This is a genomic window from Cronobacter sp. HA18006, assembly GCF_011605445.1.
Classification (GTDB): Bacteria; Pseudomonadota; Gammaproteobacteria; order Enterobacterales; family Enterobacteriaceae; genus Cronobacter; species Cronobacter sakazakii.
In genome coordinates, this window is record NZ_JAANQB010000011.1 from 286799 (window position 1) to 402141 (window position 115343).

The 115343-nt window shown below is 57.1% G+C and carries 105 protein-coding genes, 1 other RNA gene, 1 pseudogene and 1 other annotated feature (2 of these 108 running past the window's edge); of the genes and pseudogenes, 67 read left to right on the plus strand and 40 right to left on the minus strand.

Features of this window, described 5'->3' with window-relative positions; all coding sequences use genetic code 11:
• Positions 1-182, minus strand: the beginning of a protein-coding gene (locus tag G9X48_RS03115; RefSeq protein ID WP_004385766.1) for an epoxyqueuosine reductase QueH. The gene continues 472 nt to the left of window position 1, outside the view; the window shows 182 of its 654 coding nt (coding positions 1-182); it begins with the start codon at positions 180-182; its stop codon lies off the left edge, out of view.
• A gap of 532 nt (positions 183-714) precedes the next feature.
• Between G9X48_RS03115 and G9X48_RS03120 the strand changes: the two genes are divergently transcribed.
• Positions 715-927 (plus strand): cold-shock protein, encoded by a 213-nt coding sequence (locus G9X48_RS03120; protein ID WP_004385765.1) that lies wholly within the window; start codon positions 715-717, stop codon positions 925-927.
• On the plus strand, positions 911-1135 hold the full coding sequence (locus tag G9X48_RS03125) for a hypothetical protein (RefSeq protein ID WP_004385764.1): 225 nt from the start codon (positions 911-913) through the stop codon (positions 1133-1135). The genes G9X48_RS03120 and G9X48_RS03125 overlap by 17 nt, the downstream gene beginning before the upstream one ends.
• Before the next feature lie 116 nt (positions 1136-1251).
• On the opposite strand, the gene G9X48_RS03130 is transcribed toward G9X48_RS03125, so the two are convergent.
• Positions 1252-1488: a hypothetical protein gene (locus tag G9X48_RS03130; protein ID WP_004385763.1), complete on the minus strand. Its 237-nt coding sequence runs from the start codon at positions 1486-1488 to the stop codon at positions 1252-1254.
• Between the two features lie 147 nt (positions 1489-1635).
• Here G9X48_RS03130 and G9X48_RS03135 point away from each other — a divergent pair, with 147 nt between their 5' ends.
• From G9X48_RS03135 to G9X48_RS03145, 3 genes are all read left to right on the plus strand, one after another.
• Positions 1636-1806, plus strand: coding sequence for a hypothetical protein (locus tag G9X48_RS03135; protein ID WP_007696562.1), 171 nt, complete (start codon positions 1636-1638; stop codon positions 1804-1806).
• A gap of 226 nt (positions 1807-2032) precedes the next feature.
• The gene (locus G9X48_RS03140) at positions 2033-3001 is read left to right on the plus strand and encodes a chemotaxis protein (RefSeq protein WP_004385761.1); all 969 of its coding nucleotides are present in this window, start codon (positions 2033-2035) and stop codon (positions 2999-3001) included.
• 124 nt (positions 3002-3125) lie between these two features.
• Complete coding sequence (locus G9X48_RS03145) at positions 3126-3299, plus strand: hypothetical protein (RefSeq protein WP_007670864.1); 174 nt, start codon at positions 3126-3128, stop codon at positions 3297-3299.
• Positions 3300-3432: 133 nt separating this feature from the next.
• On the opposite strand, the gene G9X48_RS03150 is transcribed toward G9X48_RS03145, so the two are convergent.
• Positions 3433-4374 (minus strand): VirK/YbjX family protein, encoded by a 942-nt coding sequence (locus G9X48_RS03150; RefSeq protein WP_097640894.1) that lies wholly within the window; start codon positions 4372-4374, stop codon positions 3433-3435.
• A 436-nt stretch (positions 4375-4810) separates the two neighbouring features.
• Between G9X48_RS03150 and G9X48_RS03155 the strand changes: the two genes are divergently transcribed.
• Positions 4811-5116: a hypothetical protein gene (locus G9X48_RS03155; RefSeq protein WP_004386637.1), complete on the plus strand. Its 306-nt coding sequence runs from the start codon at positions 4811-4813 to the stop codon at positions 5114-5116.
• Here the strand turns inward: G9X48_RS03155 and G9X48_RS03160 are convergent.
• Positions 5113-5469, minus strand: a complete 357-nt coding sequence (locus G9X48_RS03160) for a DUF488 domain-containing protein (RefSeq protein ID WP_097640896.1) — start codon at positions 5467-5469, stop codon at positions 5113-5115. The genes G9X48_RS03155 and G9X48_RS03160 overlap by 4 nt on opposite strands.
• Before the next feature lie 203 nt (positions 5470-5672).
• Between G9X48_RS03160 and G9X48_RS03165 the strand changes: the two genes are divergently transcribed.
• Positions 5673-6380, plus strand: coding sequence for a CTP synthase (locus tag G9X48_RS03165; protein WP_004386635.1), 708 nt, complete (start codon positions 5673-5675; stop codon positions 6378-6380).
• A 1-nt stretch (position 6381) separates the two neighbouring features.
• On the opposite strand, the gene G9X48_RS03170 is transcribed toward G9X48_RS03165, so the two are convergent.
• The 3 genes from G9X48_RS03170 to G9X48_RS03180 all read right to left on the minus strand — a co-directional run bounded on the left by G9X48_RS03170 (position 6382) and on the right by G9X48_RS03180 (position 8797).
• Positions 6382-7566, minus strand: coding sequence for a CynX/NimT family MFS transporter (locus G9X48_RS03170; RefSeq protein WP_097640897.1), 1185 nt, complete (start codon positions 7564-7566; stop codon positions 6382-6384).
• Positions 7567-7638: 72 nt separating this feature from the next.
• The gene (locus G9X48_RS03175; protein WP_004386633.1) at positions 7639-8085 is read right to left on the minus strand and encodes a DUF441 domain-containing protein; all 447 of its coding nucleotides are present in this window, start codon (positions 8083-8085) and stop codon (positions 7639-7641) included.
• Between the two features lie 187 nt (positions 8086-8272).
• On the minus strand, positions 8273-8797 hold the full coding sequence (locus G9X48_RS03180) for a YbaK/prolyl-tRNA synthetase associated domain-containing protein (RefSeq protein WP_007849374.1): 525 nt from the start codon (positions 8795-8797) through the stop codon (positions 8273-8275).
• A gap of 436 nt (positions 8798-9233) precedes the next feature.
• On the opposite strand from G9X48_RS03180, the gene G9X48_RS03185 reads away from it, so the two are divergent.
• A complete protein-coding gene (locus tag G9X48_RS03185; protein WP_004386632.1) occupies positions 9234-9407 on the plus strand; it encodes a general stress protein in 174 nt (57 codons plus the stop codon).
• 50 nt (positions 9408-9457) lie between these two features.
• Here the strand turns inward: G9X48_RS03185 and G9X48_RS03190 are convergent, their stop codons facing one another.
• From G9X48_RS03190 to yeaG, 3 genes are all read right to left on the minus strand, one after another.
• Positions 9458-10978, minus strand: coding sequence for an EAL domain-containing protein (locus tag G9X48_RS03190; RefSeq protein ID WP_165770557.1), 1521 nt, complete (start codon positions 10976-10978; stop codon positions 9458-9460).
• A 285-nt stretch (positions 10979-11263) separates the two neighbouring features.
• The gene (locus G9X48_RS03195) at positions 11264-12547 is read right to left on the minus strand and encodes a YeaH/YhbH family protein (RefSeq protein ID WP_004386629.1); all 1284 of its coding nucleotides are present in this window, start codon (positions 12545-12547) and stop codon (positions 11264-11266) included.
• Positions 12548-12669: 122 nt separating this feature from the next.
• Positions 12670-14604: a protein kinase YeaG gene (gene yeaG / locus G9X48_RS03200; protein ID WP_004386628.1), complete on the minus strand. Its 1935-nt coding sequence runs from the start codon at positions 14602-14604 to the stop codon at positions 12670-12672.
• A 435-nt stretch (positions 14605-15039) separates the two neighbouring features.
• On the opposite strand from yeaG, the gene G9X48_RS03205 reads away from it, so the two are divergent.
• Complete coding sequence (locus G9X48_RS03205; RefSeq protein ID WP_004386627.1) at positions 15040-15786, plus strand: MipA/OmpV family protein; 747 nt, start codon at positions 15040-15042, stop codon at positions 15784-15786.
• Between the two features lie 113 nt (positions 15787-15899).
• On the opposite strand, the gene G9X48_RS03210 is transcribed toward G9X48_RS03205, so the two are convergent.
• Positions 15900-16787, minus strand: coding sequence for a D-hexose-6-phosphate mutarotase (locus tag G9X48_RS03210; RefSeq protein WP_007893940.1), 888 nt, complete (start codon positions 16785-16787; stop codon positions 15900-15902).
• 76 nt (positions 16788-16863) lie between these two features.
• Positions 16864-17859 (minus strand): glyceraldehyde-3-phosphate dehydrogenase, encoded by a 996-nt coding sequence (gene gapA, locus G9X48_RS03215; RefSeq protein ID WP_004386625.1) that lies wholly within the window; start codon positions 17857-17859, stop codon positions 16864-16866.
• Between the two features lie 345 nt (positions 17860-18204).
• On the opposite strand from gapA, the gene msrB reads away from it, so the two are divergent.
• Positions 18205-18618, plus strand: a complete 414-nt coding sequence (gene msrB, locus G9X48_RS03220) for a peptide-methionine (R)-S-oxide reductase MsrB (protein WP_004386624.1) — start codon at positions 18205-18207, stop codon at positions 18616-18618.
• Positions 18619-18658: 40 nt separating this feature from the next.
• On the plus strand, positions 18659-18937 hold the full coding sequence (locus G9X48_RS03225) for a YeaC family protein (protein ID WP_041460526.1): 279 nt from the start codon (positions 18659-18661) through the stop codon (positions 18935-18937).
• Positions 18938-19016: 79 nt separating this feature from the next.
• On the opposite strand, the gene pncA is transcribed toward G9X48_RS03225, so the two are convergent.
• The 3 genes from pncA to sppA all read right to left on the minus strand — a co-directional run bounded on the left by pncA (position 19017) and on the right by sppA (position 22639).
• Positions 19017-19658, minus strand: a complete 642-nt coding sequence (gene pncA, locus G9X48_RS03230) for a bifunctional nicotinamidase/pyrazinamidase (protein ID WP_004386622.1) — start codon at positions 19656-19658, stop codon at positions 19017-19019.
• Between the two features lie 12 nt (positions 19659-19670).
• A complete protein-coding gene (gene ansA / locus G9X48_RS03235) occupies positions 19671-20687 on the minus strand; it encodes an asparaginase (protein ID WP_004386621.1) in 1017 nt (338 codons plus the stop codon).
• 101 nt (positions 20688-20788) lie between these two features.
• The gene (gene sppA / locus G9X48_RS03240; RefSeq protein ID WP_097641977.1) at positions 20789-22639 is read right to left on the minus strand and encodes a signal peptide peptidase SppA; all 1851 of its coding nucleotides are present in this window, start codon (positions 22637-22639) and stop codon (positions 20789-20791) included.
• A gap of 174 nt (positions 22640-22813) precedes the next feature.
• Between sppA and G9X48_RS03245 the strand changes: the two genes are divergently transcribed.
• From G9X48_RS03245 to G9X48_RS03260, 4 genes are all read left to right on the plus strand, one after another.
• Positions 22814-23365: an NAD(P)H nitroreductase gene (locus G9X48_RS03245; protein WP_004386619.1), complete on the plus strand. Its 552-nt coding sequence runs from the start codon at positions 22814-22816 to the stop codon at positions 23363-23365.
• A 147-nt stretch (positions 23366-23512) separates the two neighbouring features.
• Positions 23513-24556, plus strand: a complete 1044-nt coding sequence (gene selD, locus G9X48_RS03250; protein ID WP_097641978.1) for a selenide, water dikinase SelD — start codon at positions 23513-23515, stop codon at positions 24554-24556.
• 3 nt (positions 24557-24559) lie between these two features.
• Positions 24560-26506, plus strand: coding sequence for a DNA topoisomerase III (locus tag G9X48_RS03255; protein WP_097641979.1), 1947 nt, complete (start codon positions 24560-24562; stop codon positions 26504-26506).
• 101 nt (positions 26507-26607) lie between these two features.
• Complete coding sequence (locus G9X48_RS03260; protein WP_004386957.1) at positions 26608-26889, plus strand: DUF1496 domain-containing protein; 282 nt, start codon at positions 26608-26610, stop codon at positions 26887-26889.
• Here G9X48_RS03260 and G9X48_RS03265 read toward each other — a convergent pair.
• Entirely contained in the window at positions 26849-27262 is a 414-nt protein-coding gene (locus tag G9X48_RS03265; protein WP_097647881.1) for a pyrimidine (deoxy)nucleoside triphosphate diphosphatase, read from the minus strand. The two genes, G9X48_RS03260 and G9X48_RS03265, sit on opposite strands and share 41 nt — an antisense overlap.
• Before the next feature lie 48 nt (positions 27263-27310).
• Positions 27311-28117, minus strand: a complete 807-nt coding sequence (gene xthA, locus G9X48_RS03270; RefSeq protein ID WP_097641622.1) for an exodeoxyribonuclease III — start codon at positions 28115-28117, stop codon at positions 27311-27313.
• Between the two features lie 441 nt (positions 28118-28558).
• On the opposite strand from xthA, the gene G9X48_RS03275 reads away from it, so the two are divergent.
• The 7 genes from G9X48_RS03275 (at position 28559) to ves (ending at position 36184) form a co-directional block, all read left to right on the plus strand.
• Positions 28559-29779, plus strand: a complete 1221-nt coding sequence (locus tag G9X48_RS03275) for an aspartate aminotransferase family protein (protein WP_007893964.1) — start codon at positions 28559-28561, stop codon at positions 29777-29779.
• The gene (astA, locus tag G9X48_RS03280) at positions 29776-30813 is read left to right on the plus strand and encodes an arginine N-succinyltransferase (RefSeq protein WP_032989880.1); all 1038 of its coding nucleotides are present in this window, start codon (positions 29776-29778) and stop codon (positions 30811-30813) included. Before G9X48_RS03275 ends, astA begins: the two co-directional genes overlap by 4 nt.
• Entirely contained in the window at positions 30810-32288 is a 1479-nt protein-coding gene (gene astD / locus G9X48_RS03285; RefSeq protein WP_063264740.1) for a succinylglutamate-semialdehyde dehydrogenase, read from the plus strand. Before astA ends, astD begins: the two co-directional genes overlap by 4 nt.
• Entirely contained in the window at positions 32285-33610 is a 1326-nt protein-coding gene (astB, locus tag G9X48_RS03290; RefSeq protein ID WP_097565101.1) for an N-succinylarginine dihydrolase, read from the plus strand. The genes astD and astB overlap by 4 nt, the downstream gene beginning before the upstream one ends.
• Before the next feature lie 9 nt (positions 33611-33619).
• A complete protein-coding gene (astE, locus tag G9X48_RS03295) occupies positions 33620-34585 on the plus strand; it encodes a succinylglutamate desuccinylase (protein ID WP_097641621.1) in 966 nt (321 codons plus the stop codon).
• 294 nt (positions 34586-34879) lie between these two features.
• Positions 34880-35362 carry an ATP-independent periplasmic protein-refolding chaperone Spy gene (spy, locus tag G9X48_RS03300; RefSeq protein ID WP_007893980.1) on the plus strand — a complete coding sequence of 161 codons (483 nt, stop codon included), beginning with the start codon at positions 34880-34882 and terminating at the stop codon, positions 35360-35362.
• Between the two features lie 276 nt (positions 35363-35638).
• Positions 35639-36184, plus strand: coding sequence for an environmental stress-induced protein Ves (gene ves, locus G9X48_RS03305; RefSeq protein WP_015386779.1), 546 nt, complete (start codon positions 35639-35641; stop codon positions 36182-36184).
• Here ves and cho read toward each other — a convergent pair.
• From cho to nadE, 3 genes are all read right to left on the minus strand, one after another.
• Positions 36175-37056 (minus strand): excinuclease Cho, encoded by an 882-nt coding sequence (gene cho, locus G9X48_RS03310; RefSeq protein WP_004388214.1) that lies wholly within the window; start codon positions 37054-37056, stop codon positions 36175-36177. The genes ves and cho overlap by 10 nt on opposite strands.
• Before the next feature lie 67 nt (positions 37057-37123).
• On the minus strand, positions 37124-38014 hold the full coding sequence (yddG, locus tag G9X48_RS03315) for an aromatic amino acid DMT transporter YddG (protein ID WP_097641620.1): 891 nt from the start codon (positions 38012-38014) through the stop codon (positions 37124-37126).
• An 86-nt stretch (positions 38015-38100) separates the two neighbouring features.
• A complete protein-coding gene (gene nadE / locus G9X48_RS03320) occupies positions 38101-38928 on the minus strand; it encodes an ammonia-dependent NAD(+) synthetase (RefSeq protein WP_004387342.1) in 828 nt (275 codons plus the stop codon).
• A gap of 242 nt (positions 38929-39170) precedes the next feature.
• Here nadE and osmE point away from each other — a divergent pair, with 242 nt between their 5' ends.
• Positions 39171-39512, plus strand: coding sequence for an osmotically-inducible lipoprotein OsmE (osmE, locus tag G9X48_RS03325; RefSeq protein WP_004387341.1), 342 nt, complete (start codon positions 39171-39173; stop codon positions 39510-39512).
• Between the two features lie 112 nt (positions 39513-39624).
• Here the strand turns inward: osmE and katE are convergent, their stop codons facing one another.
• Positions 39625-41880, minus strand: coding sequence for a catalase HPII (katE, locus tag G9X48_RS03330; RefSeq protein WP_076727529.1), 2256 nt, complete (start codon positions 41878-41880; stop codon positions 39625-39627).
• A gap of 196 nt (positions 41881-42076) precedes the next feature.
• Here katE and cedA point away from each other — a divergent pair, with 196 nt between their 5' ends.
• The 3 genes from cedA to G9X48_RS03345 all read left to right on the plus strand — a co-directional run bounded on the left by cedA (position 42077) and on the right by G9X48_RS03345 (position 43157).
• Positions 42077-42322, plus strand: a complete 246-nt coding sequence (cedA, locus tag G9X48_RS03335; RefSeq protein WP_255212326.1) for a cell division activator CedA — start codon at positions 42077-42079, stop codon at positions 42320-42322.
• A gap of 164 nt (positions 42323-42486) precedes the next feature.
• The gene (locus G9X48_RS03340) at positions 42487-42783 is read left to right on the plus strand and encodes a type II toxin-antitoxin system RelE/ParE family toxin (protein ID WP_097641619.1); all 297 of its coding nucleotides are present in this window, start codon (positions 42487-42489) and stop codon (positions 42781-42783) included.
• A gap of 32 nt (positions 42784-42815) precedes the next feature.
• Complete coding sequence (locus G9X48_RS03345) at positions 42816-43157, plus strand: HigA family addiction module antitoxin (RefSeq protein WP_097641618.1); 342 nt, start codon at positions 42816-42818, stop codon at positions 43155-43157.
• A 109-nt stretch (positions 43158-43266) separates the two neighbouring features.
• Here the strand turns inward: G9X48_RS03345 and G9X48_RS03350 are convergent, their stop codons facing one another.
• From G9X48_RS03350 to hxpB, 4 genes are all read right to left on the minus strand, one after another.
• Positions 43267-44658, minus strand: coding sequence for an L-cystine transporter (locus G9X48_RS03350; RefSeq protein WP_097641617.1), 1392 nt, complete (start codon positions 44656-44658; stop codon positions 43267-43269).
• Between the two features lie 135 nt (positions 44659-44793).
• Positions 44794-45384, minus strand: a complete 591-nt coding sequence (locus G9X48_RS03355) for a metal-dependent hydrolase (protein ID WP_097641616.1) — start codon at positions 45382-45384, stop codon at positions 44794-44796.
• 113 nt (positions 45385-45497) lie between these two features.
• On the minus strand, positions 45498-46253 hold the full coding sequence (gene kduD, locus G9X48_RS03360; protein WP_032989866.1) for a 2-dehydro-3-deoxy-D-gluconate 5-dehydrogenase KduD: 756 nt from the start codon (positions 46251-46253) through the stop codon (positions 45498-45500).
• 187 nt (positions 46254-46440) lie between these two features.
• Positions 46441-47109, minus strand: a complete 669-nt coding sequence (gene hxpB, locus G9X48_RS03365) for a hexitol phosphatase HxpB (protein WP_004386564.1) — start codon at positions 47107-47109, stop codon at positions 46441-46443.
• A 158-nt stretch (positions 47110-47267) separates the two neighbouring features.
• On the opposite strand from hxpB, the gene G9X48_RS03370 reads away from it, so the two are divergent.
• A complete protein-coding gene (locus tag G9X48_RS03370; protein WP_004386563.1) occupies positions 47268-47804 on the plus strand; it encodes a YniB family protein in 537 nt (178 codons plus the stop codon).
• Positions 47805-47827: 23 nt separating this feature from the next.
• Here G9X48_RS03370 and G9X48_RS03375 read toward each other — a convergent pair whose 3' ends face one another.
• From G9X48_RS03375 to pfkB, 3 genes are all read right to left on the minus strand, one after another.
• A complete protein-coding gene (locus G9X48_RS03375) occupies positions 47828-48688 on the minus strand; it encodes a fructosamine kinase family protein (RefSeq protein ID WP_097641615.1) in 861 nt (286 codons plus the stop codon).
• 97 nt (positions 48689-48785) lie between these two features.
• A complete protein-coding gene (ghoS, locus tag G9X48_RS03380; protein ID WP_097565112.1) occupies positions 48786-49076 on the minus strand; it encodes a type V toxin-antitoxin system endoribonuclease antitoxin GhoS in 291 nt (96 codons plus the stop codon).
• Positions 49077-49130: 54 nt separating this feature from the next.
• Positions 49131-50060, minus strand: a complete 930-nt coding sequence (pfkB, locus tag G9X48_RS03385; RefSeq protein ID WP_097647888.1) for a 6-phosphofructokinase II — start codon at positions 50058-50060, stop codon at positions 49131-49133.
• Positions 50061-50353: 293 nt separating this feature from the next.
• Between pfkB and G9X48_RS03390 the strand changes: the two genes are divergently transcribed.
• From G9X48_RS03390 to G9X48_RS03415, 6 genes and pseudogenes are all read left to right on the plus strand, one after another.
• Positions 50354-51112 (plus strand): YdiY family protein, encoded by a 759-nt coding sequence (locus G9X48_RS03390; RefSeq protein ID WP_004386559.1) that lies wholly within the window; start codon positions 50354-50356, stop codon positions 51110-51112.
• Positions 51113-51380: 268 nt separating this feature from the next.
• Positions 51381-51608: a hypothetical protein gene (locus G9X48_RS03395; protein WP_032989862.1), complete on the plus strand. Its 228-nt coding sequence runs from the start codon at positions 51381-51383 to the stop codon at positions 51606-51608.
• 524 nt (positions 51609-52132) lie between these two features.
• Positions 52133-53638, plus strand: coding sequence for a glycine betaine/L-proline transporter ProP (gene proP, locus G9X48_RS03400; protein WP_007894028.1), 1506 nt, complete (start codon positions 52133-52135; stop codon positions 53636-53638).
• Positions 53639-53796: 158 nt separating this feature from the next.
• Positions 53797-54246: a hypothetical protein gene (locus G9X48_RS03405; RefSeq protein WP_004386556.1), complete on the plus strand. Its 450-nt coding sequence runs from the start codon at positions 53797-53799 to the stop codon at positions 54244-54246.
• Between the two features lie 206 nt (positions 54247-54452).
• Positions 54453-54963, plus strand: a pseudogene (gene eco, locus G9X48_RS03410) (serine protease inhibitor ecotin).
• A gap of 170 nt (positions 54964-55133) precedes the next feature.
• The gene (locus G9X48_RS03415) at positions 55134-55580 is read left to right on the plus strand and encodes a GNAT family N-acetyltransferase (RefSeq protein ID WP_085660926.1); all 447 of its coding nucleotides are present in this window, start codon (positions 55134-55136) and stop codon (positions 55578-55580) included.
• 10 nt (positions 55581-55590) lie between these two features.
• On the opposite strand, the gene G9X48_RS03420 is transcribed toward G9X48_RS03415, so the two are convergent.
• Both G9X48_RS03420 and G9X48_RS03425 read right to left on the minus strand, forming a co-directional pair.
• Positions 55591-56511 carry an alpha/beta hydrolase gene (locus tag G9X48_RS03420; RefSeq protein ID WP_097641613.1) on the minus strand — a complete coding sequence of 307 codons (921 nt, stop codon included), beginning with the start codon at positions 56509-56511 and terminating at the stop codon, positions 55591-55593.
• Between the two features lie 222 nt (positions 56512-56733).
• Positions 56734-57654 (minus strand): LysR family transcriptional regulator, encoded by a 921-nt coding sequence (locus G9X48_RS03425; protein WP_097641612.1) that lies wholly within the window; start codon positions 57652-57654, stop codon positions 56734-56736.
• Positions 57655-57745: 91 nt separating this feature from the next.
• On the opposite strand from G9X48_RS03425, the gene G9X48_RS03430 reads away from it, so the two are divergent.
• The 18 genes from G9X48_RS03430 (at position 57746) to selO (ending at position 75024) form a co-directional block, all read left to right on the plus strand.
• Positions 57746-58222 carry a GNAT family N-acetyltransferase gene (locus G9X48_RS03430; protein WP_032989857.1) on the plus strand — a complete coding sequence of 159 codons (477 nt, stop codon included), beginning with the start codon at positions 57746-57748 and terminating at the stop codon, positions 58220-58222.
• A 327-nt stretch (positions 58223-58549) separates the two neighbouring features.
• Entirely contained in the window at positions 58550-60478 is a 1929-nt protein-coding gene (gene thrS, locus G9X48_RS03435) for a threonine--tRNA ligase (protein WP_004387090.1), read from the plus strand.
• Between the two features lie 3 nt (positions 60479-60481).
• Positions 60482-61024 carry a translation initiation factor IF-3 gene (gene infC / locus G9X48_RS03440; RefSeq protein ID WP_012905609.1) on the plus strand — a complete coding sequence of 181 codons (543 nt, stop codon included), beginning with the start codon at positions 60482-60484 and terminating at the stop codon, positions 61022-61024.
• A gap of 97 nt (positions 61025-61121) precedes the next feature.
• Positions 61122-61319, plus strand: a complete 198-nt coding sequence (gene rpmI, locus G9X48_RS03445; RefSeq protein WP_001124225.1) for a 50S ribosomal protein L35 — start codon at positions 61122-61124, stop codon at positions 61317-61319.
• Between the two features lie 47 nt (positions 61320-61366).
• Positions 61367-61723 carry a 50S ribosomal protein L20 gene (gene rplT / locus G9X48_RS03450; RefSeq protein WP_000124849.1) on the plus strand — a complete coding sequence of 119 codons (357 nt, stop codon included), beginning with the start codon at positions 61367-61369 and terminating at the stop codon, positions 61721-61723.
• Positions 61724-61839: 116 nt separating this feature from the next.
• Positions 61840-61964: a sequence feature (Phe leader region), on the plus strand.
• On the plus strand, positions 61845-61889 hold the full coding sequence (pheM, locus tag G9X48_RS21265; RefSeq protein WP_106120997.1) for a pheST operon leader peptide PheM: 45 nt from the start codon (positions 61845-61847) through the stop codon (positions 61887-61889). (Overlaps the previous feature by 45 nt.)
• Positions 61965-62108: 144 nt before the next feature.
• Complete coding sequence (pheS, locus tag G9X48_RS03460; protein WP_007867262.1) at positions 62109-63092, plus strand: phenylalanine--tRNA ligase subunit alpha; 984 nt, start codon at positions 62109-62111, stop codon at positions 63090-63092.
• Between the two features lie 15 nt (positions 63093-63107).
• On the plus strand, positions 63108-65495 hold the full coding sequence (gene pheT, locus G9X48_RS03465; RefSeq protein WP_097641611.1) for a phenylalanine--tRNA ligase subunit beta: 2388 nt from the start codon (positions 63108-63110) through the stop codon (positions 65493-65495).
• 4 nt (positions 65496-65499) lie between these two features.
• A complete protein-coding gene (gene ihfA, locus G9X48_RS03470) occupies positions 65500-65799 on the plus strand; it encodes an integration host factor subunit alpha (RefSeq protein ID WP_004387086.1) in 300 nt (99 codons plus the stop codon).
• Positions 65800-65876: 77 nt separating this feature from the next.
• Entirely contained in the window at positions 65877-66878 is a 1002-nt protein-coding gene (btuC, locus tag G9X48_RS03475; RefSeq protein ID WP_029038968.1) for a vitamin B12 ABC transporter permease BtuC, read from the plus strand.
• A gap of 29 nt (positions 66879-66907) precedes the next feature.
• A complete protein-coding gene (locus G9X48_RS03480) occupies positions 66908-67459 on the plus strand; it encodes a glutathione peroxidase (protein WP_004387815.1) in 552 nt (183 codons plus the stop codon).
• Between the two features lie 2 nt (positions 67460-67461).
• Positions 67462-68205, plus strand: a complete 744-nt coding sequence (btuD, locus tag G9X48_RS03485; protein WP_165770551.1) for a vitamin B12 ABC transporter ATP-binding protein BtuD — start codon at positions 67462-67464, stop codon at positions 68203-68205.
• Positions 68206-68282: 77 nt separating this feature from the next.
• On the plus strand, positions 68283-68747 hold the full coding sequence (locus tag G9X48_RS03490; RefSeq protein ID WP_004387814.1) for an NlpC/P60 family protein: 465 nt from the start codon (positions 68283-68285) through the stop codon (positions 68745-68747).
• Positions 68748-68939: 192 nt separating this feature from the next.
• Positions 68940-70277 carry a PTS transporter subunit EIIC gene (locus G9X48_RS03495; RefSeq protein WP_097641610.1) on the plus strand — a complete coding sequence of 446 codons (1338 nt, stop codon included), beginning with the start codon at positions 68940-68942 and terminating at the stop codon, positions 70275-70277.
• Complete coding sequence (locus tag G9X48_RS03500) at positions 70274-71590, plus strand: 6-phospho-beta-glucosidase (protein ID WP_097641609.1); 1317 nt, start codon at positions 70274-70276, stop codon at positions 71588-71590. Before G9X48_RS03495 ends, G9X48_RS03500 begins: the two co-directional genes overlap by 4 nt.
• Positions 71591-71650: 60 nt before the next feature.
• Positions 71651-72643 carry a LacI family DNA-binding transcriptional regulator gene (locus G9X48_RS03505; protein WP_255212327.1) on the plus strand — a complete coding sequence of 331 codons (993 nt, stop codon included), beginning with the start codon at positions 71651-71653 and terminating at the stop codon, positions 72641-72643.
• A 151-nt stretch (positions 72644-72794) separates the two neighbouring features.
• Positions 72795-73514 (plus strand): EAL domain-containing protein, encoded by a 720-nt coding sequence (locus G9X48_RS03510; protein WP_007849483.1) that lies wholly within the window; start codon positions 72795-72797, stop codon positions 73512-73514.
• A gap of 61 nt (positions 73515-73575) precedes the next feature.
• On the plus strand, positions 73576-75024 hold the full coding sequence (gene selO, locus G9X48_RS03515; RefSeq protein WP_097641608.1) for a protein adenylyltransferase SelO: 1449 nt from the start codon (positions 73576-73578) through the stop codon (positions 75022-75024).
• Between the two features lie 72 nt (positions 75025-75096).
• Here the strand turns inward: selO and G9X48_RS03520 are convergent, their stop codons facing one another.
• Positions 75097-76143, minus strand: a complete 1047-nt coding sequence (locus G9X48_RS03520; RefSeq protein ID WP_097641607.1) for a 3-deoxy-7-phosphoheptulonate synthase — start codon at positions 76141-76143, stop codon at positions 75097-75099.
• 154 nt (positions 76144-76297) lie between these two features.
• A complete protein-coding gene (locus G9X48_RS03525) occupies positions 76298-77131 on the minus strand; it encodes a pyruvate, water dikinase regulatory protein (protein ID WP_004387810.1) in 834 nt (277 codons plus the stop codon).
• Between the two features lie 332 nt (positions 77132-77463).
• On the opposite strand from G9X48_RS03525, the gene ppsA reads away from it, so the two are divergent.
• The 3 genes from ppsA (at position 77464) to G9X48_RS03540 (ending at position 83822) form a co-directional block, all read left to right on the plus strand.
• Positions 77464-79842, plus strand: coding sequence for a phosphoenolpyruvate synthase (gene ppsA, locus G9X48_RS03530; protein ID WP_014729065.1), 2379 nt, complete (start codon positions 77464-77466; stop codon positions 79840-79842).
• Between the two features lie 218 nt (positions 79843-80060).
• Positions 80061-81449, plus strand: coding sequence for an MFS transporter (locus G9X48_RS03535; RefSeq protein ID WP_004387808.1), 1389 nt, complete (start codon positions 80061-80063; stop codon positions 81447-81449).
• Between the two features lie 3 nt (positions 81450-81452).
• Entirely contained in the window at positions 81453-83822 is a 2370-nt protein-coding gene (locus tag G9X48_RS03540; protein WP_097641606.1) for a glycoside hydrolase family 3 N-terminal domain-containing protein, read from the plus strand.
• A gap of 15 nt (positions 83823-83837) precedes the next feature.
• Here the strand turns inward: G9X48_RS03540 and rprA are convergent.
• Both rprA and ydiK read right to left on the minus strand, forming a co-directional pair.
• Positions 83838-83945, minus strand: an RNA gene (gene rprA / locus G9X48_RS03545) — antisense sRNA RprA.
• Positions 83946-84128: 183 nt separating this feature from the next.
• A complete protein-coding gene (ydiK, locus tag G9X48_RS03550) occupies positions 84129-85247 on the minus strand; it encodes an AI-2E family transporter YdiK (RefSeq protein ID WP_004386929.1) in 1119 nt (372 codons plus the stop codon).
• Positions 85248-85461: 214 nt separating this feature from the next.
• Here ydiK and G9X48_RS03555 point away from each other — a divergent pair, with 214 nt between their 5' ends.
• The 10 genes from G9X48_RS03555 to G9X48_RS03600 all read left to right on the plus strand — a co-directional run bounded on the left by G9X48_RS03555 (position 85462) and on the right by G9X48_RS03600 (position 97837).
• Positions 85462-88518: an FAD-binding and (Fe-S)-binding domain-containing protein gene (locus G9X48_RS03555; protein ID WP_063264721.1), complete on the plus strand. Its 3057-nt coding sequence runs from the start codon at positions 85462-85464 to the stop codon at positions 88516-88518.
• Entirely contained in the window at positions 88515-88925 is a 411-nt protein-coding gene (menI, locus tag G9X48_RS03560) for a 1,4-dihydroxy-2-naphthoyl-CoA hydrolase (RefSeq protein WP_032993949.1), read from the plus strand. The genes G9X48_RS03555 and menI overlap by 4 nt, the downstream gene beginning before the upstream one ends.
• Positions 88926-89364: 439 nt before the next feature.
• Complete coding sequence (locus tag G9X48_RS03565; protein WP_097565238.1) at positions 89365-90681, plus strand: AppA family phytase/histidine-type acid phosphatase; 1317 nt, start codon at positions 89365-89367, stop codon at positions 90679-90681.
• 496 nt (positions 90682-91177) lie between these two features.
• Positions 91178-91555 carry a Fe-S cluster assembly scaffold SufA gene (gene sufA, locus G9X48_RS03570; protein WP_097565240.1) on the plus strand — a complete coding sequence of 126 codons (378 nt, stop codon included), beginning with the start codon at positions 91178-91180 and terminating at the stop codon, positions 91553-91555.
• Positions 91556-91557: 2 nt separating this feature from the next.
• Positions 91558-93048: a Fe-S cluster assembly protein SufB gene (sufB, locus tag G9X48_RS03575; RefSeq protein ID WP_004386233.1), complete on the plus strand. Its 1491-nt coding sequence runs from the start codon at positions 91558-91560 to the stop codon at positions 93046-93048.
• 20 nt (positions 93049-93068) lie between these two features.
• Positions 93069-93815: a Fe-S cluster assembly ATPase SufC gene (gene sufC, locus G9X48_RS03580; RefSeq protein ID WP_004386232.1), complete on the plus strand. Its 747-nt coding sequence runs from the start codon at positions 93069-93071 to the stop codon at positions 93813-93815.
• The gene (gene sufD, locus G9X48_RS03585) at positions 93790-95064 is read left to right on the plus strand and encodes a Fe-S cluster assembly protein SufD (protein WP_097565241.1); all 1275 of its coding nucleotides are present in this window, start codon (positions 93790-93792) and stop codon (positions 95062-95064) included. The genes sufC and sufD overlap by 26 nt, the downstream gene beginning before the upstream one ends.
• Entirely contained in the window at positions 95061-96281 is a 1221-nt protein-coding gene (sufS, locus tag G9X48_RS03590; protein ID WP_105629505.1) for a cysteine desulfurase SufS, read from the plus strand. Before sufD ends, sufS begins: the two co-directional genes overlap by 4 nt.
• Positions 96282-96292: 11 nt before the next feature.
• Positions 96293-96709, plus strand: coding sequence for a cysteine desulfuration protein SufE (gene sufE / locus G9X48_RS03595; RefSeq protein WP_007783745.1), 417 nt, complete (start codon positions 96293-96295; stop codon positions 96707-96709).
• 93 nt (positions 96710-96802) lie between these two features.
• The gene (locus G9X48_RS03600) at positions 96803-97837 is read left to right on the plus strand and encodes a L,D-transpeptidase family protein (RefSeq protein ID WP_080320894.1); all 1035 of its coding nucleotides are present in this window, start codon (positions 96803-96805) and stop codon (positions 97835-97837) included.
• A 149-nt stretch (positions 97838-97986) separates the two neighbouring features.
• On the opposite strand, the gene lpp is transcribed toward G9X48_RS03600, so the two are convergent.
• Together lpp and pykF are read right to left on the minus strand one after the other, a co-directional pair.
• Complete coding sequence (gene lpp, locus G9X48_RS03605; RefSeq protein WP_002443218.1) at positions 97987-98223, minus strand: murein lipoprotein Lpp; 237 nt, start codon at positions 98221-98223, stop codon at positions 97987-97989.
• Positions 98224-98536: 313 nt separating this feature from the next.
• A complete protein-coding gene (pykF, locus tag G9X48_RS03610; RefSeq protein WP_007696856.1) occupies positions 98537-99949 on the minus strand; it encodes a pyruvate kinase PykF in 1413 nt (470 codons plus the stop codon).
• A 1006-nt stretch (positions 99950-100955) separates the two neighbouring features.
• Between pykF and G9X48_RS03615 the strand changes: the two genes are divergently transcribed.
• Both G9X48_RS03615 and G9X48_RS03620 read left to right on the plus strand, forming a co-directional pair.
• On the plus strand, positions 100956-102218 hold the full coding sequence (locus G9X48_RS03615) for an autotransporter strand-loop-strand O-heptosyltransferase (RefSeq protein ID WP_004386890.1): 1263 nt from the start codon (positions 100956-100958) through the stop codon (positions 102216-102218).
• A 31-nt stretch (positions 102219-102249) separates the two neighbouring features.
• Positions 102250-109320 (plus strand): AIDA repeat-containing protein, encoded by a 7071-nt coding sequence (locus G9X48_RS03620; RefSeq protein WP_097570663.1) that lies wholly within the window; start codon positions 102250-102252, stop codon positions 109318-109320.
• A 583-nt stretch (positions 109321-109903) separates the two neighbouring features.
• On the opposite strand, the gene G9X48_RS03625 is transcribed toward G9X48_RS03620, so the two are convergent.
• The 4 genes from G9X48_RS03625 to puuD form a co-directional block, all read right to left on the minus strand.
• A complete protein-coding gene (locus G9X48_RS03625; protein WP_097641604.1) occupies positions 109904-111184 on the minus strand; it encodes an FAD-binding oxidoreductase in 1281 nt (426 codons plus the stop codon).
• Complete coding sequence (gene puuC, locus G9X48_RS03630; RefSeq protein ID WP_105629504.1) at positions 111177-112676, minus strand: aldehyde dehydrogenase PuuC; 1500 nt, start codon at positions 112674-112676, stop codon at positions 111177-111179. Before puuC ends, G9X48_RS03625 begins: the two co-directional genes overlap by 8 nt.
• 167 nt (positions 112677-112843) lie before the next feature.
• Entirely contained in the window at positions 112844-113401 is a 558-nt protein-coding gene (puuR, locus tag G9X48_RS03635; protein WP_004386885.1) for an HTH-type transcriptional regulator PuuR, read from the minus strand.
• A gap of 24 nt (positions 113402-113425) precedes the next feature.
• Positions 113426-114193, minus strand: a complete 768-nt coding sequence (puuD, locus tag G9X48_RS03640; RefSeq protein ID WP_097641602.1) for a gamma-glutamyl-gamma-aminobutyrate hydrolase — start codon at positions 114191-114193, stop codon at positions 113426-113428.
• A gap of 211 nt (positions 114194-114404) precedes the next feature.
• On the opposite strand from puuD, the gene G9X48_RS03645 reads away from it, so the two are divergent.
• Positions 114405-115343, plus strand: partial view of a glutamine synthetase family protein gene (locus tag G9X48_RS03645; RefSeq protein WP_012124971.1) — the 5' portion only. Its footprint extends 480 nt past the window's final position; the window shows 939 of its 1419 coding nt (coding positions 1-939); the start codon lies at positions 114405-114407; the stop codon falls past the right edge of the window.

Consider the following 115343-nt stretch of genomic DNA (forward strand, 5'->3'; position numbering starts at 1 on the left):
TTACGCAGCAGGTATTCCTTCTGGGGATGAATATTGGGGTTATAGAAAAAGATGGTGTAGTCGATACCGGAAGCCTGCAGCGCCTCCATGACCTCGCCCGAGCATGGCGCACAGCAGGAGTGCAGTAGCAGTTTCTCTTCCTGATTCGGCAGCGTCAGCGTGGGCCTGACAAACGTGTTCATCATTACCTCGTCCAGTGTTGTCATCAGACAAACCTTAACAATAATTCACGCATGACGCACGTCGACGTGGGGTTTTAAGGCAATCGAGAGTCACGGAAGAGTCGAATGGGGCTTGAAATAATGGCGTGGCGCTGTCAGAGAAATAGCGTCACGCTTTATCAAAGGTTACAAAATATATTGTCTAAAATAACCGTGGCCGCTTTTTTAACGAACCGGAGAATTTATTTTTCGTCTGAGTGGCAATAAATGAGAAAATCGACTAGCGGCACAATGCCGTGCGGGTGTAAATATATAGTTTTGTAAAAGGCACATTACTGCTTGCTTAAAAGAGTGGGGCATGCGTTAATGAACTCCTCGGTTTGATACGCAGAACCCGTTGTGCAGTGGTTGGTACGAGTCCTCCACTTCAGTAGTACTCATCTCCAGACGTTATCCTTCGATATCTCTTCTTTTGAGTTCCCTCTTAAGCACTGAATATTTCTGTCATTCAAACCATTTTCGCCGCAAGGCTCAAGTATAAAGGTATTAAAATATGGCTAACAGAATGAATGGTTCAGTGAAATGGTTTAACGCGGATAAAGGCTTTGGTTTTATCGCACCGGCAGACGGCAGCAAAGACGTATTCGTCCATTTCTCCGCTATCCAGAGCGATAATTTTCGCACACTGACCGAAGGTCAGCAGGTTGAATTCTCGGTTGAAAACGGCGCGAAAGGCCCGTCAGCCGTGAATGTGGTGGCGCTCTAAAGACAACATGATTGCAGCAGGTTTGCATTTCAGATGCCCTGCGTGTCATGGCTCGCAGTATCGTACTTCCCGTTTCGACGTGACCGATAAAAATCCGCACGGCGCAAAATGTATATTCTGCAAATCCGCCATGCTGGTGGGTTTTGCAGCGGCTGAACGTTACGACAGCTACGCGATGATGCATTCCGAAACGAATACGCATCGCTAAAAATACGCCTCATTCAGTAAAAAAAGCCCGCTTGCGGGCTTTTTCTTTTTTATTTCCATTCAGGGTCGGAAATAAATACGTCGCACTTTCGCGCTGCGATAATGCTTCTTAATGAATTAATGTTTGCGGGCCAGCAGTTGCTCCACTACAGCGCGTGCGGCCGTAATTTTCTGCGCCCGTTCCGGATCGCTGTTAACGCCAGCCTCAAGGCCTGCAAAGTGGTGGCGCGCATTATCGACCACGCGTTCTTTCAGCACAGCAGGCACTTCTTCCAGCAATGACTGGAACAGAATTTCATACGCCAGGATGCGCGTCTGGAGTTTTTCAATAATTTCGTCAATCGATCCCGTCATTTTTACCTCTTCTGGTGAGTGCGTCGGCGCTACGTTTCACTTTAGCCGCTTGACCGGGCGTTGGCGAGCGGGATGTGAGAAAAGCGTCGGCACCCGCAAGCCAGGCTACACTTTTCCTTTGTCCCGAGGATATGAGGAAAAAGCGCCATGCCTGACAATCGCCATCCCGACAGACCGCTTGCAGATGATAATGAGCATCACGGCTTACCCGAAGATGCGCCGAATACGATAAATCCGTGGGAAGAGGACGACCTGCCGGAAAAAGAGGAGCCGCACGGGCGTGAATCGCTGCGCGACGCGTGGCGTAAGGCGCCCTGAATCCTCGCGCCTGTCAGCCGCCTGCGGGCGGCTTCGTTTTTTGCGCTCGCTCGCCTTTTTGTTACTCACCGAAATTTGTTCTTATCTTCCCCCTCTACTTTTTGCAAAACCTGCCGATAACGATTTAAACCAAATTCAGGCGCAAGGAGTGCCTGAAACCAGGCACCAGCGCGTTATCCCTTTCGCCGCATGAGCCACCACCCACAAGCGTACCTTTGAGGTCAATATGGATAACTTCCAGAAAGATATCGATGAGAGGGCGAATCTCGCTTTATCGAACAAATTCGAACTGCTTCTCTTCCGGCTGGGATCTGCGAATGAAGAGGAGAAACCTGAGCTGTACGGTATTAACGTTTTCAAACTGCGCGAAATCGTGCCGATGCCGACGATTACCAAAGCCGCAGGCATGCAGGCGCCACTGCTTGGTATGGCAAACATCCGCGGCCAGATAATCCCGGTTGTTGATCTGCCGGCGGTGACAGGCTGCAAACCGACCACGGGCCTGAACCTGCTGCTGGTGACCGAATATGCACGAAGCACCCAGGCGTTCGCCGTGGAATCGGTTGAAAACATTATCCGCCTCGACTGGAGCCAGGTGCATACGGCGGAATCGGGCGTCAGCTCACGCAACATCACCAGCATCGCGCGCCTCGACAGCGATAATCAAAGTAATGAACTGGCGCTGGTGCTGGATGTTGAACAGATCCTGTATGACATCATTCCGTCGGTGCGTGACGGTCAGCCGAACACTGTGATGCAGGAGCGCAGCTTCAAACTGAAACCGGGCGCGGTGGCTATCGTGGCGGAAGATTCCAAAGTGGCACGCTCGATGCTGGAACACGGCCTTAAGAGCATGGGCATTCCGGCGCTGATGCATACCACTGGCCTCGAAGCCTGGGAAAAAATCAAGCTGATGGCGAAAGAGGCGCAGGCGGAAGGGCAGTCGATCACCGATAAAATCGCAATGGTGCTGACCGACCTTGAAATGCCGGAGATGGACGGTTTTACGCTGACGCGTAACATCAAAATGGACGCGACCCTGAAGAAGATTCCGGTGGTGATCCACTCGTCGCTCTCCGGCAGCGCTAACGAAGACCATGTGCGAAAAGTGGGTGCGGATGGCTACGTGGCGAAGTTCGAAATCAACGAGCTTTCCGCGGCGATTCAGCGCGTACTCGATAAAGTGGCGAGCTGACGGCCAGGCTCCGGCCGGCCCGGAGCCCGCGCTTTTCAGACAGACGGTAAGCGTACCGCGCCTGCGAAGGCTTTCTGGTCAGCTACACTTAATGTGTTAACTCTGATGGATACAGGAGGTCATCATGTTTTTTGGTTTCGGATACTTCGGTGAATCGCAAAAAGAGCAGGCTTTTCGCTTACAGGCAGAAGAGCAGGGTGGCGGCACGCCGGGCCCGGAAGGGGAAGTGACGCGCAAGCGTGACGACAGCGATGACGACGAGAAAGGGCCGTATCGCTCAGAAGACGACGCAAAATAAAAAAACCGCCAGCAGGCGGTTTTTTTATGGCCGCGGATCAGCGCAACGTGTGAGGCCAGCCCGGCACGGGCGGGTAAGCTGCACAAACCTGGGTGGAGCGCCATAAAAAGGCGGCCAGAAGGCCGCCTGAGCATTACTGCGCGTTCAGCTCGCGCCACTGCGCTGCCAGCGAATCCAGCAGCTCGTAGCGTTTACGGTACTCAGAACGTTTCTTGCTGGCGACATCTTCCAGCGGTTTGCGCGCGGCCGTAAGCGGCAGCGTGAAATAGCGCGCGCCACGACGCTCGCCGCCTACGGACTCCCAGAATTCGTCGTAGCTTGCAAAAAAGTGACGCCCTTTACTGAAGCGATAACGCAGGCCGCGGAATACATGGCCGTTGTTGCTCACCGCCTCGAAATGGGTCATGTCATGCAGCTGAATCATCAACCACAGGACTTCCATCAGCAGACGTTTCGGGAAAACGCCGTAACAGGCTTTTGTCGCATCGCGAATAGCTTCATGTGGCACGTTTCTGCGTGGCCCCTGAAGACCGCCGATGGCGATGCCGTAGCCGGTGGCGTCGCGCACCACGCTGAACGTCAGGCTGGCGAGCAGCACGTCATCACAGTGCAGCCACAGCGTGCTTTCGCCTTCGCGCTCGGCTTTATGGGCCGATGACGCGCTAATGACGACCGTTTTCTCTTTCGCCGCAAGCGTAAACAGCGGCTGCGGGCTGGTGGCGCAGAGCGCGTCGGCAAGGCGTGCTGCCGCACGTTCGCGGATAAAATCGTAGTGATGAATGATGGCGCTCGCCCGCTCGCCCGCGCTTAACCCCAGACGCAGATAGTGACGATGAATTTTGCCCGGCAGCGTTTTCTGCACGCTCAGCAGCTGTTCAAATCGTGGATTTTTCGCCATGGCATCCATAAAGCGCAGCGTGGCGGGCAGATAAAGACAGCTTCGCAGCGCGAATTTCAGACGATAGCTTTTTTTCTGCCATAAGCCGCCAGGCATCAGTATGCCTGTCGTGAGGGCTTTAATAAGATCCAGGCCGCTTCTGGGGGTAGGCTCAGCGTGAGAAATGATGACTGACATGAGAAAAACCTGAAAGAACGCGAATCGCCACAGTATATCGATCCGGGATCACGGCTTTTTAAACGACAGCTCAATGTCTTTTAATCAGGCAAATTTGATGTGATGTGTATATAAAAAAACACCCCGCAGGTGAGAAGGAGAGCATGAAGGGCTGTCGTTATGCGCCTTACAGGCAGGGCAATTGCCTGTATCGCGTTTTCATTGAGCCGCAAGCCGCTCCTGCAACGGGGTAAGGTGAGGCAAAAGATTGCCGTGTGGTCAGTCATCACAGCGATAACGGCAAGCTTAGCGAAAACGCGGGGCGAGAGGATGAAGAAAAAATGGAGATTTCGCGCGGAAACGCACGGTTTTTTGATTCAGAAATCTTTACATCACAACATAAGAATGTTCTGATCTACGCGTTTCATTTATTGCTTATTGCGAACGCGGAAAGACCATGCAACAACTCAAGCCAGGCGCTCTCGCCATTATCATCGGCGCCCGTACCGCTGCCGGTCGGGAAAATATCGGTAAATCTGTAGAACTCTTCAGCCTCTGCCAGCCGGGTGAGCGCTTTATCAATCCGGTGACCGGTTTTATGACGGAACTGCCCAAAAGTTGCGCCCGCCCGCTGTGGTTGGTGACGGGCGATGTCGTGGCCGCCGACGGCCAGGCTGGCTTTGCCTTTGTCCGTGCCGAACACCTGATGCCGCTTGACGGCCAGCTGTTGCCGCTTGAAGAAACGGCGCTGCTTCTCGATTAAGCGTGTTCTGCAAGCTCCCTGAGCCACGCCGCCAGGATCTGCGCGTGGTTCTGGCTTCTGTCTTTCGCGCCAAACAGCAGGGTGAGCGTTCCTTTGCATGAGATCGCCGCCAGACGCTCGCCTTCTTGCTGCTGTGCGGCCAGCTCTTCACGGTAGCGCTCGCTAAAGTGGGCAAAATCGATAACCTCACTATGCAGCGCCTTACGCAGCGCCGTTGAAGGGGCCAGCGTTTTATTCCATTCGTCTAACGGCAAATCCGCTTTTTTAATGCCGCGTGGCCAGAGCCTGTCCACCAGCACCCGGTAGCCGTCCTGCGCGTCCGGCTCGTCATAAACGCGTTTAAGCGTAATCATCTCTGCCTCCTGGCTTGTCGTTCTCTGTGTTCGAATTATCTGCCGCGTAAAGGCGCGAGGCAAACCACAGCGCGCGATTGCCCGAGACGCCTCGCAAATTGGCGTTATCACTGCTGATTTTGGGTGTTGTTAGCCAGCGCGCAGATCGGTATGCTGATGTTCCTTATGTTGTATGTGATTCATTCAGGCATAAGGAAAACCCTATGGAAACCTCACCGCTCACTTCCACCCTGCGTATTGCGCTGGTCGGCGACTACAACAGCGCGACAGTCGCGCATCAGGCGATCCCGCTCGCGATTGACGACGCCGCCGCCGTGCTGGAACTCACCGCTGATTACGACTGGCTCCCGACCAAAGATATTAAAAGCCCGGAAGATCTGGTGGGCTATGACGCTATCTGGGTTGTGCCTGGCAGCCCGTATGAAAACGAAGACGGCGCATTTATCGCCATTCGGTATGCGCGTGAAAATGCGATTCCGTTTCTTGGCACCTGCGGCGGTTTTCAGCATGCGGTCATTGAGTATGCCCGTAACGTTCTGGGCTGGAGTGACGCGAACCACGGCGAAACCGCGCAGGGCGGCAGACTGGTCATTGCACCGCTGAGTTGTTCGCTGGTGGAGCAGACCGGGGAGGTTGAACTGCGCCCGCATACGCTTATCGCACGCGCCTACGGGCGTGAGGAAATTGCAGAGGCCTATCACTGCAATTTTGGTGTGGCGCCGGAGTTTGTCGAGGCGATCAGTAAGGAAGCGCTGAAAATCACCGGCTGGGATAATGAAGGCGACGTGCGCGCCGTCGAGCTGACGACGCATCCGTTTTTTGTGGCGACGCTGTTCCAGCACGAGCGCGGCGCGCTTGCCGGGCGTCCGGTGCCGCTGGTGCGCGAATTTTTACGCGCCGCCCGGCGCTGAGTTACGTCGCGCCGATTTCCCGTGCGCGCCCCGCAAAACCGCCCGCAATGGCCATCACGACGGCAAGTGCGGCGCAGACCATTAACGGCAGGCTCCAGCTATGCAGCAGATCGTGGAGTCTGCCGATAGCTGGCGGCCCGCATGCCGCCAGCAGATACCCCACCGACTGTGCCATCCCGGAGAGCGCCGCCGCCTGATGCGCTGAGCTTGCGCGCAGGCCGATAAACGTCAGGCCGAGGATCATGGTCGCACCTGATCCAAAACCGAAAATCACCACCCACCAGGCGGCAAGATGCGGGAAGAACCACAGCCCGACGGGGCTTACGGCGCAAAGCAGGGCGGTCAGAATGGCGATACCGCGCTGATCGCGAAGCCGTGCGAGCAGCAGCGGCACCGCAATGCCCGGTATGGCGGTGGCAAGTTGCATGAGCCCGTGCAGTGAACCGGCCTGCGCTTCGCTAAACCCTGTGCTTATCAGAATCGACGGCAGCCAGCCGATAACGATGTAATAGATAAGCGAGTTAACGCCCAGAAAGAGCGTCACCTGCCAGGCGAGCGCCGAGCGCCAGATACTACGGCTGTGCATCGCCGCGTTGCTGCCAACGGCATCGTGGCGGCGCGCGCGCAACTGCGGCAGCCAGAGGAGCAGGGCGAGCAGCGGAAAGACAATCAGCGCCAGCAGTGCGCCGCGCCAGCCGCCGCTAAGGGCTGCGACCGGCACCACCAGCGCTGAGCCAGCGGCGGCCGCAAGGCCCATCGTCAGCGAGTACGCGCCGGTCAGTTTCGCCACCTTGCCAGGAAAATCCCGCTTGATCATGCCGGGCAGCAGTACGTTGCCGATGGCTATCCCACAGCCGATAAGCGCGGTGCCGGTAAAGAGCGCCGCCGCACTGCCGGAGGAGCGCAGAAGAATGCCCGCACTAATAAGCAGCAGCGCGCCGCAAAGACTGCGCTCCATCCCGAAGCGCCGCGCGCTGCCTGCGGCCAGCGGTGACACCAGCGCGAAAGCCAACAGCGGCAACGTGGTCAGAAGGCCGGTAGCGGCGGTGGAGAGCGAGAAATCGACGCGAATAGCGTCCAGCAGCGGCGCTGCCCCGGTAAACGTTACACGAAGGGTGGTCGCGATGGTAAGCAGCCCCGCCAGCAAAAGCCAGCCGGCGCGACGCCCGGAAGTCAGGTTTGTCATTCGTTCCTCATCTACACGCAGACGCCATGGCGATGCGTGAGTACAGCAGGTAAAAGAGTGGTGGATGCAATTCTACTGGCGGCCAATCAGCAAGGAAACCAGCCCTGCGGCGATAAGCGGCCCAACCGGCACGCCGCGAAAAAGCGCCACGCCAAGAACGGTGCCGACCAGCAGCCCGGCGACAATCGACGGCTGGCTGCCCATCAGCGCCACGCCTTTACCGCCAAGCCACGAGACGAAAACGCCCACGGCGATAGCTACCAGCGATTTCCAGTTTAAAAAAGCGTGGAACAGGGTGGAGGTGGGCAGCGTGCCGCTGGCGATGGGCGCCATCACGCTGATAGTCAGAATAATAATCCCGACGGTGACACCCTGTTTTTCCACCCATGGAAACCAGGCGCTGAGCGGCGTCATGCGGATAACAATCAGCACCAGCACGGAGACCGTTACGGCCATGTTGTGGCTGACAAATCCAAGACCGGCAAGCGCCAGCAGGATAAGCAGCGTGATATCAAACATTCTTAGCTCCTTGCCAGAAACGAAAACGCGCCGCCCGTCGTCATTGTTTTGTCATCAAAAGGGGCTATCACTGAGAGCAGCATCCCCCGATGTTAACGCGAGATTCCCGGAGAAACGATGAACGATCTACTCTCGCCCGACGCGCTCTGGATAACCACGTTTTTTTTCGCGACTGCCGCCACGCTGATTATTGCGGTGCGCTATCTGGAGCGGCGCTGGTAGACGGCGCGCGATGAAAGGCCACCAGTGCGGGTTTGGCGAGCCGCAGATAATCGGCGGTGTCCATGATAATCGATTTCTCAAGCAGGCCGGCATTAAAGGCGATTTCGTCGTGGCGCTCAAAGAGCAGCGGATCGGCCACCAGTTTAAGCTCCGGGTGAAAACTGAATGGGGGGATCGCGCCAAAAACGCAGCGGGTGAGTGCATCCACTTCCGCCGGGCTTGCCAGCGACGCCTTCGTACCGCCCAGGTGCTGCGCGAGCAGGGCAAGATCCGCCTGGAGATCGGCACCGAGTACGGCGAGCACAACCTGTTTTATCCCGTTGCCTTTAATTTTGCATACCAGCGCTTTCGCGCCCTGACTTAAATGCGTACCGCGAATTTCCGATACCGCTTCGCATTTGCCCATCGCCTCATGTTCCATCACCCGAAACCGCGCCTGGCCGTGCGTCAGTAAATCCACGAGTTGTTGGTGAATATCCATCCCTTTCATTTTGTCGCCTCGTTAACCGGATAAGGTTTTCCACCTTACTGGCGGTTCGCTTATTTTGCAACGCCTGCACAATTTCAAAAAATAAAAGCAAATAAAATAAACAAGCTACGATGATTCTGCCCCGAAAATAAAGGTTGTCGTTTGGCTTACTTTACGAAGCTGTATTACAGTCATAAGAGTGTCTTATGAAAACGACGGCAGTCATTATTCAGACAATATTATCTGCGTAGTGATGCGTCGTAATAAGCGCAGCGCCGAAACAGGGCGAGACGATTCGCAATCGGGGCTTTGTCGGAAATATCGGCACGAAGCGACGTTTGCGAAAAAATGCACGGAAGCGCGCTCTTGCTGGCAAGTGTAAGGATACTTTCGGCAGATGATCTCTTTTTCAGTATTGACGTTTTCTGGTAACACTAAACCAATCCCGGAGGTTGTTATGGCAGAACATCGTGGTGGTTCCGGCAATTTTGCCGAAAATCGTGAAAAAGCATCAGAAGCAGGTAAAAAAGGCGGGCAGCAGAGCGGCGGGAATTTTAAAAATGACCCGGAACGCGCGTCTGAAGCAGGCAAAAAAGGCGGCCAGAACAGCCACAGCGGTGGTCGTAAATAATCTGGCTTGTTGATTTTATCTGTTATCGCAGCAGCCTCAGGGCTGCTGTTTTATTTTGCCTGCATCGTCAGTAATAAGCGTAATGCCTGGTTGTCGATGGGGCGAGAGAACCACCAGCCCTGGCCGTAGCAGCCTGGGAAATTATCCTGCAAATAATCCACCTGTAGCCGCTGTTCAAGCCCTTCAAATACCACCTGCTGCGGCATGGCTTTCAGCATTTCAATTAAATTGACCAGCAGCGTTTTATTAAGCGTTGGCGTGCCTATCGCATCGGTAATGCTTTTATCGACCTTGACTTCATCAATCGGCAGGCGTGAAAGCCATGAAATGGTCGAATAGCCGGTGCCGAAATCATCCAGCGCGATCAAAAACCCGTGTTGTTTAAATAACGAAATGGCCGCTTCCATATGTGCAAGCGTTGCGTTTTCCCGCTCCGTTATTTCCAGCATAATGCGATTCGACGCAAGGCCGGTGTTATGCGTCAGTTGGGTGAGAAAATTAAGATAATGACGGGAGAAGAGATCGTTGAGGCTAATATTGATGCTGAGCGTCAGGTCATAAGGTTCCAGCAATTCCACCGTTTCTGCGATGGCTTGCGTCGTCACAAATTCGGTGACTTTGCTCATCATCCCTTCTTTTTCCGCAAGCGGGATAAACACATCCGGCGACACGGCATCGCCATTACTGTCATGCCAGCGCAGCAGCGCCTCCATGCCTTTCATCCGGCCGGTTTCAATTTCGTAGATGGGCTGATAAGCCACACGCAGGTCGCCGTTTTTTAACGCGTTTTCCAGGCGCACCGTAAGTGACGTCTGCTTTTTGCGATAAAGCGCCAGGCATGTGCAGAGTAATAATCCGAGCGCCAGGCCGAGCGCGATGAGCAATACGAAGGTATACCAGCGCGCCTGGAGCAGGCCATAAGGGTGCGTACCGGCAATGACACAAATATCGTATTGCGCATTGCAGCGTTCTTTGGTGATGAAATACCAAGCATAATGTGAGGAAGTATCAGTTGCCGATAATAAGGCCTGGGTGGGGCCGAGCGTAAACCAGCGGCGGTCGCGCTGTGAGTTGGTAATCATCGCGCTGTAGTGCGTCGTTTTTGCGTCATTTTCAAAGCGGGTAAACACGAAAGGAGAAAATATTACCAGCAGATCGTTGCGCCACCAGGCGCTGACGTTAATGGTGTCTGTCAGGGGCAAATTTAATAACCAGCGGGCACCGTCACGGCTGACGATATTTTGCGTTGCGGTGAGCGGCTGTGGAACAGGAAGATGTCCCCAGAGCGCGGAACAGATAATCCCACGCGCGCCGGTGCGGCCCACATCTTTGATCATCTGGTATTCCCACAACATCGTGCGCAATGAATTAAGATCGGCCTCGCTGCAGGGGGAATAATGCGCCATTTTCATCTCGCGCGCGGCAAGTGAGTTTGCCTGCTGTAATAGCGTGACGCTGCGTTCAAGCACTGCCTGAGTATAGTTTTCTATTCGGTATGCTTCTGTTCGCCAGTATATTATTTGCGCAACGACCAGGACGGACAACAGGCTGGCGATGATTATCCCCACCATCCCGGACGTTTTATTCAAGCCCAATGAGACCCTGTTAAACATGATTCACGGTGGTCCTGCGACGGCGCCGCGTCGTTATTTTATAATGCCGCTCACTATAACTGATAGCGAACCGGCTGTAAGTAAAATCTGTAGGGTTATTAATAAGCAGCCTCAGCTTTACTACATATTATGGCTCAATAGTTTCACTTGATTAAGTGACGCTGACATAAAAGTTTAGCGGCACTTTAATTGCGGGTTGTTTAATAAGAAAAACGCAGGGCCGACGAACGTCGACCCTGTGGATTAATTCCAGTTTTCACTGGCCTGCTTATGAAAGAGCTCGCGAAATACCGGGTAGATATCATCCTGATCGCGGATATGCTGCATAGCGAAATTCTCATATTTCGCCTGTAAATCTTCATATTCACGCCACAGCGTCTGGTGCGCGCGGCGGGTGATTTCGATATAACTGTAATATCGCACCACTGGCAGGATTTTCTTAGCCAGAATTTCATGACAGAGCGGCGAGTCATCGGCCCAGTTATCGCCATCAGAGGCTTGCGCGGCGTAAATATTCCACTGCGCCGGATCGTAGCGCGCTTTCACCACCTCATCCATCAGCTTAAGCGCGCTGGAAACAATGGTCCCGCCTGTCTCTTGCGAGTAGAAAAACTCATGTTCATCCACTTCTTTCGCCTGCGTATGGTGGCGGATATAGACCACATCGACGTTTTTATAGGTTCGGCTCAGGAACAGATAGAGCAGAATATAAAAGCGTTTGGCCATATCTTTTGTCGCCTGATCCATCGAGCCGGAGACATCCATCAGGCAGAACATGACCGCCTGGCTTGAAGGCTCCGGGCGCTTTTCGAAGTTCTTGTAGCGCAGGTCGAAAGTATCAATAAACGGCACGCGTTCGATTTTGGCGCGCAGTTCGGCAATCTCCTTACGTAACCGCTCCTCTTCGAGCAGTTGTGCCGGTTCGCTTCTCAGGGCTTCTTCGAGATTCGCTTCCAGCTCGCGTAGCGCCCGGCGCTTACCCGCGGTCATCGCCGTACGGCGCGCCAGGGAATTTTGCAGCGAGCGCACCACGCTGATATTGGCCGGCACGCCGTTAGAGGTGTAGCCGGAGCGATGCGTTTTATACTCGTTTAACTGGCGGTGCTGATTCTTTTTCAGATTCGGCAGGGCGAGATCTTCAAACAAGAGATCGAGATACTCATCTTTGGAGATCTGGAAAACGAACTCATCCTGGCCCTCGCCGTCGGCGCTCGCCTGACCTTGGCCGCTACCACCGCCACCTCCGCCGCCCTGTGGGCGCTCAATGCGGTCGTTCTGAACAAAATGATCGTTACCCGGATGCACGCGATGGCGCAGGCCGCCGCGCCCCTGATGGAACATCGGTTCGCTGATATCGTCATTCGGAATGGAGACGGATTCACCACTCTGGACATCGGTCACCGAACGCTTGTTAATCGCCTCGGAGATCGACTGCTTGATCTGTGCTTTATAACGACGCAAGAAGCGCTGGCGGTTTACCGTGCTCTTGTTTTTGCCGTTGAGACGTCGGTCTATGAACCAGGTCATATGCCCCCCGTACTGCATTGCCAACTTTATGCCGAACTCGTATCGCCGCAAGCGCGGTGCGCTCCGGCGTACGGTTCGCTTCGTTGTAGGCCCGGGCGGCGCGAGCACCGCCGGGCGATTTATCAGGACGATTTACGCACGCGCAGATACCATTCGCAAAGCAGACGCACCTGTTTGCGGGTATAGCCTTTTTCCATCATGCGATCGACAAAATCGTCGTGTTTCTTCTGCTCATCAGTGGACGTTTTGGCGTTAAAGGAGATAACCGGCAGCAGCTCCTCGGTGTTCGAGAACATTTTCTTCTCGATAACCGTGCGCAGCTTCTCATAGCTGGTCCAGTTCGGATTGCGGCCATTATTGTTGGCTCGGGCGCGCAGCACGAAGTTGACGATTTCGTTGCGGAAATCTTTCGGGTTGCTGATGCCCGCCGGTTTCTCGATTTTCTCCAGTTCCGCGTTGAGCGATTCGCGATCAAACAGCTGACCGGTATCCGGGTCGCGGTACTCCTGATCCTGGATCCAGAAATCCGCATAGGTGACGTAGCGGTCAAAGATGTTCTGGCCATATTCGGAGTAGGACTCCAGATACGCCGTCTGGATCTCTTTACCGATAAATTCAGCGTATTTCGGGATCAGATAGCCTTTCAGGAATTCGAGATAGCGTTCGGCCTGCTCCTGCGGGAACTGTTCGCGTTCAATCTGCTGCTCCAGCACATAGAAGAGATGCACCGGGTTCGCCGCCACTTCGGTATGATCGAAGTTAAAGACGCGCGAGAGGATTTTGAATGCGAAGCGGGTGGAGAGCCCGTTCATGCCTTCATCTACGCCCGCGTAGTCGCGATACTCCTGATAAGACTTCGCTTTCGGGTCGGTGTCCTTGAGGCTTTCGCCGTCGTAAACGCGCATTTTTGAGTAAATACTGGAGTTTTCCGGCTCTTTCAGACGCGAAAGGATCGAGAAACGGGCCAGCGTTTCGAGCGTACCGGGCGCGCAGGGGGCATGCGACAGCTCGCTGTGGTTAAGCAGTTTTTCGTAGATTTTGATCTCTTCCGAAATACGCAGGCAGTAAGGCACCTTGACGATATAGACACGGTCCAGGAACGCCTCGTTGTTTTTGTTATTTCTGAAAGTGACCCATTCCGATTCGTTCGAGTGCGCCAGAATGATGCCGTTAAAGGGCAGGGCGGAGATGCCTTCTGTCCCATTGTAGTTGCCTTCCTGGGTCGCCGTCAGCAGCGGGTGCAGCACTTTAATCGGCGCTTTAAACATCTCGACGAATTCCATCACGCCCTGGTTGGCGCGGCAGAGCGCGCCGGAGTAGCCGTAGGCGTCCGGATCGTTTTGCGCGTGATGCTCAAGCTTACGGATATCCACTTTACCTACCAGCGCGGAGATATCCTGGTTGTTTTCATCGCCCGGCTCGGTTTTCGCGATAGCGATTTGCTCAAGAATCGACGGCCAGACTTTGACGACGCGGAATTTGGTGATGTCGCCGCCAAACTCATGCAGGCGCTTCGCGGCCCACGGCGACATAATAGTACCGAGATAGCGGCGCGGGACGTTGTACTCTTTTTCCAGAATTTGCGCGTCTTCCTGCGGATTGAACAGGCACAGCGGATGATCGTTGACCGGGCTACGCTCGCCGTTGGCGCTCAGCACATAAATGGGTACGCGCTGCATCAGCGATTTCAGACGCTCGGCAAGCGACGATTTACCGCCGCCCACCGGGCCCAGCAGATAGAGGATCTGTTTCTTCTCTTCCAGACCCTGCGCCGCGTGTTTCAGGTACGACACAATCTGCTCAATGGCCTCTTCCATGCCATAAAACTCTTCAAACGCCGGATACCGGGCGACCACCCGGTTCGAAAAGAGACGGGAGAGCCGTGGCTCCTGGGCAGTATCCACCATCACTGGCTCACCGATGGCCATCAATAGCCGTTCCGCCGCATTTGCATATGCACTGCGATCCTGCCGGCAAACGGTAAGAAATTCCTGCAGTGTGAACTCTTCGTCCTTGGCAGCTTCATAGCGCTGGCGATAGTGATCGAATATATTCATGGCATGCCGTCCTTTCGTTTTTTAGCACAGGTTTAAGAGCCGTTCATATGAATAGTGGAGGCTCCCGGAAGACGTATTCTGAGTACAGCAACCCTAATGCCAACTTAAGCATTTTTTTTGCGCGTTGCACTGTGCTACTGCGGTCAGGGTAATGCACCTTCTTAATTTTAAGCGTAGATGGCATTTGAAAATCTTGCATGCCGCCGTTTGAGGGATTCAGTGATTTATCAAGCACTCATCCCGTTGTTTCTGCTGGCGGATTTACATTTATGGCGTGAATTCACCGTCAGGTCATAAAATTGCAAGCCGCCTGTCACGCGAAAATGCGAGGCTGCGCGATCCAATGATGTAAAGAAGTGCGAAAAAATTTGGGGTGAAGCGCAGGGGCGGTTAAACTTCGCGAGCCGATCATTTGACTAAAGGACTTGATGGATTGTGAGCACATTCAAATTTCTGGCACTGGGTGCCGTTATGGCTTCAGCCGCTACCTTTGCGCATGCAGAAGGAAAACTGTCAGTTGGCGCGGGTGCAGGATGGGTAGTCAATCCTTATAAACAGTATGACCGCGATGTTTACCCGCTGCCGGTTATCAACTATGAAGGCGATAATTTCTGGGTGCGCGGTCTGGGTGCGGGATACTACCTGTGGAATGACACCGCCGATAAGCTTTCCATTATGGCGTACTATTCGCCGCTGCACTTTAAGCCGGGCGACAGCGACAGCCGCGCGCTGCGCCGTCTGGATGAGCGCAAAGCAACGCTGATGGCGGGCCTCTCTTACGTGCATAACACGCAGTATGGTTTCCTGCGCACGTCGCTTGCCGCTGATACGCTGGATAACAGCAACGGTATCGTGTGGGATCTCGCGTGGCTCTATCGCTACACCAACGGCGGTCTGACCCTGACGCCGGGCATCGGTGTTGAGTGGAGCAGTGAAAACCAGAACGACTACTACTATGGCGTGAGCGGCAAAGAGTCGCGCCGCAGCGGGCTTAACCGCTATGACGCTGACGATGGCTGGGCGCCGTATGCCGAGCTGACCGCCACTTATCGTCTCTCTGACAGCTGGAGCGTTTACGGCAGCGGCCGTTACACCCATCTTAGCGACGAAGCGAAAGACAGCCCGATGGTAGACCGTTCCTGGTCTGCGCTGCTGTCTACCGGCGTGACTTACACGTTCTGATTCGTAACGCTATCTACTGGGGCGCCTTCGGGTGCCCTTTTTTATGGCGCATATTGATGGGAAACAGGGAAGGGCGTAAAAAATGGCCCCGCTCATCGCGAGGCCATGGGTTATCAGGCTTTTTTGATAACGCGCAGCGTCTGGGAGAGGCGCGAAGGTTTATCTTCACGCGTCTGCTGCGGCGTGGTTACGCAGGCGGTTTCCACGCAAACGAACGTCTTATAACCGTCATCCGGCATATCGCCCATGCTGACCGAGAGCGCCGGGCCCGGGTTCCAGCCCACCACGTTGCTGTTGTGGTGATGCACCACTTCAATGGTGCGGTTAAGCGCACCGTCATGGATCAGGCTGCACCCTTCCGGGTTCAGGTAAACGCGATCGGTACGGTCCGGGAATGTCTGCACGCCGCCGTTGAGTTTGCCTTCCTCGCCGCCATTCACTTTGTCGAGATAGGCCTCGCCAAGCCCGCTCACTTTGACTTCCGCGATGTCGCCGACGTTGAAATAGGAGTGCAGCGCGGAGGTGGTTTCGAATTCGCCGTGCGCTTCCAGCTCCATTTCGCAGGTTTTGCCGAGCTTATAGCGCGCATAAAGTGTGAAATCGTGCGGCCAGAGTTTACGGCTTGCGTCGCTGGCGTGCAGTTCAAACGTCAGCACCACGCCGTTATCGTCTTCATTATGGGCGCTTAAGTTCCACGGCAGATTGCGGGCGAAACCGTGCGAGGGCAGATCTTTTTGCGCCGACGGGCCAAACCACGGCCAGCAGATCGGCACGCCGCCGCGCAGCGCGACGCCTTTTTTAAACGGCGTGTTGGCGCTCAGCCATAACACCTCTTCTTCACCAGCCGGTTTCCAGCACAGCAGGTGCGCGCCCTGCAGCGCCACGGCGGCGCGAACCTGCGGGTGGTCGATAACGATGATATCCAGCTCGTCATGCTGACGACGGGAGAGGTAAGGCGTTAACTGCTCAGACACCGGCAGGGCAAAAAGCGTATTGATCATTTCTGGCAATCCTCTGTCTTAAATCCAAATAAAAAGGGCGACCGAAGTCGCCCTTAAGATCAGAATCTCATCTCACTTATTTGGAGATGTGAGCGATCAGGTCCAGTACTTTGTTGGAGTAGCCGGTTTCGTTGTCGTACCAGGAAACCAGTTTCACGAAGTTGTCGTTCAGTGCGATACCTGCTTTAGCATCGAACACGGAAGTGCATACTTCGCCGTTGAAGTCGGTGGAAACTACGTCATCTTCGGTGTAACCCAGAACGCCTTTCATTTCGCCTTCAGCGGCTTTCTTGATAGCGTCTTTGATCTGCTCGTAGGTCGCAGCTTTTTCCAGACGAACGGTCAGGTCAACAACGGATACGTTCGGGGTCGGAACGCGGAACGCCATACCAGTCAGTTTGCCGTTCAGTTCCGGCAGCACTTTACCTACAGCTTTAGCAGCGCCGGTAGAGGACGGGATGATGTTCTGAGCCGCGCCACGGCCGCCGCGCCAGTCTTTGTGAGACGGGCCGTCAACGGTTTTCTGAGTCGCGGTGGTCGCGTGAACGGTCGTCATCAGACCTTCGATGATGCCGAAGTTGTCGTTGATAACTTTCGCCAGCGGTGCCAGGCAGTTGGTGGTGCAGGAAGCGTTGGACACGATGTCCTGGCCTGCATATTTATCAAAGTTAGCGCCACGAACGAACATCGGGGTGTTGTCTTTGGACGGGCCAGTCAGAACAACTTTTTTCGCGCCAGCGGTGATGTGTTTACGTGCGGTTTCGTCGGTCAGGAAGATACCGGTTGCTTCAGCAACCACGTCCACGCCCACTTCGTCCCACTTCAGGTTAGCCGGGTCTTTTTCAGCGGTAACGCGGATTTTTTTACCGTTAACGATCAGATGACCGTCTTTAACTTCAACGGTACCGTCGAAACGACCGTGAGTAGAGTCATACTTCAGCATGTAGGCCATGTAGTCAGCGTCTAACAGGTCGTTGATTGCAACGATCTCGATGTCAGAACGTTTCTGAGCAGCACGGAAAACAATGCGACCGATACGGCCAAAACCGTTGATACCTACTTTGATAGTCATATATTCCACCAGCTATTTGTTAGTGAATAAAAGGTTGGCTGTAAAATTACAAAAACCTTACGCAGCGTCAAGCGGAATCGTGTCAATCATTGCGACAAATCAATCCTGTGGACAAGCTTTGCACGACTGACTCACCTCACTCTTCCTTTTGGGCTCAGGTCCATATGGGGACACCGAGAGGAATTTAAAAGGGCGTCGAAAACAAAAGTGTGATGTTAATCACGTTTGCTTGTCAGCTGCATTTTCAGTGCTAAGTTTAGACCAAAAGTGTACGCGTTACTGTTAATGTTTTGTTAGAATAATGCAGGTAATGTAACTGCTTAAACCTCCCCGAGATGTCACCTTATGGCCAATCAAAACTCCCAGGACGACCTGAAAAACACCCTGACGGAAATGCAGTTTTACGTCACCCAGAATCACGGCACGGAACCGCCGTATACCGGGCGTCTGCTGCATAACAAGCGTGATGGCGTCTACCACTGTCTGGTGTGCGATGCGCCGCTGTTTAACTCTGAAACTAAGTATGATTCGGGCTGCGGCTGGCCGAGTTTTTACGAGCCGGTAAGCGAGGACTCGATTCGTTACCTTAACGATTACTCGCACGGCATGCAGCGCATTGAAATCCGCTGCGGCAACTGTGATGCGCACCTGGGACACGTGTTCCCGGATGGCCCGCAACCGACCGGCGAACGCTACTGCGTCAATTCGGCGTCGCTGAGCTTCACCGATGACGATAACGGCGAGCAAATCAAAGGTTGAAGAATCGATTCAGCATATTATTCCACTGGAGCGTGATTTTATGAACTTGGAAGACCTGATTAGCAGCATGACGCCGGAGGTTTACGAGCGTCTCGCGACCGCCGTAGAACTCGGAAAATGGCCCGACGGCGTGGCGCTAACGCCCGAGCAGAAAGAAAACAGCCTGCAACTGGTGATGCTCTGGCAGATGCGCCACAACACCCATCCGCAGCATATGACGATCGGCACGGACGGCCAGCTGGTGATGAAAAGCAAGCAGCAGCTGAAGGCGGAGTTCGGTATCAATCAGCAGCCTATCGCCACGCTCAAGCCTGAATGAGCTGAAGGGTGCTGAAGCAAAAAAAGGCCGCGGATTGCAAAGCGGCCTTTTTTATGAAGCAACGTATGACTGAGGCGGTTTATGCCTGCGTTTCGCGCCAGTCGTCAAGCGTATAGAGCGTGGCGCCACTCGCCGCCATCTCCTGAAACGCCAGCATACTGGCCTGCGGCGTCAGGTTAACGCCGCGGCAGCCGTCGGTAATCACGTTCACCGTATACCCCAGCCTTAGCGCGTCAAGCACCGTGTATTTGACGCAGTAGTCGGTGGCAAGCCCCATGACGATCAACTCGCTTACGCCATGCTCGCGAAGCCAGGCGTCGAGCGCGGTTTTCTGGCGGTGTCCGTTATCGAAAAACGCGCTGTAGCTGTCAATCGCCGGGTTTTCACCTTTGTAAAAGCGCTGCTCAATGGCCTTCTGGTTCAGCAGCGGATGGAGCGCCGCGCCGTCGCTCTCCTGAATGCAGTGATCGGGCCACCAGGTCTGCGGCAGGCCGTCCAGCGTGCCTTGCGTGAACGGCTCGGCGTGCTGAACAGAAGCAAAACTGCCGTGATTCGCCGGGTGCCAGTCCTGGCTTGCCACCACCGGCTCGCCGCGGCTCTGACACCATTCAATCATCGCGTTCGCGATATCCACCGTGCTGTCGCCTTCCGCGACCGCCAGCGCGCCGCCGGCGCAAAAATCGTTTTGCAGATCCACCAGCAGCAGTGCGCGTGAGTTCATACCGTGCTCCTTTTAATCGTCCGGGGTCAGCTCGCCGCGCAGGTTGCGCATCATCGCTTCGCGAATCGCCTGCGGCTCCAGCCCCTGGCTTAACAGATAGTGCAGTTTGGTGAGCGTCGCCTCGACGGTCATGTCGAAACCGCTGATAACGCCCGCATGGGCCAGCGCGTTGCCGGTGGCGTAGCCGCCCATGTTGACTTTACCGGACATACACTGCGTCAGGTTAACCACCACAATCCCGCGCGAGCACGCTTCCTGCAACTCTTTCAGGAAATCGCCGTGCTGGGGCGCGTTACCGACGCCATAAGAGCGCAGGATCAGCGCCCGCACCGGCTGGCGTAAAAAGTTACGCACCACGTCAGCGGAGATCCCCGGATAGATAGTCACTACGCCGATAGGCTGCGGCGTAATGGTATGCACGCGCAACTCGCCGTGGCCGTGAGGCGCGGGCGGCGTATTCAGGCGACGAATATGAATGCCTGCTTCCAGCAGCGGCGGCAGATTAGGAGAAGCGAACGCGTCGAAACCGTCAGCGTGGGCTTTGGTGGTACGGTTGCCACGATAGAGCCGGTTGTTGAAGAACAGCGTCACTTCGCTAATCGGGTAGTTCGCCGCCACGTAGAGTGAGTTAAGCAGGTTGATCTGCCCGTCAGAGCGCAGCTCCGCGAGCGGGATCTGCGAGCCGGTGACGATAACCGGCTTGCTCAGATTTTCCAGCATAAACGAGAGCGCCGACGCCGTGAACGCCATCGTATCGGTGCCATGAAGGATAACGAAGCCGTCATACTCATCGTAATGGGCTTTGATATCTTCGGCGATATGCTGCCAGTCCTGCGGCGTCATATCGGACGAGTCCATCAGGGGCGCATATTCGTGAATGGTGAAATCCGGCATTTCGGGGCGGTGGAACTCCGGCATCTGGGCGAGCTGCTGCTGGAGATGGCCGGAGACGGGAATGTAGCCGTGTTCGGAGCGTTGCATACCGATGGTGCCGCCGGTATAGGCAACGTAAATCGATTTCTTTTGCATAGGTCAGCTTTCGTTGTGCATAAACCCGCGCAGTATAGAGGTGCTGCGCAAAAAAATCAGCCCGGCGCTGGCCGGGCTGTGACAGGGTCGACGCTGACGCGTTAGCGCACGTCGCCGCAGGTAAGGCAGAAGGCGTAACGGTTCTGCGGATCGTTAAAGGCCGCGAGCTTATCGCCTTCCTTCTTCGCCGCCAGCGCCGCGTCGGCCACCGGCGCAGGCAGCCAGGCCTGAAGCGCCTGAGGCAGCATCGCGTGCACCGAGCCGGTCAGGTTGGCAATCACCATATCGATAAGGCCAGGCTCATCCTGATAGAAATCGAGATGCCAGGATTTCAGCTTCGCAAGCTCGGCGGCTTTCTTCACGGCGTCGTCGAAATCGCCGAGACTGTCCACCAGACCGTTTTGCTTCGCGTCTTCACCCGTCCAGACGTGGCCCTGCGCTATCTGGTCAATCTGCTGCGGGGTTTTGTTACGCGACTGCGCCACCAGGCCGATAAAGCGCTGATAACCGTTTTCGATAGTTAACTGCATCAGCTTCTGCACTTCCGGTGGCAGCGCTTTGGTCACCGACACATCCGCGAGCGGTGAGGTCGCCACGCCGTCGGTATGCACGCCAATCGCATCCAGGCTGTTTTCCACGGTGTTGATAACACCAAAGATGCCGATAGAGCCGGTGAGGGTGCTGGGGTTCGCAACGATATAGTTAGCGGGTGTGGAGATCCAGTAACCGCCGGACGCCGCCATGCCGCCCATCGACACCACCACCGGTTTACCGGCTTCTTTCGCCGCCGCCAGCTCCTGGCGGATGGTTTCAGAGGCGGTCACGCTTCCGCCAGGGCTGTTCACCCGCAGCACAATGGCTTTTACTTTCGGGTCAAGACGCGCGTCGCGGATCTGCGCGGCGGTGGTATCGCCGCCGACATTCCCCGGCGTTTCTTCGCCATCCATGATGGCGCCGTTAGCGAACACCACGGCGATGCTCTCGCCCTGTTCGGACGGCTTGTTCAGCGGGTAGTCGTAAATGCTGACGGCGCGGAAATCTTTATCCTTGTCGCTCCAGCCAAACTGTTTCACCAGCGCTTTGTCGACAGTCGCGCTGCTTGCGAGCTCATCCACCAGCTTATTGTCGAGCGCATATTTCGCGGTATCGCCGCCAGCGGCTTCAAGGCCCGCGATCATCGCCTGCGCGCCAGGGAAGATCTGGCTTGCCGGTACCTGACGGTTAGCCGCGATCGTGCCGAGATAGTTCTGCCACAGCTCGCCAATCCAGCGGCTGTCCGCCTCACGAGCGGCGGGTGACATATCGTCGCGGATAAACGGCTCGACGGCGGATTTATAGGTGCCGACGCGGAACACATGCGTAGTCACTTTGAGCTTATCGAGCAGCGATTTGTAGTAGAGGCCATTGGTGGCGAAGCCGTGCAGATCGACGGTGCCCTGCGGCGAGAGCCAAATCTTATTGGCGAAGCTCGCGAGGTAATACTGGCCCTGACTGTAGCTATCGCCAATCGCATACACCGGCTTACCGGCGTCGCGGAATTCGCGCAGCGCCTTACCGATATACTGCATCGATGGCTGATCGGCCCCGGCGAAATCTTTCAGATCCAGCACGATGCCGGTGATATTGCGGTCGTCTTTCGCCTGGCGGATCGCGTTGACGATATCAAACAGCGAATTTTCCTGTAAGCGGTCGGAGCTTGCGCCAAAGAGCTGACGGCCCAGCGCGCCAAGCTTATTATTGACCGACGGTTTATCCACCACCACGCCGCTGATATTAAGCAGCAGCGCGCCGCGTCCAGGCTCAGACGGGCCGCTGTTAAACTGCATCCAGACGCCGACGCACACCAGCACCAGCAGGAGAAACAGCAGATTCATCACCAGCTCTCTGATGATATTGAGCAGGCGCCAGGTCCACTTAAAGAATCCGGCAATAATTCGCCAAAGGGTACGCATTTACTCTCCCTAATCCGTGAATAACGGGGAACCCCGTAACCTCCCGCTACAGGCGGGACGCCGACAAAGTGTAAATACCACAGGCGGGCTTGTCAGCAGGAAACGCGGGCAGGGTGTAACAAAACATACCGCTGTGTTAATTTTATGAGTAAAAATCATCAAAGGAGAGTTGAGATGGATGCATTAGATATGCTGGTCAACCGCCGCAGCGCCTCACGTCTCGCTGAGCCTGCGCCAACGGGCGACGCGCTGGAAAACATTCTGCGGGCGGGCATGCGCGCGCCGGATCACGGCACACTGCAGCCGTGGCGTTTCTTTGTTATCGAAGGCGAAGGGCGCGAGCGCTTCAGCGCGCTGCTGGAAAAAGCCGCCATCGCTGACGGCCAGGATGAAAAAGCCATCGACAAAGCCCGCAACGCGCCGTTTCGCGCGCCGCTTATCATCACTGTGGTGGCGCATTGCGAAGAGCACCACAAAGTGCCGCGCTGGGAGCAGGTGGTCAGTGCCGGTTGCGCGGTGATGGCGATGCAGATGGCGGCGCTCGCCCAGGGCTTTAACGGCATCTGGCGCAGCGGGCCGTTCACCGATAACGCTCTGGTGCGTGAGGCTTTTGCGTGCCGCGAACAGGATCAGATTGTCGGTTTTCTCTACCTCGGCACCCCGCAGCTGAAGGCCTCCACCACGATTAACCTGCCGGACACCGCCCCCTTCGTGCGTCATTTCTGAAGCCCGCGCGCAAAACTGTCTGGATTGTGAGCAAAAGCGGCGCAATTCAGACAGTCATACTTACCACCCCGTCTTTCTGGCGCTACCATAAGCGCGCTTTATCGAACGATAACGATCACCTGATTCTGACCAAACAAGGAGCGGTCCATGAGTGAGCAAGCGATTCGTCTGACCCAGTACAGCCACGGAGCAGGTTGCGGTTGTAAAATTTCCCCGAAAGTGCTGGAAACCATCCTGCACAGCGATCAGGCGAAGTTTATCGACCCCAACTTGCTTGTCGGCAACGAAACGCGCGACGACGCGGCGGTGTACGATCTCGGCAACGGCACGAGCGTTATCAGCACCACGGATTTCTTCATGCCCATCGTGGACAACCCGTTCGATTTTGGCCGTATCGCTGCGACCAACGCCATCAGCGACATCTACGCGATGGGCGGTAAACCGATCATGGCGATTGCGATCCTCGGCTGGCCGGTTAACACGCTCGCGCCGGAAATCGCGCGCGAGGTCGTGGAGGGCGGGCGCTTTGCGTGTCAGCAGGCGGGCATCGCGCTCGCGGGCGGCCACTCCATCGACGCGCCGGAGCCGATTTTCGGTCTCGCCGTCACCGGCGTGGTGCCAACCGAGCGCGTCAAGAAAAACAGCACCGCCGAGGCGGGCTGCAAACTCTTTCTCACCAAGCCGCTGGGTATCGGCGTGCTGACCACCGCTGAGAAAAAATCGCTGTTGCGCCCGGAGCATCAGGGGCTGGCGACAGAAGTGATGTGCACCATGAATAAAGCGGGCGCTGATTTCGCAGAGATCGACGGCGTGCGGGCGATGACGGATGTCACCGGCTTCGGGCTGCTGGGGCACCTCAGCGAAGTATGCCAGGGCGCGGGCCTGCAGGCGGAGCTCTGGTATGAGGCCGTGCCGAAATTGCCAGGCGTTGAAGAATACATCGCGCAGGGCGCGGTGCCGGGCGGCACCAGCCGTAACTTTGCGAGCTACGGCCACCTGATGGGCGATATGCCGGACGCCTGGCGCAGCCTGCTGTGCGATCCGCAAACCTCCGGCGGCCTGCTGCTGGCGGTGGAGCCCGCCGCAGAAGCGCAGGTGCAGGCCGTGGCGGCGGAGCATGGCATCACGCTTAGCGCCATCGGCGAGTTGAAAACCGCGCGCGGCGGCCGTCCGATGGTGGAGATTCGCTAATCGATGCGGTTGTTTATTGCCGAAAAGCCCAGTCTGGGGCGCGCCATCGCCGACGTGTTGCCGAAACCGCACCGCCGGGGCGACGGGTTTATTGAGTGCGGGAACGGCCAGGTGGTCACCTGGTGCGTCGGACACCTGCTGGAGCAGGCGCAGCCGGACGCCTATGACAGCCGCTATGGCCGCTGGAATCTCGCCGACTTACCCATCGTGCCGGAAAAGTGGCAGCTCCAGCCGAAACCGTCGGTTGCAAAGCAGCTTAATGTGATTAAAAAGCTGCTGCGCGAGGCGCAGGAGATTGTTCACGCAGGCGACCCGGACCGCGAAGGGCAACTGCTGGTGGATGAAGTGCTCGACTACCTGCAACTGCCCGCGGAAAAGCGCCAGCAGGTGCGCCGCTGCCTGATTAACGATCTCAACCCGCAGGCGGTGGAGCGCGCTATCGATAAACTGCGCGAGAACCGCGAGTTTGTGCCGCTCAGCACCTCGGCGCTCGCCCGCGCCCGCGCCGACTGGCTTTACGGCATTAACATGACGCGCGCTTATACGCTGCTCGGGCAGAACGCGGGCTACCAGGGCGTGCTCTCGGTAGGCCGCGTCCAGACGCCCGTGCTGGGGCTGGTGGTCCGGCGCGACGAAGAGATAGAAAACTTTGTCGCCAAAGATTTCTTTGAGGTTAAAGCGCACATCATCACGCCCGCGCAGGAGCGCTTCACCGCGCTCTGGCAGCCGAGCGAGGCCTGCGAACCGTACCAGGATGAAGAGGGGCGGCTCCTCAACCGCGCGCTGGCGGAGCATGTCGTTAAGCGCATAGAAGGGCAGCCTGCGGTCGTCACCAGCTATAACGACAAGCGCGAAAGCGAGGCCGCGCCGCTGCCGTTCTCCCTCTCGACGCTGCAAATCGAGGCCGCCAGACGCTTCAATCTGAGCGCGCAGACGGTGCTGGATATCTGCCAGAAGCTGTACGAAACCCACAAACTCATTACGTATCCGCGCTCCGACTGCCGCTACCTGCCGGAGGAGCACTTCGCGGGCCGTCATGCGGTGCTGAAGGCGATTGGCGTTCACGCGCCGGATCTCCTGCCGCAGCCCGCCGTCGATCCGGAGCGCCGCAACCGCTGCTGGGATGACAAAAAAGTGGACGCGCACCACGCCATTATCCCGACCGCCCGCAGCGCGCCCGCGTCGCTCTCTGACGGCGAGGCGAAAATTTACGGGCTCATCGCCCGTCAGTACCTGATGCAATTTTGCCAGGACGCGCAGTTCCGCAAATGCGTGATTGAACTTGAAATCGCGGGCGGCAAATTCATCGCCAAAGCGCGTTTTCTGGCGGAGACGGGCTGGCGCGCGCTGCTTGGCGCTAAAGAGCGCGACGAAGAGAACGACGGTACGCCGCTGCCGGTGGTGGCTAAAGGCGACGAGCTGCACTGCGAGCATGGTGAAGTGGTTGAACGCCAGACCCAGCCGCCGCGCCACTTTACCGACGCCACGCTGCTCTCGGCCATGACCGGCATCGCGCGTTTCGTGCAGGATAAAGATCTGAAGAAGATCCTGCGCGCCACCGACGGACTTGGCACCGAAGCGACCCGCGCAGGCATTATCGAGCTTTTATTTAAGCGCGGTTTTCTTGAAAAGCAGGGGCGCTATATTCATTCGACGCCCGCCGGGAAAGCGCTGATCCACGCGCTGCCGGAGCTTGCCGCACGCCCGGACATGACCGCGCAGTGGGAATCGACGCTGACGCAAATCAGCGAGAAGCAGTGCCGCTATCAGGATTTCATGCAGCCGCTGGTGCAGACGCTCTACACGCTCATTGATCAGGCGCGCAGCGCCCCGGTGCGCCAGTTCCGCGGTCTGGTGGCGCCCCAGCAGGCGCAAAAACGCCGCGCGGGCAAAGGCGGCAAAAAGCCTGCGTCCCGCAAGCGCGGCAGCGCCCATCCTGCGGCGGAGTAACCCGCCGCGCTAAACTCCGCGCCCGTTTCGCCGATAACGTCTTAAGGAGAGCGCGGCGCGCTATAGTGAAATCAGCATCACATCACAAGAGGGGAAACGGGGTGTCAGTGAAAAAATGCTTACTGGCGGCGCTGGCGCTGCTGGCCACACTGCCGGCGGGTGCCGACAGGCTGCGCCCGGATGTGCAGGTCAACATACCGGAAGAGGTGTTCAGTACCGGCGGCCAGCGTTCGCAGCAGCAGTGTATTCAGTGCTGCGTCTATCAGGATCAGAACTACTCCGAAGGGGCGGTGATCAAAGCCGACGGTGTGCTGCTGCAGTGCCAGCGCGACGAGAAAACCCTCAGCACAAATCCGCTGGTGTGGCGTCGCGTGCGGACATAAACGCTTCAAGCAGTGGGATATCCGCCGGGGCGAGCGCATAGCCGAACGCCTCGCGCGGCTCACACCAGACGAGCGCGCTGTGGCATAACGCCTGCGGCTCGCCGTCAAAATCGTCCACCTGCCACGCATGTAACCGAATAACCCGCCCGGAAACCTCACGCGTGTGGCTTGCCACATACGCGCCGATACGCGCGCGTATCGCCAGCTCTTCGGCAAGCTCACGCGCCAGCGCCGCAGGCTGGCTTTCGCCCGGCTCCACTTTGCCGCCGGGAAATTCCCACAGCCCCGGCTGATCGCAATCAGGCGAGCGCTGCGCCAGCAGCACCTGGCCGTCGCGCACGATGATTGCCGCCACGACATCAATGATTTGCATGGTGATTTTCCGTAAAGGCTCCTCCCCGAGCAGGAGGAGCGGAACAGATTACAGCGAGAAGGTCGCCCAGACCGGCGCGTGATCGGACGGTTTTTCCATCGCGCGGATATCGTAATCGATGCCGGTCTCAGCCAGGCGCGCCATCAGCGGATCGCTCGCCAGCAGCAGGTCGATGCGCAGGCCGCGGTTATCGTCAAAGCCTTTCGAGCGGTAGTCGAACCAGGAGTAGCGGTCGCTGGTTTCGGGGTTGGCGTGACGGAACGTATCTTTAAGCCCCCAGTTCAGCAGGCGGCCCATCCATTCACGCTCTTCCGGCAGGAACGAGCATTTGCCGGTACGCAGCCAGCGCTTGCGGTTCTCTTCGCCGATGCCGATATCCAGATCGCTTGGGCTGATATTCATATCACCCATAATCAGCACTGGCTTATCGTTGCTCAGCGCCGTCTCAAGATAGTCCTGCAAATCCTGATAAAACTTCGCTTTGGCCGGGAATTTCACCTCGTGATCGCGGCTCTCGCCCTGCGGGAAATAGCCGTTGATGACCGTGATATCGCCAATAGAAGAAGGGATTTCGGCCATGATGATACGGCGCTGCGCTTCTTCGCCGTCGCCCGGAAAGCCGCGGCGCACAGAAACCGGTGTGGCTTTAGTCAGCAGCGCCACGCCGTAATGGCCTTTCTGACCGTGATAAAAAACGTTGTAGCCCAGTTTCGCCACCTCTTCGAGAGGGAACATATCGTCATGGACTTTAGTTTCCTGCAGGCCGATAACGTCCGGCTGATGCTGTTCCACCAGCGCGGCAAGCTGATGAGGGCGGGCGCGCAGGCCATTGATGTTAAAAGAGATGAATTTCATAGTCGCGAACACACTGGATGAACAAGAGTGGCGCGATGGTAACAGAAAAACCGCCCGCGCGTCTCCCGGCCCGGCAAGGTTGTGACGATTGTTAAAAGCGGCGCAAACCCTGTGCTTTTGCACCAGGACGGCGCGAGCGCCCTGAAATGGGGCGCGTTGATATGGCAAATCCCGGTCACGATCACAAATCCAGAACAATATTTTATCAATGCATAAAAGTGCGGGTTTTTTTATGGTGAAGGCCGCTTTGTCATAAAAGTATTCACTTTTTATGCAATAAAAGTGAATAACACTGATTCGTAACCTATTGATTTAACGTTACTGACTCTCCGGTATGCAGTTTCTCCTCTGGCTGGCACGAAGCGTGCAATCTACAGTAAGAGCGCAAATGCACATTTAATTAACAACTAAACAACCTTTTATTTACCGGACGAGGTCGCTATGTCGCAGTCAATTACCCGCCAGAACTTTGATGAGTGGATGATCCCCGTTTATGCTCCTGCCGCGTTTATTCCGGTGCGGGCTGAGGGTTCCACGCTCTGGGATCAGGAAGGCAAAGAGTATATCGATTTCGCGGGCGGCATCGCGGTAAATGCGCTCGGGCACGCACACCCGAAACTGCGCGAAGCGCTGGAGACCCAGGCGGCGAAAATCTGGCATACCGGCAACGGGTATACCAACGAGCCGGTGCTGCGCCTCGCCAAACGCCTGATTGACGCCACCTTCGCCGATCGCGTTTTCTTCTGTAACTCCGGCGCGGAAGCCAACGAGGCGGCGCTGAAGCTCGCCCGTAAATATGCTCACGACCACTACGGCGCGCAGAAAAGCGGCATTGTGGCGTTTAAAAACGCGTTCCACGGCCGCACGCTGTTTACCGTCTCCGCTGGCGGCCAGCCTGCGTATTCCCAGGATTTCGCGCCGCTGCCGCCGCAAATCAGCCATGCCGTGTTTAACGATCTCGATTCCGCCGCCGCGTTAATTAATGACGACACCTGCGCGGTGATTGTCGAGCCGGTGCAGGGCGAGGGCGGCGTGGTGCCTGCTACTAAAGCCTTCCTGCAGGGTCTGCGCGAGCTGTGCGATCGCCATAACGCGCTGCTGATTTTTGATGAAGTGCAGACCGGCGTGGGCCGCACCGGCCACCTCTACGCTTATATGCATTACGGCGTGACGCCGGATGTGCTCTCTACCGCCAAAGCACTTGGCGGCGGTTTCCCGATTGGCGCGATGCTCACCACCGAACGCTGCGCCGCCGTGATGGGCGTCGGTACGCACGGCACCACCTACGGCGGCAACCCGCTGGCGGGGGCGGTCGCAGGCCAGGTGCTGGATCTGGTGAACACGCCGGAGATGCTCGATGGCGTGAAAGCGCGTCACGACGCGTTTGTCGAGCAATTGAACGCCATCAACCAGCGCCTCGGGCTGTTTAAAGAGATCCGTGGCCTGGGGCTGCTCATCGGCTGCGTACTGAAAGACGAGTATGCGGGCAAGGCGAAGGCGATTTCGCTCGCCGCCGCGAAAGAAGGCGCGATGGTGCTGATCGCGGGCGCTAACGTGCTGCGCTTCGCGCCTGCGCTCAACATCAGCCATCAGGAGATTGAAACCGGGCTTGCCCGCATGGCGCGCGCCTGCGAAAACTGGCTGAAGGAGGGCGCATCATGATGGTGATTCGCCCCGTCGCACACCACGACGTTCCGGCGCTGCTGCGCCTCGCTGCAAAAACCGGCGGCGGGTTGACCTCGCTGCCGGTGGATGAAAAAACGCTCAGCGCGCGCGTCGAGCGCTCCCTGCAAACCTGGCGCGGCGAACTGCCGCCAGGCGATCAGGGCTATGTCTTTGTGCTGGAAGATACGCAAAGCCGCACGGTTGCCGGCATTTGCGCCATTGAAGTGGCCGTCGGGCTCAGCGAGCCCTGGTATAATTACCGTGTGGGCACGCTGGTACACGCCTCAAAAGAGCTGAATGTCTACAACGCACTGCCGACGCTGTTTCTCAGCAACGATCACACCGGCAGCAGCGAGCTCTGCACGCTGTTTCTCGACCCGGAGTGGCGCAAAAACGGCAACGGCTATCTGCTCTCCAAATCGCGTTTTATGTTTATGGCCGCGTTTCGCGAGCGCTTTAATGAAAAAGTGGTGGCGGAAATGCGCGGGGTCATTGACGAGCACGGCTACTCGCCGTTCTGGGAAAGCCTCGGCCAGCGCTTTTTTTCGATGGAGTTCAGCCGCGCCGACTACCTGTGCGGTACAGGGCAGAAGGCGTTTATCGCTGAGCTGATGCCAAAACACCCCATTTATACCCAGTTTCTTTCTGAAGAGGCGCAGGCGGTTATCGGCCAGGTCCATAAAGACACCGCGCCCGCGCGCGCCGTGCTGGAGGCCGAAGGATTTCGCTATCGCAACTATGTCGACATCTTTGACGGCGGGCCGACGCTGGAGTGTGATATCGACCGGGTGCGGGCTATCCGTAAAAGCCGCCTCGTGGAGGTCGCGGAAGGCCAGCCGGTTACCGACGACGAACTGCCGGCCTGCATGGTCGCCAACGAAAATTACGATAACTTCCGCGTGATGTTAATCCGCGCCAGACCGGACGCCGACAGGCTGATTCTGGACGCCGCCACGCTGGATGCCCTGCAATGCCGCCACGGCGATCGTGTACGCCTGGTGCGCCTGTGCCCTGAGGAGAAAAAAGTATGAGTTTATGGATCAACGGTGAGTGGACAACGGGGCAGGGCGAGGCGCTGGAAAAACGCGATCCGGTGGGCGGCGGCCTGCTCTGGCAAGGACATGCGGCGGACGACGCGCAGGTGAAAGCGGCCTGCGCCGCCGCCCGCGCGGCGTTTCCGGCCTGGGCGAAACGGCCTTTCGCCGACCGGCAGGCTATCGCTGAGAAATTCGCCGCGTTGCTTGAGGCGAACAAAACAGAACTGACGCGCATCATCGCGCTGGAAACCAGCAAACCGCGCTGGGAAGCGGCCACCGAAGTGACCGCGATGATCAATAAAGTGGGCATTTCGCTCAAGGCGTACCAGACCCGCACCGGCGAACAGCACTCGCCGATGCCGGACGGCGCAGCCACGCTGCGCCACCGTCCTCACGGCGTGCTGGCGGTTTTCGGGCCGTATAACTTCCCCGGCCACCTGCCGAACGGCCATATCGTTCCGGCGCTGCTCGCGGGCAACACGCTGGTGTTTAAACCGAGCGAACTGACGCCGCACACCGGCGAAGCCGTGATGAAACTCTGGGAACAGGCGGGCCTGCCTGCGGGCGTGCTGAATCTGGTGCAGGGCGCGCGCGCGACCGGCCAGGCGCTTTCCGCCCGGCCGGAACTTGACGGCCTGCTCTTTACCGGCAGCGCCGGCACCGGTTATCAACTGCATCGCCAGCTGGCGGGGCAGCCCGAAAAAATTCTGGCGCTGGAGATGGGCGGTAATAACCCGCTGATTGTCGAAGATCCTGACGATATCGACGGCGCGGTGCATCTGGCGATCCAGTCGGCATTTATCACCGCCGGGCAGCGCTGCACCTGCGCGCGCCGCCTGCTGGTAAAACGCGGTGCTGCGGGCGACGCCTTCCTGGCGCGCCTCGTTGAGATCGCCGGGCGTTTACGCCCCGACCGCTGGGATGCCGAGCCGCAGCCGTTTATGGGCGGGCTTATCAGCGCGCAGGCGGCGGAGCGGGTGCTGGAAGCCTGGCAGGGGCATCTGTCGCGCGGCGGCAAGCCGCTGTTAACGCCAGCCCTGGTGCAGGCGGGAAGCTCGCTGCTCACGCCGGGCATTATTGAGCTAACCGGCGTGCGCGACGTGCCGGATGAAGAGGTCTTCGGGCCGCTGCTGGGCGTCTGGCGTTACGACGATTTCGACGAGGCGATTACGCTTGCCAACGCCACCCGTTATGGACTTTCCTGCGGGCTGATTTCGCCGGTTCGCGAGAAATTCGACCAGCTGCTGCTGGAAGCGCGCGCCGGTATCGTGAACTGGAACAAACCGCTGACGGGCGCGGCGAGCACAGCGCCGTTCGGCGGCGTCGGGGCGTCCGGCAATCACCGTCCGAGCGCCTGGTATGCGGCGGATTACTGCGCCTGGCCGATGGCCTCGCTGGAAAGCCCGACCTTCGCGCTGCCGCAGACGTTAAACCCCGGCCTCGATTTCAGCGGGAAGGAGCAGGCATGAAAGCACGTGAAGTCAACTTTGACGGGCTGGTGGGGCTGACCCACCATTACGCCGGGCTCTCTTTCGGTAATGAGGCCTCGACGAAACATCGTTTCCAGGTCTCAAACCCGAAGCTTGCCGCGAAACAGGGGCTCGCGAAGATGAAAGCGCTGGCGGACGCCGGTTTCCCGCAGGCGGTGATCCCGCCGCAGGAGCGTCCGAACCTTGCGGCGCTGCGCCAGATTGGCTTTACCGGCAGCGATCAACAGGTGCTGGAGAAAGCCTGGCGCGCCGCGCCGCATCTGCTTTCGGCCGCCAGCTCCGCATCGTCGATGTGGGTGGCGAACGCCGCAACGGTTTGTCCGTCCGCCGACGCGCTGGATGGCAAAGTGCATCTGACCGTGGCGAACCTTAACAATAAATTCCACCGCGCCAGCGAAGCGCCCGGCACCGAACGGCTGCTGCGGGCAATTTTCCGCGATGAGTCTCGTTTTGCCGTACACGGCGCGTTGCCGCAGGTGGCGATGTTCGGCGACGAAGGCGCGGCCAACCATAACCGGCTTGGCGGTGACTACGGCGAGCCGGGGCTTCAGCTTTTCATCTACGGGCGCGAAGAGAGCGGGGCGCTGGTGCCGGCCCGTTACCCGGCGCGCCAGACGCTGGAAGCCTCGCAGGCCGTGGCGCGGCTTAACCAGGTGGATCCGCAGCGCGTTATGTTCGCGCAGCAAAACCCGGCGGTCATCGACCAGGGCGTGTTCCATAACGATGTCATTGCGGTTTCCAACCGCCAGGTGCTGTTCTGCCATGAGCACGCGTTTTTGCATCAGCAGGCGCTGTTTGACGCGCTGGCTGAAAAAGTACCGGGCTTTACGCCGCTGGTGGTGCCCGCAGGCGAGGTGTCGGTGCAGGACGCGGTGGAAACCTACCTTTTCAACAGCCAGCTGCTGAGCCGCGACGACGGCGCTATGGTGCTGGTGCTGCCTGAGGAGTCGCGCCGCCACGAGGGCGTCTGGCGCTACCTGAATACGCTCGTGGCGGCGGATAACCCGATCAGCGAGCTGAAAATTTTCGATTTGCGCGAAAGCATGGCCAACGGCGGCGGCCCCGCCTGTCTGCGCCTGCGCGTGGTGCTGACCGACGACGAGCGCCAGGCGGTCAACCCGGCGGTGATGATGAACGACGCGCTCTTTACGCGGCTTAACGCGTGGGTGGATAAATATTACCGCGACCGGCTGACGCAGGAAGATCTGGTAGACCCGCAGTTGCTGCGCGAAGGACGCGAGGCGCTGGATGAACTGTCGCGCCTGCTTTCGCTCGGCAATGTCTATCCGTTCCAGCAGTAAGGAGACGCCGTGGACGATTTTATTGCGAAGACGCTGCGCGGCGAGACGCCCGCCACCAAAACGCTGCAACGCGGCGGTGTGACTATCGAGTGGCTGGATGAAGGCATTCTGCAACTGACGCCCGCGGGCGAGGTGCGCGGCGCGCTGGTGGTGAGCGCGGGCATTCACGGTAATGAAACCGCGCCGGTCGAGATACTGGAGCAGCTCCTCGCGCCGCTGGTGCGCGGCGAGCGGCCGCTCATCTGGCGGCTGCTGGTGGTGCTCGGCAGCCCGGCGGCGCTGCGGGCCGGACGCCGGTTTGTCGATTACGATCTTAACCGTCTTTTCGGCGGGCGCTGGCAAACCGTCACGCCGGGTGTGGAAACCGCCCGCGCGGAATGTCTTGAGCAGGCGCTGGAGACGTTTTTTGCGGCGGGCGATGAAACGGTGCGCTGGCATCTGGATCTGCATACCGCCATTCGCGCGTCACGCTTTCCGCGCTTTGGCGTACTGCCCGCGCGCACGACGGCGTGGCCGGAGGATTTTCTCGCCTGGCTTGGCGACGCCGGGCTACAGGCGCTGGTATTTCATCGCGCGCCGGGCGGCACCTTCACGCACTTTTCCTGCGAGCGCTTCGCAGCACTCAGCTGTACGCTGGAGCTTGGGAAGGCGCTGCCGTTCGGCCAGAACGATCTCAGCCAGTTCGCCCCAACGCAGCGGGCGCTGTCGGCGCTGCTGGACGGCTCGCCCGCGCCTGCCGCTATGGATGCGCCGCGCCGCTTTGAGGTGGCGCAGCAAATCACCCGGCGAAGCGATCGCTTTGTGCTGCATATGTCCGCTGAGACCGAAAATTTCACGGCATTCGACGCAGGCACGCTGCTTGCGGAAGATGGCGATGAACGCTATTACGCGCAGGAAAATGAACGGGTGCTGTTTCCGAATCCCTCTGTCGCGCTCGGTTTACGCGCGGGATTAATGCTGCGGGAAATTAAATAATATGCGGCCCCCTGTGGGCCGTGAAAATAATGCGGATAATTCTGAGCGCGGCGCTTTATTTTACAGCGGTGCGCTTATATACTGCGCTCACACTCTCTTCACAATCAATCGGTTGTGATATTTAAAGAATCTTCTCCTCCGTTTTTTCTTATTTTCTCCATAATCGCACAATAATTGTTTTTTATGCTTTCACTGTTTTACTCAGACTCTGACTGATTGACGAATCTGCCCGTAGAATTAATCTCGTCAAGGCGACAACCTGTTGCTGAATTAACTGAAAGTAAGGACAACATTATGCGTAAATTAACGGCTATCTTCGTTGCTTCCACCCTGGCGCTTGGCGCGGCTAACCTGGCACAGGCGGCGGAGACCCCGGCACCTGATGCGAATAACGCACCGATGATGCACCATAAAGGTCCGCGCGGCCCGCATCACGATATGATGTTCCAGGGGCTGAACCTGACCGATGCGCAGAAGCAGCAAATTCGCGACATCCGTAAAGCCCAGCGTGAAAAATTCGAGCGTCCGTCGCTGGAAGAACGCCGCGCGATGCACAATCTGATCGCCAGCGACAGCTTTGATAAAGACAAAGCGCAGGCCCAGATCGATAAAATGGAAGCGCAGCATAAAGCCCGTATGCTGGCGCACATGGAAACCCAGAACAAAATCTATAACGTTCTGACGCCGGAGCAGAAAAAGCAATTTAATGCCAATTTTGAGAAGCGTCTGACAGAACGTCCGGCTCCGGAAGGTAAAATGCCCGCAGATGCAGAATAATTTCTGACTGGCTTAAGACCGCCGGTTTTGGCAAGCGTCCTTTGATGGCGCTGGCCAGGGCCGGCGGTTTTTCTTTTCCCACGCCTCTTGCCACGTAATTTCTGTTGGTTATCATTCATCGCTGCCGCCGTGCGACGCATTTAGCCTGCGTATGTTAAGGATCTGCGTTCGCCATCCTCTGACGTGCCAATAATCAGGCCTGTAAATGTATAACAATAATTTTTGCCGCAGTAAGCCTGTGGCGACTGGCGCATGATGCGCGTTCCAGGAGTGGGGATGGAATTTTTCGACGTCAAAAAGATGCCGGTGAACCTGTGGCGTAATGGCGCAGGCGAAACCCGCGAGATCTGTTGTTACCCGCCGAGCCGGGATTTTAACTGGCGCGCCAGCATTGCTTCTCTTGCCAGCAATGGCGAATTTAACGTCGTGCCGCAGGTTGACCGCGTGGTGACGCTGCTCGATGGCGGCGAAGTCACATTGCTTGGCGGTGGCGCATTTCGTCATACGTTAAAGCGCCACCAACCGTTTACCTTCGCGGGCGAGCAACCGGTACGCGCTGAGCTGACCGACGGGCGCATGTCGCTTGATTTTAATCTGATGACCCGGCGCGATCGCTGTCGTGCGCAGGTGCGCGTCGCCGATCGCACGTTTACCACTGGCCGCGCGCGCGGCGGGATTGTGTATGTTTTAAGCGGCGCCTGGCAGCTTAACGATAAACTGCTGACGCCGGAGCAGGGCGCCTGGTGGCAGGAGGGAAGCCATACCCTCCGGCTGCTGAAGGCCGAAGGGCAGGTGCTGTTTAGCGAAATTACTTATCTCTGAGGCGCGTGCGCGCCGATTTCCACTATCTCATGCTCGCCGCTGATAAGCGGCTTGCACAGAATACGATAGCCGTCGTTATCAAAGCCCTGCGGCGCGCGCGAGATGCTCGCCGCGTCGCTTAACGAGGCGACCGATCCCAGCCAGTACCAGTTATGGATGATATGGTACTGCGTCATGTCACCGAAACTCTCCCGCAGCCCGACCGGGCCGTCCCACGGCCAGCAGATAACGCGCATGCGCTCCAGCGCCTCCATCAGGCGCGCGTTGTGCGCCTCCAGCGGCTCTTTACCGCAGCAGGCCCCCGCGCAGCGTTTCAGCGCCGAGCGGAAACAGGCGCGCCCCGGGCGCACGGATTCCAGCCCCAGCAGGCCGTAGCAGAGCTGTTGTTCGTCGGCGATTGACTGCAGCGTGCCGAGCGCCGCGCGGCGGCTCGAAAAGAGTCCATACAGGCCCGGCTGGTGCGAGAAATCGACATCGCGCGCGTAAACCACGTCCGGTTTTTCGCCTTTGAACTGCAAGGAGCAGAGCTGCCGGTTACGGCGCAACCGTTTATTAAACAGCGGCTGCTGCTCTTTGATCATCTGCGCTTCTAAGAGCAGCGCGCCGATTTCGCCCGCGGTGCGGATAAACGTGATGCGCCGCGACTGACGCAGCATAGAGGCTTCATCCGGCGTGCGCAGGTGCGACAGCACCCGGCTGCGAATATTGACGCTCTTGCCAATATAGAGCGGCATGGTTTCGCTTTCGCCATGAAAAACATAGACGCCGGGATGCTTTGGCAGATCGTCAAGCCACGGACGCAGATGCTCGGGATATTCATAAATTGCCGCTTTTTCAAACTCCAGCCGCGGCGCGCCAGTACGCCTTACCACATCACTCTCCTGAATACTGTTTACTTATCCAGTCTATCAGGGAATGTGTGGTTGAAAAAGCGCCATCTTAGTTGAGATTGCGCGTGGCAAGCCAGCAGAGCAGGGAGCCTGCCACCACCATCGCCACGCCCTGCCAGAACGCGATGCCCGGCGCGAGGCCGAGCCACAGGCTCGCCAGCAGCGCCGAGAGCACCGGCGTGAAGTAAGAGGCGGTGGCGAGCAGCGTCATATTGCCGTGCTGAATACTGTAGTTCCAGGCGGCGTAAGCGGCTGCGGTGGAAAGCCCCATAAAGAGCAGTTGCGCGACGGCCGGAAGCGAAAGCTGCATCGGGGGCTGTGGCGCGAGACTATATTGCAGCCAGAGGACGGCGGCGGTGGCGCAGAAAAAGAGCCCCACGCCGTTCTGCCCGTTGCTCCAGCGGCGCGTCAGGTTGCAGTAGAGCGCCCAGACCAGCGCGGCGCTGAACGCGAGGCCATAGGCGGGCGGATTATCCTGCATGTTGAGCCAGAGCTGCGCAGGCGACCAGCCGCCGTCGCCTTTCAGCACCTGAAACACGCCCGCGACCGCAAGCAGCAGCCCAGGCCAGAGCCAGGCGCGGCAGCGCTGGCCGTTGATAAGCACCGCCAGCAGCACCGTCAGGCTCGGCCAGAGGTAGTTAATCATCCCCAGCTCCAGCGACTGCGCGCGGGTATGCGCAAGACCTATCGCCAGCGCGAGGCAGATTTCATAGCCAACGAAGAGCACACCGCCGATGATTAAATAGCGGCGCGGTAAGCGGCCAGGGTGAATGAGGCCAGGCGACACCATCAGACACAGCGAACTGACGGTATAAATGAGCGCTGCGCCACCCACCGGGCCGAACGCCTCGCTGATGCTGCGCAATAAACCGACGGAGGTGCTCCAGAGCAGAATGGCCAGAAGGCCCGGCAGCGTGGCGCGCTGCGTTGAAACTGACATACGTCATCCGTGAAAAAAGCGTTGTGGCGCAAAACGTGACGCTGAGAGAGACACCCTCCCGGGTCGGGGAGGGTGCCGAAACGCGCTTACTGTTTCCAGAAATCGTCAAAAATCGTGATCGGCGGGCGACGTTTGTGCTCGGTTTTCACATACCAGCCGTCGATGATCTGACTGATTTTCTCATCAATCTGTTTGCCTTCCAGGTAATCGTCGATGTTGTCGTACGTTACGCCGAGCGCCACTTCATCCGGCAGAGACGGGCGGTCGTCTTCGAGATCGGCGGTCGGCACTTTAAGATAGAGATGCTCCGGGCAGCCCAGGGTTTTCAGCAGCAGTTTGCCCTGGCGCTTATTAAGACGGAACAGCGGGTTGATGTCGGTGCCGCCATCGCCATACTTAGTGAAAAAGCCGGTGACGGCTTCGGCGGCATGATCGGTGCCCACCACCACACCTTTGGTCATCCCGGCGATGCTGTACTGCGCTTTCATACGTTCACGCGCTTTTTCGTTGCCGCGCACAAAATCGCTCAGCTCAATGCCTGCTTCACGCAGTGCTTTCTCGCTCGCCAGCACCGCTTCTTTAATATTGACCGTCAGCACTTTATCCGGCTGGATAAACGCCAGCGCATCCTGACAATCTTTTTCGTCGAACTGCACACCGAAAGGCAGGCGCACCGCGATAAACTGATAGCTCTGATCGCCGGTTTCATCACGCAATTCGCTGATGGCAAGCTGGCTCAGTTTACCCGCGAGCGTGGAATCCTGACCGCCGCTGATGCCCAGCACCAGCGTTTTCAGGAACGGATAGGTTTTCAGATAGGATTTGAGAAAATCGACGCTGCGGCGGATCTCTTCGTGAGCGTCAATTTGCGGTTTCACACCAAGTGCCTGAATAATTTCTTGTTGTAATGCCATTTACCCCTCCAGTCTTGTTCGCCTGCAACGCGCAGGCATTGAAACGGTGATTGGTTAAAGCTAACCCGTTGTGGGCAAAACGACAAGTTGTCGCCGCCCTGCGCGGTGTCAGGCGGTTTTAACGTAATCAGTATTGGCTGAGGGAATACTCTTAATTTGACGTTGTTTCAGGTAACAAGTTGAAAAATGTTATTTTATATTCCAGGCTTATCTGCACACGCTGAAAAAAAGAGGATGACACAATGAACAAGAAGTTTGCAGGGTTTCTGGGTGCAGCGGCTGTTATGACGATGCTGGCAGGGTGTACCGCTTACGATCGCACCGCCGATCAGTTTACCCAGCCGGTAGTAAAAGATGTGAAAAAAGGCATGAGCCGTCAGCAGGTGATGCAGATTGCCGGTAAGCCGTCTTCTGAAGTGACCATGATCCACGCTCGCGGTACCTGCCAGACTTATATTCTGGGCAGCCGTAATGGTAAAACCGAAACCTATTTCGTTGCGCTGGACGATACAGGCCACGTGATGAACTCCGGCTACCAGACCTGTGCCGAGTACGACACCGACCCGCAGGCGCCGAAGAAATAATCGCGCTGTTGACAAAAAAACCGGCTCCGGCCGGTTTTTTTATGTCTGATGTTTTTGGCACAAGCACAAAAAACGCCGCAGCAGGCGGCGTTTTTGGATAGCACAATGGCGATTAAGCCGGAATTGACGCCACTTTCGGCGTACGCGCCCAGACACGGTGGCAGGCGAGCTGGTGGATGAAATCGTCCATAAAGCTGCCGGCGGCGTCGTCAGCTTCGACAATGCCTTCCTCGCCGGTGTCCGGCACCGCCAGATGGCGCTTGAGGCCGCGCGCGTCGCCCATCAGGCCGATCGCTTTCAGATGTTTATACGCCTCCAGCAGGTAGTAGACCGCATCGCCGTTATCGGCAAGCGCGCTCGCCGCACCGCCCGGCACCAGCACGGCATCGACGGTCACGGACGGCGATCCCGCAAACGTGCCGGCGACTTCCAGTTGCGAGCCATCATCCGCCGTCACGCTACCCATGCGGCTGTAGAGCAATTTGGCATGCACGCCGTGCGATTTCAGCGCCTGCAGCATGGCGAGCAGATCGGCGGATTTCACATGGTCGTTGAGTAGCACCGCGACCACGCGGCCTTTCACGGAGCCGCCCGGTACGGCATACAGGCTCAGCGACGGGTCTTTCTTCAGCCCGTTAACGTCCTTCGGCGGCGCGACATGCATCTGCTCTTCAGTGAGCGTAATGCCAAGATTAGTGGCCACCGGATGCGCCAGCGAAATATCGATATGGCAGAGGTGATCCACCACGCGCTCGCGGATATAGCTGCGCACGACTTTGCTGAGCTCAAAGCTGAAGGCGTCGATGATATGGCGCTGCTCGACCGGCGTCTGGCTCTGCCAGAAGAGGCGCGGCTGGGAGTAATATTCGCCAAACGACGGGCTGCGCTCGCGGATCTTATGGCCCTCAATACGTTCCTGATGGCTTTCAAACCCGCCCGCTTTTGGCGCAGGCGGCGTCTCGCGCGGCCAGTTGTCGTTGATCGAGTTTGGCTCGTAGTTCGCCGGGTTGGTGTCGATATCCATCCGGTGCATGCCGTCGCGCTGGAAATTATGGTACGGGCAGGTCGGTCGGTTAATCGGGATTTCGTGGAAGTTCGGCCCGCCGAGACGGCTTATCTGGGTGTCGGTGTAAGAGAACAGACGGCCCTGCAGCAGGGGGTCGTTGCTGAAATCCAGCCCCGGCACGATATGGCCCGGGTGGAACGCCGCCTGTTCGTTTTCGGCGAAGAAGTTATCCGGGTTGCGGTTCAGCACCATTTTGCCGACCAGTTGCACCGGCACCAGCTCTTCAGGGATGAGCTTGGTGGCATCGAGGAGGTCAAAATCAAACTTAAACTCGTCCTCTTCCGGGATCAGCTGCACGCCGAGTTCATATTCCGGGTAGTCGCCCGCTTCGATGGCCTCCCAGAGATCGCGACGGTGGAAATCCGGGTCACGCCCGGTGAGCTTCTGCGATTCATCCCAGATAAGCGACGCTTTGCCCGCCACCGGCTTCCAGTGGAAGCGCACAAAGGTGCCTTTGCCTTCGGCGTTGATAAAGCGGAAGGTGTGAATGCCAAAGCCTTCCATGGTGCGGTAGCTGCGCGGAATGCCGCGGTCAGACATCGCCCACATGACGTTATGCAGCGTTTCCGGCTGGAGCGACACGTAATCCCAGAAAGTGTCATGCGCGCTCTGGCCCTGCGGAATAGCCCAGTGCGGCTCCGGCTTCACGGCATGAACGAAATCCGGGAACTTATGGGCGTCCTGAATGAAAAACACCGGCGTATTGTTGCCGACCAGATCGAAAATCCCTTCTTCGGTATAAAACTTGGTGGCGAAGCCGCGAATATCGCGCACCGTATCCGCGGAGCCCGCGCCGCCCTGCACCGTCGAGAAGCGCACAAACACCGGCGTGATTTTTTCTGGGTCACTTAAGAACGCGGCTTTGGTGATATCGCTCAGGCTTTTATATGGCTGAAAGTAGCCGTGGGCGGCCGAGCCGCGCGCGTGGACGATGCGCTCAGGAATACGCTCGTGGTCGAAGTGCGTGATTTTTTCCCGCAGGATAAAATCTTCCAGCAACGTCGGGCCGCGGGTGCCGGCGCGCAGCGAGTTCTGATCGTTGGCGATACGCACGCCCTGGTTGGTTGTCAGCGCCTCGTTCTCACCGCCTTTGCGGAAGGTCTCCAGCGCGCCGAGCTTATCGTTCGTCACCTGCGGTGCCTTCAGGCTGCCTGGCGCGGTCGGCTGCTCGCCTGGCGGGGTCGGCGTCGGAGAAGGGCGGTGGGAGCCATCGGCAGGCGCCAGCGATCCCATGCCCGGCTCTGATGAACGCGCGTCGTGGAACGGGGCTTCATGGTTAGGGCGTTTCTCATCATTCGACATTGAACTCGTCTCCTTTCCTTTTTCTTAAGCAACCGGATGGCTGCATGAAATGTAAGGTAACTATAGAACAGCACTGAAGTTCTTGCGGAAAAGGGGACGGCGTAAAAAGCGGCAAATGAACGGTACAGCGCACGCAGGATGCGACGCAGAGCCGTCCGATCCGCTATCATAGTGGTTTATCTTTTGTTTTCAGCCAGTGAATCCGACGCTTATGAAACCACTTCGTCATCAGAATCGTCCCGTTATCAGCTATGTTCCACGCGTGGAGCCGGCTCCGCCGGATCATGCGGATCGCATGGAGGGTTTTGAGGATGTCTGGGTGCTGAAGGGCAAATATGTGGCGTTTGTGATGTCCGGGGATCGTTTTCGCCGCTCGCCCGCCTTCAGCAGCCCCGAAGCCGCCCAGCGCTGGGCGAACCAGCTCAAACAGGATGAGGTATAGGGCGGGGTTTATCGCCCCGTACAGGCAGCCGCTGTCCTAAGGCTGCCGACTGTCAGCCACGAAGCCCGCTAATGCGGGTTTTATTTTACCTTAGAACCGCATTTGTGCACTGTGCGGCGGTGCATTAAAATGATCACGAAAAGAAACAGGGAGGTATCAATGGAATGCAGAAGCATATCGGCAGTTTTCGTGACGCCTGGCTGGCGGCGTTTTTCGTGTATTCGACGCCACACCGCAACATCCCGGCGGAGATTCATACCACACTGGCGCGCAAGCTCGACATCATCAACGCAGCAACGTCATACCGCGATCTTCGCTCGCCGCCTGGCGACCGCTTTGAGGCGCTGAGCGGTAAATTGCAGGGGTATTCATCGATTCGGGTCAACCATCACTACCGCCTGATTTTCAGATGGGTGGAAGGCAAAGAGGAAGATCTCTATTTAGATCCGCATAATTACTGATTGCGGCGCGCCGCAACGTTAAGGAAATGAACATGAAACAGGCAACCAGAAAGCCCACGACGCCCGGCGAGATCCTGGTGTACGAATACCTGGAGCCGCTCGGCCTTAAAATCAACGAGGTGGCGGAGATGCTTTGCGTCCATCGTAATAGCGTGAGCGCGCTGGTGAACAATAACCGCAAACTCACTACAGATATGGCGTTTCGTCTGGCAAAAGCGTTTGGAACCTCAGTTGATTTCTGGCTTGACCTGCAGGCGGCTGTCGATCTGTGGGAGGTCGAGAATGATATGCGCATTCAGGAAGCGTTCAGCCGCATCGTACCCGCCGCGGAGTTTATCGCCCGGCGCGACGCGCAGAAGAAAGCTGTCGCCTGAAAAAAAGCCCGCTCACCGGCGGGCTTTTTCGTCTTTATCGCTGACTAACGCCCATAAAAGAAAACCCCGGCGCACAGGCCGGGGTTGATAAGGGCATCATCTTACGTGATTAACGGTGCGCCAGTTCGGCCTCGTCATCGCTGTTCAGGATGGCTTTATCAGTCTGCTTCAGCCACTGGCTGGTCAGCGTACCTGCAGTCATGGAGCCGCTCACGTTGAGTGCGGTACGGCCCATATCGATCAGCGGCTCGACGGAAATCAGCAGCGCCACCAGCGTCACCGGCAGGCCCATCGCTGGCAGTACGATAAGCGCAGCGAAAGTCGCACCGCCGCCCACGCCCGCTACACCGGCGGAGCTTAAGGTCACGATGCCGACGAGCGTTGCTATCCACACCGGGTCGAGCGGGTTAATACCGACCGTCGGGGCGACCATCACCGCGAGCATGGTCGGGTAGAGACCCGCGCAGCCGTTCTGACCAATCGTCGCGCCAAAGGACGCCGCGAAAGAGGCGATGGATTCCGGCACGCCCAGACGACGCGTCTGCGCTTCCACATTCAGTGGAATGCTCGCCGCGCTGGAGCGGCTGGTGAAGGCAAACGTCAGCACCGGCCACACTTTACGGAAGTAACGCAGCGGGCTCACGCCATTCACGGCCAGCAGCACGCCGTGAACCACAAACATAATACCGAGGCCCAGATAAGAGGCGACCACAAAGCTGCCGAGCTTGATGATGTCCTGCAGGTTAGAGCCTGCGACCACTTTGGTCATCAGCGCCAGCACGCCGTATGGCGTCAGCTGCATAACGAGACGCACCAGCTTCATCACCCAGCTCTGCAGGATGTCGATAGCGGCCAGCACGCGCTCGCCTTTCGGCGCGTCGTCTTTCAGCAGTTTCAGCGCCGCCACGCCCAGGAACGCCGCGAAAATCACCACGCTGATGATGGACGTTGGGCTCGCGCCGGTGAGATCGGCAAACGGGTTTTTTGGAATGAAAGAGAGGATCAGTTGCGGTACGGTCAGATCGGCGACTTTACCGGCGTAGTTGGTCTGAATGGCGTTCAGACGCGCGGTTTCCGCGCTACCCTGAACCAGACCTTCCGCCGTCAGGCCGAAGAGATTGGTCACCAGCACGCCGACCAGCGCCGCGATAAGCGTGGTAAAGAGCAGGGTGCCGATGGTCAGCACGCTGATTTTACCCAGCGACGAGGCGTTATGCAGACGCGCTACCGCACTCAGGATCATCGCGAACACCAGCGGCATTACGATCATCTGCAGCAGTTGCACATAGCCATTACCGACAATGTTGAACCACTGGATGGAAGTTTTCAGCGTCTCGCTGTCAGAACCATAGATGGTGTGCAAAGCCAGGCCAAAGACCACGCCCATGGCGAGACCGAGTAGTACTTTTTTTGCCAGGCTCCACTGCGTATGGCGCGTGCGCGCCAGCAACAGCAGCAGAACCACGAACGCGACAACGTTCGCTATCAGTGGAAAATTCATCCCCGTTCTCCTGATTTTTTTATAACCGGCATGGCCGAAATGGCATGCCTTTATGCCGCAAAGGGTATCAGAATCAAAACAGGGTGCCTTATATCCAAATGGAATGGTTTATATCAAAACGCGATTTCAGTTTATTTACTGTTCCATCTGGTGATGAATAAACCGATTAAAGGTGTTTTGCAGGGAATTGATGGCGGCCGAAGACCATTTCATCGCGCTGCTGTCGGTCATGCTTTGCGGCATCCAGACCGCCCAGATAAACAGCGCCATGCATAATACGCGCTCAAGCTGATTGCCTTTTTGCGGGTAGAGCAACGGCAGGCGAAAGCGCCAGCGGCAGGGCCATAAAAGCGGCACGCCCGCGGGCGTTATCATATCGGCGAAAATATGGCTGAGATAGCCGAGCACCAGCCCTTGCAGCGCATCGGCAGGCAGTATCCAGGTTTCCGGCACTTTTAACAGAAACAGCGTCAGCCCGCCAAACACCGCCAGCAGGCTGTGCGTAAACCCCCGGTGGCCGAACATTCGCGCCACGGGTTTTGATATCCACTTTAGCCGCTGTCCCAGGAAGGACTTCGGGTGATCGATATCCGGCAACAGGCAGGTGAGAATGGCGGAGGGGATAATATGCCACCAGTCGCCCTGCGCCAGCACAGGGGTCAGCTCGGCATTTTTGGCAAATACCGCGCAGGCAATCGAAAAAAGCAGGTGGCCTTCCGCCGTCATGATAAAACCCTGTAACTGTCAATCTATCCAGTATAGGGTTTTTATACAGTAGAGAAAAGTGGTGACGGTGTAACACTTTGTCACCGCAGCCCGCGTGACGCCTCGCGTTGCGCTCAGCGGGCGAGCCAGCCGCCGTCCACCGCAAGGGTATAACCGTTCACATAATCTGATGCCTTTGAGGCGAGAAAAATCACCGGCCCCTGTAAATCTTCCGGCGTTCCCCAGCGGCCTGCCGGAATACGCGCCAGAATTTCCTCATTGCGTTCGGCATCTTCGCGCAGCGCCTGCGTGTTGTTGGTCGCCATATAGCCCGGTGCAATGCCGTTAACGTTGATGCCATACGGTGCCCATTCATTGGCGAGCAGCCGTGTCAGGCCGAGCACGCCGCTTTTCGACGCGGTGTAGGAAGGCACACGAATGCCGCCCTGAAAAGAGAGCATGGAGGCGACGTTAATGATTTTGCCGCCGCTACCCTGAGCAATGAACTGCCTGGCGACGGCCTGAGAGAGGAAGAACAGCGCCTTCAGGTTGAGATCCATCACGTCGTCCCAGTCTTTTTCGCTGAAATCGAGCGCGTCGTCGCGCCGGATGATCCCGGCGTTGTTGACCAGAATATCGATACGCCCCAGCGCGTCGACGGCCTCGGTGACGAGCGGCTGTACCGGTGCCGTGGCTAAATCCGCGTCAATCGCGACAAAACGGCGGCCCAGCGCGTGGACTTTCGCGGCGGTCTCCCGCGCAGGACGACGGCTGACGCCTGCGATATCGCATCCGGCGGCGGCGAGCCCAAGCGCCATGCCTTGCCCAAGCCCGGTATTGCAACCGGTCACCATCGCCACTTTTCCGGCAAGCGAGAATGTCTCCAGCATGTTCCGTTCCTCTTTGACTCATCATTGCGGCGCAGGGAAAGTCCCTTTCGCATTCAGAGCAATGATAGGAGTCGCCAGCAGAAAAAACAAAGCTAAATGAAACTGCGTTTTAAAAATATGACGGCGGGCGGTATTTTTTGGAACAAAAGCTGAAAACCGCTGCCGGGCAGCAGCGGCGATAAGGGGCTTAGCCTTTCAGATGCCAGGGCTCAAGCTCGGTCAGCGAGTTCAGACGCACGTTGGCGAGCGCCCAGCGCGCGTCGCTGCGGTTCTCTTCGGCCGGAACCACAATGGAGCGCATACGCGCCGCTTTGGTGGCGACCATGCCGTTAACGGAATCCTCAAGCGTCACGCAGCAGAGCGGATCGACGCCAAGCTTTGCCGCCGCATCCAGGTAGACCTGCGGGTGCGGTTTGCTGTAAGGCAGGTGTTCGGCGGAAGCGAGCACGTCAAACTGCTCGCGCAGATCAAACAGCGTCAGTACGCGCTCCAGCATCCGCAGCGGCGAGGCGGAGGCGAGGCCGACCTTCAGCCCCTGCGCTTTACAGAGCGCAATCGCATCTGCCACGCCCGGCAGCAGCGGACGTTTTTCTTCCACCAGCGTCATGGCGCGGGTAATAATGCGCTGCGTCACTTCATCCAGTGACGGGCCGTTCCACGGCTGCTGCGCGAACCACAGCGCCACCACCAGATCGATGCGCAGGCCCAGCGTGTCGGGCAGCTCGTGGCGGCGGGAGGTATCCACCCCGAGTGTTGCCATGACTTCGAGCTCCGCCTGGTCCCAGAGCGGTTCGGAGTCAATCAGTAAACCATCCATATCAAAAATAGCGGCGAGGATCTGTCGCGGCGAAGACATCGTGTCACTCCTTTTTTGTTACGCGGGAAGGTTAATGAATAGCCGGAAAAACGCGTTATGGCTACCGCTTTCCTGCCATGTGCCGGAAAGTTCAGGCGAAAAGGCGCTTCACAGGGTAAACTTAGGCCAATCTGTCGCGTCGCTATCAAGGGGAAAGCATGACGTATCAACAAGCTGGACGCATTGGTGTCTTAAAACGCATCGCCGGATGGGTGATTTTTATTCCTGCCACGCTCTCCACGATTATCTCCGTGCTGAAATTTATGTATCAGCACAGCGAAAAGCAGCCGGGCATTAACGCCGTGATGATGGATTTCGCCCACGTGATGATTGAAATGGTGCGCTTTAATACGCCGTTCCTGAATGTCTTCTGGTACAACTCGCCGCAACCCGATTTCACGCGTCACGCGAATATCAGCTTCTGGATAATCTATATTTTGATTTTTGTTGGTCTGGCGTTACAGGCGTCGGGCGCGCGGATGTGTCGCCAGGCGCGTTTTCTGCGTGAGCATGTTGAAGACAGCCTGATCCTTGAGCGCGCCAAAGGCGAAGAAGGGCTGAGCCGCGAGGCGCTGGAATCACGCATCGTGGTGCCGCGCCATACCATTTTCCTGCAAATCTTCCCGCTTTATATCCTGCCGGTGATTGTGCTGGTGCTGGGCTACGTGTTCTTCTCCCTGCTTGGTTTTTTGTAAACGCGCGCTGCGGCGCGCCTTTCTCATATGCCCAGAACGCGGGTTAACGCCTGCTGTGCGGTAACCAGATGCTGGCCGCCGAAAAGAATGGCGCGGTTTAGCAGGGTATAAAGCTGATAGAGCGGCTGGCGCTCAAGGAAGCCGGCGGGCAGCGGCAGCACCGACTGATAACCGTCGTAAATCTGCGGCGGCTGCTCCGGGTGCAGCGGCAGCATCGCCAGATCGCATTCGCGATCGCCCCAGTAGCAGGCCGGGTCGAAGATATACGGCCCGTCCGGCCCCAGCGCGCAGTTGCCGGACCACAAATCGCCATGCAGCAGCGAAGGCGCGGGCTGGTGCGAGATCAACTGCTGATGTACCGCATCCACGATTCGGTCGATATCGCCGAATTCCATGCCTTTTTCCGCCGCCAGCTCCAGCTGCCAGCCGATGCGCTGTTCGGCGAAAAAACTCGCCCAGCGGCGCTGCCACGCATTGGGCTGCGGCGTGGTGGAGAGGTGGTTGTCGTAATCGAGACCGTACTGCGGTTGCTCGCTCCACTGGTGCAGGCGCGCCAGCTGTTGACCGAGCAAAAAAGCGTTATGTGCGTCGAGCGGTTTTGGCGGCAGGTATTCCAGCAGGAGAAAACTGTATTCGCGGTCGCTGCCGACGCCGAGCACTTCCGGCACCGTGACCGTTTTACTGCGCGCCAGCAGGTTGAGCTGATCGGCTTCGGCGGTAAAGCAGGGCAACAGCGTTGAATCATCGCATTTCACGAAGATAGCGCGCCCGGCCCAGTCGATTCGCCACGCGGCATGAATTTCACCGCCCGGCAGTTCGGTTCGCTGGCTGATTTCACCGGCGCCCAGCTGTTCGTTTAACAAACGCGTAATGGCATGCCACATGATTACTCTCCCAGGTTTCCCTTAAAGAACATCAGCGTAACGCGCCCGTGCAGAGGAAAATCTGCGCGAGCGCACAACCTGCCGCGCGCGGACGACGTTACACGGTATCGTTGTCGCGCAGCCAGTTTTCGAACGTGGTGACGGTGACTTGCGGCTTTTGATCGAGCGCCGCCTCGCCAAGCCCTTCGGCCAGTTCAGCTACTTCTTTATCACTGAGCGCGCTGACCAGCCCGAAGGTATTGGTGCCCAGCTCGTGTATTTTGCCATCGTCGTCGGCAAGCGTGAGCTGGAAACCGCCGCGCGTCAGATGGTTATTCAGTTCGTTAATATCGGTCAGGCTTTTCTCATGAAACTTCACGGTGACGACATAGCGGGTCACTTCACTCATGGCGAACCTCATTGTCAGCAATAAAATGCCAGCCCGCCGGGGCTGGCCGGAATGTTAGCGAGTCAGCCACTGATAAATGTTATCGGTGTTTTCCTGCGAACAGAGCCGCGTACCCTGATTGATAGTAGCGGCGCTGCCGGCAGCCACACCATAACGCACCATATCCAGCAGCGGGGCATCCTGGGATAAGCGCAGCGTCATGGCGCCGACCATGCTGTCGCCCGCGCCAACCGTACTCTGGCTTTTCATCGGCGGCGGCACGACCTGCACGCAGTCTTTACCGTCAACGCCGAGCGCGCCCTGCGGCCCCAGTGAAACCACAACGCGGCGGGCTTTCCCTTTTTGCACCAGTTCTTCTGCGGCTTTACGGACATCGTCCGGCGCGGTCAGATCGCGTTTCACCAGCGCCGCCAGCTCTTTCTGATTGGGTTTAACCAGTTCAATATCGCCAACTTCCAGCGCGGCGGCCAGCGCGTCGCCGGAGCTATCGACAATCAGGCGAATCCCCTGCGCACGTGCCGCTTTAATCAGTAGCTGGAGTTTCTCCACGCTGACGCCGGGCGGCAGGCTGCCGCTTATCACCAGGATTGCGCCCGATTCAATCGCCAGCACTTTTTCTTCCAGCTGGCGGAATTCATCGTCGGTAATCGTGGCGCCTGGCATAACGAAGCGGTATTGCTCGCCGCTCGATTCGACATGCACGTGAAGATTCTGGCGGGTCCAGTCGCGGGCGGAAACCGTCTCGACCGCGACCTTTTCATTATTAAGCAGCGAGACCAGATGCTCGCCCGTCGCGCCACCCGCCGGGAAGAGGGCCGTGGCGCTGCCGCCCAGATGGACGATGGCGCGTGCGACGTTAATACCGCCGCCGCCGGGTTCAAAAACCGGCGCGCTGCAGCGTAGTTTCCCTTCCGGATAGATTTGCGGCGTGATTGTGGCGCTGTCGAGCGAGGGCGCCAGCGTGAGCGTATAAATACGTACCATATCGCCTCCGTTTTTTTAGACTGCCCTAAGCGTAGCACCCGACAGCCAGACGGTGGGTGAATAACGTGCTGATTTTACCTTGTGCCCGATATTAATCGGATGACCGTTCTATATAAATAAAAGTTTATTTTTAAGAGTCCGCTTATTCTTAAATAGCGAAAGGAATTCATTGCTAAGCCACAGGTGCCTTTTTATAATTCGTTACCTTTCTGTGGGCAGATTTTATTGATCCAGAGAAAAAGTTACGGGACCGTAATGGTCCTTTTTTTTGTTGTATGGACCTGAAAATCAACATGAAGCTTTTTAAGACAGTGCCCCTGGCTATGCTGCTGGCGGGTGGCGCGCTGCTGAGCCAGCACGCGATGGCTGATAATACCGTTTTTACTGTCATGGACGATCCTTCCACCGCGAAAAAACCGTTTGAAGGTGATTTAAACGCGGGTTACCTGGCACAAACCGGCAATACCAAAAGTTCTTCTTTAACGGCTGACAGCAACCTGACCTGGTATGGTGAAACCACCGCCTGGTCGCTCTGGGGAAATGCCAGCAATACCTCTTCTAATGACGAACGCTCCTCCGAAAAATATGCGGTGGGCGGACGTAGCCGCGTAAACGTAACCGATTATGATTACCTGTTTGGTCAGGCGAGCTGGCTGACAGACCGTTATAACGGCTATCGCGAGCGCGACGTGCTGACGCTCGGTTATGGTCGTCAGTTCCTGAATGGCCCGGTGCACAGCCTGCGTTTTGAATTCGGTCCGGGTGTGCGTTACGACGAATACACCAACGGTGATACCAAAACGCAGGGCCTGGGTTACGCGTCTGGCATCTATACCTGGCAGCTTACCGATAACGCTAAGTTCACACAGGGCGTTTCCGTGTTCGGCTCTGAAGATACCAACGTCAACTCCGAAACGGCGCTGGACGTGGCTATCAACGAACATTTTGGCCTGAAAGTCGCCTATAACGTGACCTGGAACTCTAACCCGCCTGCGAGCGCGCCGGATCATACCGATACTCGCACGTCCGTCACGCTGGGTTACCGTATGTAAAGTCGCTTAGCGCGGCTCTGAAAGGCTGGCATTGCCAGCCTTTTTTAATGCGTTACTTTCAGCTTCCTTTAGCATTGTGTGTCTATTGCCTTTGCAGCGTGTTTAATGAAAAGCCTTTTTTATCAGTGTGCTGTAGCCGGGTTCAGTTTCTTTGAGGTCGCACACCAAATAATTTGACTATTCGAAAGTGTGATGTGGATCTACCATTTATACACAGGTGATGAATAACACGTCACCCATTTATATGCTGCAAAGAAGAGATAACAAAATGAATACCCTCAAAACCGCGGCCGCCGCCCTGGCGCTGAGCGTGCTTTCCTTCAGCGCTTTCGCGACCCCGACGACCCAGCCTTCACAGAATAAAGCCCCGTATGCCGGATGGCGCGTAAGCGACATCGAAGCAGGCACCAGTCTTCAGCCAGGTGCAGCCTCGACAGGCCAGTCAATGAATGATGCGTTTAACACGCAAACGCTGGTTGCAGGCGACTGGTCCTGATGAAGGTCAGTGATGTTTTATCGTGGTAAAAGCCGGATCCTCTGATTCGGCTTTTTTATTACTGCTATTCGTCATAATTTTACTTAATGTTTCTTACATTTTTTATGCACCCTTGTGCGCACCGATAAGTTCATTCTTATCAGAATAATGATCTGACAACGCTATTTACCTGCTTCTCAGCCAGTCTCAATGCCCTGATAAAATTATCCCTGACAGAACCAGGTATTTTCGCCTGACATCCCTTAGCGGATTAATGAAATATGCCAAATCAAGGCGCTTAAACGCGATAAAATAAACTGTGAAGTTGATCGCAAATTTGTTCGCTGTTAGGGTAAAGAAGGGTCAGGCATCTGAAAACGCAGGTAAGCACATTCGGATGTGTCATTACTAACAGCGGGACGAGATCCTGCTACGCTCTTAAAGGAAGTCCTGGAAAGATAAGGCTTCTTTATCGCTAAGGAAGCGGACTGAGGGAAGCGGCTGACCGCCACCCAAGTCAAAGAGCGAATTCAATGAGGATGGATATGAAGCTTAAAAGAAAAAAAGTAGAACCGATCTCTCTGAGTGACGTCACGATTATTGATGATGCGAAACTTCGTAAGGCGATTACCGCAGCCTCTCTCGGTAACGCGATGGAGTGGTTTGATTTTGGTGTGTATGGCTTTGTGGCTTACGCGCTCGGCAAAGTGTTTTTCCCGGATGCCAACCCAAGCGTGCAGATGATCGCCGCGCTGGCGACGTTTTCGGTTCCCTTTCTTATCCGTCCGTTGGGCGGGCTGTTCTTCGGGATGCTCGGCGATAAATATGGTCGTCAGAAAATCCTCGCCATAACCATTGTGATTATGTCCGTCAGTACATTCTGTATCGGGCTTATTCCCTCGTATGCGTCGATAGGTATCTGGGCGCCTGTCCTGCTGTTACTCTGTAAAATGGCGCAGGGGTTCTCGGTAGGCGGCGAATATACGGGCGCGTCAATATTTGTCGCGGAATATTCCCCGGACCGTAAACGTGGGTTTATGGGCAGCTGGCTGGATTTCGGCTCTATCGCGGGCTTCGTACTGGGCGCAGGCGTGGTGGTGCTTATCTCTGCTATCCTTGGCGAAGAGAATTTCCTGAGCTGGGGCTGGCGACTGCCGTTCTTCCTGGCGCTGCCGCTTGGCCTGATTGGTCTCTACCTGCGCCATGCGCTGGAAGAAACGCCGGCGTTCCAGCAGCATGTTGATAAGCTGGAGCAGGGCGATCGCGAAGGTTTGCAGCACGGCCCGAAAGTCTCCTTTAAAGAGATTGCGACTAAACACTGGCGCAGCCTGCTGGCGTGTATCGGTCTGGTGATTTCCACCAACGTGACCTATTACATGCTGCTTACTTATATGCCGAGCTATCTGTCGCATAATCTGCACTACTCGGAAGAGCATGGCGTGCTGATTATTATCGCGATTATGATCGGTATGCTGTTTGTCCAGCCGGTGATGGGCCTGCTGAGCGACCGTTTTGGTCGTCGCCCGTTCGTGATTTTTGGGAGCGTGGCGCTGATGGTGCTCGCCATCCCTGCGTTCGTCCTGATTAACAGTAACGTTATCGGCCTGATTTTCTCTGGTCTGCTGATGCTGGCGGTGATCCTGAACTGCTTTACCGGTGTGATGGCATCTTCGCTCCCGGCGATGTTCCCGACGCACATCCGCTACAGCGCGCTGGCAAGCGCGTTCAATATCTCGGTATTGATTGCTGGTCTGACGCCGACCGTGACAGCGTGGCTGGTGGAAGGTACAGAAAACCTGATGATGCCAGCCTATTACCTGATGGTTATCGCGGTCATTGGTCTGATTACTGGCCTGACGATGAAAGAGACGGCAAACCGTCCTCTGAAGGGCGCGACGCCTGCGGCATCGGATATCCAGGAGGCGCGCGAAATTCTGCGTGAGCACCATGACAATATCGAACAGAAAATTGAAGATATTGACAAAGAGATCGCCGAGTTGCAGGAAAAACGCACCCGTCTGGTCGATCAGCATCCTCGCATTAACGAGTAAAACTTAAGCCCCTTCGGGGGCTTTTCTTTTTCCTGCTTTTCCTGCTTTTAGTTATTCCTGAATCCCCGCATTCCGTTGTACTCAGTAAAAACTTAATAGCTTGATTCTTAAAATCAGATTGTGAATGATCGCTGCACACACACCGGCAATGAATAACAATGAAAAAATCCTTTCTGATGTGCTGCCTTTTTCTTGGCAGCACTGGCCCTGCCAGCGCTGTGGTTCAGGGCCGCGAATATAATACGTGGTATGAAAAAGACGCAGTTTTATATGATATGACCCAGACCGCCGGGGGCAGTCCGGTCATGCTGAGTATTTCGCAGGCGGGTTTCCGTTCAGCGAATATGGTGATCTCTTCTCTGACGCCAGGAAAATGCCCGGCGCAGCCAAGAGCACTGGAAATCAACAGTGACATCATTCCCGCTGACTATTTTTGTACCCAGCAGGGCTCAGAAAAGATTGAGCACTATCTGGTACGTGACGCCGATAAAGTCAACGCGCTCGTCGAAAAGCTGCGTTCAGATTTTACTTTAATGAGCCAGAAGGAGATTAAAGTCTGGGCAGCCAATATTAAATCGCCGAAGCATGGTATCGCACCGCGGTTCTGAAGCGCTAAGCCGGTTAACGATTATTAACGTGAGTAACCGTTGATTTTTACGCGTTGTAAAATAAATGATACAGAGAAAAATTAGCTATGGTTTGCGTGAGGGTGACATAAAACACTGCTTATGAATAATATAGCAGTGATTGTCACGGTTTTTGAAATTGAATTCAGTTTTTACCGTGGAGCTAAAACCTGTGGAGAACTTTCATAATGAATAAAATTTCAGCGCTCATGTTAAGCCTGGCTGCTGCCGGTTGCATTTCCGGTAGCGTATTCGCCGCCGAAAAAAACGTCTGAAAATATCGCGCCTTTTCCAAAGGCGGAAAAAGGCATGGTTCGTCAGGTGATCGACTTGCCTGAGCGCCAGGATGAAGCATCCTACAAAGTCGAACTGGTTATAGGCCAGACCCTTGACGTTGATTGTAATAAGCATCAGCTGGCCGGAAAATTTGAGCGTAAAACACTCGAAGGCTGGGGATATGACTATTACACGTTTGAGTCCGCCAAAAATGCAGACGGCTCGGTCATGTATACCTCAACCATGATGGCCTGCCCGGACGGTAAAAAAGAGAAAAAATTCGTCACCGCAAACCTTGGTGAAAATGGCATGCTGAATTACAACAGCAAGCTGCCGGTGGTGGTGTATGCGCCCGAAAATATCGACGTGAAATATCGCCTCTGGAAAGCGGACAAGACCCTCGTTAGCGCTAACAAGAAATAACGTCTCTCGATGATTCGCAGCGTCAGGCACTTGATCAGGCCGCCTGACGCTGTCTTTTTAGCTGCTAAGACTCGCTTTCATTGCTCCTTTCTGACGCCTTCTTTTTGACACTTTTCTGTGCGGTGAAGTAGATTTGCCTGATCCGTAAACCGGCTCACGCAGGGACTTAAATGAAAATTGATTTTTCAGCGCTTAACGATACCCATATCACCGAATGCGCCCATCTCTATTGTAAGGTCTATAAAGAAGCGCCCTGGTTTGAAAAGAGCGAGCTGGCGCCGGTCATCGCTTTTATCCAGCAACATCTGAAAAATAATTATTTCAGAGGTTACATTGCCAGATATGACGAGAAAATAGTCGCAGCGAGCATCGGTTTTAAGAAACCGTGGCCGGGGGGCGTTGAGTATTATATCGATGAATTTTTCGTCGATCCCGATTGTCAGGGAAAGGGTGTTGGTAGCGCGCTGATGAATTTCATCGCCGATCGTTCTTTAAACGAAGGTCTGAATGCGATCATTCTCAACACCCATAAAGCTTACCCCTCCGATTTCTTCTACCGCAAACATGGGTTCGACGAGCATCAGGGGCTCATTATTCTCTCCAGAACGCTTGGTTAAATGCAGCGCCCTAATGCGTATTTCCTGAACGTATTAAGGCACAAATATCCTGCATTACATTGCGCGCGGCCTGGCTGATGCCGCCAAGCTGAAAGAAACCGTGAATAACGCCGAGATAACGCTGTGCCGTGCAGTTCACCCCTTGCTGCGTCATTCGCGCAAACAGCGCTTCGCCTTCATCACGTAACGCATCATATTCCGCGGTAATGATGTGTATCGGCGGTAATCCTGCGAAATCATTACGAAATAACGGGCTGGCTTCAGGGTGCAAAACATCAGTATCAGCAAGATAAGCCTCGAAACCGCTCAGAAACGCGTCGCTCGTCAGGACATAATCGGTACCGTTTGATCGATAACTCTCAGAGGATGCCGTGGCGTCCAGCATCGGATAAATCAGCACCAGCTGGCGGGGCAGCCACGCGCCGCTATTTTTTAATCGCAGAGCGGTTATCAGCGCCAGATGACCGCCCGCGCTGTCGCCCATAAATGTCATGTGGCGGCGATCTATGCCCAGTGTTTCCGCTTTCCGCCAGATGAGCTGCGCGGCGCGTTCGGCATCATCATGTGCGGCGGGATAAGTATGCTCTGGCGCTAAGCGGTATTGCACGGCAATCACCCGACAACCACTCAGGAAGGCCAGCTGGCGCAGTTGATTATCATGTGTAGCAAACCCGCCGCTTACAAAACAGCCGCCGTGATAATAGATAATCGCCGGGAGCGCGTTCTCTCTATTCAGAGGCGAGAAAATACGTAAAGGAATAGCGTCAATCTTCGTATCTTCAATATTCACGCGGGTCTCAGAAACACCGGCGAGCGCCGTACTGGCGATATAACCTGCGCGACGCTCTTCAAATGTCTGCGTGCGCGGGGAGGGGCGGCCCGCCGCGATAAAGTCATCAACAAGACGTGCAATTTCTGGTTCCAGCGCCATGCGTTTTTTTCCTTTGTTAACGATGCCAGCAAATGAATCCCGCAGTGTAGAGTGTTGCGATTGTCAGGAAAAGTTCACCCACCAGAACCAGGCGGTCGCTGACACAAGCATCAGGGCAAAAGAGCGTTACACTGCCGTGCAGGGGGATCTCCTGCGCGATGAAAGCCCGGGACGCCTGTAGCGCGCTGAGTGCTTAATTAACGAGAACGTGATTTTCACGTGTTACCTATCTCTTGCCAGCGCTTGCAGGACGCGCTTAAGCCAGTCGGTTGCGCCGCGTTTACCACTGCGTTGATGCGAATAAATTTTCACTTCAAACGACGGTACGTTGAAAGGTAATTCAAATATCCTGATATCAGTTGCCGGCAGCAGTTTCTGCGCGGCAAAGCGGGGAAGCGCCATGAGTAAGTCGCTTTCTGCAACGATAAACGGCGCGCCAAGCATAGAAGGGGTTTTGAGCGCGATGTGGCGCGCATAACCCATCTTTTCCAGCTGAGAATCAAGCACGCCTTGCTTTTCATTCCAGGGCGTTACCACCACGTGTCTGGCTGCAAGATAATCCTCAAACGTCAGCTGTGCTCTGCGTGCGCTGCTGATAACAACATAGTCATCTTCCAGCCAGTTGATTTCGTCCAGCTCCGCGTGTCGGATATCCTCCGGTGCGCTGAATCCAAGCGCCAGATCCATTTCGCCCGCCAGCAGTTCATTCAGCGCCGGGCTGTGGGGTAAATAGCGTAACTCAAAACGCAGGCCGGGCGCGTCGTGCTGCAGCCGGTGCATGAGGGCAGGGAAAATGCAAAATGCGGTGAAATCGGTGATGGCAATCTGTAAGCACTCTGTGCTGCTGGCCGGGTCAAACTCCGGCTGCGGCGTCAGCTCCTGATTGAGAAATTTCAGTGCCGAAGCGATGGAAGGCGCAAGCTGTGTGGCGTATACGCTGGGGCACATGCGGTGGCCTTCCCGGTAAAATAACGGGTCGTTAAGCGTGGTGCGCAGCCGCGACAGCGCGTGGCTCAGGGCCGAAGTGCTCATCGCCAGTTCATCGGCAGCCTTGCGAACGGAGCGGTGCCGATAGATAGCGTCAAAAACCGGTAAAAGATTTAAATCAAGACGTCTTAAGGATGGATGCATAATATTCATCATTGAGTGATTTCATTGCACTTAATTCTCCTGACATTACCCCGTATGCTTAACGCCATCAATGTCTGCCCATGATGAGATAACAGGAAAACCAATGAGCTACACCATTCGCGCAGCCCGTCCGGAAGATGCAACGGCAATTTATGAAATGATTTATGAACTGGCGGTCTATGAAAAAGCCCCACATGAAGTGGTCACGACGCCAGAGGAGATTCGGGAAACGCTTTTTGGCGCAGGCAGCAAAACGGAAGCGCTGATATGCGAGATTGACGATAAAGCCGTAGGATATGCCGTTTTCTTTACCAGCTATTCCACATGGCTCGGGCGTAACGGCATTTATATGGAAGATTTATATGTTTCGCCTGAATATCGCGGTAAAGGGGCGGGAAGGGGCCTGTTAAAACATATCGCCCGGTGCGCGGTGCAAAGGCAATGTGGTCGCCTTGAGTGGAGCGTGCTGGACTGGAACCAGCCTGCCATCGATTTTTATCTCAGCATTGGCGCGGCGGCGCAATCTGAATGGGTACGCTATCGCCTTGATGGCGAGGCGCTACTGAAGCTTGCCGAATAAATGCGCCTTTTATTACTGGCGTAATCAGCGATGAGCGCTAAGTCCAGGAAGCGGGAAACAGAGACTTTGCGCTCTAACTGACGCTTATCGCTCATTCCGGGCATGAGTACCGGCCATCTGAGCATGGATAGCTTTATCCATTTTATTAGTGTTACCATGGGTATAGAAGCAAAGCCTAAAAGCCATATGGAATAGGCGTTGCGTACCAAAAGTGTGTACCAATTTGGCGAATGTTGGTCAGATGGCTACATAACTTACTGAATCAAAACCATTTTCAAATCATATGTGATCTTGCGTGTGGGTCACCACTGTGAATAAGGATTTATAATGCCTGTTATTACGCTTCCTGATGGCAGCCAACGCCATTACGACCATGCTGTCAGCCCCATGGATGTTGCCCTGGATATCGGTCCGGGCCTCGCGAAAGCCTGTATCGCAGGCCGCGTGAATGGCGAGCTGGTGGACGCTCACGACAGTATCGAACAGGACGCTCAGCTCGCGATTATTACCGCGAAAGATGAAGACGGTCTGGAAATTATCCGTCACTCCTGTGCGCACCTGCTGGGTCATGCCATCAAACAGCTGTGGCCCCATACCAAAATGGCGATTGGCCCGGTTATCGACAACGGCTTTTATTACGATGTCGATCTCGACCATACCCTGACTCAGGAAGATATCGACGCCCTCGAAAAGCGTATGCACGAGCTGGCGGAAACTAATTACGACGTCATCAAGAAAAAAGTGAGCTGGCAGGAAGCCCGCGAAACGTTTGTGAAGCGTGGCGAGAACTACAAAGTCGCTATTCTTGATGAAAATATTTCCCGTGACGATAAACCGGGCTTGTATCACCACGAAGAATATGTGGATATGTGCCGCGGTCCGCACGTGCCGAATATGCGCTTCTGCCATCACTTTAAGCTGATGAAAACCGCAGGTGCTTACTGGCGTGGCGACAGCAGCAACAAAATGCTGCAGCGTATCTACGGTACCGCATGGGCGGATAAGAAAGCGTTGAATGCCTATCTGCAGCGTCTGGAAGAAGCCGCGAAGCGCGATCACCGTAAAATCGGTAAACAGCTCGACCTGTATCATATGCAGGAAGAAGCGCCGGGTATGGTGTTCTGGCATAACGACGGCTGGACTATCTTCCGCGAGCTGGAAACGTTTGTTCGCTCTAAGCTTAAAGAGTATCAGTATCAGGAAGTTAAAGGTCCGTTCATGATGGACCGTGTACTGTGGGAAAAAACCGGTCACTGGGATAACTATAAAGACGCGATGTTCACGACCTCTTCCGAGAACCGTGAATACTGCATCAAGCCGATGAACTGCCCGGGCCACGTGCAAATCTTTAATCAGGGTCTAAAATCATACCGCGACCTGCCATTGCGTATGGCGGAGTTCGGTAGCTGCCACCGTAACGAGCCTTCGGGCGCACTGCATGGCCTGATGCGCGTACGTGGTTTTACGCAGGACGACGCCCATATCTTCTGTACGGAAGAGCAAGTGCGCGACGAAGTGAACAGCTGTATTCGCATGGTTTATGACATGTACAGCACCTTCGGCTTTGAAAAGATCGTGGTGAAGCTCTCCACGCGTCCGGAAAAACGTATTGGTACCGACGAAATGTGGGACCGTGCGGAAGCCGACCTGGCGGTTGCGCTGGAAGAGAACAATATCCCGTTTGAATATCAGCCGGGTGAGGGCGCGTTCTACGGCCCGAAAATCGAGTTTACGCTCTATGACTGCCTCGATCGCGCCTGGCAGTGTGGCACCGTACAGCTCGACTTCTCCCTGCCGTCGCGTCTGAGCGCGTCTTATGTGGGCGAAAACAACGAGCGCCAGGTGCCGGTGATGATTCACCGCGCGATTCTGGGCTCAATGGAACGTTTTATCGGTATCCTGACCGAGGAGTTCGCCGGGTTCTTCCCGACATGGCTTGCTCCGGTACAGGTCGTGGTGATGAATATCACCGATTCGCAGTCTGAATACGTTAACGAATTGACCCGTAAACTACAAAATGCAGGCATTCGTGTAAAAGCAGACTTGAGAAACGAGAAGATTGGCTTTAAAATCCGCGAGCATACATTACGTCGTGTTCCATACATGTTAGTTTGTGGCGATAAAGAGGTCGAAGCAGGCAAAGTGGCCGTTCGTACCCGCCGTGGTAAAGACCTCGGTAGCCTGGACGTTAACGACGTAATTGAAAAGCTGCAGCAAGAGATTCGCAGCCGCAGTCTTCAACAACTGGAGGAATAAGGTATTAAAGGCGGAAAACGAGTTCAAACGGCACGTCCGAATCGTATCAATGGCGAGATTCGCGCCCAGGAAGTTCGCTTAACAGGTCTGGAAGGCGAGCAGCTGGGAATTGTGAGTCTGAGAGAAGCTATCGAAAAGGCTGAAGAAGCTGGAGTAGATTTAGTTGAAATCAGCCCTAACGCCGAGCCGCCAGTTTGTCGTATCATGGACTACGGCAAGTTCCTTTATGAAAAGAGTAAGTCTTCTAAGGAACAGAAGAAGAAGCAAAAAGTTATCCAGGTTAAGGAAATTAAATTCCGTCCTGGTACAGATGAAGGCGACTATCAGGTAAAACTCCGCAGCCTGATTCGCTTTCTCGAAGAAGGCGATAAGGCCAAAATCACGCTCCGCTTCCGCGGTCGTGAGATGGCCCACCAGCAAATCGGTATGGAAGTGCTTAACCGCGTGAAAGACGATTTGCAAGAACTGGCAGTGGTCGAATCCTTCCCAACGAAGATCGAAGGCCGCCAGATGATCATGGTGCTCGCTCCTAAGAAGAAACAGTAAGGCCTTCAAGTAACAGTTTCTGTGGAGCCTTTGGGCTTCACAGATTTTGTTCGCCTACGTTTCGTTTAATTAACAATGCGAAGTGGATGTAATTAAGATGCCAAAAATTAAGACCGTACGCGGTGCTGCTAAGCGCTTCAAAAAAACCGGTAAAGGTGGTTTTAAGCACAAGCACGCTAACCTGCGTCATATTCTGACCAAAAAAGCGACCAAGCGTAAACGTCACCTGCGCCCGAAAGCCATGGTTTCCAAAGGCGATCTGGGTCTGGTAATCGCGTGCCTGCCGTACGCATAAGCCGTTTAACTTTTAACTTTTTTACAGAATAGAAACAGGAGAGCACTATGGCTCGCGTAAAACGTGGTGTGATTGCACGTGCACGTCATAAGAAAATTTTGAAACAAGCTAAAGGCTACTACGGTGCGCGTTCTCGCGTATACCGCGTTGCCTTCCAGGCTGTTATCAAAGCAGGTCAGTACGCTTACCGTGACCGTCGTCAACGTAAGCGTCAGTTCCGTCAGCTGTGGATTGCACGTATCAACGCAGCAGCACGTCAGAACGGTATTTCTTACAGCAAATTCATCAACGGCCTGAAAAAAGCCTCTGTTGAAATCGACCGTAAGATCCTGGCTGACATCGCCGTATTCGACAAAGTGGCATTCTCTGCCCTGGTTGAAAAAGCGAAAGCAGCTCTGGCGTAAGCCAGTTGAAAGAGGGAGCCACGCTCCCTCTTTTAATTTCTGCCATATCAATCTGTTGACATTTTTACTGGCGCGCCTTTCAATAAGAGAATTCGCCATTAAGCCTCAGGGTAACGCAAGCATGAACGCTGCCATTTTCCGCTTCTTTTTTTACTTTAGCGCCTGAATCAGAGGGGCTTTGCGCGTAAGAAAAGAAACGGAAAATCAACGCCAGAAGCCTCCATCAGGAGGCTTTTTTTATATCTGCCGTTTTTGGGTCTGTTTCAAGTGGCAGGCGACACACGCGCCGCAGATTTATTTGGCCGCAAGGCGTGTCACCTGAAACAGAAGAATAACAAGACAGAGTTCAACAAACCGGCGCAAGCGCCGAATAACGAGGAAAACCATGCCACATCTCGCAGATCTGGTTGCCAGTGCAAAGGCGGCCATAACCAGCGCCCAGGATGTTGCCGCGTTAGATAACGTACGCGTCGAATATTTAGGGAAAAAAGGGCATCTGACCCTTCAGATGACCACCCTGCGCGAACTGCCGCCGGAAGAGCGTCCGGCCGCAGGCGCGGTTATCAACGAAGCCAAAGAACAGGTTCAGCAGGCGCTGAACGCGCGTAAAAATGAGCTGGAAAGCGCCGCGCTGAATGCCCGTCTGGCGGCAGAAACTATCGATGTTTCGCTCCCGGGCCGCCGCGTTGAGAATGGCGGTCTGCATCCGGTCACTCGTACTATTGATCGTATCGAAAGCTTTTTCGGTGAACTCGGTTTTACGGTAGCGACCGGCCCGGAGATTGAAGATGACTATCACAACTTCGACGCGCTGAACATTCCGGGACACCACCCGGCACGTGCGGATCACGATACTTTCTGGTTCGACGCGACGCGCCTGCTGCGTACCCAGACCTCTGGCGTGCAGATCCGCACCATGAAAAATCAGCAGCCGCCTATTCGCATCATCGCGCCAGGCCGTGTTTATCGTAACGACTACGATCAGACCCATACGCCGATGTTCCATCAGATGGAAGGGCTGATCGTCGATAAAAACATCAGTTTCACCAATCTGAAAGGCACGCTGCACGACTTCCTGCGTAACTTCTTTGAAGAAGATCTGCAGATTCGTTTCCGTCCGTCTTACTTCCCATTTACCGAGCCTTCCGCTGAAGTGGATGTTATGGGGAAAAACGGCAAGTGGCTGGAAGTGCTGGGCTGCGGCATGGTGCATCCGAACGTGCTGCGTAATGTCGGCATCGATCCGGAAGTTTACTCCGGCTTCGCGTTCGGCATGGGCATGGAACGTCTCACCATGCTGCGCTATGGCGTGACCGATCTGCGCGCTTTCTTCGAAAACGATCTGCGTTTCCTCAAACAGTTTAAATAAGGGCAGGACAGAACAATGAAATTTAGCGAACTGTGGTTACGCGAGTGGGTTAATCCGGCCCTCGACAGCGAGGCGCTGGCGAATCAAATCACGATGGCGGGTCTCGAAGTGGATGGCGTGGAGCCGGTCGCGGGCGCGTTTCACGGCGTGGTCGTGGGCGAAGTCGTCGAATGCGGCCAGCATCCGAATGCCGACAAACTGCGCGTCACGAAAGTCAACGTGGGCGGCGAACGCCTGCTCGATATCGTCTGCGGCGCGCCGAACTGCCGTCAGGGGCTTAAAGTGGCGGTAGCGACCGTCGGCGCGGTCCTGCCGGGCGATTTTAAAATCAAAGCGGCGAAACTGCGCGGCGAGCCGTCCGAAGGGATGCTGTGCTCGTTCTCTGAGCTTGGGATTTCCGACGATCACAGCGGCATTATCGAACTGCCGGCCGATGCGCCGATTGGTACGGATATTCGCGAATACCTGAAGCTTGATGACAACACCATCGAAATCAGCGTGACGCCGAACCGCGCCGACTGCCTGGGTATTATCGGTGTTGCGCGCGATGTCGCAGTGCTTAATGCCGAGCCGCTGAATGCGCCGGACATCGCGCCGGTCGCGGCGACCATCAACGATACGCTGCCGATTCAGGTCGACGCCGCAGACGCCTGCCCGCGCTATCTGGGCCGCGTTGTGAAAGGCATCGATGTGACCGCGCCGACGCCGCTGTGGATGCGTGAAAAACTGCGTCGCTGCGGCATTCGTTCAATCGATGCCGTGGTTGACGTAACTAACTACGTGCTGCTTGAACTGGGCCAGCCGATGCACGCGTTCGATCTCGATCGTATCGACGGCGGCATCGTAGTACGCATGGCGAAAGAGGGCGAAACGCTGACGCTGCTGGACGGCAACGAAGCGACCCTGAACGCCGATACGCTGGTTATTGCCGACCATAACAAAGCGCTGGCGATGGGCGGTATTTTCGGCGGCGAGCACTCTGGCGTTAACGGCGAAACCCGCAACGTCCTGCTGGAATGCGCCTTCTTCGCGCCGCTCGCCATCACCGGCCGCGCACGCCGTCATGGCCTGCACACCGACGCTTCTCACCGTTACGAGCGCGGCGTTGACCCGCAGCTGCAGTTCAAAGCGATGGAGCGCGCCACGCGTCTGCTGCTTGATATCTGCGGCGGCGAAGCAGGCCCGGTTATCGATGTCACCAGTGAAACCCATCTGCCGACGCGCGCGACCATCACGCTGCGCCGCAGTAAACTCGATCGCCTGATCGGCCATCACATTGCCGATGCACAGGTCACCGATATCCTTAAGCGTCTCGGTTGTGAGGTGACGGAAGGGCAGGACGAGTGGCAGGCGGTCGCGCCGTCATGGCGTTTTGACATCGCGATTGAAGAAGATCTGGTGGAAGAAGTGGCCCGCGTTTACGGCTACGACAACATTCCGAACGAGCCGGTACAGGCCTCGCTGGTAATGGGCAACCATCGTGAAGCGGATCTCTCGCTCAAGCGCGTGAAAACGCTGCTAAACGATCACGGCTTCCAGGAAGTGATCACCTACAGCTTCGTCGATCCAAAAGTGCAGCAGCTGCTGCATCCGGGTGAAGAAGCGCTGATCCTGCCAAGCCCGATCTCCAGCGAAATGTCGGCGATGCGCCTGTCGCTGCTGAGCGGTCTGCTTACCACGGTCGTTTATAACCAGAACCGTCAGCAGAGCCGCGTTCGTATCTTTGAAACGGGCCTGCGCTTTGTGCCTGATACACAGGCAGACCTCGGTATTCGCCAGGATCTTATGCTGGCAGGCGCGCTGTGCGGCAACCGTTATGAGGAGCACTGGGATCTGGCGAAAGCCAGCGTTGACTTCTACGATTTGAAAGGGACGCTGGAATCGGTTCTGGAACTTACGGGTAAATTATCTGAAATTGAGTTCCGTGCAGAAGCCAATCCGGCCTTGCATCCCGGCCAAAGTGCTGCCATTTATTTAAAAGGCGAACGCATTGGTTTTATTGGCGTTGTGCATCCTGAGCTTGAGCGTAAGCTTGACCTCAATGGCCGCACACTGGTGTTTGAGCTGCTCTGGAGCAAGATTTCCGAGCGTGCCATACCGCAGGCGCAGGAGGTTTCCCGCTTCCCGGCGAACCGCCGCGACATCGCCGTTGTGGTCGCTGAAAACGTACCGGCAGCAGATATTTTGGCCGAGTGTAAGAAAGTTGGCGCAAATCAGGTAGTTGGCGTAAACTTATTTGACGTGTACCGCGGTAAGGGTGTTGCGGAGGGTTATAAGAGCCTTGCCATCAGCCTGATCCTTCAGGATACCGGCCGTACACTCGAAGAAGACGAGATTGCCGCTACTGTTGCGAAATGTGTAACGGCACTAAAAGAGCGATTCCAGGCATCATTGAGGGATTGAACCTATGGCGCTTACAAAAGCTGAAATGTCAGAATATCTGTTTGATAAGCTTGGGCTTAGCAAGCGGGATGCCAAAGAACTGGTAGAGCTGTTTTTCGAAGAGATCCGTCGCGCTCTGGAAAATGGCGAGCAGGTAAAACTCTCCGGTTTCGGTAATTTTGACCTGCGTGATAAGAACCAACGTCCCGGACGCAACCCGAAAACCGGTGAAGATATTCCCATTACGGCTCGCCGTGTGGTTACCTTCCGCCCGGGGCAGAAGTTGAAAAGTCGCGTAGAGAACGCTTCGCCGAAAGAAAATTAATCTGACCTGACCAAAAAGGCCGCATCCCGCGGCCTTTTTTCTTTGTCGTGCGTAAAGCGAGCCGTAAAATCAAAGGCATGAAATCTCAACTCGCCTCACTTTCCCTGTGTATTCATACCCAACGCCGCCGCGAGCGACGCGTGCTCATGGGCCTTGCGCTGGCGCTCGTACTGGCGGTGATGGTGAGCCTCTGCGCGGGCGACGTCTGGCTCTGGCCTGCGGCATGGGCAGGCGATGCAGGGAAACTCTTCGTCTGGCAAATCAGGCTACCGCGAACGCTTGCCGTTGTGCTGGTGGGCGCAGCGCTTGCGCTCTGCGGCACGATGATGCAGGCGCTGTTTGAAAACCCGCTCGCAGAACCCGGGCTTCTTGGCGTCTCTAATGGCGCGGGCGTGGGGCTGGTCGCGGCGGTCATGCTTGGCGGCGGCGTGCTGCCAGGCTGGTCGCTCGGGCTCTGCGCCATCGCGGGCGCGCTTATCGCCACGCTTATTTTGCTGCATTTCGCGCGGCGCCATCTCTCCACCAGCCGTCTGTTGCTGGCAGGCGTCGCGCTCGGCATCGTCTGTAGTGCGCTCATGACCTGGGCCGTCTATTTTTCCACCAGTCTTGATCTGCGCCAGCTCATGTACTGGATGATGGGCGGTTTCAGCGGCATCGACTGGCAGCAGGGCTGGCTGATGCTCGCGCTGATTCCGCCGCTCGTCTGGGGCGGGATGCAGGCGAGGGCGCTGAATATGCTTTCTCTTGGCGAAACGTCCGCGCGTCAGCTTGGCCTGCCGGTCTGGCTGTGGCGCAACGCCCTGGTCATCGTCACCGGCTGGCTTGCGGGCGTCAGCGTGGCGCTCGCTGGCGCGATTGGTTTTGTCGGCCTTGTGGTGCCGCATATGCTGCGCCTGTGCGGCATTACCGATCATCGGGCATTACTGCCCGCCGCGATGCTGGCAGGCGGTGGCGTGCTGCTCGCGGCCGATATCATCGCGCGTCTGACGCTCGCGGCCGCAGAGCTGCCGATTGGCGTAGTCACCGCCACCCTGGGCGCGCCGGTATTTATCTGGCTATTATTAAAGGCTGGACGCTAGTTCCATCTCACTCTTCTTAAGGGGAAGCTATGCAACACGACATTCTTAATACCGAAGTGACCACCATTGACGGTGAAACCATTTCGCTTGAGCAGTACAAAGGCAAAGTGCTGTTGATCGTTAACGTCGCCTCAAAGTGCGGGCTGACGCCTCAGTATGAGCAGCTGGAAAATATTCATAAAGCCTGGGAGCCGTCCGGCTTTCGCGTACTGGGCTTCCCGTGCAACCAGTTTCTGGGCCAGGAGCCGGGCAGCGAAGACGAGATCAAAACGTTCTGCAGCACCACTTACGGCGTGACGTTCCCGATGTTCAGCAAAATCGACGTCAACGGTGATAACCGCCATCCGCTGTATCAGAAGCTCATCGCCGCCGCGCCGAAAGCCGTCGCGCCGGAGCAGAGCGGTTTCTATGAGCGGATGGCGAGTAAAGGCCGCGCGCCGCTCTACCCGGACGACATCCTCTGGAACTTTGAAAAATTCCTCGTGGGCCGCGACGGTCAGGTGATCCAGCGCTTCTCGCCGGATATGACGCCGGAAGATCCCATCGTAATGGAAGCCATTAAGCTGGCGCTGGCGAAGTAACGATGCCTTTGATGCAGCTGCGTGATGTTGCGGTGGGCACCCGCCTTGGGCCGCTTTGCGCGACGCTTGAGGCGGGCGATATTGTCCATCTGGTCGGCCCTAACGGGGCGGGCAAAAGCACGCTGCTGCATCGTATGGCGGGCCTGTCTGATGGCGCAGGCGAAATCTTCTTGGACGGCCAACCGCTTACGTCGCTGAGCGCGGCCACGCTGTCGCGTCAGCGGGCGTATCTGACGCAGCAGCAGACGCCGCCATTCGCCATGCCGGTCTGGCACTATCTTACGCTCCATGGTGGCGCGCAGTGCGCCGCCGCGCTGGAAGAGGTGGCGCGCAGTCTGATGCTTGACGACAAGCTGACGCGTCCGGTTAACGCGCTCTCCGGCGGCGAATGGCAGCGCGTGCGCCTCGCCGGTGTTATCTTACAAATCCACCCGCGCAATCATCCGCACGGCAGGCTGCTGATTCTCGACGAGCCGATGAACAGTCTGGACGTCGCGCAGCAGGCCGCGCTCGACAGGCTTCTGGCTACGCTGTCAGCGTCAGGGATTGCGGTGGTGATGAGCAGTCACGATTTAAACCATACGCTGCGCCACGCGCATCGCGTCTGGCTTCTGCGCGAGGGCAAAATGCTCGCCCAGGGCGCGCGTGATGAGGTGATGACGCCAGCGCGGCTCGGCGAGGCTTACTGCTTGCCGTTTCGCCGCTTACAGATTGACGGCCACAGCCTGCTTATCAATGCGCTCTGAGCGCGACCATCTTGCCAGCCGACGCGCTGGCGGCTACATTAGCGAAAAATCACAAGGCCAGAGGATTTGCCTGAAAAATGCGGCTATGGATCTTTCTTGTTGCGACGCTGCTGCTGGCGGGATGTAGCTCCCACCGCGCGCCGCCGCCAAATGCACGACTTTCCGACTCCATCACCGTGATTGCTGAACTCAACGACCAGCTGAACCACTGGTACGGCACGCCTTACCGCTACGGCGGCATGAGCCGCGGTGGCGTGGACTGTTCTGGCTTTGTGATGATGACCTTCCGCGATCGTTTCTCGCTGATGCTGCCACGCGAAACCCGTCAGCAGGCGGAGATCGGGACTGAAATTGACAAGGACGAGCTGCTGCCTGGCGATTTAGTCTTCTTTAAAACCGGCTCCGGACAAAACGGCCTCCATGTCGGCATCTACGACACCGATAACCAGTTTATCCACGCCTCCACCAGCCGCGGCGTGATGCGTTCTTCTCTTGATAACGTCTACTGGCGCAAAAAGTTCTGGCAGGCGCGCCGCATCTAGTGTTCGCCCACCGCGTCCGCGGTGGGATTTCTCCCGACGTTTATCTGTGCTGTCTTTTTTATAACCATAATGAGAGCGCTCTCACAATGGCGCTTTGCCGACTGAGTTACAGTGATTATGTATTGAGAGCGCTCTCATTTTAACGTCACGCAACGGGGGAAATCGCATGTATCACGCAACACGGGGTGCGCTATGAGTCTTTATACCGGAGTGATGGCGCTGGTCGAGCGCCATGTCGCGCCGCTCGCCGGACGTATCGGCACCCAGCGGCATATCATCGCTATTCGCGATGGTTTTATCTGCGCCATGCCGTTTCTCATTATTGGCAGCATGATGCTTATCATCGCCAATCCGCCGTTTGATGAGGCGACGACGTCTGCCTTCGGCAGGCTCTGGCTCGGCTTTGCCAAAGCGCACTGGAACACCATCACCATGCCGTTTTTTATGACGATGGGGTTAATGAGCGTGTTTGTTTCTGTCGGGACGGCCTATAGCCTCGCAAAATCGTACCAGCTGGACGGTCTTACCGCCGGGTTGCTCTCACTGACCGCCTTTCTGCTCGTGGCCGCGCCGCAGGCTGATAATAAACTGTCGCTCGATTTCCTCGGCGGGCAGGGTGTGTTTACCGCGCTGCTGTGCGCTGTCTGGTCGGTTGAGCTGACGCGGCTGCTTAAAAAATATGGCATTACGCTGCGCCTGCCGGAGCAGGTACCGCCCGCTATCGCGCGCTCGTTTGATCTGCTGCTGCCGATGACCGGCATTCTGCTCACTCTCTACCCGTTAAGCCTGGTCATGCAGAGCGAATTCCAGATGCTTATCCCGGCGGCGGTGATGCAGCTTTTCCAGCCGGTGATTGCCGCAGGCGACAGCCTGCCCGCGATTTTACTCTGCGTGCTGCTGGCGAATCTGCTCTGGTTTGCGGGTATCCACGGCGACAATCTGGTGCAGGGGTTACTGAACCCGCTGTTTATGGCGAATATCGCTGCCAATGCGGCGCTGCTCTCTCACGGCGCGCAGACCACGCAGGTTCTCACGGCGCCGTTCTGGGCGTTCTATGTCTGCATCGGCGGCTCCGGTTCAACGCTGGTGCTGGCGATGCTGTACCTGCGAAGCCGTTCAGCGCATCTGAAAACCATCGGGCGGCTGAGTATTGTGCCGGCAGTCTTTAATATCAACGAGCCGCTGCTGTTCGGGTCGCCTGTAGTGATGAACCCGACGCTGTTTGTGCCGCTGCTGCTGGTACCACTGGTTAACGCCGTGCTGGCGTATGTGGCGCTGGAGATGGATCTGGTGCAGAAAATGGTAGCGATGGCGCCCTGGACCGCACCCGCGCCACTGGGGGCGATGATTTCCGCTGCCTGGGATATGCGTGCCGCGTTGCTGGTGGTCGTTTTGCTGGTCGTGGACGGCCTGCTCTGGTACCCCTTCTTTAAAGTGTACGAAAAACAGCTTATCAGCCAGGAGCGCGCGCAGGCGCAGGAAAGCGATGCCGTCGCCGCTTCGGCCCACACCACAGGGAGAACCTCATGACCGAACAGACTATTAAAATCGCCATTATCGGCGGCGGCAGCAGCTATACGCCGGAGCTGGTGGAAGGGCTTATCGCCCGCAAAGCGAGCATCAGGCTGCATGAACTTGCGCTGGTGGATGTCGAGCCGGGGCGCGAGAAAGTAGAGATCATCGCGGGGCTGACGCGCCGTATGCTTGATAAAAACGGGCTGGCACACGTGCGCGTGACGGTGCATTTCACGCCCGATGAAGCGATTCGCGGCGCGCGCTTTGTGCTGACGCAACTGCGCGTGGGCCAGCTCCCGGCGCGCGCCGCCGACGAGCGGCTCGGTCTGAAATATGGGCTGATTGGCCAGGAAACCACCGGCGTCGGCGGTTTTGCGAAAGCGCTACGCACCATTCCGGTATTGCTGGATATCGCCCGCAAAGTGGAAGCGTTGGCACCGGACGCCTGGATAATCAACTTCACCAATCCGGCGGCGATTGTCACCGAGGCGGTGCAGCGCCACAGCCGGGCGAAAATCATCGGGCTGTGTAATGTGCCCGTCACCATGCACCATATGATAGCCGCGATGATGGGCGCGCCATCGCAGGAGGTGGCGCTGCGGTTTGCGGGGCTGAATCATATGGTGTGGGTGCATCAGGTGACGGTGCGCGGCGAGGACCGCACGCAGGAGGTGCTCGACAAACTGTGTAACGGGGCGACGCTCACCATGAACAACATCCAGGAAGCCCCGTGGCCCGCGCCGCTGCTGCGCGCGCTCGGCGCTATTCCGTGCCCGTACCACCGCTATTTCTACTTAAGTCGTCAGATGCTGGAAGAAGAGATTGAGGCGGCGCGCGGTCGTGGCACCCGCGCCGAACAGGTGATGGCGGTAGAGCGCGAACTCTTCAGACTGTACAGCGATCCGCACCTGGCGCAAAAACCCGAGCAGCTCAGCTTTCGCGGCGGCGCGTTCTATTCGCAGGTGGCGCTGGAGCTTATCGATGCCATTCATAACGACCGCGGCACAACGCTTGTGGTTAACACTGCCAACCGCGGGGCTATTCACGGGCTGCCGGATGACGCCGTGGTCGAAACCAACTGCGTGGTGGACGCGCAGGGCGCGCACCCGCTGGTGTTCGGCGCGTTGCCGCCTGCGATGCACGCCTTAACGGTGCAGGTGAAAACGTATGAACGGCTCACCATTAAGGCGGCGGTGGAAGGCTGTCGCGACAGCGGACTGCTGGCGCTCGTGACCAACCTGCTGGTGGGCGACGCGGTACTTGCCCAATCACTGCTCGAAGAAGTGCTGACGCTGAACCGCGACTACCTGCCGCAATTCCGGGGATAAGCTCACCCGGCGCGAAAATTTCGGGTACTATCAGGTGGCCTCACAGATGAAAGGGATCGCCTGATGGTTACTCTGGAAGATGTCGCCGCCCATGCGGGCGTGTCACGTGCCACGGTGTCACGCGTGGTCAACGGCGACACCAACGTCAAATCACAAACCCGAGCGCGCGTCGAAGCGGCGATTCAGGCGCTCGGCTATTCGCCTAATCCGGCGGCGCGCGCGCTCGCTTCCAGCCAGAGCCATACCATTGGGCTCGTCACCACCTCTTACCGCGGCGGCTTTTTCGGCGCGCTGATGGATACCGTACAGAGCGAGGCGCAGCGCCACGGCAAACAGCTGCTGGTGACGCAGGGGCGTGACAGCGCGCAAAACGAACGTGATGCCATCAGCCAGCTCTATAATCTGCGCTGCGACGGCCTGTTGCTGCATGTGCGTATGCTGGAAGACGACGCGCTGCGCGCGATGGCGGCGGCGGGGCGACGCTTTGTCATCCTCGATCGCGACGTGCCGGGGCTGGAATCCCGCTGCGTCACGTTCGATCATCGGGGGGCCAGCGCGCTTGCCACCCGCTATTTTCTCACGCGTGGCCACACGGCCATTGCCTGTCTCCACGGCCCACTTTCACGCGCCTCCAGCCGTTTGCGTCTGCAGGGCTTTCTTGATGTCATGGAAACGGCAGGCCTGACGCCGGTGGCCTGTCTGGAGGCGGATTACTCGCTCCAGGGCGGCTATCTGAACATGCAGGCGCTGCTTGAGCGTCACCAGCCAACGGCGGTTTACTGCTGTAACGAAGAGATGGCCGTGGGGGCCATGCTTGCGATTAATGAAAAAGGCTTAAGGATCCCGCACGATATTTCCTGTATCTGTTATGACAGCGGCGAGCGCGCCGATTTTGTTCGTCCACGTCTGACCAGCGTTCACTTCCCAATTACGGAAATGGCACGTTACGGCGCGAAAAAATTACTGGAAGAAGAAACTGAGCAGCAAATATTCACGCCAAAAATGATGGAGCGTGATTCTGTAAAGGATCTGACTGGCGCTGGTGAAAAATGAAATACCAGGATAAGCTCATTCTGTAAGGAGTAATCTGAAATTGATGCCGAAACGGCAGGATAAATAGTCTAACAGAATCAACCTGGTTGCACGTGGTAGCGACTTAATACAGTATAGCGGGCTCCCATTAATAACGCGCAGGGCAGACAATATGATTGTTTCGCTCGATACACGGTATCAGTCTCATCTGCTGTTCGCCCCGATCGCCCACACTTCCGGGGGGCTGCTGGGCATGGAAGTTATTGCCCATTTTACCAGCCTGAATGCGCAGATTCGCTTTCCGACGGAATTCATTATCCCACGAATTAATTCTGAAGAAAGATTAATGCTTTTTTACGAAAAAATAAGTTTGCTTGAAAAGTGGCGTGAAGCATTTATAAAAAATTCGCTGTTCGCCGTTGTAAACATTGATCAGAAGATAGCCAGCGCCATTTTATCCAGCCCGACATTACGGGCGCGCCTCGCGCAATTACCGTTTCTTGAGTTAGGTATTAATGAGAATTTTCCTGAACTTAATAAGGGTAAAGAAAATAAAACGATGTTTTCACTTTCGCGTTATTTTCCATTAATGCTGAGCAACTTTGGTGCTGGTGCTGCCACGGGGCGCGCGATCTTCGACGGTCTGTTCCGCCGGGTCGCACTCGATAAAACGTTCGTGCAGAAGCGCCGCGCGGGCGGGATGTTTGAGCCGTTTATGTATGCGATCGCCAATCAGGTCGGCCCCAGTTGCCAGACGCTGATCCTGCCTGGTGTCGATAACGATGAAACATTAGAAGAAGCGCGCCGTCTCGGTTTTAGTGGCGCTCAGGGCACACTGTGGCCCGCAATGGATGGTGAAACCCTCGTTCTGACACTCGCTATGGCGCAATAACCTTAAACCTCTACCGTGTTTAATGCCTCCATAACGCACTACACTTAGTGCAGGAGGAGCCATGAGCCAACATCCCCGTTTTACCGCCACCTGGCGCGATGAACTGCCAGGTTTTTATACAGAATTAACGCCCACGCCACTCAACAACAGCCGTCTGCTCTGTCATAACGCACCGCTGGCGCGGGCGCTGGAACTCCCGGAAACGCTGTTTGACTATCAGGGGCCGGCAGGTGTCTGGGGCGGCGAAACGCTGCTGCCGGGCATGGCGCCGCTGGCACAGGTTTACAGCGGCCATCAGTTCGGCGTCTGGGCAGGCCAACTCGGCGATGGTCGCGGTATTTTGCTCGGCGAACAGCAGCTCAGCGATGGCCGCAAACTGGACTGGCATCTGAAAGGCGCGGGCCTCACACCCTATTCGCGGATGGGCGATGGCCGCGCGGTGCTGCGCTCGACGGTGCGCGAATTTCTCGCCTCAGAAGCGATGCACGGGCTTGGTATTCCCACCACCCGCGCGCTCACCATTGTCACCAGCGACACGCCGGTGCGTCGTGAAACCACCGAGCGCGGTGCGATGCTGATGCGTATCGCCGAAAGCCATGTGCGCTTCGGCCATTTCGAGCATTTTTACTACCGTCGTGAACCGGAGCGCGTCCGTGAACTGGCGCAGTATGTGATTGAACATCACTTTGCGCATCTGGCGCAGGAGGAAGATCGTTTCGCGCTCTGGTTTGGCGAGGTGGTGACGCGCACCGCACAACTGATGGCGAGCTGGCAGTGCGTCGGTTTCGCACACGGTGTAATGAACACCGACAACATGTCGATCCTCGGGCTGACGATGGATTACGGTCCTTACGGTTTTCTCGACGACTACCAGCCGGGCTTTATCTGCAACCATACGGATTACCAGGGGCGTTACGCCTTTGACAACCAGCCGGGCGTTGGCCTGTGGAACCTGCAACGTCTGGCGCAGGCGCTTTCGCCGATTATTCCGGCGGAGCGGCTCAATGCGCTGCTGGATGACTACCAGCCCGCGCTGCTGCGCGAGTGGGGCCGCCAGATGCGCGCTAAACTCGGCTTTACCGTCGAAAAAGAGGGCGACAACGACTATCTGCGGGAGCTGCTCACCCTGATGGCGCGCGAAGGGAGCGACTACACGCGCACGTTCCGAATGCTGAGCGAGACGGAACAGCGCTCGTCTGCCTCGCCACTGCGAGATGAGTTTATCGACCGCGCCACCTTTGACGCCTGGTTTGCCCGCTACCGCGCGCGGCTGGAAGAAGAGGGCGTGGAGGATGATGCGCGTCAGCGGCTGATGAAATCCGTCAACCCGGCGCTGGTGCTGCGCAACTGGCTGGCCCAGCGCGCCATCGAAGCCGCGGAGCGTGACGACGCCAGCGAGCTGTCACGACTGCTGGAGGCACTGCGTAACCCCTTCGCCGATCGCGATGATGACTACACCCATCGCCCGCCGGACTGGGGTAAGCATCTGGAAGTGAGCTGTTCAAGCTGATGCTTTAACGCAGGCGCGTAAAAAAGGGAAACCCTGGTTTTCCCTTTTTAGTATGCACGCAGAAAGCACTTTTCAGAGACGGCTTTCCACCGCCCGGGCGAGCCGTTCCAGCAGCGTTTCGCTGTCATCCCAGCCAAGGCACGGGTCGGTAATCGACTGGCCGTAGGTGAGCGGCGTGCCGGACGTGATTTTCTGGGTGCCTTCAACCAGAAAGCTTTCCACCATCACGCCTGCGATACCGGTTGAGCCCGCGCGGATCTGCTGGCAGATATCATCACAGACATCGAGCTGACGGCGGTGCTGTTTCTGACAGTTGCCGTGGCTGAAATCCACCACCAGCCGCTGCGGTAAATCAAATTCCCGCAGCGCTTCACAGGCGTCGCGAATGGCTTCGGCATGATAATTCGGCGTTTTACCGCCGCGCATAATGATGTGCCCGTACGGGTTGCCGCTGGTCTGGTAAATCGTCATGCGGCCATGTTTATCCGGCGAGAGGAACATATGGCTGGTGCGCGCGGCGCGAATGGCGTCCACCGCGATACGCGTGTTGCCGTCGGTGCCGTTTTTGAAGCCCACCGGACACGAGAGCGCGGAGGCCATTTCGCGGTGGATCTGGCTCTCGGTGGTGCGCGCGCCGATAGCGCCCCAGCTGATGAGATCGGAAATATACTGCCCGACCACCATATCGAGAAACTCTGTCGCGGTCGGCACGCCCAGCGCGTTCACCTCCAGCAGCAGGCGACGCGCCTGTTCGATACCGTGATTGACGCGGTAGCTGCCGTTCAGATCCGGGTCGGAGATCAGGCCTTTCCAGCCCACCACGGTGCGCGGCTTCTCAAAGTAGGTACGCATGACGATTTCCAGGCGGGAATCGTATTTCTCGCGCGCTCGCGCCAGACGGTGGGCGTAATCAATGGCCGCGTGTGGATCGTGAATCGAGCAGGGGCCAATAATCACCAGCAGGCGCGGGTCTTCACCGTTAAGGATTTTTTCAATGCGACGACGGGCGTCAAGCACATGGCCTGCGACCGCCGGCGTCACGGGGTAGCGTTCTGCGAGTTCCGCCGGGGTAATCAGGCTGTCGATGCGCGCAGTACGAAGTTCATCGGTTTTAATCATGGGTGTCTCAGAATCTGTTGCTTCATCGGCATCAGTGCCGGAAGTGATGGGCATCACGATAAACCAATCCGCCCTGAATACAAGGCTATTAAAAGATTCACCGGGCCACGTGACGTTACCCTAACACAGACTCTCGCACCTTTGTACTAGTTTGTCAGTACATTCGGCGATTAAGCCCCATGATGTCGAGGATTTTGGTGGCGATCTCTTCCACCGAATAGTTGGTACTGTTGATGTAGCGGATCTGATGTTTGCGGTAGAGCGCTTCCACTTCGGCCACTTCCATCCGGCACTGGCGCATCGAGGCGTAGCGGCTGTTCTCGCGCCGTTCTTCACGGATGGCCGCCAGCCGCTCCGGGTTAATCGTCAGCCCAAACAGTTTGTGCTGGAACGGGCGCAGCGCCGCCGGAAGATTCAGGTTATCCATATCGTCGGCAATAAAGGGGTAGTTGGCGGCCCGGATGCCGAATTGCATCGCCAGATAGAGGCTGGTGGGCGTTTTGCCGCAGCGTGAGACGCCAAGCAGGATCACCTGCGCCTGATCGAGATTGCGCATCGAAATACCGTCGTCATGGGCGAGCGTGTAATCAATCGCCGCGATGCGCGCATCATATTTATTCAGGTTGGCGGGGTTAAGGCCGTGGGTACGGTGAGCGACCGGCGACGGGTCGAGACGAAGCTCTTCCTGAAGCGGGGCCACCAGCGCCTGAACGATATCCTGGCAGAACCCCTGGCTTTGCAGAATTATCTCACGGACCTCAGGCAGCACGATGGAGTAGAAGACCAGCGGGCGCACGCCGGTCTGCTGGTAGATGGCGTCAATCTGCTCTTTCACCGCTCTGGCGCGGCTTTCGTTTTCCACAAACGGCAAAGTAATGCTGTTGATGCTGACCGGAAATTGCGACATCACCGCATGGCCTAATACTTCTGCGGTGATAGCGGTTCCATCAGAAATATAAAAGACCTGGCGATCGACAACATTATCCATTGTATCCGTCCTTAATTCAGGTTGATTATCATCTTAAGCATAAAATAATGCTTATACCGGGGGCATGGCACTTCTCTTATTTTTAACATTGAAACGGTGTTTTTATTTTAAGTGAACGCCGCGTTTCATTTTTCAAATATCACTGTAAATCATAGTGCAAAAGAGTAATCCAGCCTAATCAAGAAGTTACCCAATCCGGAATTTATCTGAAAATTTGAAATTTTCAATTTGCTTGAACGATTCACCGTTTTTCCCGCAGCGTTTTCTATGCCAGGCTAAAACGGCTGTCAGGTGTTTCTTAATTCCGTTCATATCATAAAAGGATTGCTTCGATGTCCAACAATGGCTCGTCATCGCTCATACTTTGGTATAACCAGCTCGGCATGAATGATGTAGACAGAGTTGGGGGCAAAAACGCCTCCCTCGGTGAAATGATTACTAACCTGTCCGGTATGGGCGTCTCTGTGCCTAACGGGTTTGCGACCACTGCCGTGGCGTTTAATCAGTTCCTCGAAAGCCGTGGCGTTAACCAGCGTATCTATGAACTGCTGGATAAAACCGATATCGACGACGTCACTGAGCTCGCGAAAGCGGGCGCGCAGATCCGTCAGTGGATTATCGACACCCCCTTCCAGCCGGAGCTGGAGCAGGCGATCCGCGAAGCCTACGAGCAGCTCTCCGCCGATGACGCCGACGCCTCCTTTGCGGTGCGCTCTTCCGCCACCGCCGAAGATATGCCGGACGCCTCCTTCGCAGGCCAGCAGGAAACCTTCCTTAACGTACAGGGCATCGATGCGGTGATGGTGGCGGTGAAACATGTGTTCGCCTCGCTGTTTAACGACCGCGCCATCTCTTACCGCGTGCATCAGGGATACGATCACCGCGGCGTCGCGCTCTCGGCGGGCGTGCAGCGCATGGTGCGCTCCGATCTCGCCGCCTCTGGCGTGATGTTCTCCATCGACACCGAATCAGGCTTCGATCAGGTGGTGTTTATCACCGCCGCCTATGGCCTTGGCGAAATGGTGGTGCAGGGCGCGGTCAACCCTGACGAATTCTACGTGCATAAACCGGGTCTGGCGGAAGGCCGTCCGGCGATCGTGCGCCGCACCATGGGCTCGAAAAAAATCCGTATGGTGTATGCCGATACCCAGGAGCACGGTAAGCAGGTGCGCATCGAAGATGTGCCGCAGGCCGAACGCGACCGTTTCTGCATTACGCCGGAAGAGGTGCAGGAGCTGGCGAAACAGGCCGTACAGATTGAGAAACACTATGGCCGCCCGATGGATATCGAGTGGGCTAAAGATGGTCACACCGGCAAGCTGTTTATCGTCCAGGCGCGCCCGGAAACCGTGCGCTCGCGCGGCCAGGTGATGGAGCGCTACACGCTGCATTCCCAGGGGAAAGTGGTAGCGGAAGGGCGCGCCATCGGCCACCGCATCGGCGCGGGCACCGTGAAGGTCATTCATGACATCAGCGAGATGAACCGTATTCAGCCAGGCGATGTGCTGGTCACCGACATGACCGACCCGGACTGGGAACCTATCATGAAAAAAGCGGCGGCGATTGTCACCAACCGCGGCGGGCGTACCTGTCACGCGGCGATCATCGCCCGCGAGCTGGGTATTCCGGCGGTGGTTGGCTGCGGCGACGCCACCGAGCGTATTAAAGATGACGAAAAAGTGACGGTTTCCTGCGCCGAAGGGGATACCGGCTACGTCTATGCCGATCTTCTCGATTTCAGCGTCAAAAGCTCCAGCGTCGATACCATGCCGGATCTGCCGCTGAAAGTGATGATGAACGTCGGCAACCCGGACCGCGCGTTTGATTTCGCCTGTCTGCCGAATGAGGGCGTGGGTCTCGCGCGTCTCGAATTTATCATCAACCGTATGATTGGCGTGCACCCGCGCGCACTGCTGGAGTTTGACCAGCAGGAGCCGGCGCTGCAAAACCAGATCCGCGAGATGATGAAAGGCTTCGACAGCCCGGTGGAGTTCTACGTGGGCCGTCTGACGGAAGGCATCGCGACGCTTGGCGCGGCGTTCTGGCCGAAGCGCGTGATTGTGCGTCTGTCTGACTTTAAATCTAACGAATACGCCAACCTGGTGGGCGGCGAGCGTTACGAGCCGCATGAAGAGAACCCGATGCTCGGCTTCCGTGGGGCGGGGCGCTATGTGGCTGACAGCTTCCGCGACTGCTTCGCGCTGGAGTGTGAGGCGGTGAAACGCGTGCGAAACGAGATGGGTCTTACCAACGTGGAGATCATGATCCCGTTTGTGCGTACCGTGGATCAGGCGAAAGCGGTAGTGGACGAACTGGCGCGCCAGGGGCTGAAGCGCGGCGAGAACGGGCTGAAAGTCATTATGATGTGCGAAATCCCGTCCAACGCCCTGCTGGCCGAGCAGTTCCTTGAGCACTTCGACGGCTTCTCGATTGGCTCTAACGACATGACGCAGCTCGCGCTCGGCCTCGACCGCGACTCCGGCGTGGTCTCGGAGCTTTTCGACGAGCGTAACGACGCCGTGAAAGCGCTGTTGTCGATGGCGATCCGCGCCGCGAAAAAGCAGGGCAAATATGTCGGCATTTGCGGCCAGGGGCCGTCGGACCATGAGGATTTCGCCGCCTGGTTAATGGAAGAGGGGATCGATTCGCTCTCGCTTAACCCGGATACCGTGGTGCAAACCTGGCTGAGTCTGGCCGAGCTAAAAAAATAATTGCGATATATTTTCAAACCCGCCTGATGGCGGGTTTTTTATTTGCAACGGGTAATTTGCACCACATCACAAATACGGGAAAAAGCAAAAAATCATAAACTGGCTGTGGATTTCTGCAATTGTTGGGGGGCGGCACGTTCACAATACTTAGGCCTGATATCGCACCCGTGGTTTGCGTGCGAGAAACACGCTTTCTAACGTTGATAAGGCCAATAATAATGAACCTCACCTCTGCTCTTACGACAAAAGATAAAATAGGATACGGCTTAGGCGATATGGCGAGCGCGCTCGTCTGGCAAACCGCCACGCTATTTCTCGCCTATTTCTATACGGATGTTTTCGGCCTGCCCGCCGCGATTATGGGCACCATGTTTTTACTGGTCAGGGCGGTGGATGCGTTTGTCGATCCGTGCATCGGCGCGCTGGTGGACCGCACCCGCACCCGCTATGGCCGTTTTCGTCCGTGGCTGCTCTGGTTCGCCATTCCATTTGGCGTCTGCTGTCTGATTACCTTCTATGTGCCGCAGGCGAGCGAAACCACCAAAATTGTTTACGCCTGCGTCACTTATAGCCTGCTGAGCCTCGTCTATTCGGCGATTAACGTCCCGTACTGCGCCATGCCCGGCTCGCTGACGATGGACCCGCGCGAGCGCCATTCCCTGCAATCCTGGCGCTTTGGGCTGTCGTTTATCGGCGGGCTTATCGTCACCGTCATCGCGCTGCCGATGGTCGACTGGCTTGGCAGCGGCGATGCGCAGAAAGGCTATTTCTACGCGATGGGGCTGATGGGATTACTGGGCGTGGTGCTCTTTTTCTGCTGTTTTTTTATGACACGCGAACGCTATCTGCCCGTAAATGACGCCAGTAGCTCAATGCTCAAGGATTTAAAACTGCTGGCGGCCAACAGCCAGTGGCGCATCATATTCCTGTTCAATATTTTATTATTAACCGCAGTGGTGACGCGCGGCTCCGCGACCATGTATTACGTGAAATATGTTCTGCTGCGCCCGGATTTAGTGTTTGTATTTATTGTCTCCGGCATGGTGGCGAATCTTACCGGTGCGTTATTATCTGAGCGCCTGCTCGGGAAATATGACCGCGTGCGTTCCTACCAGTGGACGATTATTAGCTTCGTGGTTCTTGCCGCGCTGATATTCTTTATTCCCCCAACCGCCGTCTGGTTAATTTTCGCCATTAATATCGTCTTTAGCTTTATTCAGAACCTGACCACGCCACTGCAGTGGACCATGTTTTCCGACGTGGTGGATTACGAAGAGCACCGCAGCGGGCGTCGCCTCGACGGCCTGGTCTTCTCTACCGCGCTGTTCGCCATCAAGCTGGGTCTCGCGCTCGGCGGGGCCGTGGTGGGCTGGATCCTCGGCATGGTCGATTATCTGCCAAACCAGGCGACCCAGAGCGCCAGCGTGCTGACCACCATTAACGCGCTGTTCACACTCATTCCGTGCGCGCTCTTTTTACTGATGGCGCTGCTGCTCTGTTTCTATCAGCTCAGCAGCCGCCGCGTGGCCGCTATCGCCGCGGAGCTGGTGCAAAAACGCCAGTTGCGTGAAGACACCCCTTCTCTCAAGCCTGCTATTCAGGAGTAACCGATGACAATCTATAAGGACCCAACCCGTCCGGTGGCTGAACGCGTCGCCGATTTGCTCGCCCGCATGACGCCGGAGGAGAAATTCGCCCAGATGCACGCTTACTGGCTGGTGTTGTCGCCGGATGGCGATCACCGGGAGCGTACCGACCTGAGCGATGAGTTTTCCGGGGCCACCCAACAGGCGGCGCTGGCGGAGCGGCTGAAACGCGGCGCAGGGCAGATAACGCGCCCGCTTGGCACGCATATCGTCGCACCGCGCGAAGGCGTGCGCGCCGCCAACCGGCTACAGCGGATGCTGGTGGAAGAAACGCGGCTTGGCATCCCGGCCATGTTCCACGAAGAGTGTCTGGTGGGGCTGTTGTGTAAAGACGCGACGCTGTTTCCGTCCTCGCTCAACTACGGCTCAACCTGGGACCCGGAACTGGTGGAACAGGCCGCGCAGGCGATTGGCCAGGAGGCGCGGGCTGTCGGCTGCCATCAGGGGCTGGCACCGGTGCTGGATGTCTCGCGCGATGTGCGCTGGGGCCGCACGGAAGAGACTTTTGGCGAAGATCCGTGGCTGGTGGGGCTGATGGCGACGCACTATGTGAAAGGGTTACAGGGGCCAAAACGCGACCTGCTGGCGACGCTCAAACACTATGTTGGTCACTCGTTCAGCGAGGGCGCGCGCAACCATGCGCCGGTACATCTCGGGTATTGCGAACTGAGTGATACCTTCCTGCTGCCGTTTGAGATGGCGGTGAAGCTGGCGCACGCCGGTTCAGTGATGCCCGCTTACCACGATATCGACAACGTGCCGACGCACGCGGACGATTTCCTCCTCACCAAAGTGCTGCGTGAACAGTGGGGCTTCGACGGCATTATTGTTGCCGACTACGGCGGCGTGAGCCTGCTGCATCAGCATCACGGCGTGGCGCAGGATGCGGCGCACTCGGCGGCGCTCGCCTTTAACGCCGGTCTGGATATCGAGCTGCCGAAAGATGACTGCGCGCGCCATCTGGCGCAGGCGCTGGAACGCGGGCTGATGACGATGGAAAAAGTGGATGAGATTGTCGCGCGCGTGCTGGCGGAGAAATTCCGTCTTGGGCTGTTTGAGCATCCTTACGCCGATGAGAATGACATTGTGCTGCAAAGCGACGACACGCGCCGCATCGCCCGTGAGGTAGCGGCGCGTTCCCTGACGTTGCTTGAAAATAATGGCGTGTTGCCGCTTAAAGGCACGCCGCGCGTGGCAGTTGTCGGGCCGACGGCGGACGATCCGCTGGCACTGCTGAGCGGCTACAGCTTCCCGGTGCATCTCATTATCAGCGATATGCTGGAGCAGACCAGTCAGGTGACGACGCCTCTGGCAGCGCTGCGCGAACAGCCTGGCATCGCGCTGACGGGTTACGCGAAAGGGTGCCATATCATTGAAAAACGCATGGCGGGCGCGCCGGTTTTCCCCGGCGACAGCGGCGAAAAACCGATGCAGCAGTCGCCGGTCTCAGACGATGTGTCGCTGATCCCCGAGGCGGTGCGGCTCGCCACCGAAAGCGATGTGGTGCTGGCGTTTGTAGGCGATCTCTCCGGGCTTTTCCAGAGCGGCACCGTGGGCGAAGGCTCTGACACCGACAGCCTGCAACTGCCGGGCGTGCAGCAACAGCTGCTGGAAGCGCTGGTGGAGACCGGCAAACCGGTGGTGGTCGTGATGACCGGCGGGCGGCCTTATCACCTGGGCGGGCTGGAATCACGCGTTGCGGCGTGGGTGATGGCCTGGGCGCCGGGGCAGGAGGGCGGCCACGCGATTGCGGATCTGCTGACCGGGAAGCGCGAGCCGCAGGGCAGGCTGGTCGTATCGGTGCCGAAAAGCGCGGGCGCGATGCCTTACTACTACAACCACAAGCTCAAGAGCGGCGGCACGCCTTACGCGTTTCACTTCGGCTCGCGCTATCCGTTCGGCTATGGCAAAACCTGGACAACGTTCCGCTACGGCGAGCTGGAGATAGCGCAGTCGCGCGTGCCGATGAATGGCGATGTTGAGGCATCTGTCACCGTCACTAACAGCGGTACGCAGCCGGGCAGCGAGGTGGTGCAGCTCTATGTGCGCGATAAAGTAGCGTCGCTGGTACGGCCGGTGCAGGAGCTGAAAGCCTTCGGGCGGGTCTCGCTTGCGCCTGGCGAGAGCGCGCGCGTCACGTTCCGCATCCCTGTCGATATGCTCAATTTCACGAGCCGCGATGGTGTTCGCATTGTCGAGCCTGGCGAGTTTGAAATTCGCGTTGGCGCTAACAGTGGCGATATCCGCAGCCGTGGCACCGTGACCGTGGAAGGGGAAACGCACGTGCTCGGAAATAACTGGCGTATGCTGAGTGAGTGTTGTGTTGAGCAATAATTAACCAGCCACAGAATAAAAAAAAGCCCATCGTGGGAGATGGGCAAAGACTACACACAGCAATTCGTTGTTTCACTCAGGGGATTTCCATGTTTATAAATCAAGGCGTTGATTTATAACCGTGGATTAATAGTAGGCTTATCCATTTTTAGCGTCGATCAGATTCGTCTCAATAGTTCAGCGTTAATGAATTATTAAAGACTCAAACCACGGGATTTACGATAAATCACGGGTCTGACCAGTAGGGAAGTGAAATAATTAATAAGCAATACTTAAGTAAAAGGCGGGTTTCCCCGCCTGCGTTTTTTACTGTGCGGTTTTCTCTTTGTCGCTCTCTTCCAGCGCTTCGATAACCGTTTCTGAATCATCCTCCGGCAGCGGCGCTTCGCGCACCCAGACGGAGAACAAACGCCAGGATACCGCCAGCAATACCGGGCCGATAAACAGGCCAATCATGCCAAATGCAATCAGCCCGCCGATAACCCCTGAGAGGATCAGCACCATCGGCAGATCGGCACCCATACGAATCAGCATCGGGCGGATAATGTTATCGAGCGTGCCGACGACGGCGCTCCAGATAAGCAGTACGGTGCCCCAGGTGGCGTCGCCGCTCCAGTAGAGCCAGATAATCGCCGGAACCAGCACCGGCAGCGGCCCAAGCTGTACCAGGCAACTTAAGATCATCACGACCGTCAGCAGCGTGGCATAAGGGATGCCGGAAATCGCCAGCCCGATACCGCCCAGCACGCCTTGTACCAGCGCCGTAACCACCACGCCGAGCGCCACGGCGCGAATCGCCTGGCCTGCCAGCAGCACGGCCGCGTCGCCGCGCTTTGAGGCAAGACGAATGGCGAAATGCCGAATGCCATACGCCACCTGTTCGCCGCGCCAGTAGAGCAGGGCGCTGAACAGCAGCATCAGGCCGCAGTGCATCAGCAGTCTGCCCAGATGCGCCGCCTGGCCGATAAACCAACCGGTGGTTGTGCCAAGATACGGACGTACTTTCGCCATAATGGCCGAGCCGCCGCTCTCCACAAGGTTATGCCAGCCAAGATAAAGTTTATTGCCGATATAGGGGATGCTGTTAAGCCAGGCCAGATCCGGGATCGTCATCTTCCCGGAGCTAAGCCAGTGGATAAACGGCCCGCTGCTGTCCACAAGACTGTTAACCAGCAGCGCCACCGGGATCACAAACAGCATGATCAGGATAAGCACCATCACCAGGACGGCGAGTGAGCGTCTGCCCCACAGCATCTTCTGCAGCCGCAGCAACAGCGGCCAGGTGGCGATGACCACCGTTCCTGCCCAGGCGAAGCCCAGAATAAAGGGCTGCACAATCCACAGGCAGGCGATGATCATGACCGAGAGAAACAACACGGACAGCAGAATTTGCGGCACGTCCATGGGCTGTCGAAGTTTTACCATAAACCACATTCACCTTTTGTCATTCGCGTTACGCCCGAACAGGCGCTCCCGCCCCATGTGGGGCGCTCTTATGATGAGTGATTTCCGCGCATTTGGATAGCCGCACGCCTGGAGCATTTCTGGCAGGCATGACATATAAAAATGTGATACAACCTTGAAGGCACAACGCAAACGATAACTTCCAACATCTCATTGTCAGGCAGGTTCAGGATCCATGATCCCACAAATTTCTCAGGCACCCGGGCTGGTACAGGTGGTGCTGAATTTTTTGCAGGCACTGGAGCAACAGGGTTTTACCGGCGATACCGCCACGAACTACGCCGATCGCCTCACGATGGCGACCGACAACAGTATCTACCAGCTCCTTCCCGATGCGGTGATTTTCCCCCGCTCCACCGCCGATGTGGCGCTGATGGCGCGTCTTGCCGCCGAACCGCGCTTTAAATCGCTTATTTTTACCCCGCGCGGTGGCGGCACCGGCACCAACGGCCAGTCCCTCAATCAGGGGATTGTCGTTGATATGTCGCGCTATATGAACCGCATTATTGAAATCAACCCGGAGCAGGGTTGGGTGCGCGTCGAAGCGGGCGTTATCAAAGATCAGCTTAATGAATATCTGAAGCCCTTCGGCTACTTTTTCTCGCCGGAGCTTTCCACCAGCAACCGCGCCACGCTTGGCGGGATGATCAATACCGATGCCTCCGGGCAGGGCTCGCTGGTGTATGGCAAAACGTCCGATCACGTGCTCGGCGTACGGGCGGTGCTGCTGGGCGGCGATATCCTGGATACCCAGGCGATGCCGACCGCGCTTGCCGAGGAGCTGGGTCGCGCGCAGACCACGCTCGGGCGCGTTTACCACACCGTGCTGGAGCGCTGCCGCGAGCAGCGCGCGCTGATCCTGGAGAAGTTTCCGAAGCTCAACCGCTTCCTCACCGGTTATGATTTGCGCCACGTCTTTAACGACTCACTTTCAGAATTTGACCTGACCCGTATTCTGTGCGGATCGGAAGGTACGCTGGCGTTTATCACCGAAGCGCGGCTCGATATCACGCCGCTGCCCAAAGTGCGCCGTCTGGTGAACGTCAAATATGACTCTTTCGATTCCGCCCTGCGCAGCGCGCCGTTTATGGTCGAGGCGCAGGCGTTGTCGGTGGAAACCGTCGACTCACGCGTGCTGAACCTGGCGCGGGAAGATATCGTCTGGCATTCGGTGCGCGAGCTGATTACCGATGTGCCGGATAAAACGATGCTCGGACTTAATATCGTAGAGTTCGCGGGCGATGACGAAGCGCTGATTGACCAGCGCGTTGAAGCGCTGTGCGCGCGGCTCGATGAGTTTATGGCGCAGGAGCAGGGCGGCATTATCGGCTGGCAGGTCTGCCGGGATCTCGCGGGCGTCGAGCGTATCTACGCGATGCGTAAAAAAGCGGTGGGGCTGCTCGGTAACGCCAAAGGGCTCGCCAAGCCGATTCCGTTTGCCGAAGACACCTGCGTGCCACCGGAGCATCTGGCCGATTACATCGCCGAGTTCCGCGCGCTGCTGGACGGTCACGGGCTGAGCTACGGCATGTTTGGCCATGTGGACGCGGGTGTGCTGCACGTGCGTCCGGCGCTGGATATGTGCGATCCGCAGCAGGAAGTCCTGATGAAGCGCATCTCCGATGAAGTCGTGGCGCTCACCGCTCGCTACGGTGGCCTGTTGTGGGGCGAGCACGGTAAAGGCTTTCGTGCGGAATACAGCCCGGCGTTTTTCGGCGAAACGCTGTATGACGAACTGCGGCGCATCAAGGCGGCGTTCGACCCGGATAACCGCCTGAACCCTGGTAAAATCTGTGCGCCATATGGCCTCGACGCGCCGATGATGAAGGTGGATGCGGTGAAACGCGGCACGTTTGACCGTCAGATCCCGCTCGCGGTGCGCACCTCCTGGCGCGGCGCGATGGAATGTAACGGCAACGGCCTGTGCTTTAACTTTGACGTGAAAAGCCCGATGTGTCCGTCGATGAAAATCACCAGCAACCGTATTCACTCGCCGAAAGGGCGCGCGACGCTGGTGCGCGAGTGGCTGCGGCTGCTCTCCGACCGTGGCGTGGACCCGCTGGCGCTCGAAAAAGCGCTGCCGCAAAAGCGCGCCAGCCTGCGCTCGCTCATTGAGCGCACCCGCAACAGCTGGCACGCCGATCGCGGCGAATACGATTTCTCGCACGAGGTCAAAGAGGCGATGAGCGGCTGTCTCGCCTGTAAAGCCTGCTCGACACAGTGCCCGATCAAAATCGACGTGCCGGAATTCCGCTCGCGCTTTTTGCAGCTTTACCACACGCGCTATCTGCGCCCGGTGCGCGACCACCTGATTGCGACGGTGGAAAGCTACGCGCCGTTGATGGCCCGTGCGCCGAAAACCTTTAACTTCTTTATGAGCCAGCCGTGGGTGCGCTCACTTTCGGAACGGCATATCGGCATGGTCGACCTGCCGCTGCTCTCCACGCCGACGCTGCAACAGCAACTGGTGGGGCATCGCAGCGCGGGCATGACGCTGGAAGAGCTGGAACGGCTCACCGAAGCCGAAAAAGCGCGCACCGTGCTGGTGGTGCAGGATCCGTTCACCAGCTATTACGACGCGCAGGTGGTGGCCGATTTCGTGCGGCTGTGTGAAAAGCTCGGCTTCCAGCCGGTAGTCTTGCCGTTCTCGCCGAATGGCAAAGCCCAGCACATCAAAGGCTTTCTCCAGCGTTTCGCCCGTACCGCGCGCAAAACGGCTGATTTCTTAAACCGCGTCGCGGCGCTCGGCATGCCGATGGTGGGCGTCGATCCGGCGCTGGTGCTGTGCTATCGCGATGAATATAAGCAGACGCTTGGCGAGACGCGCGGCGAATTCCACGTGCAGCTGGTGCATGAGTGGCTTACCACGGCGCTGGCGGAGCGCCCGGCCTCGCCGGTGGGCGGCGAGCCGTGGTATCTCTTTGGTCACTGTACGGAAGTGACCGCGCTGCCGGGCACCGCCGGGCAGTGGGCCGCGATTTTCGCCAAATTCGGCGCGAAGCTTGAAGGCGTGAACGTCGGCTGCTGCGGCATGGCGGGCACTTACGGCCATGAGGTGAAAAACCACGCCAACTCGCTCGGTATCTATGAGCTCTCCTGGCACCAGGCGATGCAGCGGCTGCCGCGCACGCGCTGCCTCGCCACGGGCTATTCGTGCCGCAGCCAGGTGAAACGCATCGAGGGCAGCGGCGTGCGCCATCCATTACAGGCGCTTCTGGGGATGATTGTATGATCTGGCAACGTACCGCGACGCTTGAGGCGCTCAACGCCATGGGCGCGAATAATATGGTCGGGCTGCTCGATATCCGTTTTACCCGGCTTGATGAGCGTGAGATTGAAGCCACCATGCCGGTGGACCACCGCACGCATCAGCCGTTTGGGCTGCTGCACGGCGGCGCGTCGGTGGTGCTGGCGGAAACGCTCGGCTCGGTGGCGGGTTATCTCTGCACCGAGGGCGAGCAGAAAGTCGTCGGGCTTGAGGTTAACGCCAACCACCTGCGCAGCGTGCGCAGTGGCCGCGTGCGCGGCGTCTGCCGCGCGGTGCATGTCGGGCGGCGTCATCAGGTGTGGCAGATAGAGATCTTCGACGAGCAGGACCGCCTCTGCTGTTCATCACGGCTGACGACAGCGGTGGTGTAGATTTCGCACCGGCATAAAAAGCGCCAGTGATGGCGCTTTTTTTTCATTATTTCCATGCCAGTTTGCCGATTTTTCCTGGTTTGCCCAGCGCTTTCACTGTTATTACTTTTGATTGTGGCCTGTAGATTTCATTTTTATAGTGAAACTCTATTAAACATCTTATTTCACCTTTTTATTTCTATAAAAAGTCATCACGTCATCAGTTAAATCACACACGCCGATTTTGTCAGAGGCACAGGTAAGTATTTAACCTGAAATAATCCATGCTTGCGATTGTTTAAAGTGGTGAATAATAGCGGCGCAGGTAATGATCTCACTCTCTTATACAAGGAGAACCACTGGAAAAGTGGCGTGTCAGGCGTTCTGATGTGATAAAATAACAAGGTAATAATTCCTGTGTTCGCTATTTATGGTTCCTTAACTATAAGGTTGGCTGACAATGAAAACGCTATTTCTTCATTTATTCCTCTTCATTTTTATTTTGATGCCTGGTGTTTTCCCGTTACATGCGCAAGGGGCTGATAAAATGAAGCTTGAACGCGTTGTGATAGTCAGTCGCCACGGAGTCAGAGCGCCAACAAAGTTTACGCCGTTAATGCAGGAAATCACACCTTACCCCTGGCCTCTATGGGATGTTCCGCTGGGCTGGTTGACGGCCCGGGGCGGTGAGCTTGTCACCGAACTGGGACGATACCAAAAGAGAGTACTCCTCGATAAAGGGGTTCTGGAAAGTCACGGATGTCCTTCACCCGATCAGGTGGCCGTTATTGCAGATACCGATCAGCGCACGCGTAAAACCGGTGAGGCATTTCTGGCTGGATTTGCGCCGGGATGTCAAAATCAAGTTCATTATCAAAAAGAGCTTGATAAAAAAGATCCCTTGTTCGATCCAGTTAAAACAGGTGTGTGCTCGTTTAATGTATCTAAGACTCAGGCAGCGATTCTGGCACGGGCGGAAGGAAATATTGAACGGTACACACAGCGTTATGACTCTGCATTCCGTACTCTGGAACAGGTGCTCAATTTCTCACAGTCAGCAGCATGCAAATCACCACGTCAGCCGGGCTGCACGCTCACGGGAGTCTTACCTTCAGAACTCAGGGTTTCGCCAGATAACGTCTCATTATCCGGCGCATGGGGTTTGTCTTCCACGCTGACGGAAATATTTCTGTTGCAAGAGGCGCAGGGAATGCCAGAGGTCGCATGGGGACGAATTCACGGCGAGAAACAATGGACAGAATTATTACGTCTGCATAATGCTCAGTTTGACCTTTTGCAAAGAACGCCTGAAGTTGCACGTACCAGAGCGACTCCGCTACTCGATTTGATAAGCCGGGCATTAATCAGTGATGGGGCAACAGAAAATCCTTACGGCATTAAATTGCCCGTCTCGTTATTATTTATTGCGGGGCATGACACCAATATTGCCAATCTCAGTGGGGTATTTGATCTTAACTGGTCTTTACCCGGGCAGCCTGATAATACGCCTCCTGGCGGGGAACTGGTTTTTGAAAGATGGAAGCGAGTGAGTGATAATACTGACTGGATTCAAATTTCTTTTGTTTATCAGACCCTTCAACAAATGCGAGAGTTTAAGTCTTCATCATCATCCTCTTTACCACACAAAATTGTGCTTCCGTTGCCCTCCTGTCAGGATAAAAATGCTGAGGGAATGTGCTCGTTAAAACGCTTTAATGACATTGTGCAGACAATACGTGTTCCACAATGTGCAGTCATGGCTGAGATAGACCAATAAATATCCTTTATGGGGTGTTGGGGAGATAAAAGCGCGTGACAGGCAGATGTACGCTTAAAAGCGAATTTTGGGGCAGACATGCCTTTGGAGTAAATTTGCGGGCAAAACCCCCCCGGGGCGCGTTTTGAGGCGAAATGATGCCCGCATAAGTTTATGCTTGCCCACGATACTCTTTCAGTCTCAGAAAAAATAAGTGTTTGATTTATCGTTGCCCAAGGAATCTATAGCATAAATAGGTATAAACGATACATCTTTTCCTCAGGCGCTCACGCTGCCGCTTAATCTCGTCGTCTCGCTTGTTAATCGTTTGATAATTAAAAAATTTCATCCGCCATTTTTGCCCTCTGCACGCTTGCGGAGAGGGTCTATGCTTAATGAAAGTGTTCAAAAAGTGCCGTTTAGGGTAATACCCCTGATGCGCAGAGGTTGAAGTGAGAATTATTACCACTAACATAGCGTTATCGCCCGAAAGGCACTCACTCCAGGAGGCAGACCTATGGAATCACAAACCGGTACGTTCAACCCCGCCGAGTTTAACTGGCAGGGCCTGACGATGACCCCAGACGCGGCCAGACATATTCGCGACTTAATGGCGCAGAAGCCGGGTCTGCTGGGGGTGCGTCTTAGCGTTAAACAGAGCGGCTGCGCCGGGTTTGGCTATGTGCTGGACACCGTCAGCGAGCCGAAAGACGAAGACCTCATGTTCGAGACCGATGGCGCGCGGCTTTATGTTCCGCTTCAGGCGATGCCGTTTATCGACGGCACCGAAGTGGATTACGTGCGCGAAGGCTTAAATCAGATTTTCAAATTCAATAACCCTAAAGCGCAGCACGCGTGCGGCTGCGGAGAAAGTTTTGGGGTCCAGGCGGAGTAATTATGTCCCGTAACAGTGAAGCAACTGACGATGTAAACACCTGGAGCGGCCCCCTGAACTATAAAGAGGGCTTCTTTACCCGGCTTCAGACCGATGAACTGGCGCACGGCATCAGCGAAGAGGTGGTGCGCGCCATTTCAGCCAAACGCAACGAGCCTGAGTGGATGCTTGAATTTCGCCTGAGCGCGTACCGCGCCTGGCTTGAGATGGAAGAGCCGCACTGGCTGCATGCGCATTACGACAAACTGAATTATCAGGACTACAGCTACTATTCTGCCCCCTCCTGCGGTCATTGCGACGACGCCTGCGCGTCACAGCCGGGCGCGGTGCAGCAGCCGGGCGGCAACAATAACAGCTACCTGACGCAGGAAGTGGAAGAAGCGTTTAACCAGCTCGGCGTACCGGTGCGTGAAGGCCGGGAAGTGGCGGTGGATGCCATTTTTGACTCCGTCTCCGTCGCCACCACTTACCGCGACAAACTGGCGGAGCAGGGCATTATCTTCTGCTCGTTCGGCGAGGCTATCCACGATCACCCGGAGCTGGTGAAGAAATACATCGGCACCGTCGTGCCGTCGAACGATAACTTCTTCGCCGCGCTGAACGCGGCGGTCGCCTCCGACGGCACCTTTATCTACGTGCCGAAAGGCGTGCGCTGCCCGATGGAGCTCTCCACCTATTTTCGTATCAACGCCGAGAAAACCGGCCAGTTCGAACGCACCATTCTGGTGGCGGATGAAGGCAGCTACGTGAGCTATATCGAAGGCTGTTCCGCGCCGGTGCGCGACAGTTACCAGCTTCACGCGGCGGTGGTGGAAGTCATCATCCATAAAGACGCCGAAGTGAAATATTCGACGGTGCAGAACTGGTTCCCTGGCGATAACAACACCGGCGGCATTCTGAACTTCGTGACCAAGCGCGCGCTGTGCGAAGGCGAAAACAGCAAGATGTCCTGGACGCAGTCGGAAACCGGCTCGGCTATCACCTGGAAATACCCGAGCGTCATCCTGCGCGGCGACAACTCCATCGGCGAGTTCTACTCGGTGGCGCTGACCAGCGGCCATCAGCAGGCGGATACCGGCACCAAGATGATCCACATCGGTAAAAACACCAAATCGACGATCATCTCCAAAGGCATCTCCGCCGGGAAAAGCCAGAACAGCTACCGCGGCCTGGTAAAAATCATGCCGACCGCCACCAACGCCCGTAACTTCACGCAGTGCGACTCGATGCTGATTGGCCCGGACTGCGGCGCGCACACCTTCCCGTATGTCGAGTGCCGCAACAACAGCGCCCAGCTTGAGCACGAGGCTACTACGTCGCGTATCGGCGAAGACCAGCTGTTCTACTGCCTGCAGCGCGGGATCAGCGAAGAAGACGCTATCTCCATGATCGTTAACGGCTTCTGTAAGGATGTCTTCTCAGAGCTGCCGCTGGAATTCGCGGTCGAAGCGCAAAAATTATTAGCCATTAGCCTTGAGCACAGCGTCGGCTAAGGTAAGAAAAAGGATAAGACATGTTAAGCATCAAAGATTTACAGGTCAGCGTGGAAGAGAAGGCGATCCTGCGCGGTTTGAACCTTGAAATAAAACCAGGGGAAGTACACGCCATCATGGGGCCGAACGGCTCCGGCAAAAGTACGCTTTCCGCAACGCTTGCCGGGCGCGAAGATTATGAAATCACCGGCGGCGAAGTGCGTTTCAAAGGCAAAGATCTGCTGGAGCTGTCGCCGGAAGAGCGCGCAGGTGAAGGCATCTTTATGGCGTTTCAGTATCCGGTAGAAATTCCGGGCGTCAGCAACCAGTTCTTCCTGCAAACCGCGCTGAATGCGGTACGCGAATATCGCGGCCAGGAAGAGCTTGATCGTTTCGATTTCCAGGATCTGATGGAAGAGAAAATCAAGCTGCTGCAAATGCCGGAAGACTTGCTGACCCGTTCCGTTAACGTGGGTTTCTCCGGCGGTGAGAAAAAGCGTAACGACATTCTGCAAATGGCGGTGCTGGAGCCAGACCTGTGTATTCTCGATGAAACCGACTCGGGCCTGGATATCGACGCCCTGAAAATCGTCTCCGAAGGCGTGAACGCGCTGCGCGACGGTAAGCGTTCATTCATCATCGTCACCCACTATCAGCGCATTCTGGACTACATCAAGCCCGATTTCGTCCATGTGCTCTACCAGGGGCGCATTGTGAAGTCTGGCGACTTCTCTCTGGTCAAACAGCTGGAGGAGCAGGGCTATGGCTGGCTTACCGAACAGCAGTAACGCGCTGCAACAGTGGCATCGCCTGTTTGAAGCGCAGGGCGGGGAGCGCTCAGAAGAGGCGCGCGAGCATCTGCAACAACTGCTGCGTCTCGGCCTTCCGACCCGTAAACATGAAGACTGGAAATACACGCCGCTCGACGGCCTGCTGAAGCACGATTTCGTGGCGCCGGTTGCCGAGGCGTTAAGCCAGGAAGCACTGAGCGCGCTGGTGCTGCCCGTTGACGCGCTGCGCCTTGTGTTTATCGATGGTCGCTTCGCGCCGGAACTGAGCGACGCGACCGGGAACAGCGGCTTTGAGATAAGCGTGAACGACAGCCGCCGCGGACTGACCACGCCGGTGCAGCCGGAGGCGTTTTTACACCTGACCGAAAGCCTGGCGCAGAGCGTGACGCATATTCACGTGGCGCGTAACCAGCAACCGTCAAAAGCGCTCCTGCTGATGCACATTAGCGCGGGCCGCGCGGGCGATGAAATCAACACCGTACATTATCGTCATCATCTGGAGCTTGCCGAAGGCGCGCAGGCGACGGTTATCGAGCATTACGTCAGCCGTGACGAAAAACCGCACTTCACCGGCGCGCGCCTGACCATGCAGGTGGGCGCTAACGCGCAGCTTAATCACTATAAGCTCGCGTTTGAAAACCCGGTGAGCTGGCACTTCGCGCATAACGATTTAATCGTGTCGCAGGATGCCCATGCCGCCAGCAGCAGCTATCTGCTGGGCGCGGGCGTATTGCGCCACCACACCAGCACGCAGCTCAACGGCGAGAACATTACGCTTCGCGTGAACAGTCTGGCGCTGCCGGTGAATAACGAGGTGTGTGACACTCGCACCTGGCTTGAGCACAACAAAGGCTACTGCAACAGCCGTCAGCTGCATAAAACCATCGTGCGTGATAAAGGCCGCGCGGTCTTTAACGGGCTGATTAAAGTGGCGCAGCATGCCATTAAGACCGACGGGCAGATGACCAACAACAACCTGCTGCTTGGCAGGCTGGCGGAAGTGGACACCAAACCGCAGCTGGAAATTTACGCCGATGACGTGAAATGCAGCCACGGCGCTACCGTAGGCCGCATCGACGACGAACAGATGTTCTATTTGCGCTCGCGCGGTATTAACGAACAGGCGGCGCAGCAGATGATCATTTACGCCTTTGCCGCGGAGCTGACCGAAAGCATCCACGACGAAGCGCTGAAACAGCAGGTGCTGGCGCGTATCGGTCAGCGCTTTGCAGGGGGAGAGGCATGAGTTTTTCTCTACAGCAGATCCGCAGCGATTTTCCGGTGCTGACGCGCGAGGTTAACGGCCAGCCGCTGGCCTATCTCGACAGCGCCGCCAGCGCGCAGAAGCCGACGGCGGTGATTGAGGCTGAGGCGGAGTTCTACCGCCACGGCTACGCGGCGGTGCATCGCGGTATCCATACCCTGAGCGCAGACGCGACCCAGCGTATGGAAGCTGTGCGCACCCGCGCGGCGCAGTTCATTTACGCGCGTCTGCCGGAAGAGATTGTGTTTGTGCGCGGCACCACCGAGGGAATAAACCTGGTGGCGAACAGCTGGGGCAACAGTCAGCTGCACGCGGGCGATAACCTGATCGTCACGGCGATGGAGCATCATGCCAATATCGTGCCCTGGCAGATGCTCTGCGCGCGTACCGGCGCTGAGCTTCGCGTGTTGCCGATTAACCAGGACGGCACGCTACAGCTCGATAAACTGCCGTCGCTGATGGACGAGCGCACCCGCCTGCTGGCGGTGACGCACGTCTCTAACGTGCTTGGCACCGAAAACCCGATCGCGGATATTATCGCGACGGCGCACCAGGCGGGCGTCAAAGTGCTGGTGGACGGCGCGCAGGCGGTGATGCACCACAAAGTGGACGTACAGGCGCTGGACTGCGATTTCTACCTCTTTTCCGGCCATAAGCTTTACGGGCCGACCGGGATCGGCATTCTCTACGCCAAAGAAGAGATTCTCCAGGCGATGCCGCCGTGGGAAGGGGGCGGGGCGATGATAGCGACCGTGAGCCTGACCGAAGGCACCACCTGGGCGGCAGCGCCGTGGCGGTTTGAAGCCGGAACGCCGAACACGGGCGGCATCATCGCCCTTGGCGCGGCGATGGATTATGTCGATGCCATTGGCCTTGAGAATATTCACGATTACGAGCGCACGCTGATGGCGTATGCGCTGCGCGAGTTGCAGGCGGTGCCGGACTTACAGATTTATGGCCCTCAGGAACGCCTTGGCGTTATCGCGTTTAATCTTGGCAAGCACCACGCCTATGACGTGGGCAGTTTTCTCGATAATTACGGTATTGCGGTACGCACCGGCCATCACTGCGCGATGCCGCTGATGGAGTTTTACGGCGTGCCTGCGATGTGTCGGGCGTCGCTCGCGATGTACAATACCGAAGATGAAGTGGACCGGCTGGTGGCCGGGCTTATCCGCATTCATCGTTTGTTAGGCTAAAAGGAGCGAGAATGGCTGGTTTGCCGGAAAAAGAAAAACTGCTGCGTAACTTCAACCGCTGCGCCAACTGGGAAGAAAAATATCTCTATATCATCGAGCTGGGGCAGCGCCTGGCACCGCTCGACGACGCCGAACGCACGCCCGCGCACCGCATCCAGGGCTGCCAGAGCCAGGTCTGGATTGTGATGAACCCCGGCGAGAACGGCGTGATTGAGATGCGCGGCGACAGCGATGCCGCCATCGTCAAAGGGCTTATCGCCGTGGTGTTCGCGCTCTACCAGCAGATGACGGCGCAGGACATCGTAAACTTCGACGTGCGTCCGTGGTTTGAAGAGATGTCGCTTACCCAGCACCTCACCCCGTCCCGCTCTCAGGGCTTAGAGGCGATGATCCGCGCGATTCGCGCGAAAGCCGCCGACCTGAGCTAATCTTAAAGCACGGCTTTTCCTCGTCACGCGTGGCCTCTGCGGCCTCGCGGATGTTCTGCATTCCGGCCTCGCCGGTGAAAACAGGTCGTGCTTATGAAACCGATTTTTTCCTTCCCGCTGTTCGCGCTGCTGCTGATGGGCGCGACGCAGGCGTCGGCGGTGGATTACCTGCTCCCGCCGCCCGGCAGCCGCCTGATTGGCCAGAACCAGACCTGGCTTGTTCCTGCAAACAGTCAAAGCCTTGAGAAAATCGCCGAGCGATATCAGACCGGCGTGCTGTTACTGCTGGAAGCCAATAATACGGTTGACCCTTATCTGCCGATGCCCGGCAGCGAGCTGACGATCCCTTCGCAAATGCTGCTGCCCGACACGCCGCGCGAGGGGATAGTGGTTAATCTCGCTGAGCTGCGCCTTTACTACTATCCGCCAGGCGAGAACCGCGTGGAGGTCTATCCGATAGGCATCGGCCTGACGGGGCGCGAAACGCCGGTCATGACCACACGCATCATCCAGAAAATCCCAAACCCGACCTGGACGCCAACCGCCGCCATGCGCGCGCGCTCACAGGCGCAGGGCATCACGCTGCCTGCTGTGATACCTGCTGGGCCAAATAACCCATTAGGGCGCTTTGCGCTGCGTTTACAGCAGGGTGGCGGCGAATATCTTATTCACGGCACTAATGCCCGCAGCAGTATCGGGCTGCGCGCAAGTTCAGGTTGTATCCGTATGCGCGCCGCCGATATCAAAGCGCTGTTTACCCAGGTGGCGTGGGGCACGCGGGTGCAAATCATCAATGAACCGGTGAAATATTCCACGGAGCCGGACGGACGGCGCTACGTGGAAGTGCACCAGCCGCTCTCACGCAGCGATGCGGATAATCCGCAGACCATGCCCGTGGCGATTAACGCCGCTTTCGGACAGTTTATTGATGACGCAGGCACCGACGCGGTGGCGGTGGATAACGCGCTGACGCGCAGGGCGGGATATCCCGTTCAGGTGGATGCACACAGCACGACGCCTGCGCCCGTGACGACGATACAGAGCGTGAAAGCGGCTGTGATGCCGTCAGGCGGTGAGACGCTCTCTGACGCGGCAGAGCCCACAGCAGGGCGCGTAACGATTCAGTGATCGTGTCTGGCTGCAACCCGGTGATGGGGAAGTTTATGGCATCGGGTTTTGGTTATCAGTGCAGAGTGTAAAAACAGAAGAGGCGAGAGCAGGAGACAGGCAAAAAAAATGGCGCACAATGTGCGCCATTTTTCTTTCACACGGTACTATTACTTACGGTATTTAGTAGCCATGTTGTCCAGACGCTGGTTAGCGCGAGCTGCGTCGTCTTTAGCAGCCTGAACGTCGGAACGCATTGCGTTCACGTCGTTGCTCAGCTGGTCAACTTTAGCGTTCAGAGTCTGAACGTCAGAAGACAGCTGATCGATTTTAGCGTTGCTGGAGCAACCAGCCAGCAGAGTAGAACCCAGGATTACCGCGCCCAGTACCAGTTTAGTACGATTCATTATTAATACCCTCTAGATTGAGTTAATCTCCATGTAGCGTTACAAGTATTACACAAAGTTTTTTAGGTTGAGAATATTTTTTTGATGGGAATACGCTTAATTTTGATCGTTCGCTCAAAGAAGCATCGACCTTACGCGGATCATTAAAAAAATTGAGGGAAAACAGCTAACTTTCATCGGATTCATCTTAGAAAAAAACAATCTTAAATAGTGAAATCCGATTTGCTTTTTTATTCACAGCGTCTATTTAAGCCAAATTAAAAGGCGCCTCGCGGCGCCTTTTTTAATCATACATAAAAATAGGTGGATATTATTACAGGACGTGTACAGACGCGGTATTGGTCGTACCGCTCGGTACCAGTGCGCCAGAGACCATTACCACCACATCGCCTTTCTTCGCGAGACCACTTTCCAGTGCGGCATCTTTACCCAGACGATAGAAATCATCCGTAGAAGAGATCTCTTTCACCAGCTGCGGCACCACGCCTTTGCTCAGCACCAGCTGACGCGCGGTCAGTTCGTTGGTGGTCAGCGCAAGGATAGTCGCGTCCGGGAAGTATTTACGAACGGATTTCGCGGATTTACCGCCTTCGGTCGCCACCACGATCAGCGGTGCTTCCAGCTTCTCGGCCGTTTCTACCGCACCGCGGCAGACGGCTTCGGTGATGCGCAGTTTACGGCTGTCGTTGTTAAACTCCAGACGGCTGGTCATCACGCGGTCGGTGCGCTCGCAGATGGTCGCCATGATGGTTACTGCTTCCAGCGGATATTTGCCTTTTGCGGATTCGCCAGACAGCATCACGGCATCGGTGCCGTCGAGAATGGCGTTCGCCACGTCGCCTGCTTCAGCGCGGGTCGGACGCGGGTTCTTAATCATGGAATCCAGCATCTGCGTTGCGGTGATAACGACTTTACGCGCGCGGATACATTTTTCGATCATCATCTTCTGCGCGAAGATCACTTCTTCTACCGGGATTTCCACGCCCAGGTCGCCACGCGCGACCATGATGCCGTCAGACGCTTCGAGGATGTCGTCGAAGTTGTTCAGGCCTTCCTGGTTTTCGATTTTGGAGATGATCTGGATGTGCTCGCCGCCGTGCGCTTTCAGGTGCTGGCGAATTTCTTCGACGTCAGAGCGTTTACGAATAAAGGAGGCCGCCACAAAGTCAACGCCCTGCTCGCAGCCGAAAATCAGATCTTTCTTGTCTTTCTCAGCAAGCGCTGGCAGCGCGATGGAAACGCCCGGCAGGTTAACGCCTTTGTTTTCACCCAGATCGCCGTTGTTCAGCACTTTACAGATGACTTTGTTACCTTCGATGGCCGTCACTTCCATGCCGATCAGGCCGTCATCCACCAGCACGGTGTTGCCGACGGAAAGGTCTTTGGTGAAGCCTTCGTAGGTCACCGCAACAATTTCGCTGTTGCCGACAACGGATTTGTCGGTGGTAAAGGTAAAGGTCTGGCCCGCTTTCAGGGAGACGTCGTTGCCGCCTTCCAGTTTGATGGTGCGGATTTCCGGGCCTTTCGTGTCCAGCAGAATGGCGGCTTGCTTGCCGGTTTTCGCGAGAACATTGCGCAGGTTTTTGATGCGCTGACCGTGTTCTTCGTAATCGCCGTGGGAGAAGTTAAGGCGCATCACGTTCATGCCCGCGTCGAGCATTTTGGTCAGCATTTCTTCGGATTCGGTTTTCGGGCCGATGGTGCAAACAATTTTCGTCTTTTTCATGACAGTCTTAATCTTTAGTTGAAGGATATGGAAATCATGCCCTGCGGCGTACTCTGCCGTTTGGGTAAACTTGTGTTGCGAAAGTTGTGATGCCACAGCCTAAGGATAGGTGACATCAAAAAAGCGTGCAGGAGAAAGTGTGCTTGTGGTTCAGCCAGGCGGCGAGTGAGCGATTGTTCGACGGTAAAGGCGATATCCAATGTGCTGAAACCATTCAAGTTAGAATGCCCGCATTATAGCTTCCACCAGGACAGAAAGGAATTAAAAACGCTGTTTCATAATGGAAAAGCTGCCACCGCTTCGTTTCTGTTACTTACCCGTTAAGGAAGGATGACAAAACGTTATAGGCGCGTCGTTATTGTACAAGTGTCTTGTGAATGCGCTCGCAATTATAAAACAACACGCTCAAAATATATTCATCAGCCCAAAACGTTTCGGAATATCTATTATCGTTTATGTATTAGTCCTAAAAATCATTATTCGCATAAGATTTCAGTCGTGGGTGTTTATTTTTTATTCATTAATTAATGGCTGTCAGTAACCAATCCCTACTAATATCTGTCTTAAGAAAAAGCCTATAGCTTCCGGTTGTCCTATTGAAATCCTTCAAAGAATATGTTTTTAGCGCCTGGCTTGTCGCCCGGTTAATATATTCTCCCTACCCGAAAATAGCCTGATCTGCGTATTGCAAGGTAAGGATAATCCTAAAAGAGTGTCTCTATAGCAGAGCTAAATGCTTGTAAAGTTTAGCTTTAGTGAAAAGTCACTCGGGGTGGCATTTCTTCATCTATATGATTTAAAAGGATTTTTATATTTGGTAAAAATTTGCAATAAGTAACGATGTAGCTACACTAAAACCAGCTTTAAGATGGCTCAAGGAACGGTAAAGATGTCGGATAAATAACTGTCTCGGGCAACAGCGCGCCGAGAGTTGACGTGTGTCTGAAACACGTTGGGTTAATTATTTAATAGCAACATAACCCTGATACTGATAATTAAGGTAGGTATGGCGATGACGCTTTCTTCATCTGCCAGTAATGGCTACGCCTTTATTTTACCCCCGGAAATACCCACACAGCAGGGTCCGGAAGGCATTTTGTACGATTTCAATGACGGCGCCAGACTGCTGCTTCCCGCAGGTGACTGGCGCGTCGAAATAAGCGATGACGAAACGGGAAATATACTTTTTGCGAGTGATATCGCCGAAGGCTGGGTAATTAGTACCAAGAAATACTATGTCCCGTTTCGGTTACAGGTCTGGAAAAAAGGGCAGAGCGAACCGCTGCTCGACCACGCGCTCGATATGCGCGACAAACCGGTGCTGATCTCCTTTCCCACCGGCACGCTGGGCGATCTTGTGGGATGGGTGCCCTATGCCGAACGCTTTCGTCAGACTTACGGCTGCCAGGTGGAATGCACGATGGCGCAGCCGATTATCGATCTTTTCGCGCCCGTCTACCCACAGTTGCAGTTTTACGCACCGGAGAACTGGGCAAGCCAGCGGACGCACCGCGAGCCGCCTTACGCGACCTGGCGCGTCGGGCTGTTCTTTCAGGGCGATCTCGACAAGCAGCCGTTTGATTTTCGCGCGGTCGGGTTGCACCGCACGGCAGGCCATATTCTGGGCGTCGACCCGAGCGAAATCGTCCCCGATCTGCGCGTCCATTCGCCGCGCCAGATAGCCGAACCCTATGTCTGTATCGCCACGCAATCCACCAGCCAGGCCAAGTTCTGGAATAACGGCACCGGCTGGCATGAGGTGATCGAATTTCTGAAAGCGCAGGGCTACCGCGTGCTGTGCATCGACAAAGAGCGTGTTGTCGGGCGCGGCTATGTCTGGAACAAAATCCCCCACGGTGCGGAAGATTTCACCGGCAACCTGCCGCTGCGCGACCGCGTGGCGCTGCTCGAACACGCAGAGTTTTTCATCGGCCTCGGCAGCGGTCTTTCCTGGCTTGCCTGGGGCTGTCGCATTCCGGTGGTGCTGATTAGCGGTTTCAGTCTGCCGGCCAGCGAGTTTTATACCCCCTGGCGCGTCATCAACACCCACGTCTGCAACGGCTGCTGGGATGACGTGCGGCTTAATTTTGATCATCAGGACTATTTCTGGTGTCCGCGCCACAAAGGCACGGACCGGCAGTACGAGTGCACGCGTTTTATCACGGGTAAACAGGTGATTGGCCACTTGCGTCGGCTGATCTCCCTGAAAAGCAACCCATTCGACATCAAAACAACAGCATTGGCAGACCCAAATCAGCATGCCGCATAACGGCGTCTGAGCGGGTTTCGAGGGCATCAATATGAAGAGAAGTCTTAATTGCAGTTACCGGCTGGTGTGGAGTGAAGTCCAGCGCGCGTTTATTGTGGTCTCCGAGCTCACGCGAGCGAAGGGCAAACGCGCCAGCGGGGCGGTGTTGTTGACGGCAGCGGTAGGGAGTTCGCTTGCCAGCGGCGGCGCGTTCGCGTTCACGCCCGATGTCACCTCGTCGGTACAGGATGAGCTGGTGCAGAACGGCACCCAGCAGGTTCTGGTCGGCGGGACGACGACAAATCATATTATCGGCGCGCAGGGCAATCAGATTGTCGCAGGCGGGCTGACACAGAAAACCACGCTGAATGATGGCGGTGTTCAGATTGTTCGCCAGCAGGGCGTGGCGAACGGCACTGTCATCAATGACGGTTTGCAGTTCGTGGAAAAAGACGGCCAGGCGCAGAGAACGGTTGTTCTCGAGGGTGGCGTACAACAGGTAGCCGGTTCAGCGGTGCATACCGTCGTCGGCAATGGCGGCGAGCAACATGTACAGGCGAGCGGCACGGCAACCACCACCATTATCAATAATGGCGGTACGCAGTCGGTTGACGGCACGTCCATCTCCGCCGTGGTCAACGACGGGGGCCATCAGCTGGTGGAGCGCGGCGGTTATGCCCGTAACACCACCGTCAATAATGGCGGCGTGCAGTATGTCAGCGCGGGCGGTTCGTCCTCTGACGGCGTGATCTTTGGCGGCGGCATTCAGCAGGTCTCCGGCACTGCGTCCGGCACCAGCATCAACGACGGCGGCAGCCAGCAGGTCCAGGTTGGTGGTCAGTCCCGCGATGCACAAATCAACAATCGCGGCACCCAGGCCGTTGACGGCACGGCGATTTCCGCCATCGTCAAAGACGGCGGTACTCAGATAGTCAACCGTGGCGGCCTTGCGAAAAACACCCAGGTGAACAGCGGCGGCCTGCAGCATGTGTCGCTCGGCGGCGCGTCTGCCGATGCCCATCTTTTCGGCGGCACGCAACAGCTGGCGGGTACGGCGTCAAACACCCAGATCGACGCCGGTGCACAGCAGCATATCGAAGCGACCGGGCTTTCCGTGAGCGCGACGGTCAACAGCGGCGGTCTGCAGAATGTCGACGGCACGGCCAACTACGCCACTATCAAAGACGGCGGTGTGCAACTGGTGCAGACCGGCGGTCATGCCAACAGCACCGTGGTGCGCGACGGCGGCATTCAGGACGTGGCCCTCGGCGGTTCGGCGTCTGACTCCATTCTTCTCGGCGGCACGCAGCAGCTCGCGGGCAACGCGGGCGGCACCATCATTGGCGATGGCGGCGTACAGCATGTGAAAACCGGCGGTTCGGCGTCCGGTTCGCTGATTAACGCAGGCGGCCTGCAGCGCGTCGACGGGACCGCGAAAGACACGACCATCAATGACAAAGGCATCCAGCTGGTCAACAGCGGCGGCCTTGCGGACAACACCGCGGTTCACAGCGGCGGTCTGCAATACATCGCTCAGGGCGGCGCGGCGTCTGAAGGCACCGTTTTTGGCGGCGGTATTCAGCAGGTTTCCGGCATGGCGTCCGGTACCAGCGTGAACGACGGCGGTTCCCAGCAGGTGCAGGTGACCGGTAAAGCGATCGGCACCCAGATCAACAATCGCGGTACCCAGGCCGTTGACGGCACGGCAATCTCCGCCGTGGTGAAAGAGGGCGGTACCCAGATCGTCAACAAGGGCGGTCTCGCGAAAGATACCCAGGTCAACAGCGGCGGCCTGCAGCATGTGTCGCTCGGCGGCGCGTCTGCCGATGCGCATCTCTTTGGCGGCACGCAGCAGCTCGCGGGCACCGCGTCTAACACGCAGATTGACGCTGGCGGCGAACAGCATATCGAAGCGACGGGCCTTTCTGTCAGCGCGACGGTCAACAGCGGCGGCCTGCAAAACGTGGACGGCACCGCGAATTTCGCCACCGTGAACGACGGCGGCACCCAGCTGATTCAGACCGGCGGCCACGCCAACAGCACCGTGGTGCGCAGCGGCGGCGTGCAGGATGTGAAACTCGGCGGCGCGGCCTCGGGCTCCATCCTGCTTGGCGGCACCCAGCAACTGGCGGGTACGGCGGGCGACACCATCATCGGCGACGGCGGCGTGCAGCATGTGCAGGTGGGCGCGAATGCCTCCGGCACGCTCATTAACGCAGGCGGTCTGCAGCGCGTCGACGGTACTGCAAAAACCACCACCATCAACGATAAAGGCATCCAGCTCGTTAACCGCGGCGGCAAAGCGGACAGCACGGCGATCAACAGCGGCGGCCTGCAGTATGTGGCAGAAGGCGGCTCCGCCTCTGACAGCGTCGTCTTCGGCGGCGGCATCCAGCAGGTTTCCGGCAACGCATCCGGCACCAGCGTGAACGACGGCGGCTCGCAGCAGGTGCAGGTGACAGGCCAGGCGACCGGCACGCAAATCAACAATCGCGGTACTCAGGCTGTTGACGGCACGGCGATTTCCGCCATCGTCAAAGACGGCGGCACCCAGATTGTTAACAGCGGCGGCCTGGCGAAAAACACCCAGGTCAACAGCGGCGGTCTGCAACACGTCTCCGTGGGCGGCGCCTCTGCCGACGCGCATCTGTTTGGCGGCACGCAGCAGCTCGCGGGCACCGCGTCTAATACCCAGATCGATGCCGGTGCGGAGCAGCATATCGAAGCGACCGGTAAATCGGTTAGCGCGACCGTTAACAGCGGCGGCCTGCAGAATGTTGATGGTACCGCCAACTACGCGACCATCAACGACGGCGGCGTACAGCTGGTGCAGAACGGCGGCCACGCCAACAGCACCGTGGTGCGCAGCGGCGGCGTTCAGGATGTGAAACTGGGCGGCGCGGCGTCTGATTCCGTGCTGCTCGGCGGCATTCAGTCGGTCTCCGGTACGGCGGGTCGTACCGTTATCGGTCAGGGCGCTATTCAGCATGTGAAAACCGGCGGTCTGGCTTTCGCATCGCTGGTGAACGCGGGCGGTTTGCAACGCGTTGACGGCACGGCCACCTCGGCGGTCGTGAATAAAGACGGCATTCAGCTCGTCAACAGCGGCGGTCTGGCGCGTGCCACCACGGTCAACAGTGGCGGGCTTGAGCATATTAACTTCGGCGGCGCGTCGTCCGATGGCGTTATCTTCGGCGGCGGCGCTCAGGTGGTTGCGGGCATGGCGTCCGGTACCAGCATCAGCGACGGCGGTGTTCAGCTCGTTACCAAAACCGGCATGGCGAACGATACCCACGTGAACCGCGGCGGCGTACAGAGCGTCGACGGTACCGTGACGTCCGCGGTCGTGAAAGATGGCGGTACGCAGATTATCAACAATGGCGGCCTGGCGCGCGGATCTATCGTCACCAGCGGCGGCCTGCAACACATCAACAAAGGCGGCGCGTCGTCTACTGCGAAAATCTTCGCAGGCGGCACCCAGGTGGTGGCGGGTACGGCGTCCGGCACCAGCATTGGCGACCGTGGCACGCAGCTCGTGCAGGAAACCGGGAAAGCGGTGGACGCGCAAATCAACCAGGGCGGCACCCAGGCGGTTGACGGCACGGCTATCTCTGCGGTCATCAACGACGGCGGCCTGCAAATCGTGAATGTGGGCGGTCTGGCGGCGGGCTCTATCGTTCACAGCGGCGGCGTCCAGCACGTGAAACTGGGCGGCGCGGCGTCTGACGGCACCGTCTTTGGCGGCGGCACGCAGCTGGTTGAAGGCACCGCGTCCGGCACCAGCATCAGCGACGGCGGCGTGCAGCTCATCATGGCGAGCGGTCACGCGAAAGGCACGCTGGTCAACAGCGGCGGCGTCCAGCGCGTCGATGGTCAGTCGTTCGACGCGGTTGTTAACAACGGCGGGCAGCAGATTGTCGACCCGTACGGCTGGTCGCGCAGCACCGTGATTAACGCCGGCGGCACCCAGATTTTGGCTAACTCGGCGGTCGCTATCTCTACCGTGATGAACGGCGGCGAGCAGCACGTCAACAACGGCGCGCAGGCGCTGGCGACCCGTCTGCTGGGCGGCACGCAGAACATCGGCAGCGGCGGTAAAGCCTTCGACACCCGTGTTGAGAAAGGCGGCGTTCAGAACGTTAATTCCGGCGGTTACACCTACGGCGGCACCATCGCCACGGGCGGCAGAGAAAACGTCTTTACCGGCGGCACCACCGATATGACAACGGTGGAAGGCACGCAGATTGTGGACGGCCACTCCATCGTGACCATTCTGCAAAACAACGGCTACCAGCGCGTGAACAAAGACGCTCTGGCGGACGTGACGATGGTCTTCGACAACGGCGTGATGGATGTTTACGGGACGTCTATCGGCTCCGAACTGTATGAGAATGGCGAACAGCGCGTGTATGCAGGCGCGAACGTCACCTCAACCTGGCTGAACGACGATGCGAAACAGACCGTCTACAACGGCGCGGTGGTTACCGAAACCAATAACCGCGGCGGCGAGCAAAACCTGCTGAGCGGCGGTCGCGCCGTGAACACCAGTATGGATACCGGCGCTGTCCAGAACATCGGCGCGGGCGCTACGGCTGAGAATACCGTGCTGATTAACGGCTCCGTACAGAACGTGCGCGGTACCGCTGACGGCGCTGAACTCGCGGCTGACGCGGTGCAGAACGTCTACCGCGGCGGTGTGGCGAAAAACACCAGCCTGTATGGCCGCACTGCGCAGAATATCTACAACGGCGGCCAGGCTTTCAATACCAATATTGAATACGGCGGCGTTCAGAACGTGTTGACCGGCGGTACGGCGACCAGCACCACCATCAATCTGGGCGGTACGCAGAACGTCAACAGCGGCGGTACGGTGATTTCGACCATCATCAAGGCGGGCGGGATCCAGAACGTCAATGAAGGCGGTATTGTCATCGACAACACCGTGGTGGGCGATCAGGTCGTCAATAACGGCGGTACGGTGGCGTCTTCCACCGTCAGCGAAAACGGCAGCCAGAGCGTGACGCTGGGCGGTACGGCTATCGCGACCACCGTGACCAAAGGCGGCGTACAGTACATCCGTAAAGGCGGTGTCGCCGACCAGACCATCATTCACCAGGGCGGTATGCTGGCGGTGGCGGATGCGGCCGAAGCGACCAACATCGATCTTAACAGCGGCGCGGGCATTATCGCCGGCACCGACACAACGGTTAACGGCACCAACGCGCTGGGTCAGTTCTCTATCGCGAACAAACTGGCGAACAGCGTACTGCTGGAAGGCGGCGGCGTGCTGACTGTTGCAGCAGACGGTATCGCCAACAACACCGTGGTGCAGGATGGCGGTAAACTCAACGTGGCGGATGGCGGTATCCTGACCGGCACCACCGCGCTGAAAGATGGCTCGGCCATCGCGGGCAACGTCACCAATACCGGCAAGCTGAGCGTGACCACCGATAAGAGCGACAACACCATTGCCGCGAATATCAACGGCACCGGCAGCCTGTACAAAGACGGCGACGGCAAACTGACCGTCAGCGGTATTCTGAAGCAGACCGGCGGCACCTGGCTGCAGAGCGGTACGCTGGTATTCAGCGGCCTCGAAGCGGTGACGGACGTTATCGCGCAGCTTGGCACCTCGCTGCAACTGACCAACGGCACCTCGCTCACCGGTATGATTGACCCGACCGATCTGACCGTTGATGCTGGCTCCACCTGGCTGATGACCGGCAACTCGTTGCTGGACAACCTGACGCTTGGCGGCTCCATCGATTATCAGGCACCGACGGGCGCGTTTGTTCCGAAAACCCTGACGGTCACCAGTCTGACGGGTAACGGCGGCACCATCACGCTGAATACCCTGTTCCAGGGCGGTACGGCGACCACCGACAGCCTGATCCTCGACGGCGGCACCGCGACCGGCAACACCCGCATCGCTATCCGTAATCAGGGCGGTCTGGGCGCGCGCACCACCGGCGACGGCATCCAGGTTGTGAATGCCATCAACGGTGCGACCACCACCGACGATGCGTTCAGCCTTGCCAACAACCTGCAGGCGGGGGCGTATAACTACAGCCTGCGTCAGGGCGCTGGCAACGAAAGCTGGTATCTGACGACCGCGTCCGGTAGCGGCGATGAAAACGGCCCGCAGAACTACCGTTCAGCCATGTATCTCTACACCTCGCTGTATGCGCAGGCGATGGACTACGACAGCGCGCTGCTTGGCTCGCTCGACAGCCGTCGCTACGCGGCACGCAGCCCGTCTGAAGATGGCAGCAATCTGTGGGCGCGCTTCCAGGCAGGCCAGCTGAGCCACGATCATGGCGGTGCGGATCTGCGTAACGGCAACACGCCGGAAAGCAAAGGCGGCTACACCTTCCTGCAGATCGGTAGCGATCTGTGGAGAGGCCAGGCATCCTCGATGGAATGGGGTGTCGGCATCTACGGTGCGGCAGGTCTGTCGGCTATCGACGTTCAGCGCAGCGAGAAATCGAAAGCGGGTACGGTGCGTGACGACGCGTACAGCGCCGGTCTGTATGTCAACGGCGTGCATGAGAGCGGCTGGTGGGTTGATGTGGTGGCGCAGGGTACGCGTCATAACTTCGATACCAACCCGCGCGACGGCGACGGCATGAAAACGCACGGCTGGGGCTATGTCGGCTCCTTCGAAACCGGTCTGCCGTTTGATATCGGCAGCGGCCTGGTGCTCGAACCGCAGGTGCAATACCAGTACCGCGGCGTGAACCTGAAAGATGGTAACGACGATGCTGCTGATGTGCAGTTCGGCGACGGCCACAGCCAGCAGGTGCGTGCCGGTCTGCGCTTTGGCAACAACGCGACGCTGAAAGAGAGCGGCAACCCGCCGCCGGTAAGCTGGTGGGTGCGTCCGTCCTTTATCCAGACGTTTGACTCCAAAGGCGACGTTAACGTGAGCGCGCCGGGTGTGGCAGGCAGCGAGGTCTCCTTCAATCCGGATCAGGACGGCACCGCCGCCGCGCTGGATGTGGGTATCGACGGCCAGATCCGCGACAACGTGACGCTGGGCGTTCGCGCCGGTTACACCAAAACCATCGACGACGCCGGTACCGGCGGCTACGGTGGCCAGGTGACGCTGAAAGTCAGCTTCTGATAACAGGCAATGAGGACAGCCGCCCCACACGGGGCGGCTTTTTTTTTGCGTGTAATAAAGGAAGAGGAATGGATGTGATGGCGGCATCAGCGTCACGTGGTTCGTAGGGTGGGTAAGCGAAGCGCACCCACCGTTTTTTTAACCCGCCACAAAACAAACGGTAAGGTGATGGTTTTATTCCGGCTCAAAAAAAAACGGCCCATCAGGGCCGATTTTCCGCCGGGAGCCGGGATTGCAAAGGGGGCGGCGGCGAGCCCCCTTTGCACGTTCGCGTGAAACGAGCATCCATATAAAGGGAACATTATGGCGAACGGAACGTGTTCACCGTCCTTGTATATATCACCCGGCCCAGGCGTTCTCCATAATGCTGGATGGCGGGTGCGCGTTGCTTACCCGCCCTACGATATTGGGCCGCACGTTAGATGTAAGGTGGGTAAGCGAAGCGCACCCACCGTGTTTGCGGCGAAACGGCGAAGCCGATTTTTTTAAGCCGGAGCAAAACCACCAACATCGGTGCCGCGTGGTTTGTAGGGTGGGTAAGCGAAGCGCACCCACCGTGTCAATTACACTCTCAACATAACAATCACACGCCCAGCCGGTCCCGCAGGCTGTAATATGCGGCGCCCATCGCGGTAAACGGGATCTGGAACGAACGCCCGCCGGGGAACGGATAATGCGGCAGCGTCGCGAACGCATCGAAACGCTCGGCGTCGCCGCGCAGCACCTCGGAGATAAGCTTGCCGGCAAGGTGCGTACAGGTCACCCCGTGGCCGCTGTCGCCCTGCATATAATAAATGTTGTTCTCAAGCCGCCCGAACTGCGGCATGCGCGAGAGCGTCAGCAGGAAATTCCCCGTCCAGCGATAATCGATCTTCACGCCTTTCAGCTGCGGGAACGTCTTCAAAAGCTTCGGCATAATCAGCCGGTCAATGTCATCCGGGTCGCGCGCGCCGTAGACCACGCCGCCGCCGTAGAGCAGGCGGTTATCCGCCGTCAGCCGGTAATAATCGAGCAGATAGTTGCAGTCCTCGACGCAATAATTGTTCGGCAGCAGCGACGCCGCCACGTCCGGGGCCAGCGGCTCGGTCGTCACCACCTGCGTGCCGCACGGCATACTGCGCCGCGCGAGCGCAGGCTCAAGACGCGTGCCGAGATAGGCGTTGCCCGCCACAATCACATAGCGCGCTGTCACCTGGCCCTGCGCGGTTTTGACCACGGCAGGCTCGCCGTGCGTAATACTCACCGCCGCCGACTGCTCGAAAATCTTACCGCCGAGCGAGCGAATCGCCTCCGCCTCGCCGAGCGCCAGGTTTAACGGATGAATATGGCCGCCATTGTGGTCGAGCAGCGCGCCGGTATAACGCTGGCTCGCGATTTCTCCGCGCACCGCGTCGGCGTCCAGCAGCTCAAGACCGTTATTGCCGTAGCGCTCCCAGCTGGCCTTTTGCTCCATCAGCCCGAGATACTGCTTACGGTTCAGCGCCACAAACATCCCGCCGGGGCGGTAGTCGCACTGAATGTCATAACGCTTAATGCGCTCGCGGATGATTTCACCGCCTTCAAACATCATGCTGCCAAGCATCCGCGCCGTTTCTGCGCCGTAGCGCGCTTCGATAACGTCAATATCGCGGCTGTACGAGTTCACCACCTGGCCGCCGTTGCGCCCGCTCGCGCCAAACCCAATCCGCGCGGCCTCCAGCAGCACCACGTCATAGCCTTGCTCCACCAGATGCAGCGCCGAAGAAAGCCCGGTATAGCCGCCGCCGACAATACAGACATCGCACTGGAGCGATTCTGTAAGCGTCGGGAAGGGCGCATGCGGATTGGCGCTTGCGGCGTAGTAGCTGTTTACATGTTCAGTCATGATTGTGCTCCAGGCTCATCCAGATGGTTTTCAGTTCGGTGAATTTTTCCAGCGCGTGCAGCGATTTATCGCGCCCATTGCCGCTCTGCTTATAGCCGCCGAACGGTACGGTCATATCGCCGTCGTTATAGTTATTGATAAAGACGGAACCCGCCTTCAGCCGCCGGGCCATACGATGGGCGCGTGAGAGCGAGCGGGTCCAGACGGCGGCACCGAGCCCGTAGTCGCTGTCGTTGGCGAGCCGCAGCGCTTCCTCTTCGCCGGTAAAGGTCGTGACCGCCAGTACCGGGCCGAAAATCTCCTCGCGGGCGACGCGCATCTGGTTATCCACATCGGTAAAAATCGTCGGGCCAACGCAGGCCGGGTGCGGCTGCGCGCGGCCATCGAGCCACAGCGTCGCGCCCTGCGCCTGGCCAAGCTCAATATAGCGACGCACGCTGGCGGCGTGATCGTCATCTATCAGCGTGCCCATGGTGGTCTGCGGGTCGAGCGGATCGCCTGGCGTAAAGCTCTGCGCATGTGCTTTCACGCGCGCCAGAAACGCGTCTTTAATGGAGGCTTCCACCAGCAGGCGCGTACCGGCGATGCAGACCTGGCCCTGGTTATAGAAAATCCCGGCGGCGGCCGACGCCGCGGCCTGGTCGAGATCCGGGCAATCGGCGAAGACGATATTAGCGCTCTTGCCGCCCGCTTCGAGCCAGACGCGCTTCATGTTCGATTCGCCCGCGTCTTTAAGGAGCTGTTTGCCGGTGCGGGTGGAGCCGGTAAAGGTCATCACGTCCACATCCGGGTGCAGCGAGAGCGCCTGGCCCGCCTCGTGGCCAAAGCCCGGTATTACGTTCAGCACGCCATCCGGCAGCCCCGCTTCACGCGCAAGCCCCGCAAGGCGCAGCGCCGAGAGCGGCGATTTCTCAGAGGGTTTGAGCACCACGCTGTTACCGGCGGCAAGCGCCGGGCCAAGCTTCCAGCAGGCGAGCAGCAGCGGGAAATTCCACGGCACGACCGCCGCCACCACGCCGACCGGCTCTCGCACGATCATCGCAAGCGACGCGTTATCGGTGGGTGCCACCTCGCCATAGAGTTTATCGACCGCTTCGGCGTACCAGCGCAGCGCGCGGGCCGCGCCTGGAATATCATCACGCAGGCTATGGCGAATCGGTTTACCGGTGTCGAGCGACTCCAGCAGCGCCAGCTCCTCGTGATGCTGCTCCATTAGCGCGGCCAGGCGCATGAGCACCGCTTTGCGCGCAGCGGGTGCCGCCTGCGACCAGTCGCCGCGCTCGAACACCGCACGGGCGCTCGCCACCGCGGCGTCCACGTCGCGCTTCGCCCCGCGCGCCACTTCGGCAAGTGGCTCGCCGGTGGCCGGGTTGAGTATGCTAAAAGTGTCGCCGCTGGCAGCCGCCCGGTAGTCGCCCTGATAAAATAGCCGGCCTTCGATGGTCAGCCGCGCCGCCTTATTCTGCCAGTAGGTTAAATCGTGAAATTCCATAGCCTCTCCTGTGATTACAAAGGGTTAGCGCGTGTAAGGCGGCGGTTCCGCCTGAATTTTTGACGCAGAAGCCCGCAGGCGAAAAAAAGCCCGTTTAGCTCAGGTCAGATGCGGCCCGTGTCAGGCGCGCCCGGCGTCTTCTTCCAACCGAACGCGCTGAACGGTTATCAGAAGGTGGTGGGCGTGTGCGCGCTGATGATGCGACAGATCCCGGCCGAGGTATTGCTGAAGCTGTGAGGTATGCCGGTATTGATGGCATAGCTCTGGCCTGCGGTCAGGTGGAACGTCTGGCCGTTAACGGTCAGCACGATTTCCCCTTCCAGCAGGGTGCCAATCTCTTCACCCTGGTGTTTGATCCTCTCCCCGGTCGTGGTGCCGGGCTGGTACGTTTCAAACAGCATCGCCAGCGTGCGATGCGGATTCCCGTTATGAATCAGCTTCATCGAGACGCCCTGGCTGCCTATCTCAATCAAATCTTCCTGATTGATGACGACCTGCGGTTCGTCCGGTTTTTCTGGTTCGGCAAAAAATTCCGACAGCGAGAGCCCGTACACCTTCAGCAGCTTTTGCAGCGTGCTGATGGCCGGACTCACTTTGTCCTGTTCAATGGTGCTGATAGCGCTGTGCGTAAGCCCGGAAAGTTCAGCGACGCGGCGCTGCGACAAACCCAGTTGCTGGCGGATCTGCGCTAAACGCTTCCCCGGCGCCAGGGTGACATCGCTCATAGAGTCTCTTCCTTCATAGTAACGTCAGGCGGGTCGGGGCTTTTCAGCCCGAAACCCCCGACAGGCGGTAATAAAACCTTCAAACAACAGCCGCGAGAGTGCGTACTCGCTGCTGTTCCATTCCGGGTGCCACTGCACCCCCAGTGCAAACGGGTGATCGATAACGCTTGCGGCTTCCACAAGGCCATCCGGCGAGCGCGCTTCCACGCGCAGCCGCGTGCCCAGCGTGCGGGCGCCCTGGCCATGCAGCGAATTTACCCAAAACGTGTTGCAGCCCGGTATCAGTTTGCCAAGAAGCCCCCCCGGCACTACCTGCACCTCGTGAGAGGGCGCGTACTGCTGGTCCAGCGGCAGTTCAGGATCTTCGCGGTGTTCCAGCAGTTCCGGCTCGTCAAACAGCCGACGATACAGCGTCCCCCCGGTGGCGACAACCAGTTCCTGAAGCCCGCGACAGATGGCGAAAAGGGGAATGCGCCTTTCCAGCGCGCGCTCTATCAGCGCGATGCTCAGAGTGTCCCGCCCGGGATCGGCGGCAGGCTCATCGCCGTTTTCACCATACAGGTGCGGCTGAACGTTGCTGGGGCTGCCCGGCAGCATAAGGCCGTCAAGTTCAGCGAGTAGCTGATCGAGAAGAACAGACTCAGCGACGATATGAGGCAGGGGCACCGGCAAGCCGCCAGCGTTCAGCACGGCGTTAATGTACTTCTCTTGTAACGTCTGGCTTGGGTGCCCCTTGATACTGTTTCTGCACATCACGACGCCTATCATCGGCCTGTTAAATATAATGCCCATACTGTCCTCTCGCGCTGGTCTAAATTCTGCACAAACGCTACGTTTGCACCGCCTTCTGTTCAATATTTTCTCAATCTAGCAGCGCTGTAACCAAAATTCAAACGAGATTTAACATTTGAAAAACATTTCTGTTGCATCTAGATTCTAAAAGTGGAAATTATATCGAACGGTCTGATTGCGGGACCGGCATCTGCAACAACGGCGGTGAATCATGGAAACCAATATCGTGGAAGTAGAAAATTTTGTGCATCACAGTGAAGAGAGGCGAACCAGTGCGTTTGCCCGCGAAGTGAATGCCTATCTTGAGCGTTACCCGTTGACCGAGTATGTCGACGTAATGCTGACGGATCTCAACGGCTGTTTTCGCGGCAAACGCATCCCTGTGGCGGGTCTTTTAAAAGTCGAGAAAGGCTGTTATTTCCCGGCTTCGGTCTTTGCGATGGATATTCTGGGCAACGTGGTGGAAGAGGCGGGACTGGGGCAGGATCTCGGCGAGCCGGACCGCCGCTGCGTGCCGGTACTGGGAAGCCTGGTGCCGTCCGCCACCGACCCGGAGTATCTCGGCCAGCTTCTGCTGACCATGCAGGACGAAGATGGTACTCCCTTTGACGTTGAGCCGCGCAACGTGCTGAACCGGCTCTGGCAGCAGCTGCGCCAGCGCGGTCTGCACCCCGTGGTAGCGGTAGAGCTGGAGTTCTATCTCATTGACCGCCAGCGTGACGCCGAAGGCTATCTCCAGCCGCCGTGCGCGCCCGGCACTCAGGATCGCAACACGCAAAGCCAGGTCTATTCAGTCGATAATCTTGATCGCTTCGCTGATGTGTTAAGCGATATCGACGAGCTGGCGCGTATGCAGCAGATCCCCGCCGACGGCGCGGTGGCGGAAGCCTCGCCGGGCCAGTTTGAAATCAACCTGCACCATACCGATAACGTCTTACAGGCGTGCGATCACGCGCTGGCGCTCAAGCGTCTCGTGCGCCTGGTAGCCGAAAAACACGGCATGCAGGCCACCTTTATGGCTAAACCCTATGAAGAGCACGCCGGTAGCGGAATGCACATCCATATCAGCATCGTTGATGATAATGGGCAGAATGTGCTGGCGCTTCCCGACGGTGACGATTCCGCGCTGCTTAAGCAGGCGCTCGCCGGG

Bases quoted from the DNA above. Each gene is read 5' to 3' on its own strand.
- pheT (WP_097641611.1), top strand. From the start codon at position 63,108: ATGAAATTTAGCGAACTGTGGTTACGCGAGTGGGTTAATCCGGCCCTC.
- G9X48_RS03145 (WP_007670864.1), top strand. From the start codon at position 3,126: ATGTTTTTTGGTTTCGGATACTTCGGTGAATCGCAAAAAGAGCAGGCT.
- pncA (WP_004386622.1), bottom strand. From the start codon at position 19,658: ATGAACTCACGCGCACTGCTGCTGGTGGATCTGCAAAACGATTTTTGC.
- G9X48_RS03565 (WP_097565238.1), top strand. From the start codon at position 89,365: ATGAAAACGCTATTTCTTCATTTATTCCTCTTCATTTTTATTTTGATG.
- sppA (WP_097641977.1), bottom strand. From the start codon at position 22,639: ATGCGTACCCTTTGGCGAATTATTGCCGGATTCTTTAAGTGGACCTGG.
- G9X48_RS03150 (WP_097640894.1), bottom strand. From the start codon at position 4,374: ATGTCAGTCATCATTTCTCACGCTGAGCCTACCCCCAGAAGCGGCCTG.
- G9X48_RS03415 (WP_085660926.1), top strand. From the start codon at position 55,134: ATGAAAATTGATTTTTCAGCGCTTAACGATACCCATATCACCGAATGC.
- G9X48_RS03190 (WP_165770557.1), bottom strand. From the start codon at position 10,978: ATGGTGGGGATAATCATCGCCAGCCTGTTGTCCGTCCTGGTCGTTGCG.
- G9X48_RS03430 (WP_032989857.1), top strand. From the start codon at position 57,746: ATGAGCTACACCATTCGCGCAGCCCGTCCGGAAGATGCAACGGCAATT.
- G9X48_RS03185 (WP_004386632.1), top strand. From the start codon at position 9,234: ATGGCAGAACATCGTGGTGGTTCCGGCAATTTTGCCGAAAATCGTGAA.
- G9X48_RS03160 (WP_097640896.1), bottom strand. From the start codon at position 5,469: ATGATTACGCTTAAACGCGTTTATGACGAGCCGGACGCGCAGGACGGC.
- G9X48_RS03615 (WP_004386890.1), top strand. From the start codon at position 100,956: ATGGCGATGACGCTTTCTTCATCTGCCAGTAATGGCTACGCCTTTATT.
- astA (WP_032989880.1), top strand. From the start codon at position 29,776: ATGATGGTGATTCGCCCCGTCGCACACCACGACGTTCCGGCGCTGCTG.
- G9X48_RS03540 (WP_097641606.1), top strand. From the start codon at position 81,453: ATGACAATCTATAAGGACCCAACCCGTCCGGTGGCTGAACGCGTCGCC.
- sufE (WP_007783745.1), top strand. From the start codon at position 96,293: ATGGCTGGTTTGCCGGAAAAAGAAAAACTGCTGCGTAACTTCAACCGC.
- G9X48_RS03125 (WP_004385764.1), top strand. From the start codon at position 911: ATGTGGTGGCGCTCTAAAGACAACATGATTGCAGCAGGTTTGCATTTC.
- rplT (WP_000124849.1), top strand. From the start codon at position 61,367: ATGGCTCGCGTAAAACGTGGTGTGATTGCACGTGCACGTCATAAGAAA.
- gapA (WP_004386625.1), bottom strand. From the start codon at position 17,859: ATGACTATCAAAGTAGGTATCAACGGTTTTGGCCGTATCGGTCGCATT.
- sufC (WP_004386232.1), top strand. From the start codon at position 93,069: ATGTTAAGCATCAAAGATTTACAGGTCAGCGTGGAAGAGAAGGCGATC.
- G9X48_RS03210 (WP_007893940.1), bottom strand. From the start codon at position 16,787: ATGATCAATACGCTTTTTGCCCTGCCGGTGTCTGAGCAGTTAACGCCT.
- ansA (WP_004386621.1), bottom strand. From the start codon at position 20,687: ATGCAAAAGAAATCGATTTACGTTGCCTATACCGGCGGCACCATCGGT.
- G9X48_RS03370 (WP_004386563.1), top strand. From the start codon at position 47,268: ATGACGTATCAACAAGCTGGACGCATTGGTGTCTTAAAACGCATCGCC.
- btuD (WP_165770551.1), top strand. From the start codon at position 67,462: ATGCCTTTGATGCAGCTGCGTGATGTTGCGGTGGGCACCCGCCTTGGG.
- nadE (WP_004387342.1), bottom strand. From the start codon at position 38,928: ATGGCATTACAACAAGAAATTATTCAGGCACTTGGTGTGAAACCGCAA.
- astB (WP_097565101.1), top strand. From the start codon at position 32,285: ATGAAAGCACGTGAAGTCAACTTTGACGGGCTGGTGGGGCTGACCCAC.
- G9X48_RS03395 (WP_032989862.1), top strand. From the start codon at position 51,381: ATGAATACCCTCAAAACCGCGGCCGCCGCCCTGGCGCTGAGCGTGCTT.
- sufD (WP_097565241.1), top strand. From the start codon at position 93,790: ATGGCTGGCTTACCGAACAGCAGTAACGCGCTGCAACAGTGGCATCGC.
- yeaG (WP_004386628.1), bottom strand. From the start codon at position 14,604: ATGAATATATTCGATCACTATCGCCAGCGCTATGAAGCTGCCAAGGAC.
- hxpB (WP_004386564.1), bottom strand. From the start codon at position 47,109: ATGTCTTCGCCGCGACAGATCCTCGCCGCTATTTTTGATATGGATGGT.
- G9X48_RS03255 (WP_097641979.1), top strand. From the start codon at position 24,560: ATGCGGTTGTTTATTGCCGAAAAGCCCAGTCTGGGGCGCGCCATCGCC.
- G9X48_RS03350 (WP_097641617.1), bottom strand. From the start codon at position 44,658: ATGAATTTTCCACTGATAGCGAACGTTGTCGCGTTCGTGGTTCTGCTG.
- proP (WP_007894028.1), top strand. From the start codon at position 52,133: ATGAAGCTTAAAAGAAAAAAAGTAGAACCGATCTCTCTGAGTGACGTC.
- G9X48_RS03275 (WP_007893964.1), top strand. From the start codon at position 28,559: ATGTCGCAGTCAATTACCCGCCAGAACTTTGATGAGTGGATGATCCCC.
- msrB (WP_004386624.1), top strand. From the start codon at position 18,205: ATGGCCAATCAAAACTCCCAGGACGACCTGAAAAACACCCTGACGGAA.
- G9X48_RS03225 (WP_041460526.1), top strand. From the start codon at position 18,659: ATGAACTTGGAAGACCTGATTAGCAGCATGACGCCGGAGGTTTACGAG.
- pfkB (WP_097647888.1), bottom strand. From the start codon at position 50,060: ATGGTACGTATTTATACGCTCACGCTGGCGCCCTCGCTCGACAGCGCC.
- G9X48_RS03625 (WP_097641604.1), bottom strand. From the start codon at position 111,184: ATGACTGAACATGTAAACAGCTACTACGCCGCAAGCGCCAATCCGCAT.
- G9X48_RS03405 (WP_004386556.1), top strand. From the start codon at position 53,797: ATGAAAAAATCCTTTCTGATGTGCTGCCTTTTTCTTGGCAGCACTGGC.
- G9X48_RS03120 (WP_004385765.1), top strand. From the start codon at position 715: ATGGCTAACAGAATGAATGGTTCAGTGAAATGGTTTAACGCGGATAAA.
- G9X48_RS03500 (WP_097641609.1), top strand. From the start codon at position 70,274: ATGACCGAACAGACTATTAAAATCGCCATTATCGGCGGCGGCAGCAGC.
- G9X48_RS03165 (WP_004386635.1), top strand. From the start codon at position 5,673: ATGGAAACCTCACCGCTCACTTCCACCCTGCGTATTGCGCTGGTCGGC.
- xthA (WP_097641622.1), bottom strand. From the start codon at position 28,117: ATGAAATTCATCTCTTTTAACATCAATGGCCTGCGCGCCCGCCCTCAT.
- astD (WP_063264740.1), top strand. From the start codon at position 30,810: ATGAGTTTATGGATCAACGGTGAGTGGACAACGGGGCAGGGCGAGGCG.
- puuD (WP_097641602.1), bottom strand. From the start codon at position 114,193: ATGGGCATTATATTTAACAGGCCGATGATAGGCGTCGTGATGTGCAGA.
- menI (WP_032993949.1), top strand. From the start codon at position 88,515: ATGATCTGGCAACGTACCGCGACGCTTGAGGCGCTCAACGCCATGGGC.
- rpmI (WP_001124225.1), top strand. From the start codon at position 61,122: ATGCCAAAAATTAAGACCGTACGCGGTGCTGCTAAGCGCTTCAAAAAA.
- G9X48_RS03480 (WP_004387815.1), top strand. From the start codon at position 66,908: ATGCAACACGACATTCTTAATACCGAAGTGACCACCATTGACGGTGAA.
- G9X48_RS03345 (WP_097641618.1), top strand. From the start codon at position 42,816: ATGAAACAGGCAACCAGAAAGCCCACGACGCCCGGCGAGATCCTGGTG.
- G9X48_RS03390 (WP_004386559.1), top strand. From the start codon at position 50,354: ATGAAGCTTTTTAAGACAGTGCCCCTGGCTATGCTGCTGGCGGGTGGC.
- puuC (WP_105629504.1), bottom strand. From the start codon at position 112,676: ATGGAATTTCACGATTTAACCTACTGGCAGAATAAGGCGGCGCGGCTG.
- G9X48_RS03490 (WP_004387814.1), top strand. From the start codon at position 68,283: ATGCGGCTATGGATCTTTCTTGTTGCGACGCTGCTGCTGGCGGGATGT.
- selD (WP_097641978.1), top strand. From the start codon at position 23,513: ATGAGTGAGCAAGCGATTCGTCTGACCCAGTACAGCCACGGAGCAGGT.
- G9X48_RS03520 (WP_097641607.1), bottom strand. From the start codon at position 76,143: ATGATTAAAACCGATGAACTTCGTACTGCGCGCATCGACAGCCTGATT.
- ydiK (WP_004386929.1), bottom strand. From the start codon at position 85,247: ATGGTAAAACTTCGACAGCCCATGGACGTGCCGCAAATTCTGCTGTCC.
- ves (WP_015386779.1), top strand. From the start codon at position 35,639: ATGGAATTTTTCGACGTCAAAAAGATGCCGGTGAACCTGTGGCGTAAT.
- G9X48_RS03355 (WP_097641616.1), bottom strand. From the start codon at position 45,384: ATGACGGCGGAAGGCCACCTGCTTTTTTCGATTGCCTGCGCGGTATTT.
- G9X48_RS03155 (WP_004386637.1), top strand. From the start codon at position 4,811: ATGCAACAACTCAAGCCAGGCGCTCTCGCCATTATCATCGGCGCCCGT.
- G9X48_RS03175 (WP_004386633.1), bottom strand. From the start codon at position 8,085: ATGTTTGATATCACGCTGCTTATCCTGCTGGCGCTTGCCGGTCTTGGA.
- btuC (WP_029038968.1), top strand. From the start codon at position 65,877: ATGAAATCTCAACTCGCCTCACTTTCCCTGTGTATTCATACCCAACGC.
- yddG (WP_097641620.1), bottom strand. From the start codon at position 38,014: ATGTCAGTTTCAACGCAGCGCGCCACGCTGCCGGGCCTTCTGGCCATT.
- ppsA (WP_014729065.1), top strand. From the start codon at position 77,464: ATGTCCAACAATGGCTCGTCATCGCTCATACTTTGGTATAACCAGCTC.
- katE (WP_076727529.1), bottom strand. From the start codon at position 41,880: ATGTCGAATGATGAGAAACGCCCTAACCATGAAGCCCCGTTCCACGAC.
- G9X48_RS03555 (WP_063264721.1), top strand. From the start codon at position 85,462: ATGATCCCACAAATTTCTCAGGCACCCGGGCTGGTACAGGTGGTGCTG.
- G9X48_RS03265 (WP_097647881.1), bottom strand. From the start codon at position 27,262: ATGCAAATCATTGATGTCGTGGCGGCAATCATCGTGCGCGACGGCCAG.
- G9X48_RS03180 (WP_007849374.1), bottom strand. From the start codon at position 8,797: ATGAAAGGGATGGATATTCACCAACAACTCGTGGATTTACTGACGCAC.
- G9X48_RS03140 (WP_004385761.1), top strand. From the start codon at position 2,033: ATGGATAACTTCCAGAAAGATATCGATGAGAGGGCGAATCTCGCTTTA.
- sufB (WP_004386233.1), top strand. From the start codon at position 91,558: ATGTCCCGTAACAGTGAAGCAACTGACGATGTAAACACCTGGAGCGGC.
- G9X48_RS03420 (WP_097641613.1), bottom strand. From the start codon at position 56,511: ATGGCGCTGGAACCAGAAATTGCACGTCTTGTTGATGACTTTATCGCG.
- G9X48_RS03620 (WP_097570663.1), top strand. From the start codon at position 102,250: ATGAAGAGAAGTCTTAATTGCAGTTACCGGCTGGTGTGGAGTGAAGTC.
- pheS (WP_007867262.1), top strand. From the start codon at position 62,109: ATGCCACATCTCGCAGATCTGGTTGCCAGTGCAAAGGCGGCCATAACC.
- kduD (WP_032989866.1), bottom strand. From the start codon at position 46,253: ATGCTGGAGACATTCTCGCTTGCCGGAAAAGTGGCGATGGTGACCGGT.
- osmE (WP_004387341.1), top strand. From the start codon at position 39,171: ATGAACAAGAAGTTTGCAGGGTTTCTGGGTGCAGCGGCTGTTATGACG.
- G9X48_RS03340 (WP_097641619.1), top strand. From the start codon at position 42,487: ATGCAGAAGCATATCGGCAGTTTTCGTGACGCCTGGCTGGCGGCGTTT.
- G9X48_RS03510 (WP_007849483.1), top strand. From the start codon at position 72,795: ATGATTGTTTCGCTCGATACACGGTATCAGTCTCATCTGCTGTTCGCC.
- G9X48_RS03170 (WP_097640897.1), bottom strand. From the start codon at position 7,566: ATGACAAACCTGACTTCCGGGCGTCGCGCCGGCTGGCTTTTGCTGGCG.
- G9X48_RS03535 (WP_004387808.1), top strand. From the start codon at position 80,061: ATGAACCTCACCTCTGCTCTTACGACAAAAGATAAAATAGGATACGGC.
- G9X48_RS03195 (WP_004386629.1), bottom strand. From the start codon at position 12,547: ATGACCTGGTTCATAGACCGACGTCTCAACGGCAAAAACAAGAGCACG.
- sufA (WP_097565240.1), top strand. From the start codon at position 91,178: ATGGAATCACAAACCGGTACGTTCAACCCCGCCGAGTTTAACTGGCAG.
- G9X48_RS03425 (WP_097641612.1), bottom strand. From the start codon at position 57,654: ATGATGAATATTATGCATCCATCCTTAAGACGTCTTGATTTAAATCTT.
- ghoS (WP_097565112.1), bottom strand. From the start codon at position 49,076: ATGAGTGAAGTGACCCGCTATGTCGTCACCGTGAAGTTTCATGAGAAA.
- G9X48_RS03245 (WP_004386619.1), top strand. From the start codon at position 22,814: ATGGATGCATTAGATATGCTGGTCAACCGCCGCAGCGCCTCACGTCTC.
- puuR (WP_004386885.1), bottom strand. From the start codon at position 113,401: ATGAGCGATGTCACCCTGGCGCCGGGGAAGCGTTTAGCGCAGATCCGC.
- spy (WP_007893980.1), top strand. From the start codon at position 34,880: ATGCGTAAATTAACGGCTATCTTCGTTGCTTCCACCCTGGCGCTTGGC.
- G9X48_RS03135 (WP_007696562.1), top strand. From the start codon at position 1,636: ATGCCTGACAATCGCCATCCCGACAGACCGCTTGCAGATGATAATGAG.
- ihfA (WP_004387086.1), top strand. From the start codon at position 65,500: ATGGCGCTTACAAAAGCTGAAATGTCAGAATATCTGTTTGATAAGCTT.
- lpp (WP_002443218.1), bottom strand. From the start codon at position 98,223: ATGAATCGTACTAAACTGGTACTGGGCGCGGTAATCCTGGGTTCTACT.
- thrS (WP_004387090.1), top strand. From the start codon at position 58,550: ATGCCTGTTATTACGCTTCCTGATGGCAGCCAACGCCATTACGACCAT.
- G9X48_RS03600 (WP_080320894.1), top strand. From the start codon at position 96,803: ATGAAACCGATTTTTTCCTTCCCGCTGTTCGCGCTGCTGCTGATGGGC.
- pykF (WP_007696856.1), bottom strand. From the start codon at position 99,949: ATGAAAAAGACGAAAATTGTTTGCACCATCGGCCCGAAAACCGAATCC.
- G9X48_RS03375 (WP_097641615.1), bottom strand. From the start codon at position 48,688: ATGTGGCATGCCATTACGCGTTTGTTAAACGAACAGCTGGGCGCCGGT.
- G9X48_RS03495 (WP_097641610.1), top strand. From the start codon at position 68,940: ATGAGTCTTTATACCGGAGTGATGGCGCTGGTCGAGCGCCATGTCGCG.
- selO (WP_097641608.1), top strand. From the start codon at position 73,576: ATGAGCCAACATCCCCGTTTTACCGCCACCTGGCGCGATGAACTGCCA.
- G9X48_RS03525 (WP_004387810.1), bottom strand. From the start codon at position 77,131: ATGGATAATGTTGTCGATCGCCAGGTCTTTTATATTTCTGATGGAACC.
- G9X48_RS03130 (WP_004385763.1), bottom strand. From the start codon at position 1,488: ATGACGGGATCGATTGACGAAATTATTGAAAAACTCCAGACGCGCATC.
- sufS (WP_105629505.1), top strand. From the start codon at position 95,061: ATGAGTTTTTCTCTACAGCAGATCCGCAGCGATTTTCCGGTGCTGACG.